This is a genomic window from Nitrosospira multiformis, from assembly GCF_900110185.1.
Classification (GTDB): Bacteria; Pseudomonadota; Gammaproteobacteria; order Burkholderiales; family Nitrosomonadaceae; genus Nitrosospira; species Nitrosospira multiformis_A.
In genome coordinates this window covers 1-115343 of record NZ_FOCT01000002.1, presented here as the reverse complement: position 1 = coordinate 115343, position 115343 = coordinate 1, and the positions used below count along the sequence as shown (strand labels likewise).

Sequence of the window (115343 nt, the reverse complement as noted above, 5' to 3'; positions counted from 1 at the left end):
CGGTACCGTATCGCCCGGCGAGACCCAGCCGAGATCACCCCCGGTGGGGGCGCTGGCGTCTTCCGAATGAAGCTTCGCCAGTTCCTCGAACTTGCCGCCATGATCCAGACGTTCTTTCAATTCGGTTACACGTCTGTGGGCATCAGCTTCCGAGGTGAGTTCGCTGATTTTTACCAGAATATGGCGCGCATGCGTCTGGTCTATCATAGTAGTTACCGTGTCCTGGTTGCGGCGGTCGACCAGCTTGAGGATATGAAATCCGTTCGGGCTTGGAATTATCCCGGTGATTTCCCCCGGTTTCATTGGAGTCAGTATTTCGGCAAACTTTTTTGTGAGTTGGGCAGCAGGGCGCCAGTTAAGCAGGCCACCTTCCATCGCATCCGGCGCATCCGAGAACTCCGCGGCTACCTGAGCAAACTCGGTCCCCGCCTTCAATTTTGCCAGGACGCTTTCAGCCCGCTGCCGTGCCGCATCACGTTTCAAAGGGTCGGCTCCTTCGGATACCTGCACCAGAATATGGGCAATGCGATATTCGTCGCTCTGGCTGGGCGAATCTTCCTGCGTTTCCAGAAAATGATCGACTTCCCCTTCGGTCACGCTCACGCGATTGCTTACCTCACGCTCTTTCAGCCTGACCAGGATGATTTCATCACGAATCTCGTCACGGAACTTGCTGAAGCTGACCCCGTCTTCCGCCAGCGCCCTGTCGAATTCCTGCAGGGACATCTTGTTTTCCTGCGCGATACGGCGCAAAGTCTGGTCGAGTTCCGCGTCGCTTACGGTCAGTCCGGTTTCGTTCGCAAGTTGCAGTTGCACGCGGTTCAGGATTATTCGCTCCAGAAGCTGCTTTTCCAGTACAGCAGGCGGGGGAGGCTGTACGCCTTGCTTTTGCAATTGTTTCAGCATGGCGCTGAGCATTTCGTCCAGTTCATGGCGGGTAACCACGTTCTCATTCACAACCGCAACGATATGATCGATGGTTTCCACCCCCGAATACGCCGGTTGCTGGACAATGGCCATTCCGGTAAGCAGCGTTAAAAGGGGAAGGGAAAAGGGGGAACGCGACAATTTCGTGCCCATGTGAATAAGCTTCTGGAATAGGGGAGAGATAGCGTGATCGTGACGTGCGAACAGTGATAGATGCGAGGTGCTATGGCCCTTCTATCAAGCCGCTTCCCTGGCTACCCGTCCTGATATACCCGGGAATGCTGCGTTGCAATACGGTCAACGGGTTCGATCCGATTTGCATCAGGCCGTTCAACTCAAGTTGCAAAAAAGCCGCTGTGGTCGATTTCTGCGTAGCAAGGGTCAAATGCTGAAGCACAAACCGCAACGACCAGCAGCAGGCATTATACTCAACTCCTGCCAGCCCTTCCAGAATTCTCTTATCCTGTAACGAGTAATTCAGGCGGGCCACCGTTTGCCATCTTTCCGACCATCGCCATTGGCTGGAAGCATCCACCTGATGCAGCACATCGCGGGTAAAACGGTAACCGAAATTCAACACGCGACCCGGCTCCGGACGATAGCTCACACCCGAGCGGACCACATCCGCCAGGAGGCGCGTCTGGTCAAACTGGAAGCTGGTGTCGGTACTGATGGTGGGTGTAAGAAAACCCGACACTGCGGCAATAAAATCAGGTCGGCGATCGATGGTTTGTGGGGTCTCCAATGTGATCCGGCGATCGATAAAGCTTAATTGATGCCCGACAGCCAAGCGCAAACGCTCCCTCCCGGTACTGGATTCCAGCAGGCGGGTCGTCAGCGCAAAAGTCACCTGGTTGGCATCATTGATACGGTCGCTCCCGCTGAAACGGTTTTCCGCCAGCATCTGGGCAAAGCTGAAGTCAGTCTTGGCGGAATCGAAATTCGGCAACTGATCTTGCGCGCGGAATGGGACGTAAACATAGAAAACGCGCGGCTCAAGCGTCTGCGTAAAGCTTTCTCCGCCCAAGGACATTTTGCGATCGAAGGCAAGGCCGCTGTCGAGGCTGAATATCGGCAAGGTGCGGCTGGGGTTTTCATCGGACAAGCCGGCAGCCTCCCCGAGGCTGTAACGGGTGTAGTGCATGCCCACCTTGGGCGTGATGAAACCGAACGAATTGCGAAGAGGGTAGCTCATGCTTGGGAAGAGCACGATCCTGCGGCCGTTGACCAGAGTGGGATGGGAGAAGTTGGTCCAACTCCCAGAAAGATTGACATCGACTCCCGTTCCGAAGACGTCCGGTTTATTCGCGTTCAACCCCACCTGCGGCAGGCGCTTGTAAGGCACGACAATTGTGGCCAGGGGGTCCTGAATCGTCTGGAAGCTCTGGACAAGCGAGGTTACGTTAAATGTGCCGTCATCTCCCAGCCCGCGATTGTAAGACAGCAGTCCCTGCTGCAGCAGGTTGGTGCGGGATGTGAGATTCAGGTTGTTGCCAAAGTCGCGAAAATAGGTTGCATCCGACACCCTGTTGTAATCCAGGCGAGCGGAAAAGCCAGCGCCCAGATAATGATTGTGCCAGAACGACGTGCGCCACCGCGTCGTTTGCGTATCCAGGTCATGAGGCACGATGTCGGCGAGCAGGTTGCTGCTCGAGTTTTGGCCCAGAAAGCGAAATTCGTTGTTGATCGCTAGGCCGCGCTTCGACATCATGCGTGCGGAGAACGTGGCGTCATAGTTGGGCGCGATGTTCCAGTAGAAGGGCAGAGCCAGTTCAAGACCGGTCCTGCTGCCGGTGCCGTAGGTCGGCGCCAGCAATCCTGATTTGCGCTCGCCGCTGTATGAGAAATTCATCCAAGGGGTATACAGTATCGGCACCTCCTTGAAGGTGAGCTTCACATTTTTGGCGGTGCCCACTTTCTTGTCATTGTCGAGCTTCAGGTCGGTCACCTGGAGAACCCAACTGTCGTCTCCCACAGGGCAGGTGGTGTAATTGGCCTTCTGCAGGCGGTACTGGTTCTCGCCTTCAAACAGGAGCATGCCCGCATAACCGCGGCTGCTCGCATCCTTCAAACGATAGCTGGGCTCGCTTAACTGGCCGGTTTTGCTCAGCAGATTGAATTTGAGATCGGATCCTTCCAGTATGTCACCTTCCTTTTCCACACGAACGTTGCCTTGGGCCTCGGCATCGTTGGTGCCCTGGTTGTATTTCATCCGCTCGGCGGAAATAAACTGAGCGCCGGCAGACAGTTCCGCCTTGCCTATCGCTTCGATTTCCTCCTCCACGTGGCCTTGCAAGCGATCCGCAACGACGAACACGGGGGGCTGTTTGTCCGTTTCCGCTTCAACTTCTGCCAGTTTTTGCTCGATTGCCTCGGGTTCAGCCTCGCCGGCAAGACGCAGCTTTGCGTCGCCTGCTTCTTCCCTGTGCCCTCCAATGCGCTCGCCTTCTGCAAACCCCGGTCTGTCCTGGTCTGCTTCTGCCGCTGCAGGTGTCCTCGCGGACTTCTCCCCGCGCTTTTGCGCGGATAAACTGCCCGGCGCGGACTGAGTCCTGGTGCGCAGCCTGGGCTCTCCTTCTTCCACGACAGGTCCGGGAAGGCGTTCCACGCCACCTGGTAAAACCATATTTTCCGCCTTCTCCGATTCCTGGGCTGAGGTGCCTGCCCGGGAGCCGGTTTTTATTGCGGGGGATGGTGTATAGTTCTGCTGAGGCCCGGGCGGCGTATCTTTAGCGGTGCGGCCCGCTTTTTGATTGGGTTTTTTTATCTGATCAGTTGAAATGGTCGAGCGACTGCGTAATTCACTCTCGTTTCTGGTGTCTGACTCGTATTCATGATGGCCCCCGATGCTTTCCGTATCGATAACCACCGGCTTATCGTCACCCTCCCCAGAAGGGGCTGGGCGTCCCTGCTCTGGCTTTGAAGAAAGAGACGGCAGATCGGCATGCGCATTGCAGGCAAGGCAAAACAGCAAAAACAACCAGCCAGCGGAACGGATAAAACGCAATTTCATGTAAAGTTCTTCAACCTGAAAACGATATCATCCGGAAATGGATGAATGCCTATTTTCAAGCTCATAAGTCTCGCGTCACCGTATGGAAGCTGCTGTATGGAAGCATGGGGCGCGGAATAGGGGGGCGCCACCCGTGCAAATGGAAGCTGCTCCTGCGTGCAGTCCGACGCTCAACCGGCATCAGTAGTGGACTGCAAACAAACAAAAGCTGTAAGTGTAACAAAAAAGAGTGACAAGCCAGCAGGGAAGAGGTCGAACGAACAATCGAAGCACGCTGACAGGATGGAACGGGCCAATTCCGGGCGGGCATATCGGGCGGGGATATTTTAGCCGCAAGCAGGCGGACGCGTAATTCATTTTATATACATCAGGAGCAAGCTTTGCATATTCATATCCTTGGCATCTGCGGCACATTCATGGGAGGCATTGCGGCAATCGCACAGGAAGCGGGTCACAAGGTTACCGGTTGCGATGCGGGAGTCTATCCCCCAATGAGTACGCAATTGAAATCGCGGGGTATCGAGTTGATCGAAGGATTTTCCCCGGAACAAACCAGGCTGAATCCTGACCTGTTCGTAATAGGGAATGTGGTGAGCCGCGGCAATCCCCTCATGGAAGAGATTCTGGACCGCAACCTGCCCTATATTTCCGGTCCTCAATGGCTTTCGGAAAATGTCCTGCGGGACAAATGGGTGCTTGCGGTCGCGGGGACGCATGGCAAAACCACAACCAGTTCCATGCTGGCGTGGATTCTCGAATATGCCGGAATGGAACCCGGATTCCTCATTGGCGGCATACCACAGAACTTCGGAATCTCGGCCAGATTGGGGGTTTCCGGTTTTTTCGTCATTGAAGCCGATGAATACGACACGGCTTTTTTTGACAAGCGTTCCAAGTTTGTCCATTTTCATCCAAGAACAGCCATTCTCAATAACCTGGAATACGATCATGCAGATATTTTCAGGAATCTGGAGGAGATCGAGCAGCAGTTTCACCATCTCGTGCGTGTCGTTCCCGGCAAGGGTCTTATCATCAGCAATGGCCAGGAAGAGAATCTGGAGCGGGTCTTGCGGAAGGGATGCTGGACACCCGTCGAAAGGATAGGCGTCGCTAACGGGTGGGAGGCAAACGTCCTCACGGATGGTGCAGTTGCCGTATCCTTTTTGGGTGAATCTCAGGGAACGCTGCTATGGGAATTGCTGGGAAAGCACAACCGGATGAATGCACTCGCCGCACTGGCTGCTGCTCGTCACGCCGGTGTACCGGTAAAGACAGGCATTGCCGCACTGGCGGAATTCAGGAATGTCAAGCGCCGCATGGAAGTAAGGGGCGTAACGAGGGACATCACGGTCTATGACGATTTTGCCCATCACCCGACAGCGATTCGGACAACGATCGATGGATTGCGCAGCAGGGTGAAGGAAGCGCGCATCATTGCCGTGCTTGAGCCACGCTCGAATACCATGAAAATGGGCGTGTGGAAAGAAAGTCTGGCAGACAGCCTGACAGGGGCGGACGTGGTGTTCTGCTACGCCGCCAACCTGGGCTGGGATTTGCCACAAGCGCTGCTTCCGCTGGGCGAAAAAGCGGTTGCCTTTGAAGAGCTGGAACAATTGATAGCCGCGATTACGGCATACGCCCAACCAGGCGACCATGTACTCGTCATGAGCAATGCCGGTTTCGGGGGTATTCACGAAAAACTCCTCAAAAGGATGGCTGCAGTTGCAGCAGACGAAGTTGCCAGTGGGTAAGGGTTAAGCTGCCGCCAGTCAGGCAGACAGATATGGCAGGACAGGAACCGGATTGACAATCACTGCGGTGATTTTACCTTGCCGCAATTCGCGCTGAGCCAGCGTCCCGTAGTATCCGCGTGCTCATTGACGGGAGTGTTTTGCATTGTGCCGGTAAACACGGTCCATCCCGAGAAACTTTCCGGTGTCGTAAACGAACCCTCGGCTCGCCCCTTGCCCTGCAATTGAGGATTGGTGCAGACGAGATCCATCTTGTAGTCATTCTCGGTGCGGATGGCATTCTTGATGCTGCATCCCGCTTCGTGAACGTGCAAATAGGAAGGAATCTCCTGATCCGCCATTTCCTGAGTGATGCAGATTCTGGAGGTGGCCGCTCCATTCTCGATTTGCGGTAAATCCAGTCCATATTGCTTCGCCAGATTCGTCAGCTGCTGCATTTGTTCAGGCGGAATCCGTGGCACCAGGGCCAATAGCATCGACGTCGTCGTTATTTCCCATAAGCCGGGCCTTATGGGGGGTTCTGCCGCATAGCCCACCGAAACCATGAATAACAGTAGTGATGGAAGGATTTTTCGCATCGAATCTTTCAGCTCGGTTCTTCAGATATCAACCTATTGATTATACCAGTCTGCAACTTAGGAGCTCATATACGGAAAGTGTAAGGTTTATGTACTAGACTGAGGTCGTGGGGACCCACTTTCACTGTGGTTTCCACTGTGAAACGAGCAAAAATGCGATGAGGTTGATATGTTTCCCTACTCAGATCCGGCGGGTCGCGATTTTATTAATAACGATGCCGCGTCAACCACTTTCCGGCAGCGGCTGCAGGGGTTATACGACGAATTTGCGCGTCAGCCCAATTCCGGTTTTACCTGGCTCGAAGCTTTCGATCAGTTAACCGGTAGCCAGTCGCCCCAGCAGGTGAGTGTGGACTGGGCTGCGTTTCCTATCACCGCGCGGGGAACCGATGCCGCTATTGACCGGGACCGCTTCCAGAACCAAGACGAGTACGTCGAGTGGCGGACGGAGACAGGCCAGGGCGGTCTGACACGAGTAACATTTACGACAGAATTCCCGGAATACTTTGAAGCATTTGCTGCACTCGGGCTTGACCAGCTGGTTGCCGTAATCCAGGATGTCTTGCCGCGCGCAAACCCGACAGCAGCTGAGTTGTTCGGCTCTGGGTTCAATCCTGCATCCAGCTCAGCGTTGGCCCGCGCCCGCACCTTCCGCGCCCGACTGCCGGAAAACCCATGGAATAACGGAGAAAAAGGCATACTTTGCCTGACACAGCAGTTCAACACGCTCAGGGCACTGTTTAATCTGCTCGGGGCATGCAGCGTCCCGACCACGCGTGGCACACCTGAAAATACCTGTTCGCTTGTAGAACCCGCCTGTGGCCCGGAACGGAGTTCCGATCCTGTTTTGTGCAGCACAGCCCAGCGGAGTGTGAGAGGAAATCTCGGATTGAGCCTGCGTGATCCGGCAGGCGTACGGATTGTGAAGCTGGATGGCGTGTGGAGAATCAATGATCGCGAAATAGACATCAATGATCCCGCTCAAAATCAGGAAAGCTGGGTCATAAGCCGGAATGGGCGTAGAGCGGTGTTATCAGTTGCGGCCGGTATGACTGTGGATGGGAATGCTTTGATAACCGGAGCGCAAGTCTCGCGCAAACTGAAGGTTGCCGCCGATCTTCTCGCAGCTCCCACCTCGGTGCTTCCGGAATGGGCTCGCACTGGTACCGAATCCAGCTCCCGCGGCCCGCATTGATCATGCCACTTTTCAACTGCATTCTTCCTGCTCTCGCTATATACGCGACCATTGCGTCCAGCTTTGGTCATGCCCAAGCCCCACCAAACGCGCTGCAACTCAAGCAACTCCGGAACGGGGACAAGCCCCAGGTAATGACCGCAGTGGAAATTGCGGGACTCGGTGATCCGGTCTTCAAGCTCCTGCTCAAGGACAAGGCCGACAGGGTCACGCTCGCGGATGTGCAGGATGCGATACAGCCCAACACTGCCAACCGTCACCTCTTCATTGTCAGCGAACGTATCGTGCAAGCCGCGAAAACTGGAACCCGCCGGGCGGTGGTCGCATTCGACGGCGCGAATGCCGGGGAGACGCTCAAAGGCAACGTCATGTTATCTGTCTCCTTTGGTCCGAATGGTTTCCCTAAGGAAGCCGAGATCGAGGCCTGGGGCTGGGACGATAAACGCGGACGATATAACTATTACAAACTGGATGCCGCAGGGTCATCGCGGGGCGGCATGGTCTGGAAATTTCGCGGTTCTTCGGAAAAAGCGGACTTGCTGACAACGCGGGAGCGGGCAGGAACTTGCCTGCGCTGCCATGTCAGTGGAGCACCGATCATGAAAGAACTGTTTTTTCCCTGGAACAACTGGCATGCGGGCGTAGGAGGAAGCTTCTTCGCAGACTATCTCGACCCCGCCTCCCCTCGTCCGGACAAATGGCCGGCAGCCAACACCTCTCCTTTCATGCGACTTTCTATGGCAGATAAGCTGGAAACCGATTTCCTCATTCCCTCCTTCAAGCGATTCAACCGGTCGCGCCTCAACGCAGTTTTGAGGCAGAATGCGAGCGGGAGCCCGTCGATTTCTCCCGCTGGCACAATGACAGTACTGGAAGGCACTCGCCTGCTGCGGCCTCTCTTTCAGACAACCGAAATCAACCTGATTTCATCCCGTAATACTTCGGGCTTGCCTCCTTTTGGACGCGCTACCGACTTCCTCCCCAGATCCAATATACAAATCCCGGCATCATTCTTTCTTAACGTCCAGTTGATCGCAGGCGGCGGCACCGGAGGTCTGGGCGGGCTCAAGCTGATCGATGCAAACCGCTTCTCTACCTTCAAACTTAGCCAGCAGGAGAATAAAGACTTGGTGGAGAAGTTTAATCTCCTGTTGGACGGAGTGCGCGGGGATACGCACTTTGCATGGTTTGTACCGGAACCCGGCTTCGTCGAAAACGATCTTGTCGATCAGGCGCTGCAACTCGGCGTTGTGACGCCCCATTTCGTCGCCGCTGTACTCGCGGTCGATCTGGAGAAGCCTGTTTTTTCCAGCGCGCGTGCGGAATTGCTCAAATTCGTCCCGGATGAGTTCGAGTTCATTCCGGTACCGAGGGGTACAGATCCATTAACTGTACAACGAGATCCTGAGAAGGATTTCCTCACCCAGGAAGTGATCTCCAGGATCGGCCAGGGTGGCCCTGATCCCGGTACAAATGTGGACGAGTTCCGCAAACTGCTTGCCTCGCCCGATGCAGTGGCGGAGTTGGAAAAGCGGGTAAAAGCCTATGTCGAGCGCATCCAGGCAGCGCTCGATCCGGCGGCCAACGGGAGCAACGGGAGGAAAGCCGAGCTTGAGCGGCTGTATGGATTACTGGTCGAGCGGCGGCGTCTGATGGAGGCGCATCCTGTTCTTCAAAATCTGGACGAAACCGAGGGCCGGCTTCTTTTTCCGCTCCCAACCAGAGACTGAGAAGCGGCGGAGCAGCAAGCCGCTTCCCGATTTTCCATCGTTAAGGTTTCTCCTCCCTAGCTTGAGAGAGGGGACAGGGGAGAGGGCACGATCAAGGGGAGGCTGAAGATATGAAACCGTTATCAAACTCGCACCTCTCCGCATCTTCGCTGATCACGTCGCATGCTTTTTCACTGATCATGTAGACGGATGAAGCGATGAAAAACCCGGGTATTTTGGGGAAAACGGAAGCATCCACAATACGCAGATTCCGGGTGCCATAAACGCGAAACCGACTGTCGACGACGGCCATGGGATCAGTGGCAGCGCCCATTTTACAAGTACAGGAGGCATGGTGTCCCCACGCCTGGTTTTCGATAAAACGCCGTATATCTTCGCGACTCTTGACTTCCGGCCCAGGCAAAACCTCCTCCTCGATTACATCTGAGGATAGTCTAATGATATTGCGCACTGTTTCCACTCCGGCGACAAGCGATTCCATGTCTTCTCCAGCGTTCGTGCCTTCCGAGAAATAATGAAAGTTTATGTCCGGTACATCGCGCGGATCGGCGGATCGGAGCGTGACCCGCCCGGCTGTATTAGCGGTGTGCCCCTTGAGGATGGCCCAGGTAAAGGCGTTTTCTGTCCTGGCAATGTTATTGGCATAACCCGGATAATATCCCCGGAAATCCCCGATCAGCCCGAAAATGAATAAATCGGGATCCGGGCGTTCGGGAAACGAGCGCTTCATGAGCGCGATCGTTGCACCGTTCGTTGTGTACGGTCCAACGCCCTGAAGCCACTGGCTGAACTGGGAATCAGGCGCCTCGCCCGGGGCGGGACAGCGGAGTTTCATTCCTTTGATCAGGGGGATGTTTTCCCTGAGCCGGGTAACCACGCCCAGTTCATAACGGTCTTGCAGATTTTCTCCCACCCCTGGCAAATCTACTTTTACCGCGATGCCATGGCACTCCAGTTCTTCCCGAGGACCGATGCCGGAGAGCTTGAGCAACTGGGGTGTATTGAATGCGCCCGCGGAAACAATCACCTCCCGTTCTGCAAGCACGGTTTCCACGATCCCTGGGGCTGCTGCTCCATGCTGTGGATCCGCACGGTATTGATGGGCGCCGGAAATATACTCCACTCCATAGGCCTTGTTCTGTTCATCGAGCAGGATACGCTTCGCGAGCGCATGAGTCCTGACTTCGAGAAAATTGGGGCACTGCTCGCGAACGCGCAATATGTACTCGCGGGCTCCAGCCCGCCGCCCCTGACCGGTGGTGATCGGTATCTTGCATAAGCCTTCTGGCTTTCTCCGGATAAAACGCCAATCGTTGGGATCACCATGGGTTTTTATCTTGAGCAAGGTCCGCTTGATGGGATTGACAATGCTGCTTAGCGATTCCTCGAGCGCGGCTTTTGAAAGCTTCCTCAGGACTTTGTCCCTCAGCAGCATTTCCCGCTCTGCCAGATTTGTTGGAAGCCAGCCTTCAAACCCGTGTTTGCTATTCGGTTCCTCAGCCCGGCTGGCATATTCGCAGCGCTCCATGCGCTTGAAATACTTGTGCATGTTCTCACTGCGCCAGGATTCATCCCCGGTCTTTTCGGCGATATAGTCCCAGTCGCTATTGTGAGGATAGATCAGCAGCATTGCATTGTGCGCGGTACATCCCCCGAGGGTGCCGGAGCGCGGGTATAGCACGCCGTTCTGTTCCGGAACGAACTTGTCATCCTGTCTCTGCTGCTCGTCATCCGCGTAGTGACGCACAAAGAAGTCCCAACGCAGAGCCTCGTGCTCCGAGGCACGCGCATGAAAGGCGGGAACGTAATATTCGCAGGGATCGTCTTCTCCCCCCGCCTCCAGCAGCAGTACGCGGAAACCTTTCAACGCGAGGTTGCAGGCGAGTGGACCTCCGCCCGCTCCGGAACCGATGATGACGTAATCGAATTTGTTCCCTGCAACGGACGGACAATTCAGGGGGGCAAAGGGTCGCGAGGTACCCTTCCAGAGAAGGGTAGAGCAACTGGCAAGAAAGGTGCTTGCACCGGATACCAGCAGGGCGCTGAGCTTGACAAAACTGCGTCGGGAGATCAAGGCGAAACCAATAGTATTTTTCTGCGAAGAGTCGCAAAAATCATTATAAAGGAAAAGTTTCCGCCGGTTTGGCTGCAACTTCCCTTCGGTTTGTCCTCCGTTTTGCAATAAGAATTAGAATTCGCACCGCTCCCCCGAGGGGAGCGGTGATTCTGGAGGTGATCCCTCGCGTGGTGCGTCACATCGTTTTCAGGAATTCGATCAATGCGCGTTTGTCGCTATCACCCAGTCCCCGCCGCCCTTCGTCTCCCGGCAGATAATCGGTTCCAAAGTAGTGACCTCGGTTGACCACGAAGTCCGGACATTTGCTTACGCCGAGCAGGGGATCGACCAGATCAGAATAGACCTTGCGTAATTCCGCATCTGTGATCCGGTCGGGCGTTACCTTGGCGGCGATCAAATCCCCCAGATGACCTTTGAGTGTCTTCAGCAGCGTCTTGACTTCGCCGCCTCTTTTTTCGAGGTCCAGATTGGACAGAAGGCTCACGGGTGTGCCCTCCGGTATGGGCCCCAGATTCAACACGCCGTCATGGATCGGCAATCTGACATACCAGGGCAGATAACCCTCCGGTATCAGCAGCCAGCTTCTCGCCCAGGTTCGGTCGATGATGCCGGGCACTTCCTTGCCCGAGCGAGTGACATAAGTGCGGCTTTCGCAACTTGTTCGTTCCTGATCCCCATAATTCTTTTCCGCATAGTAACCTCCCGCATACAGGTCTTCCTGGTCGCAGTAGCGTTTTTCCGGCCAGAGCAATTGCTCTATCCCGCTATAAAAGGATTTCATCCTGTCTTCAACAGCCCCTGAGGGATAGAATTTGCCTAGAGTGTTATTCAACAGGAAGGGCGCCGAGGACCAGAGGCTCGCAAGCGAAGGCGGTCGGATATACCCGCGGCCACCGTCAGGCATGGGATAGGAGCGCGGCTCCCGTGTCACGGGATGGTGAATCAGCGCGCTTCCCACGGAGGGCAATTCTTTGTACGAGGTGGAGGAGAAATTATCCCAGGTATCGCCCTTGAGTGCGTTGGTTGCAAGGGAAGCGCAAATATTCGTTTCAAGGAGAGTGACAGGAACACGCAACTCGGTAGAAAGATAATTGTCAGCAAGAAAATCCTCCTTCAGAACGATTTCTTTCATCTCCTGCCTGAATTCGTCGGTCTTTGTCCAGTTCCAGTACTGGTTCCAGCAACTCAGGTAATCAGACCCGACGCAACCGTTATTGGGGAAGAATTTCACCGCTTTCTCCGGCAGCTTGCTCGAGTGGCAGCCGGCGCAGTTCTCCGCAAATACTTCCTTGCCGCGTTTCAGAGTGGCCGCATCAGCGGTTAGATGACGCTGGCCTCCCGGCGCTTCCGCCAGATAATCCGGCCGGCTGGCTGCGAGGAAAAACAGCGATGTATCCAGAGTCTGGTTTTCCGTTGCCCGCCAATAGCTGGAATTCTTGTTGGCAGTGGCGATCGGGAACGGCGTGAACGGCTTGCCGCCGATCAGTGGATTGATATGCTGAAGCCACTCCTCGCTGAAAAGTCCGATATTTACGAAAACGCGGTTAAAGGCGCCGAGCGCGCCCACGGAATCTGCTCCATCCTTGAGCACCCGTGGGGTGAACACCGCGCCCGATTTTTCGAAGAACCTTCTCAGCGGACTTTCGGAAGATATCTCCCGATAATCATTAAACTGCTTATTGTTCAGCTCATCACCCGTCAGTTGCTCCCTGCCAGAGCGCAACGCATTCTTCATCCGTGCGCCCAGGTTATATACCCCATTCATGCTGCGCGGATTGTTCATGTAGTCTGTTGAAATGAGCGAAGTATCCAGGGCGCCGGGGCGATTGGTACTGAGGAACTGATAGGCGAAGCTGTTCTTGTCGGCCTCATAGGCGAATATCCGGTCGAACCAGAAATATTGTGCGCCGGGATTGGAATTAAGATTGGCCCATTGCGGGTTCTCCGGATCCTTCGGCGGATTGGAAGGGTTCGGGCCTACATGGCAGAATCCGCACGACATCCCGACCCGGTAGGGCTTCACCAGATTGGCATCGTTGTAGTAGGACGGATCGGTATAATATCTTTCCGGGTCCCAGCGCTTTTTTGCGGCTTCATCGAAATCGGGATTGGGAAACAATCGCAATCCTACAATCCCGCTCGCATATCCGTAGTAGGACCCGATCGGCACTGTCTTGCCGCGCGCCCCGATCTTTACGCCAGGGTATTTCTCTTCATTCTCGAACGGGTCGCGCGCGCAATTTGGATCGCGCACGTCGAGATACAGGCCAAAGCGGTCCGCACGTCCCAACGGATTGCCCTGTGCATCCACATTTTTCCTGAAGCACGGTTCATTGACAAGACCGAACCAGTACCATCGATTATCCCGGCTATATCCCGGATTTTTCATGAGGTGCGGATGATTTGAAAGAACCTTCAGGAGATCGAAGCTGCCCTGGCTGTTGATATTGAGATGGTCCCAGAACTTGTCATCGCCGCCTGTCCAGACTATCCAGTTATTCCGGCCCCTGACGATGGCTTTTACAGCTTCTTGCGGAACGCGGGAAATACCGGGAACAAACGGTTCCAGCGTGGCGACAACCTTCTGCGGGTCTTGGCTGATCCCATAGTCCATGTCCTTGAAGTAATCTTCGTCCGCGCCGGGGAAGCTCTCTGCTGATCGATTCGCGCATTGTGCCTCGTCCTTCACTGCGCCTGCCTTCGTAAACGGACCTTCGACACATTCGGTTGCAATCCAGGGCGGGCGCTTGTAGGCGCAGCCGATAAGCAATGTAGTCAACCCCATTGCAATGAGAGTGATGGCAACTCTTTTGGACTTCATGTGGCAGCCTCCAAGCAGAAATCGAATATTATTGGTTTTTGCGGATGCGGAAAAAAGCATCTCCCGGCAATGAAAACACAGCCTTGTTTTACAACGACGTCGAGTCGTAGACGTAACCCAGATCTTCCGTATCCACCAGGTCATCATATGATTCCCCCCACGGATCCATGATGCGGTCAGACCCGCTCAGGTTGGGCTCCGCCGATGAATTGGCCTGTTGCCAGATATGCCACAAGCGGTCCACTTCGGCATGATGAAGCCAGAAAACGGGATCCGTGGGTGATGACATCGTATTGTTCATGATGCCGCCCACCCACGCATGACCGTGATTATGAGCGGGAAGGCTCGTTCCATCCGGTCTCCGGCCCCAGCCCTCGATCCCGTAAGTGAATTTCGTATAGTCATTCTCATTGTCCAGACCGGTATTCTGGATGGAGAACTGGTTAACGATGATATCCACATCCGTCGCGTTGGCTTTTTGCGGTGGCGAAGCATTTTTGCGTGATGGTGGCGGTGTTCCCGTATCCGGATCATTTGCAGGCAGAAAACCGTTCAGCCAGGCGGGGAAGGGGTCTTCCCAGCGCCAATAGGGGACCGCCAGTTTTTCAGTTGCACTGGGACGGAGAATAGCGTCAACACGCTGCAATTCCCGCTCGAACTCGACGAGATAACGGCGATGCCAGCCCAGAAAACGGTAAAGGCCTGTCTCGCCCATCATGCCATGCATGTCATGCGACATGTCCATGTGAAACTGGACCAGTTCGAGATATTTGCCTTCCTCCACCAGACGAACAACCGCATTGCGGAATGCCTCCTGGTTTTCCGGCGAAAGGTCCGCCTGATTCTGGCGAGTGACCGGTGCGCCCGGCGGTTTGGGCGCGAAGGCGGCTGCTCCGCCCAGCAGGGGTTTTACCAGTTTCTTATGGATATCCTTAAGCAACTCCAGCTTGTCCAGGGGAAAGCCGAGAGCGAGAACTTCATCGAAGGTTTTGGGGTGAAGATGCTCGCCGGCCTCATGCGAATGGTCCATTTTTTTGCTCCTGACAAAGGGTTTAAGGAGAACAACCGGGCGCAGTATGACTCTCGCTCGATATCAATACGCCTTCACACAATAACTATAGTACATGGCGATTGATCCGCTCGATTTTACACAGTCCGACTATGACCTATCTGCGCTTGAGTTTGAGCTCAATCGAGAGCTCTGCAAGTCTTGCCCTGCATCAAAATGGCTTGCGCACGGCAGCGTCGCGGATCGGGCGAATGGTGGCCTGAACTTGGGAATGAGCGGAGTGGGATGTTGGGGAAGAATTCTACTTCTAAGCTGTCTCCTTGACAGGGAAGCCTGTGCTGACACCAGCTCTCCCACCATTCATAGAAGACGTGGAAGAATAACCTCTATCTCACTGCGGCAGAGAATGAGCAAATCTGAAGGGAGAAACGTTAAATGAAGGATGAGAATCTTTAGCGTGTAAGCAATGGATTACGAACTCAGACCCGCCACATTTGAGGATTACCCATACTGCTATCGTCTCACCAAAAGAAACATGTATGAGTTGTTCTGTCGTCACTGGGGAGGCTGGTTCCAGCCGAGGTCCGTAAGGGATTCGTGATCAAGGACATCTCCATGGTGATCATTGCCGGTAAACGGGCAGGTTATCTCAACGTAATAAAAGAGCCCCCTGCCTGTTTACGTTGCAAATTTTCAGCTATCTCCTGCCTGGCAAAACCGGGGAATTGGGACAAAGCTGTTGAATCGCCTGCTTGCCACTCATTCAAGAGACAGTATTCAACTTACGACTTTTAAAGATAATCCAGCGAAAAGACTATACGAGCGAATGGGATTTGTCGTTGTGGAGAAAAATGGCATGACAGTTAGAATGGAAAAACGACCGAGCAAAGCGAGCGGATGAGGCTGACTCAGTGGCGACTGCAGGTATGTAAGGAGGCTCAGAGTAAGAACGAACCCATCAAAGCCATGGTTGAAGATCGGTTTCGCCAAGGCCACTGAAGAATCAACAAAAGGACGCCCACCTGATAAAAATTCACATTGACTAATTGGGGATCGGATATATGATGAAATAGGTGGGTTAAGCGGAGGCGCCTGAGTCTGAGTGGGTGGACCCAATTTCTGATGGGGGATCGATCGTCGGTCCTGTCTTTTGAAGAGTGGGACGTGAGGCGAGCAACCGGAGAAAACCTTATTCGAGTTTGGAAGAGCTGTTACAACGAGTCCGGATGCGACAGGAGCAGCCGAATGGCGCGTACGGTGCCGGTCGGGGTTAATGAGGAATGCGCAACAGGAGATAGGGAGGTAATAATGGCTTACGATATTCAGCAGGTGATCAATATGTCGCAAGACGAGCTCGATAAATTGTTTTCTTCGGGGGAAGTCGGCGAGATACCGGATGGTGAAGCAAAGGGCACCGCTATTATCGCGCCCGGCACGCCTTACAACTATGCGATCGCGCAGGTCATCAATTTTTTTGCCTGGCAGGGAAAGATTTTTGACGCCAAGACAAGTACCTTGAAGAACGAAATTTCACCTTTTGGCTTTCGCGCGATCATCGCCAAGGTGTACAAGGACGATAGCTGGTTCGACCACAAGCCGTGCATTGTTCTCGATTATTCGGAAACATCGACAGTCGCCCAACGGATCCGTGACGAAATCCGCAAGGTGGCGGACAAGCAATATCTGGGAAAGGTTTACTGGGGCAACAAGCACCTTATAGACTTCTTCCTGCAGTTCTGAGTTATCTGAGGGATTCCGCCACACTCCGCTTTCAGGCATTCGGGTTGAATGTTTGAGACTTCAAAACAGGTTTGCGGTTATCGGAACTCCGTCGTTTCACGATGGCGTCTGTTTCACTGACGGGCTCAGCTTATACTTCGCAATCGGGTGGCAGGAAAGCCGGTTGAGCAGAAAAACAAGAAGTCGTATAAATATCGAGTGAGATAAAAAGCCATGACACCTCAATCCAGCTTCATGATTGTTGCGGCTGTACGTGACGGGCAGTTGAAAGACCTGCATGCCTTACTGGCTTCGATGAATAACCTGCCCGGTCATGCTGACCCCAATAATAAACTGATTCCATTTGGGAAGTTTGATCGCCTGCACTTTGCACGTTTCGTGATCATAGAAGCAAGAACCGCGCAGGAAATTAGAGCATTCGGTGTAACGCCAAGACCGTGGCAACCCACACTCGCCTTTCTTGGCGATATTGACGGAGATATGCAGACTTTTTTTCTGGAACTGATTGAGCGCGCAGAGCCAGGTCTAAAAAAAGTCTTTTCTCATTGCGAAGGTTTTTCCGGGGAAAACCAGGACCTACTGGGCTGGATGAAGGCAAACAATATAAACGCCAGCGCCACCTATGTTAACTGGATTGGTCGAACGGTCAGGCAAATCCATGAAGAAGCAGCGCTCCATCGAAGTTTGTCTACCTATCTGCAGAAAACTGCCGACGATGTGGGCCGGGAGAATGTCCGTGCCTTGCGGCAAAAGCTGTTGTCTTATGTCGAAATGGAAAAATACAAAGGCAGGCTTACGTTAACCCCGCCAGAACCCACACCCCCCGAATGGAAAATGCGCAATCTTCTGCATATGATCGGGATTCCATTGATTCTGCTTCTTCTATCCCCGCTATTACTGGTTATCGCACTTATCTTTGCGCTACGTTTGAGAATGCTCGAACGCTCTGACCCTGAGCTCTTTATCCGGCCAAGCCGTGAACATTTGGCAGAGCTTACGGTGCAGGAAGATCGGGATGTCAGTAATCAGTATAGTGTGTTCGGTGACGTGAAACCTGGTGTGGTCCGCTTGTTGACTTTCAAATTCGTACTTCTGGTGACCGACTATTTTGCCAGGCACATATACAACCACGGATTTCTTGCCCGAATAAAAACGATTCATTTTGCCCGCTGGGTGTTCATGGACAATAACCATAGGGTTTTTTTCGCCAGCAATTATGATGGCAGCCATGAAAGCTATATGGATGATTTTATCAATAAGGTTGGCTGGGGCCTCAATCTTACCTTCACCAATGGTGTCGGCTACCCCACCACCCGGTGGATCATCAAGGAAGGTGCAAACCGGGAACATGCCTTCAAATATACGCAAAGGCGGCATCAAATACCCACCGAGGTTTGGTATAAGGCCTACCCGGGATTAACAGCCGTTGATCTGGCGCGAAACAGTCGTATCCGGCAAGGCGTGGAAATTCGGCAATCCAATGATGCGGAAATCCGTGAATGGCTCAGCCTGATCTGAGGAGCATGGAAATGAAAGAATCAAGCGACTTTGAATTCGATGATCTTCAGGGGCTGCTGCGCTTTGGATATGGGAAGCTGACGGATACCTCTTTTCTGTTGCTGAATATCGTAAATGCCGATCTGGCCAAAAAATGGCTGGAGACAGCACCCATCAGCAGCGCCCTTACGCAGGATCCTCCACCAGAAACGGCGCTGCAAATTGCCTTTTCCGTGGAGGGTCTGCGTGCCCTCGGACTGGAGGAATCCGTTGTCGAGGGTTTTTCCGATGAGTTCATCGTGGGTATGGCAGGAGATGAAAGCCGTTCCCGCCGCCTGGGTGATGTCGGCAGCAATGCGCCCCAGCAGTGGAAATGGGGAGGACATGCGGCACAGGTGCCCCATGTCCTGTTACTGCTTTACGCCACGAAAGGAGGCCTCGACGCCTGGCAAAAAACCATAGAAGGCGAACATTTCTCCAATGCATTTGAGTTGCTGCAGGAATTACCTACGCTTTATATCGGTGACATCGAGCCTTTCGGATTTCCGGATAGTATCAGTCAGCCAACCGTGGACTGGATGCAACGGCAAAGCACGGATACTCACGAGCGCGATCGTTATTCCAACTTGCTGGCTCCTGGAGAAATCGTACTTGGCTATCGCAATGAATATGGACAGTACACTGCACGCCCGCTCATCGATCCCCGGAAAGACAAGTTTGCAACCGTGCTGCCTGGCGCCGAGGATGATCTCCCACTAAAGGATTTCGGCCGTAATGGGACATATCTGGTGCTTCGGCAACTGAGCCAGGATGTTCCGGGCTTTTGGCAGTTTCTTGACCAGGTGGCGGATCATATACCGGAAAAACGCGAGCAACTTGCCGCAGCGATGGTGGGCCGGGAACTCGATGGTACGCCTTTGGTTCCGGCACATATTCCCGGTATTTCGCGCAAAGAATATGAGAACGATTTTACCTATGACCAGGACCCAAAGGGGAACTATTGCCCGCTCGGCGCGCATGTGCGCCGGTCCAATCCACGTACAGGCGATTTGCCCACGAGTGCATGCGGCCCCGTAGACCGATTGATCAAAATACTGGGTTTTGGTCAAAGACCGGATGAAGATCTGATCGCCTCTTCCCGTTTTCATCGTTTGCTGCGGCGTGGTCGCACTTATGGGCCCGCACTTGCACCGAAAGACGCCATCGAACGCCATGCACCTGTCGCCGAACGGGGAATACAGTTTATCTGCCTGGTGGGCAACATATCGCGGCAATTCGAATTTGTTCAGAATGCATGGACCATGAACAGTAAATTCGATGGCGTGCAAGATGAAAAAGATCCAATGCTGGGAAATCGCGAACCCCTGATGAGCGGCGAGAGCACTGATCATTTCAATTCTCCCGATCCGGCCGGCCCGATGCGGACAACCTGTCATTTACCGCAGTTTGTTACCACCCTTGGCGGCGGATATTTTTTTATGCCCGGGCTGCGCGCACTCAAATACATTTCCGCCTTACCTGCTAACAGGACTGGTAGCCCATCATGACGAAGATAAAGAACCGGATACTGAAGGCTATTCACAATTTTCTGATTCTGCTGCTACGGATCGAACGCCGGCTGGAACCTTGGTTCCGCGCACAGTGGAACTATCTCTTTCGCGAACCCAGCGCGAAGTTTATCCAGTATTTGGTCAATCGCCGACGCAAGAACGAAGGTTTGCAGCTGGCCGAAGAAAAATTCTATCCGGATGAAGAAGAAAGCCTGAACAAGATTATCGATCTCATGATGGATCAGATGCGCGGGCGTTTCAAACCGGGAGGATATGAGCGGGGCGGCAATACAAAAACACACGGCATTGTGCGTGCCACGGTAACCATACGGGATGATTTGCCGGAACATTGCCGCAAGGGTATTTTTGCCCATCCACGCACCTATCCTGCCTATGTGCGTTATTCCGGCCCGGGACCGAATGTGCCTGCGGATATCAATGATGTCGGTTTCATGAGCATGGCGGTAAAACTCATGGGTGTTCCGGGCGAAAAACTCATGAGCGAGGAGAAATTCACGCAGGATTTCATAACTACCAGTGGTGGCGCGACCTTCGTCACACCCAATACTCGCGAAAACGCCAAGCTGCAATACTGGAGTTTGGTGGATATGACGCTTTATTATTTTCTCAATCCCAAGGATTCCCACCTGCTTGACTTCTTCATGCAGAGCCTGTGGAATGAAACTCAATATAACCCATTGGGGCGGCGTTACTGGAGCTGCACTCCCTATCTGCTGGGAGAGGGACAGGCCATGATGTATTCATTCGTGCCGAAAACGACAGATGTTGAAACCCATATTCCTGGTCTGCCATTTGGCACCCCCCCATTTAATTATTTGCGGGAGAACATGATCAAGACCTTGAATGAGAAGGATGTCGAGTTTGATCTTATGATTCAGCTCCAGACGGACCCTCATCTGATGCCTATTGAAGATAGTTCGGTACGCTGGCCGGAAGAGCTTTCCCCGTTTATTCCTGCTGCCACGGTTCATATCCCGAAACAGAAATTTGATTCCGACGCACAGTTTGAGTTTGCCAAGCGACTGAAAATGAATCCCTGGCATTGCCTGCCTGAACACCGGCCGTTAGGTAATCTGAATCGAGCACGCTTCAGAATGTATTATGAACTATCCAAATTCCGGCAGGAGATGAATGAAACCACACATCTTGAACCAACCGGGGATGAGATATTCGATTAGTATTTTTTACAGTATTACTCTTTATTTCAGGACGACGTAACAGGGCTAATAAAAATTAGCCTGAATGCCGTGGGGCTATCGCTGTAATTTCACTCTCCATTAAATGGTTACACCGTTTGGAATGAATTTTGGATTCATGCGATCATAGGCAAAAGAACGTCTGCTATTTCTTTGGTCGATTTCCTCTTCTATTTCCTCCAACCTGTCCCCAAACCGCTCTATCACCTCGTGTGCTTCAGAATCGAATTGCTTTAAGTTGTACTGACCGATCGAGTTGACACGAAAATTTGTCAGGAAATAGGTCCAGGTTTGCGAATAAGCAGCTCGAAACGCCGGCTGAAACTTCAATAATCCAGTTGCATCAATTTCAGCGTTTTTTCCAACCGGAGGCGGCGCATAAGCTGAATGCGGCATATTGGGGACGAATCCCGGGTATTTGTACTGGTTGAAGTGAATGCAGGAATGAAAAGCAGTACATAGAAAAATGATATGACCGAGAGTCTCGCTCAGCTCTTGCCTGGATTCGAATCTGGCAGGAAACCCGGGAATTCTGCCGCGATCTCGCGCGCTGATATCATGTGCCCATGCCTGAATTTCATAGTCATCAGTAACATCCGCTTCAGATTTGTAATATAAATCGACATATTCTTTGCTAAAGCCTTGAATCGCATTCCACAGCAAAATGCCATCATCGCGATAGGGATAAAAAAGATCAGGATTATCGACTTCCCGCTTCGCAATATCATCAGGGAAGGCAGATTCTTTAAAATTAAAGCTTGTCATGCCATTGGCCATGCACTGTGTCATCGAGTCATAGTCTCCGGCAAATAACTCACCGTACCGACCCGGTCGTCCTTTCCGGTCTTTCAAGAAAGTGTGCTGGTGATTGACATTGAGCGTGTGCTGAAGATGCGGATTTAATAGAACGTAAAGTGGGTGAGATTTATAAAGCTGTCTTCGTGAAGCCATGATAATGGCTTCCATCACGTAATGAATACGGGTTGCATGGGTATACAGGATGTGATGGTTGCCATCCGCGACCTGGGCAAACATTTTTGCTGTCAGCCAGAGATTGCCGTCTTTTGACGTATAGATTGGATTATCGGGCCTGTCATCCTGGTATAGCTGGATGGCAATCGGCCGCAGCATGCCGTCCGGTTGCAGAAACAACACGACGATCGGAGTCGTGACATATTGTTTTTGCCCGCCGTCGATATACCCCGGGTTTGACTGCAATACATCCAGGACTGCATAGTCCAGGACGTATATGCGCTTTTGCGCGGTGGCAGCCATATAGTCGATCTCATCAATCTGCTCTTCAAAAATTTGTCGTATCTCAGGTTCCGGCAGCCTTTTTGGTAGCGGATTCTGACGGGTTACAGCGCGCAATATCACAGGATTTACTCCAATGACGCGCTGCAGGCCAAATATCAGATCTTGCTGGAAGCTATCCACGAGATCGGGGTTTGGAGGACTCGCCGGAAAAAAAACATAATCCCGATAGCTTTCCATCGGCTTACCGAGCAAGTAGCGTAAAAAGGTAATCGATAGGCTGGGTAAACTTGGAATCAACCGTAAAAGATTCATTCCCCCACGGAGCCAATATCCAATATCGGGGATCTCCCGCCATGGCAGTTTACGCACGACTGCAATAGTATTGACATACTCATAGGCGTATTGATACTCAGCTTGCCTCTGAAGAAGATAATTCTTCCGATCTTCTTTACCTGTATTTTCTTCATTCTGCGGTAGCTTGTTCGACACGAGGCACTCCTTTATAAAAATAAGGTTCTCGCCTGGTTTCCATAGCTTTTTTTCTATATGCCCTATCTTTCACTGATCACTGGACAGATGTATTGAAGCTTGCAACAACCGTATCACTATCCCTAACATTACGTTTGACGATATCCGCAAGTGAGCTTGTTTCTTCAATAACGGATTGTCCAACCTTTGAAAATGTTTTTTCGTTGTGTACATAGATGGATACAAGTGGGTTTGTCAGTGCATGGGTAAACGCATCGTACCCCACCATCCGTACCATAAGGCGCCCAAGACTGAAGCCTTCATTATGATCTTCGGCAAATATGCCCACTTGCCACTCCAGATCGTCGATCCGGTCTTTATAAAGGTCCTTCAGTTCCCGCTGTAGTTCGCTGTCCTCCGTCAATTCCTCGAAACTCCGCAAACGGGGCATATTGAATGCTTCCCGATAGTCATTGAAGGGGCGCAACCTGGCCTGCCGTCCCATTGCGATGGAGCGCTCCATGACACTTCGATTATCGTCACTAATGGGCAGCGGATAGAAAAAGTAATCATGTGTATTGTGAAGACCAATACGGCCCGCTCTTTGCATTGATGCAGCCGTTATCACCCTTCCGATGCCATGTTGAATTACCAGCGGGGTATTGTTGCGAAACGCATCCAGCGGATAGGACTGGTTGCCGACTCTGTAGCTTTCCGGGACCATGGAATGCCACCGGTACAGGAGGTTAAATTCCAGAGAGATCCAGTTGGTGCGGTACCAGCGCTGCCTTTCCGCCAGATCAGGGGATGGGTCGAGGGTAAAACCGAACTGTGTAAAACGCGAAACGTAATCCGCCAGAACCACTTTGATCAGCAGCACAACCATGATGTTTCTTGCCGTCTGAAACAGGCGTTCATCATCCCATTTTGGGTAAGCTTCTTTTAGCAGGTCACAAATCCGGTTGTGTTCACGCAACATTACGGTATTCATTATGGTATAGCCAACCGATGAGTTGCCGTGCTCCAGTCCGGCGGCAAACATGCGTTTTAACCGTTCCTCGGGGATATTGCTAAAAACAAAATCCAGAACCTCGCGGGGATGCAGCTTTTCGAATTCTTTATCTGCGAACACCCAATCGCCTGTAGTCGTTTCCTCCGTGTTAAAAAGGTAGGGAGGAAAAATTTCTCCATCGATAATCTGGTACTTCAGCTTCCCATCTTTTTTCAGCCGTAAATAATGCGTAATTTCTTCCCGCAAACCATAGATCTGACAAAGATCGATTTCATGGTTCGATGTATTTTTCCGGCGATCGCGAAAATCCGTCCTGAGGAAACTATCGGTAAACCACTGGGCAAAGAAAGCAAACAGTATGCTTGTATCGACCGAAGGTATTTCCTTGTTCTCTTTTCTTCGCCATAAATCAACGACTCTTTCCATGTCCGGAAGATTCTGATCGCCTTCCGCCTCTGGCAGATGCCGTCCGGTAAATGACTTGTCAGTCAACGATTGCCAGGTCGTATAAGATGAAGCCAGCGAGAACGCCCGGGGTCGAGGGTTTGTGGAATAGGCTTGCCAATTGACAAAAGCGTCACTGATGAACCGCCGTAACCATGTTATTCGCGAAACAATTCTAACGAGCCAGGGAAATCTGTTCGCAATCCGAAACAGGATCGGGAAAAAGAATTCATACATAATCTCGTACCCCTTCTTCGCGTAAGCGGCAAATCATTGCTGAATCCCATATTCTTGTTTTTTAGAACGGTTGTATATGCACGGGTAGAGATCGACAAGCCAGCGATGAATTACTCATTTTTCGACTCTGTCAACCTGCATGCTCAAATCGCTGCTTTTCGCCGCCGGGCTGGAACCGGAAATCTCGCGACTCGCACAAAAACACGCTTTCTCGTAAATATTGTCAATTCACAATAGTTCATAAAAAAGAGGACGTCAAAACGGTGATCTGTTGTAAAAACTGAAAAATAGCCTAATATCAGAATGCGAATGCAACGTTATCCTGGCTCATGACAAGAGGTCGCAATGCCCCCTTCCCACCAGCCCCCGGAAACTCAGCCCACTGTAAAAGTTTTTGACCCGCTGGAGCTTGACCGCTCCGTGATTGCTATTCCTCTTCTGCGGCAGATGGAGGAGGAATTAAGAGGAATCGAAGCTTTTCGGGCTGCGCATCCGTTCCCTGAAGATGGAGAATTCAATACGCTGATCGAATACAGCAGAGAATTCGATGGAAAGCCGGAAGAGATGCGGGAACTGGTCGTCGAGATGGCCGAAGAGGCGGCAGCGAAGGCATTGGAAGCATCGAAAAAACGGGTCGAAGAGAGCAAGGAGATGGCCCCAGCCGTAACACGGGGCACGCCGGTGCGTGGTGGCTCGACAAGGAGCCGGGCTGATATTTACGGAAATCCTTTTTTGATGGAGCAACGGCGCCACAAGGATCTCGAAGAAGCGATCCGGGTTCAGAAAATCGGGCCTGTCTCGGAGGATGGTGTCTATAGCTTTGCCAGCTTGCACGCAACCATAATACGACGATTATTAGCTGCAAACGAACGGCTGTCACAGGTTGAGGAAGCTTCAAAGAAACCTATCCTTCGGATCCACCCTACACGTTACGAGGTCATCATCGATATCAATCTCGAATATCCGGGTGGGCGGGAAGAGGCCCGGCGCTGGATTTATCAGAATATCGAAGAGGCCAAGAAGAAAGCGAAAGTGTACGACGCGGGCCAGGATGTTCATCTCAAGAAGGAACAGCGCGAAAGCGGCTACATGTTCGCCTGCCTGGAAGCCCGTACCATCAAGGCGCTCATCGAGCTCGATGTTGCCCAGGCAAAGGTGAAGGCTCGCGAGGCTCAGGCAAAAGCGGGAGATACGAGCCATGAAGCGAAGGCTCGTGCAGCAAAAATCAACCCGGCCAAGTTTCGCGCCATCTTCCGCATTTGGCCGGATTTTGAGATTTCTGCCTCCATCACTCACTCCATCGCCACGATAAAAGCCGATGCGGCACAAAATTCTTTTTCCGCCCGAGGCGCCGGAATCACTTGGGCGGTGATGGATTCAGGAATAAAGCAGGATCATGAGCACTTTCGCAAACACAACAACATCGATAAAGACTCCAAATGGCATAAAGACTTTACGGCTGAGGGCAGCGACCCGTTCAACGATGAGAACGGCCACGGGACGCATGTGGCAGGCATCATTGCCGGCGAGTGGCGTCCAGCCGGTGCCCCAGGAGGGACAGAAGCGGCTGCGCCAGCGGAGGTTTCCCCTGCGGCGGGCGATTCCGCCACGCCATCCCGAATTCCTATAGCGGTTTCCCGTTATCTGAAAACGGGTTCCGAAGATGTCGAATACCAGCAGATAAAACTGGTGGACGGCATCAGCGGGATGGCACCGCGCTGCAAGCTGGTAAGCCTGCGGGTGCTGGACGAAAACGGGAAAGGGAGCGTGAGCAATCTCATCGCAGCCATCGCCCATGTGCAGGAGATCAACGGTTACGGCCGCAAGCTTCTGATCCACGGAGTCAACATGAGCCTGGGATATACCTTCGAGCCCGAATGGTTTGCCTGTGGTCAGAGCCCGCTCTGTGTGGAGGTTGACCGGCTGGTAAAAACTGGCGTCGTGGTCGTGGTCGCCGCAGGCAATACAGGTTACGGCACGTTGAAGGCCTCCACAGGTGCGCTCTCGGCCGGAATGGCGCTGACCATCAATGATCCCGGCAATGCGGAACTCGCCATTACAGTGGGTTCGACCCATCGCGACATGCCGCACGTTTACGGGGTTTCCTACTTTTCCTCGAAAGGGCCGACGGGCGACGGCCGCCTCAAGCCTGACCTCGTCGCGCCCGGCGAAAAAATCATCTCATGCGCCACGGGTCAGTTAAAAAGCGAGGGCGCGCAGGGCATCGAATGCGACTACGTCGAAACCAGCGGCACGAGTATGGCAGCTCCCCATGTCAGCGGCGCGATCGCCGCATTTCTGTCGGTACGAACCGAGTTCATTGGTAAAGCAGAACGTGTTAAAGAAATTTTCATTGATACGACTACTGACCTGCGGCGCGACCGCTACTTTCAGGGCAGTGGGCTCGTTGATCTGATGCGTGCTATTCAGTCGGTGTGATTTTGAAAGTATAAAAAAGAGAAGAAAGGAGCACGACCATGAATGAAATCGCAGGAATTCCTTATGTGGAAGCAAGCTTCGACAAGAATGGTCAGGGCCCTGAAGAGGAGGTCGTTCTGCCTGCCGGTGTGACCGACCTTATCATCATGTCGCACGGATGGAACAACAACAAGTCTAAGGCAGAAGATCTATATAACAGCTTTTTTGCAAGCTTTGCCGCTGCCGCTCAACCAAACGATTTAGCCGGGCGAAAGCTTGTCATTCTGGGAGTATTCTGGCCATCCAGGGAATACGATACGTCTGTTGCCGTTTCAGGTACTCCTGCCACTGGGGGAGGGGGCGCAGCCCTCGGGGGTGGAAACGGCGATTCGACCAAGCGGCTGGAAGAAAAACTGGATGACATGAAAGAAATTTTCACGGAGGCAGAGCAGAAGAAACTTCTTGATGAGGCGAAAGCATTGCTTCCGGATCTCGAGGAAAAAGCCTCGGTCCGAGAGCAATTTGTGAACAAAATGCGCTCCCTGCTCGATCCGAGCGCTGCGGGCAAAGAGGATGCGTCCAATATCTTCTTCAAGGATGACGGCAACGAACTGATGAAAAACCTGAAGGCCGAGGAAGAGGATCTGGGCGAGGATGTCGCGGGAGGCGGAGCAGCGTTGCCGCTCGGGGTGGGCGCTCCCGCACCGGCAGAAGGCGGAGCGGCGGGATTGGTAGAGATTCTTTCCGGATTCAAGGCAGCTGCTATAAATCTGCTCAACTATACCACCTACTACGAGATGAAGACGCGATCTGGAACTGTTGGCAAGAACGGGGTTGCCCCGCTGATCGATAAACTTGCCTCTCAGGTCGAACGTATCCATCTGATCGGGCACAGCTTCGGCTGCCGTGTCGTCACCTCGGCGGCACTCGGCTCGAAAACCGACAAGATAAAAAGCATGATACTCCTCCAGGCGGCCTTCTCCCAGAATGGATTTTCAAGGATTGAACAGGGATTTTACCGTGCGCTCGTGGATAATCATCGAGTCAAGGGCGCGGTCCTTATCACGCATACGCCCAATGATAGAGCAGTAGGTCTGGCCTATCCGCTCGCATCTCGCATCAGCGGCGATAAAACCATGGCGTTTGGCGATAAGGATGATCTGTTTGGGGCGATGGGCCGTAATGGAGCGCAGAAAATGGAGCAGGGCGAAGCCGTCGAAGGCAAGCTGCTTTCCGTAGGCGGCACCTATGCTTTCAAGGCCAATACTTATTTCAATCTCGAAGCCAGCGATTTCATCAAGAACCACAAAGACATAAAAGGAAAGGAAGTTGGCTACGTGGTGCGCAGGGCCGTCGCAACCGCATGAAAGGGCTAATCGCCCGGCAGAGGCCGTCCCTTGTATGATTCGACAAGCATGGCCTGAGCCTGCCGAAGGGCTCAGGGCGAACGGAAGCTCCCTGCGTGATCCTGTCGAAAAAAAACCGACAGGATAGAAAACTTTTGCTCCCGGCGCGCATCTAAGATTTGGGTTTTTCGGGACTTCCTGCGGGTCGTCTCGATGACGACAAAACCCTCGTCATCATTGATAGCCTCTTCTCTTTACCGTCAGCCGTTTTGCTCAGGTGGAACGCGCCTGTCCAACCTGCTGAAAATACGTTTCGGGCTATAATCTGATGACTGATATGCACTGAGATTTGGCCTTGCCAAGTCTCATGTCTTTCCTGCTTGCCTCAAGAATCATTTCATGAATGTTTTTTACGAAGAGGAAGGCACCTTCAAGGTAGGTGCGGTTCTTGCCGATAACACGACTTCGCTGCAAGTGGAGGCGCCTCACGGCAAGCGCGCAAAAATAAAGGCAGCCTCTGTGCTGCTGCGGTTTGACGCGCCCTCATTGACTGAATTCATGGATGTCGCGCAAAAAACGGCGGAAGATCTTGACCCGAATTTTCTCTGGGAATGTTGTGAGAGTGAGGTCGAATTCGCCAGCGATGCGCTTGCCGCAGATTATTTCGGCGATCGGGTGACACCGGAAGAAGCTGCCGCGGTATTGATCCGGCTGCACAGCGCGCCGATGTATTTTTACAAGAAAGGGCGCGGCCGCTACAAGGCTGCGCCGCCGAAAGCGCTGGAGGCGGCGCTTGCCAGCCAGGAGAAAAAGCGCCGCCAGGCGGAACAGCAGGCCCGTTACATGCAATCGCTGAGCGAGTTTATCCTTCCGGAAGAATTCAAGCCGACACTATTCAACCTGCTCTATCGTCCGGAAAAAAATTCGGTCGAGTGGAAAGCGCTGGATGCCGTCTGTGCCGCGACGAAACTGAGCGTTTCCCAGTTGCTGCAAAAATGCGGGGCGATTCCTTCCACGCATGACTATCATCTCAACCGTTTCCTGTTGGAGCATTTCCCCGAGGGTACTGGCTTCGATGAACTGGGCGCTGACCAATTGGCGGTTCTGCCCGATCTGCCGGTAGCGGATGTGGCGGCTTTCAGCATCGATGATGTCACCACCACTGAAATTGACGATGCCTTTTCCGTTACGCCGCTGACGCTGGGAAGTTTCCGCATCGGCATTCACATTGCCGTACCCACGCTGGGCATTGCCCCAGGTTCGCTCCTGGACAAAGTGGCGGAACAGCGTATCTCAACCGTATATATTCCGGGCAACAAGATCACCATGTTGCCGGAACCGGTGATACAGCAGTACACATTGAGCGAAAAACAATTGCGTCCCGCTGTTTCGATGTATCTGGACGTGGCCGATGATTTCACGGTGACCGCCACCAGCACGCGTGTCGAGCAAGTAAAGGTGGCAGCCAACCTCCGGCACGACACATTGGAGGAGCAATTCAATGAATCTACCCTGGCTGGAGGAAGCATCGATCATCCCTTCGGCAGGGAGCTGGCCGCATTATGGAATTTTGCCTGCAAGATGGAAGCACTCCGCGGCAAGACCAACGACAGCAATAACGAACGCATCGACTACAACTTCAATCTTCATGGCGACCATATCATGATTACCGAGCGTCGCCGGGGCTCGCCCATCGATAAGGTAGTGTCTGAGTTGATGATTTTCGTGAATGCCGAATGGGGCCGGTTGCTTGCGGATAGCGGAGTCGCCGGCATCTATCGCAGTCAGGGCAATGGCAAGGTCAGGATGAGCACCTCGCCGGCGCCGCATCAGGGTCTCGGTGTTTCCCAGTACGCCTGGATCAGTTCGCCCATGCGCCGCTACGTGGATTTCATCAATCAGCGGCAACTGGTTGCGTTGCTGCGAGGAGAAGAACCTCCTTATACGAGGGAGAGCGAGAGCCTGCACATGTTCATGCGGAATTTCGAGTCCACTTATGAGGTGTACGGCGATTTTCAACGCTCGATGGAACGCTACTGGTGCTTGCGCTGGTTATTGCAGGAAAATGTTCTGGCAACAGGCGCGCAGGTGTTGAAGGAAAACCTGGTGAAGCTCGATCGCCTGCCGCTTGTGGCGCGTGTCGCATCTTTGCCGGAGCTGCCGCCGGAAACGGCTGTCGAGGTTGAAATCTCGAATATCGATCTGCTGGAACTTACCTTCAGTATAAAATTCCTGAGAAAACTGCAAGCTTGAGATTTATCCTGTAACATAGCAGGCCGTTACGGTTTACGGCCTTTCAGCCTCACTATTCTTCGGCAGATTTGAGCGCCAATCCGACAATAACGACCCTAAACGAGTTTAATCCGGGCGCGAGTTACGGCTCCCCGTTGAATGGAGTATCGCGCCTGAAAACCGCGATACTGGTCTCGGTTATTCTCCATGTCGTGGTTTTGTCCAGCGTCACTTTCAAGTTCCCTCTTTCGCAAATCCGTGCAGTGGGCGCGCCACTGGAAGTGATGCTGGTGAATAGGGAGGCCACTCTCCATTCGGACAAGACAGACAGGAAAGAAGCGTTGCCGCGGATGGCGCAGGATAGTCCTGCTGTAAAAGCCAACGCCAACCGGCATTCAGCCCAACCCATTCCTCCCCTGCCGAAACAGGAGGACACAGCAAATATTCCCCGGGAGACTATCGCCGATTCCGTCCCCTTCGCTCCCGCTGCCCAGGAAGCAGGACCGCGCGAACTCCGGACACCGCCATTGATGGCAGCCACTGAGAATGACAGCCATCAAAGTGCTGATGAACCTGATCCCCTGATCGCCCAGGCTCAGCCTCAGATTCAAACCGGGCAGGACCAGAACGCTATCTTTGATACTACGGACCTGGTTCAGCGCGGGTTGGCAATCGCACGCGTGGCCGCGCGTGGCGACGCGAGTATTGAAACCTATCAAAAACCGCTTAAACGAAAGTTTATCGGCAGCCGCACCCGGGACTATCGTTTTGCCCGCTACGCCGAAGATTGGCGCCTCAAGGTGGAGCGGATCGGGAACCTGAATTACCCCGAAGCGGCAAAACGTGAACAGCTGTATGGCAGCTTGCAGCTTACCGTTGGCATCCGCTCCGATGGCAGCCTGGAATCGGTTGAAATAAACCGCTCTTCCGGAAAGAAAATTCTGGACCAGGCAGCCGTCCGTATCGTGAAGCTGGCGGGGCAAAATGGCTTCGCCCCTTTTCCTCCGGAGCTCAGCCGGGATACCGATATTCTGCATATTACCCGCTCCTGGGTATTCACCAGTGCCGATGAGCTGACAAGTGAGTAATCATGCGGGCGTACCGATTTGCCCGCAGGTATTGCTCACAATCGCATGTCTCCCTGTTTCCTCCTCCCGGTCGGCTCCCATCGGAGTCTGATTCCATGACCTACGCCATGAGTGACCATGAGTGATCTTTATGCCGTCATTGGTAATCCTGTTGCTCATAGCAAGTCGCCTCTGATTCATGCCGGGTTTGCACGTCAAAGCGGACAGGATATTCGTTATGAAGCGATACTTGCGCCATTGAATGGGTTCGTGGAAACGATAGCTGCCTTCAGGCAGCGAGGTGGCAAAGGGGCGAACGTAACCGTGCCATTCAAGCTGGAAGCCCATACGCTATCAAGCTGCCTCACGGAGCGGGCAAAGGCTGCCGGGGCAGTGAACACGCTTGTATTCGAGGCAGATGACATCCTGGGAGATAACACGGATGGCGCGGGGCTGGTGCGGGACATCGGCGTCAATCTCGGCTATGCGCTCGATGACCGGCGCGTCTTGCTCATGGGCGCGGGCGGAGCAGCCCGCGGGGTAATCACGCCCTTGCTCGAGCATGAGCCTGTCGCGCTGGTGATTGCCAATCGGACCCGCCAAAAAGCAGATGATCTGCAGCGGTTGTTTGCATCCCTGGGGAACGTTGTTTCCGCAGCGTACGAGGATCTTCGCGGGCAGGAATTCGACCTTGTCATCAATGCCACCTCCGCCAGCCTGCAGGGGGATCTGCCGCCTCTGCCAAGAGGTGTTTTCGCCGGCGCTTCGTTGGCCTACGATATGATGTACGGCAAGGGGCTTACCCCTTTTCTGCAATTCGCGCAGCAGCAGGGGGCAGCGCGGCTGGCCGATGGAACCGGCATGCTGGTGGAACAGGCGGCCGAATCCTTCTTTCTCTGGCGCGGAGTACGGCCGAAAACGGAACCGGTCATTGAAATGTTAAGGTCAAGCCTCGGCAGTCCGTAGATTGATAGGCGGAGCAGCGATAGCGTCATCCCCCGGTGAGGGTGGCGCAACTGCGCAACCTGGAAACAACAGTGGGAATAATAAGAATGTTTTTCAAGCGCTGGTTCTGGCGGATGTTCCTGTTTTTCATTGCCGCCCTATTTGCCTATCAATTCTGGATTTTCAGTCGGATTGTCTACTGGAACTATTTCAATCCTTCTTCCAGCGCTTTCATGCAAACCCGGCTGGAAACACTGCGGGAAAAAAATACGAAGGCTGCACTGCGTACCCGCTGGATTCCTTACGAACAGATTTCTCCGCATCTCAAGCGGGCAATCATTGCAGCCGAGGACGCGAAATTTCTGGAGCATGAAGGATTCGATTTCGACGCTATCCAGAAGGCGTACGAGAAAAACCTGAAAAAGGGCAGGCTGATCATGGGCGGCTCCACCATCAGCCAGCAACTGGCAAAAAACCTGTTTCTTTCCGGTGACAAGACCCCATGGCGTAAACTCCAGGAAGCGTTCATCACGCTGATGCTTGAGAAGGTGATGTCCAAACGCCGTATCCTGGAGATTTATCTGAATGTGATCGAATGGGGCAATGTGGTGTTCGGGGCCGAGGCCGCGGCCCGCCATTACTACGGTATTTCCGCTTCTTCTGTTTCAAGGGAACAAGCGGCTCGGCTCGCTGCCATGGTTCCCAGTCCCCGCTTCTACGACGAAAATCGCAATACGGCCTGGCTGACGAAGAAAACGCGCATGATTCTGCGCCGCATGGCGTCGGCTTCCATTCCCTGAGATAAAATAGCAGAGGCCGAGGTGGTCGAGGCGCTCTGTCCTGTCAGGCAGAGCCGCGGCTTGTGAGAGAAGTCCCATCCCGTCGGCTGTCGGCTGCCGATCGGTTTCCCTGTGCTTCTATGTCCGGTTTGCGTCTTCACTCACCTTGTCATAATATTCGACGTTTTTTTCCCTACAATCAGATCAGGCAAAACCTGTTCCAGGAACCTCCCTAATGGCAAATAACCTCAGGGAAACAGAAAACCTGCAAGAACATTTGCAGCGGGTGATCCAGTTACTGTACGAGCACAAGCTCGCGGAAGGGCTTCTGCCCCCGCAGCCCATGTCGGAGCAGGGACTCATGGATGGGCTCCTGCATGGGCAAAGCTTGGCTGAATTGCAGAAGCTCCTAGACGAGCTTCATCCCGCTGACGTCGCCCACATCCTCGAGGTGATGCCGCTCGAAGACCGCTTGTTGATCTGGGATCTGGTCAAGGCGGAGCGTGACGGGGAAATCCTGCTGGAGGTGTCGGACGCTGTCCGTGAAACTCTCATCGCCTCGATGGAACGCGGCGAGATGCGCGCTGCGGCAGAGCAGCTAGATGCCGATGAAATCGCGGACATCGCCCCTGATCTTCCCCGGGACGTTCTCGAAGATGTATTCCAGTCGCTTCCCATGGAAGAGCGCGAGAAGCTGCGGGCAGCCATGTCCTATCCGGAAGACGCGGTGGGGGCGCTCATGGATTTCGACGTGGTCACCATTCGTGAGGATGTAACGCTGGAAGTGGTCCTTCGCTACCTGCGCCGCCTGAACGAGTTGCCGGATCAGACCGACCTTTTGTTCGTGGTGGACCGGAACGAGTATTTCAAGGGCGTGCTACCCTTGAACCGCCTGCTGGTAAGCGATCCGGCCGCGCTGGTAAGTTCGGTCATGGGCAAGGAAACCATCGTGTTCTATCCTGACGAAAGGGCGCAACAGGCAGCGCAGGCATTCGAGCGCTACGATCTCGTTACCGCCGCGGTGGTCAATGCGGAAGGAAAACTGGTGGGCCGCGTCACGATCGATGCCGTGATGGATTTCATCCGGGAAGAATCAGCCAGCGAAGCCCTGAGCGTAGGCGGCTTGAGTCAGGAAGAAGACCTGTTCGCGCCTATCTGGAAGAGCCTCAAGAACCGCTGGACCTGGCTGGCCATCAACCTCGTTACCGCGTTCGTCGCCTCGCGGGTGATCGGCCTATTTGAAGATTCGATCGAAAAACTCGTCGCCCTGGCCGCGCTCATGCCGATCATTGCCGGAATAGGGGGAAACTCCGGCAATCAGACCATCACCATGATCGTGCGGGCGCTCGCTTTGGGACAATTGAATGGCGGGAACGCCCGCATGCTGATCAGCAAGGAAATCGGCGTGAGCGCCGTGAACGGCGTGGTGTGGGGCGCGGTGGTCGGGGGGTTTGCCTATATCATTTACCGCAATATTTCGCTCAGCCTGGTGATGATGCTGGCAATGATGCTCAACCTGTTGCTGGCCGCGCTCATGGGCGTGCTCATACCGCTGACCCTGCACAGCCTGGGGCGCGATCCTGCCGCAGGCTCCAGTGTGATGATAACCGCCGTGACCGACAGCGGTGGTTTTTTTATCTTCCTGGGGCTCGCAACCCTTTTTCTGCTATAGCCCCTGCCACAACCCCTTACGAGGCTATGGGAGGATTTTCTCGCCTGCCATCAATTGTTCGACCGATTCCCGCTCGCGGATGAGATGGATACGGTCGCCGTCGATCATCACCTCGGCGGCGCGTGGACGCGCATTGTAATTAGAACTCATGCTCATGCCATAAGCGCCCGCCGACATGACAGCGAGCAGATCACCCTGAGCCAGCGCCAGGTGGCGGTCATGCCCGAGAAAATCGCCGGTTTCGCACACCGGACCGACAATCTGATAGGTTTTTGCATCCATTTCGTTGCGCACAACCACCGGAAGGATTTCATGATAAGCCTTGTATAAGGCCGGACGCATCAGGTCGTTCATGGCCGCATCGACAATGGCGAAATCGCGATGCGGCGTAGGCTTGAGATACTCGACGGTTGTAAGCAGTACACCCGCATTGCCCACCAGCGACCTTCCCGGTTCGATCAGGATTTTCTGCCTGCGGCTGCCTACCACGCTGCGTAACGCCTCGACATATTCCCGTGCCGAGGGGGGATTTTCCCCGGCATAACGTATCCCCAGGCCGCCACCCAGATCGAGGTGCTCGATCTCCAACCCTTGCGCCTCCAGCCGGTCGAGCAGCCCCAGCATCTTCTTGCAGGTTTCGATGAAAGGCGCCAGTTCTGTCAATTGCGAGCCGATATGGCAATCGAGGCCGGCCACCCGTACGTTGCCGAGCTCTTGCGCAGAAGCATAAACCGCCTCCGCCTCATCGAAAGGAATGCCGAACTTGTTTTCCTTGAGTCCGGTGGAAATATACGGATGCGTTTTCGCATCCACATCCGGGTTCACCCGCAGGCTCACCGGCGCAACCTTGCCCATTTCTCCGGCCACGCGGTTCAGCACATGCAGCTCCGCTTCCGATTCCACGTTGAAGCACAGTATGCCTGCTTCGAGCGCTACTTTCATTTCCGCAGGCTGCTTGCCCACACCCGAAAAAACGATTTTCTGTGGATCGCCCCCCGCCTTCAATACCCGCTGAAGCTCTCCCCCGGAGACGATGTCGAAACCGCTGCCCAGGCGGGCGAGCAGGTTGAGAATGGCAAGGTTGGAATTCGCCTTGACGGCGTAACAGACCAGATGATCCCGTTCTGCAAAGGCATCGTCGAATTCCCGGTAGGCTGTTGTCAGCGCCGCATGCGAATAGACATAGCAGGGCGTGCCGAATTCAAGCGCGACGCGCTCCAGTTGCACCGACTCTGCCCACAAACGTCTGTTGTGGTAACTGAAGAAAGGAAAACCGCTCACTTCTTTTTCTCGCTATCCTGAGATGCGGGCGGTTTTTCAGGAGCAGGCTCCTGCGGAAGATAGAGCGGCCCCTTAAGGCCGCAGGCATTGAGCAGCAGGGCGGTCAGGGCGAGAGCGGCGAGGGTGCGCATGAAGTTGCTTGAATGAGAAATCGAGGATACTAACACAAAGGGCAGAACCTCTGACTGAGCCTCTAGGGTTACCTGAATCGCCCCCGAGGAGGATTTTTTAGAGGTTCTCTTGGTCAGCAACGCTGTGTTTTCGACTCGATCTGGTTGATAGTGGCTAATTCGGCGCTCAGAATATTTCTGAAGGGCGTTTGTTGACTGAATATCTTTAGCGCGTTCATTGCATTTATACGGCATTAAATTTCGCGAAAAGTAGTGCTACCGGTCGCGCCAGAAAGAACCATATTACGTTTTTGGAATCCTACATAGCTCAAGTTGGCGTTGTAGTTCCAGTGGCAAAGCGATGTCACCGCCTTCGAATATCCATTTGAAGTACCCAAGCACTTGGTGTATCAACTCCATCATACTGAGTTTGTAGTCACCAAAAACGATGTACACCCTTGGACCGGCAATGAAGTACGCATACCAATCGTTAATGGTTCGCTCGTAGACTTCCGTAATCACTTGGCGTTCCAAGCTCTTATCGTGCGTGAGTTCCCAATGCTTGTTGCCGTTGGCGAGGTCGACAATGGACTGCAGAACCATCTTTGCGGGCTCAGGAAGTAAGAGTTTCTTTGCTTTAACCTCTGGACTACCACACTTCTCTATCCAATCAATATAAAGATGGTGAGCTGTGACAACGAAGTTGAAAGTGTCGTAGACACTCCACCCATTTTCCAGCCTCTGAGCTTCCCACTTCAGCTTTTCGTGCATGTCTTGACATGTTTCTAGACCGAAGCGAGTCGGAGGTTTTCTGGACTTCGTCATGTTTTGATTAACTGCTATGTATAACTAGAGTCACGGTTTTTTTACTTCAGCCTCCAAACAACTGATACCGGCAATTTTGATAGAAGTATGTGGTAGATCATTCCTGAGGCAGTCGTTTTTGACACTTTCTAATAATTGTCTTCACTAAATGTCAGATCAAATCGAAACTACTAGGAGTTACCCTATCACATCTCGGCCCGTCGTCACCCAATCCCCCTCAACTTCTTCCTCGCCGCCGCATAACCGGGATACACGCTTCCTACCGTCTGCCAGAACGCTTTCGAATGGTTCATTTCGATGAGGTGGGAGAGTTCATGCGCGACCACGTAGTCCACCAGATCGAGCGGCTTCTGGATCAGGCGCCAGTTGAGGCGGATGATGCCGCGTGAGTTGCAACTGCCCCAGAGCGTGCGCGCACTGGAGAGGCGCAATTGCGGCAGAGCCACGCCAAGTTTATTTGCGTAAAGGGCGATGCGTTCGGTAAAGCAGGTCAGCGCGTGTTGGCGATACCACTTCATCACGGCGTTTTCGATCTGCTCGGCAGCAACCCCGGAGGACAGGGATAAGCCCGGCTGCTCATCCTTGCTTCTGGCGTTCTCGCTTGCTTGCATCATCTGTACCCCGTCGGCGGTAACCGTCACCTGCCAGGGTTCTCCGAGCAGGGGAAAGATGGCACCTTCTTCCCACGCGGGCCGGGTGGGCTTCCTGTTCTTCCATTCGTCGAGCTTGGTGACGATCCAGTCGGCTCTTTTTTGCAGTACGGATTCGACCCAGCTCAACGATTCCCGCATCGGAATGCGCACCGTCAAGCCTTCGCTGCTCACTCTCATGCCGATGGTCTTGCGCCTGCAACGCATGAGGGTGTAGGGGACTTCGCTGCCGTTCAGGTTTATATGGCGCAGTTCGTTTGCCGCGAGTTTGCTCGTTTTCGTCCTTTGGAATGCCATCTTCTTCACGCAGCGGGTTCCTCTTGCGTTTGGTCCGGATTGGGGTTTTCGTCCGGATGCAGGTTATCGATCCGTGCCACCTCTGCTTCTATCCAGGCTTCCACCTTTGCATTGAGTTCGCCCGGTTCCATGCCGCTGGGGTCGATGGGTGCGCCGATACTGACCGTGATCGTGCCGGGACGCTTGATGAAGGCGTTCTTGCCCCAGAAGCGGCCCGCATTGTGCGCCACCGGTATGACCGGTGCGCCAGTATGGATGCCGAGCCAGGCGCCGCCAATGCCGTATTTGCCCCTTTTGCCGGGGGCGATGCGGGTGCCTTCCGGAAAAATGACGATGCAGAATCCCTGCCTGAGCCGGTCTTTTCCCTGCTCGACGATCTGCTTCAGCGCCGCTTTTCTCGAGCTGCGATCGATCGCGATGGGGTTGGTCATCGCCAGTCCCCAGCCGAAAAACGGGACTAGCAGCAGTTCCTTTTTCAGCACCCACACTTGCGGAGGAAAGATCTGCTGGAAGGCGATCGTTTCCCATGCCGATTGGTGCTTCGACAGAATGATGCTCGGCGTAGGGAGAATATTTTCTTTTCCTATGACGCGATAACGGATGCCGCAGACCGTAGTCAGCAGAAACAGCATCAGGTGCGCCCAGCCGGAGGTGATGCGATAGCGGTTGAGGCGCGAAAGCGGGAACGCGGCAAAGACGATCAGGAAGTAGAAAGGGGTGATGATGAGCTGCAGCAGCGCGTAGAGCGTCGAGCGCAGCACGACCGGAATCCAGTTCATTGCGTCAGGGCATTGACCACCGCCGAGAGATCAGCGAATATTTTCGTGTTTTCGGGCAGGCCATCCTCGGCTTCGGTCTTTTTTCCTTTGCCGGTCAGCACCAGGACGGGAAGCGCGCCGACGGCAGCTGCGCACTGCAAATCACGCAGGGAGTCGCCGATCGCAGGCACACCTTTCAAGTCCAGCCCAAAACGTTCTGAAATTTCCTTGAACATCCCGGTGGCGGGCTTGCGGCAATCACAGCTGTCGGTGTTGGCATGGGGGCAGAAAAACATCGCATCGATGCGTCCCCCGGCCTGGATGGCGGCTTTGCACATCTTGTCGTTGATGGCATTGAATGACACCATATCCAGCAAACCTCTGCCAATGCCGGACTGGTTGGTGGCGACCACCACCCGATAGCCCGCCTGCGTAAGGTGCGCGATTGCTTCCAGACTGCCGGGAATGGGCTTCCATTCATCCGGCGTCTTGATAAAGGCGGCACTGTCGTAATTGATGACGCCGTCCCGGTCGAGAATGACGAGTTTCATGATCGGTTACCGGTATCAGATCGCCAGTCGGGAAATATCTGCAATCCGGTTCATTGTCTTCTGCATTTGCGCAAGCAGGGCAAGCCGGTTGTGGCGCAGCGCAGCATCCTCCGTATTCACCATTACCGTATCGAAAAACCGATCTACCGGAACTTTCAGTGCGGCCAGCGCCTGCAGCGAAGCGGTATAGTCGCCGGCAGCAAAGGCTGCATCGGCTTCCGGCATTATACGGTTTAATGCCTCGTGCAGCGCCTGTTCTGCGGGCGCCTGCAACAGGATGGTGTCGATTTGCCCACCTCCATCGACTTCCGCTTTTCTGAGAATGTTGCCCACCCGCTTGTTGGTCGCCGCAAGACTTTCGGCTTCCGGCAGGGCGGCGAAAGCACGCACCGCGATCAGGCGTTTTTTGACATCATTCAGCAACTGGGGCCGCAGGGCGAGTACCGCGTCGATCTGCTGCGGGGAGAAAGCCGGCCGGCCCTCGTTACCGGGTTCGCCAAAGTCCGTTGCCTGTCCCTCGATGGATTCGGTACTGAAATAGTGCTTCAGCCGTTCGTAAATGAAATCACTTAAAGTTTCAGTGGGGGTTTCGGCTGTGGTTTCAGTTGAGCCTTTGATTTTTTGTCCAAAAATGTCCGCAGTCTGCTCGAGCAGGGTGTTCAGCGCCAGCGGCGCTTCCTTTTCGGTCAATATGCGGATGACGCCCAGCGCATGGCGGCGCAAGGCGAAGGGGTCTTTGTCTCCAGTGGGTATCTGGCCAATGCCGAACAAGCCGACAAGCGTTTCGAGTTTGTCGGCGAGCGCGACACACACGCCCACCAGATTGCGCGGTAACTCATCGCCGGCAAAGCGCGGTTTGTAGTGGTCTTCGATCGCGTCGGCGACCTCCTCGGCCACGCCGTCATGCTTTGCATAATAGCGTCCCATGATGCCCTGCAACTCCGGGAACTCGCCGACCATGTCGGTGAGCAGGTCCGCTTTGGCAAGCATGGCTGCTTCGCCCGCCCGGGCTGCAAGTTCATTACCGCCGAGCTGTAAGCCGATGGTTTGTGCAATGGCCCAGATCCTTTCCACCCGTTCTGCCTGCGTGCCCAGCTTGTTGTGGTATACAACCCTCCGCAAGCCTTCCACCCGCGAGGCCAGCGTCTTCCTGCGATCCTGGTCGAAAAAGAATTTTGCGTCCGCCAGGCGCGAGCGCAGCACACGTTCGTTCCCGGCAATCACTGCGCGCGCATCCACCGGATGGATATTGGATACGATCAGGAACCTGTGCGAGAGTTGGCCGCCCGCATCGAGCAGAGGGAAATACTTCTGATTGGCCTGCATCGTCAGGATCAGGCACTCCTGTGGCACATCCAGGAATCCCGTTTCAAATTCACCCATCAGCACCCTGGGGCGTTCCACCAGCGCGGTAACTTCATCCAGCAGGCCGTCATACCGGGTTAGTCCGATCCCTTCCTTGCCGGCTGCGGCCAGCAACTGGCGCTCGATCTCGGCGCGACGATGGGAGAAGCTCGCAATCACCGCGCCTTCTTCTTGTAACTGATGCTCGTAACTGTCGGCATCTTTCACGGTCAGCGGATTTGTCACCGCTTCGAAACGGTGTCCTTGCGTTTGACGTCCCGCTGTCAGCCCCAGTATGGATACGTCCACAACTTCTTTCCCATGCAGGGCAACGAGCGCATGCGCCGGGCGGACGAAATTGACGGTATTCCAGCCATCGGCCAATTGATACGTCATCATTCTGGCAATGGGCAATTTCTGCAGCGTCTCGTCCAGCGCTGCCTGCAGGCCTTCCGCCAGCGTCGCTCCCTTCACTACGCTATCCAGAAACAGGGTTTCTGTTTTTCCATCGTGGGCGCGTTTGAGCTGAGAGAGGAAGGGGAAAGGACCAGCATCGCCGCAAAGACTGCGCAGCTTCTTGAGCAGGGCAGGGGTGGGCTGGCCATTTTCATCCAGACCCACTGCTACCGGCATCAGTTTTTTCAGGGAGGATGTGTCCGGCGCCTGTGCTGCTATGCATGTGAGATGTACGGCAAGGCGTCGGGGAGAGGCAAAAGGGGTGACGGCCGCATCTTCCCGCGCCAAGCCCTGCCTTTTCAGGCCCGCGGCTATTCCCTGCGCGAAACTGTCACCCAGTTTCTTCAGCGACTTGGGGGGCAGTTCCTCTACCAGCAGTTCAACCAGAAGATTTCGGGTTGCCAAACCTTGTGTTGCATCAGTCAAGCGGCTTTCTCCAGCAATTCCTGCGCCCATTCCACCGGCGCCAGGGGAAAGCCCAGACGCTTGCGGCTTTCGTAATAGGCGTGTGCCACGCTGCGTGCGAGTTCCCGGATGCGCCCGATATAGGCGGCGCGCTCCGTGACCGAGATCGCGCCGCGCGCATCGAGAAGATTGAAAGTGTGTGCAGCCTTCAGCACTTGCTCATAAGCCGGCAAAGGGAGTCCCTGTTCCACCAGATGACGGGCTTGTGCCTCATGGCTTGTAAAGGCTTTGAACAGGAAATCCAGGTCACTGTGCCCGAAATTGTAGGAGGATTGCTCGACCTCGTTCTGATGATAGACATCGCGATAGGAAAGCCCTTTTGTCCAGGTGAGGTCGAAAACGTTGTCCACGCCTTGCAGGTACATTGCCAGCCGCTCCAGGCCATAGGTGATTTCACCCGTGATGGGCTTGCAGTTCATGCCGCCCACCTGCTGGAAATAGGTGAACTGCGTCACCTCCATGCCGTTCAGCCACACTTCCCAGCCCAATCCCCAGGCTCCGAGAGTGGGGTTTTCCCAGTCATCCTCGACGAAACGTATATCGTTCTGGCGGAGATCGAAACCGAGTTCTTCGAGCGAGCCGAGGTACAGTTCAAGGATGTTGGCAGGGGCGGGTTTCAGGACCGCCTGAAACTGGTAGTAGTGTTGCAACCTGTTGGGATTCTCGCCATAACGCCCGTCTTTTGGACGACGGGTGGGTTGCACATACGCCGCTTTCCACAGCTCGGGGCCGAGCGCGCGCAGGAATGTGGCAGTGTGGGATGTGCCCGCGCCAACTTCCATATCGTACGGTTGAAGCAGCGCGCAGCCCTGCCTGGCCCAGTAGTGTTGCAGGGCGAGAATGATTTCCTGAAATGTGCGCATGTAAGATTCTGAGCCGGACCGTAATTGACAAAAAGGCGCAAAAGCAAGAGGCAGCAAGAGACGCCGTAAAACTGCGTGAGAACGCGATTTTACCGTTTTTTGCGGGTTTCGCGAAAAGCGGATAACACGGCAAGTCCCAGCAATATTCCGCAAAGCCCGAGAATCAGGCTGTTGCCGAACCGCACGTAGGGCGTGGCGCCGGCAAATCCCTGTGCTGTGCCATGCAAGGCGGTGGTGGTGAATATTTCCGCCTCCTGCAACACTCTCCCGCGCTCGTCGATGATTGCCGTGACCCCTGTATTGGTTGCCCGCACCATATAGCGTCCTGTTTCAAGGGCCCGCATCTGGGATATCTGCAAGTGTTGTCGAGGCCCGATGGAGCGGCCAAACCAGGCGTCGTTGCTGACGTTGGCGAGCAGGGTGGCTTGCGGCAGCTGCTGGATGATCTCTTCGCCAAACACGTCTTCATAGCAGATATTCACTGCGACCCGCTGCCCCGCGATATTCATGGGCTGCTGCCCGAGTGCGCCCCGTGAAAAATCGGATAACGGAATTTTCAGGACGTTGATGATCCACCCGAACACCGGTTTCAATGGAATGAATTCGCCAAACGGCACAAGGTGATACTTGCGGTAGCTCTGTTCAGGGGAAGTGCCGAAGCTGAACATGGAATTATAGTATTCGCTCCGGCCACCCGGTGCTTCCACCAGACCAACCAGAATGTCGCCATTATTCCGCCTTGCATGGGCGGCCAGGTGGGCAAGATAGATAGGCGATACTTCGTTGCGGTAGAGCGGGATCGAAATTTCGGGTGTGATGATTAGGCGGCTGTCGCTTTGCAGTACAAGCCGAGCGTAGTTTTCCATGGAACTGATGAGCTGATCCTCACGCCACTTCATATCCTGCGGAATGTTCCCCTGCAGCAGGCTTACAGTCACCGGTTCACCTTCCGGTTCAGTCCAGTGAATCTGCTGGAGGCCCCAACCGGCAAGCCAGAGCGTCAGCAGGGGTAAAAAATAGAGGGGCTTGCGAAATTCCTTTTGAACGAGCAAACACAGCAGCGCAGCACTCAGCACCACCAGCAGCGAAATGCCGTATACACCGATAATGGGTGCGAAACCGGCCAGGGGACTGAGCGGCGCTTGGGAGTAACCCAGGGTCAGCCATGGAAAGCCTGTAAACAATACGCTGCGCAGCCAGTCAGACAAGGCCCACAGCGCCCCGGCAGTCAGCCCCCATACGATAGGGGCGGCGATATCCAGTTTTCTCAGGGTCCAGCCTGTCATTGCCGGAAACAGCGCGAGGTAGCCGCACAGAAAAATGAGCGCAAGCACGGCAACCGGCATCGGCATTGCGCCGAAATCATGCAGGGAAATATATAGCCAGGTGACACCCGCACTGAACATTCCCATACCGAACGAGAAGCCGAGCAACCCGGCTGCGCGAGGTCGCGCACTGTTGCGCCAGAAATGGCACAACAGCGCGAGGGTTACAAGCGGGATCGGAAAAAGATAAAACGGCGCAAAACCGGGAACGGTAAGTGCGCCGAGCAGAAAACAGACCAGTAATTCCGAACGGATTATTTTATTCAATGTGCTTCAATGATTCGCGCTTGCGCGATAGTGCGCCCCTCTGCGCTATCTCTTCTCTCTTCTTTGGAACCGAACGACAGAAAACCATTTTTAAATCAACTCCCCGGATCCCGATCTTCATAACCCGTTTGCTTGAGAAGATACCATACAGGCTTTATACGAAGAGGAGTGCCGATAATCAGCAACGGAGCGGGCCGACCTCCCATATGCCGGTGAGCGAGTGTTTATCCCGCAAAAAGACGCCAAAATCACGTGCCTTGATCAGAAACCTCGTCTTCCAGTATCTGGCAGGGCAGCAATAATCGGAAGGTCGAGCCGATCCCTACCACGGACTCCACTTCCAGTTTGCCGCCCAAAAGCCGGGTCGCTTCTGAAGCGATGGACAAGCCCAACCCGATGCCCGGTTTGCCGTAGGTATCGGCGCGCTGGAAAGCATCGAACAGGTGGGTCAGGTTTTCCGGAGCAATGCCCGGGCCCTGATCGCTCACGCTGAGGATCCAGGCACTATCTTCCCTACTGGCGTTATGACGGGCTGTGACTTCTATCCGGCCACCCGAACTGTATTTTACCGCGTTCCCCAGCAGATTCTGCAATATAGGCACCAGCAGCGTTTCTTCACTGATCACTTTCGCGCCTTCCGGCACATCGATGCGTAACTCTATTCCCTTCAATTGCGCTTCCGGTGTGATCTGCCTGACTGCTTCAGATAACAATGAATTCAAATCCACCGCTTCCATCGCCAGGTGAAAGTACCCTTTTCGCAGTTGCTCGGATTGCAGCAAGCGATCCATTCCAGCAGTGGTCTTGAGTATGATGCTCCTGACCGACTCCAGGTCCGCGACGTTGTCGGCAAGCTCGGGAATTTTTGCGAGCTTCACTGCAAGTATCTGGATATATAGCGTGATTTGGCTGAGATGATTGCGAAGATCATGAGAAAGAAAAGAGAGATACTTGGACTGGATTTCCGTCGCGGACTTGAGCTGCCGCTGCAGATTCTCGACGAATATGACCGTTCCGCTTTGCAGCGTCGCATCTACTGCCATGTTCAGGGCAACATTGCTTGTCTCGTCCAGTTCGCCATTCAATTCTTCGGAAATCTGTTCGATCATTACGCGCCGTAGAAGCTGGTACTCGACTACCAGTTCGCGTATGTTGTAATTTTCCTGAAAGCGCGACTCGCCATGCAGTCTGCTGCCTTCCACCAGCGCCTGGGTAGTGACGGGATGGCTGGAGGAAAACGCTTCGATCACCTCTTCCAGGATCAGAGGCACGGAGTCGCGTAGGTTTCTTAGCGTGAGCGCATCAGCCGCGGGCAAGGTGCAGGCGACAGATTTCTCCCACTCTCGCAGAATCGCGTCCTTGCGTACGCGCAAGGCAGAGGCAAGGTGAGGAAACGCATGATATGCCAGCAGGTCCAGGGTGGGGTCGGCTGTAGACATAAGTTCTGAAAAACCGATAGTTTGAGAGCGCGCTATTTTACTGCCAAATCGGGAGATGAAGTCGGGGAGTGATATCCCAGGTTGACCTGGGGCAGGACCTTTGCCTTTTAAGGGGGGCTTACATGGGCTTTGATATGGGCTGCTGATTTTGTGCTAGACTCATATTCTGAAAGCCATGACGTCAAGAGGGAACCTATGCGAGCATATAGGAATAGGGGTTCCGCGCACAGTCTGCTGACGCTCACGAAGGATGTATTGTGCTGGCCGTTTCGCCATAGGCAACGGAGGGTGGAGAGAGCGGCCCATAGCCGGACGCTGGCACCCATAAAAAAGAGATTCGCCCGGCCGATTTCCCGTACAAGGGAGATGCCTAGCAACAAGCAGACATGGGCGCGCCAAAAAAACAGATTACATTGGCTCCTTTATGAGGGACTTGAGATAGTGAGCAACAGCCAGGCTTTTACACTTACAAGAAAAACACTGCGCGGCCTGATACTGTTATCGAGCATTCCGTTGTTTGGAATGGTGGCAGCCTTCGGTATTGCCCCCGATACTGCGGTGGAAGACGTACCGGTCGAGCAGGTCGTCCTCGGTCTGGAGATTCCGGAGATTCGCTCTGGCTCGGCGGAGGGCATGACTTTTTGGCGTCATGAACGTATCCAGCAGGGCGATACCATCGGGAGCCTGCTTTCCCGGCTTGAAGTGAATAATCAGGATGTGGCGCGCCTCATTCGGGATACTTCGGATTTGAAGGCCTTGCATCCATTGGCCGCGGGCAGAATGGTGCATGCCGAAACCAGCGCTGCGGGCGAATTGCTGCTGCTGCGCTACTTTCCCGGCGGCAGCGATCAGGTGGTGCTGGAAAAACGCGACGGCAGCTATGTGGTGAGCGATAGGCCTGCATTGCTGGAAACACACATCCAGATGAAATCAGGCGTGATCGAAAGCTCGCTTTTTGCCGCGATCGACCGCGCGGGCATTCCGGACACCGTGGCTTCCCAGATTGTCGATATCCTGGCTTCCCAAATAGATTTTCACCGCGATCTGCGCAAGGGTGACCGTTTTACGGTGGTGTACGATTCCCTCTACGGCAATGGGGAACCGACGAGAGCCGGCCGGGTGCTGGCGGTGGAGTTCGTCAACCAGGGAGTGCCTTACCGGGGAGTGTATTTCCCGGGGAGCGACGGTGGAGAAGGCGGTTATTACACGCCGGACGGCAAGAACCTGCGCAGGGTATTTCTGCGCTCGCCGCTGGAATTCTCCCGCATCAGTTCCGGCTTTTCCACCGGCCGCTTTCATCCCATCCTGAAAAAATGGCGGGCTCATAAGGGCATCGACTACGTGGCGCCCACCGGTACAGGGGTAAAGGCGGTGGCCGATGGCGTCGTGGCGGTGGCGGGATGGGAAGGGGGATATGGAAATTTCATCATCCTCGAGCATGAAGGGTCGTATGCCACCGTCTACGGCCACTTGTCGGCTTTCGCCAAAGGGTTGCGCAAGGGTCACCGTGTCCGCCAGGGACATATCATTGGCCGGGTTGGAGCCACCGGCCTGGCGAGCGGGCCCCATCTGCACTTTGAGTTCCGTGTCAACGGCATTCAACGCGATCCTCTGAAGGAGCCGATGCCGGAAGGAAAACCGATCGCTCCCGCACAGCTCGCGGCATTTTACGAATCAACGAAATCGTCGATGGCGAGGCTCGATATGCTGCACGGCACCAATCTCGCTTTGCTGGATTAACGGCGGGTGGTCCGAACGGATCGACTAGATAAAAGTCCCGTCAACGGGAGAGATTTGAAAGCGGCGTACTATATCGGCATCATGTCGGGCACCAGTCTGGATGGGATCGACGCAGTGCTTGCCGACTTTGAAGCCCCCCGGCCGGTGTTGCTGGACAACTTCTATCTGCCATACCCGGGGAAGCTCCGCGAACAGCTCAAGGAACTCCATTTTCCGGGTCATGATGAGCTGCACCGTGCCGCGACGATTGGTAATCAACTTGCCCGTCATTACGCCGAAGCAGTGGCAGGCTTGCTCCGCAAAAGCGGCGTTGCGCCGCACGAAGTCGCTGCCATCGGATGCCACGGGCAAACCATACGTCATTGCCCCCACTCAGAAGCGGGTTACACTATCCAGTTATGCAACTCTCCGTTGCTGGTAGAGCTCACCGGAATCAGGGTGGTTTCCGATTTCAGGAGTCGCGATATCGCTGCGGGAGGGCAGGGGGCGCCCCTGGTGCCGGCATTTCATCAGGCCTTGTTCGCCGATCCTCATGTTCATCGCGTGATCGTCAATATCGGGGGAATCAGCAATCTCACTGATCTGCCGCGGAATGGAAACGTGACAGGATTCGATTGCGGCCCAGGCAATGCCATGATGGACGAGTGGTGCGCGCGCCATACCGGGCAAGCGTATGATGAGGACGGAAGGTGGGCTGCAACCGGAAAAACGCTCTCCGTGCTGCTGGAAAAGCTGCTGGCACTGCCATTTTTTTCCCTTCCCCCGCCCAAAAGTGTCAGCAGGGAATTATTCAGTACAACCTGGCTGGAAGGCTACCTGAAGGGGGATGAGAGCCCGGCCGATGTCCAGGCCACCCTGCTGGAGCTGACCGTCACCGGGATTGCCCGTTGTATACTCGATTACTGCGGGGATGCGACCGAAATTTATGTGTGCGGCGGGGGCGCGCGGAACAGTCACCTCATCGCCTCCCTTCAGGTGGCATTGTCCGGCAGGAAAGTTGGATTGACGGACAGCCTGGGCGTGGACGCCGACTGGCTGGAAGCTTTCGCCTTTGCCTGGCTTGCGCGACAACTCATCCAGGGCATGCCCGGTAATATTCCCTCGGTTACTGGCGCGAAGGGCTCCCGGCTTCTCGGGGCCATCTATTCTGCCTAGGACCTGTTATATCCTCTTCAGGACTTTCTTTTATCCTGAATGAAGGGACGGAAGTGGGAGCTGGAAGGGGATGTGAGCTTCCGGTCCAGCCTATGCAGAGAATGCAGAGTTTGAGCCGCAGAGTTACCCGCAGGGTTTATTAAACGGAGAATGAAGAGCCGCAACCGCAGGTGCTTGCAGCGCCCGGATTCTTGATAATGAACTGGGCACCCTCGGCGTTTTCCTGATAATCGATTTCCGCTCCTGCCAGATACTGGAAACTCATGGCATCCACCAGGAGTTTGACACCATTTTTTTCCATTACCGTGTCATCTTCACTTATCAGTTCATCAAAGGTGAATCCGTACTTGAAGCCGGAGCATCCGCCTCCTGCCACGAATACCCGCAGCTTGAGATCGTTGTTTCCTTCCTCTTCGATCAGCTCTCTGACCTTGTTTGCCGCGTTGTCCGTAAAGATCAATGGCGTTGGGATATTCGTCATCGAATCAGTCTGACCCGAACCATCGTTGAAAGGAGCGTTCATAAGCGTTTCCGAATAGCCTGGTGAGAGATTGCAGTATTACACGTGCTTCAAATCGTTGATCTGGGCCGCAGGCAATAATGTAACGATATTGCTTTCACGTTCCAGGATTTCCGTATGGAGCAGCATGCCCTGAACAGATGCACCGAGATGTATTTCCATGCCCTTATAGTGTACATCGCCACAGACCTTCGCCTTTGGCTGGAGTTCCACATACTCGGTAACCTTTATCGTGCCGACTACCGTGCCATTGATCACAGCATGGGAAACGTGGATGACACCCTCTACGATCGCCTGATCGCTTAAAACCAGGGTGCTCGGCATGTCGCTCAACCCGGTAATGTTTCCCGTAACACGACCGTCTATTCGTACCCCCCCGGTGAAGATGATATTTCCTTCAATGTGAGTATCGACGCCGATAAGCGAATCGATCTGGTTGTGCGGTCTGCCTATTTTCTCAAACATTTTCTCTCCTTACAAAGACAGGTTCACCGTTTGCATGAGCCTGGCCTGCGTTTCGCCCTTCTCGAATACTTTCACCTGCAAGCTGTCGACAATGGCCTCCGGAGCCAGCCAGAAAGTATTTTCCACTCGCCGATAAAACCGGAAACTGACATCAAACTTTTTCGATGGGTCGTCGCTGGTCTCACGGGAGGTGAGGGGCTGGACCATTTTTTCCCCATTCTGCTGAAAGTTGACGGCAAATTCCAGGTTGCCGTGAAAATCCTTGCCCCGCACTCCTGACTGAACCAGAAGCAGGCTGTATCGGTATTCACCGGGCAGTTTACCTTTTTCAAGCTTCAGGCCCCCGATGGAAACACGCTGCCCAGTCTTGCCAGGAGCAGAACCAAGATTCTGGAAAAAGGCCAGTTCTTCCTTGAGGCGCGTATTCTCGCCCTGAAGGGTCTTGACTTGGCTCGCGATATCCTGACGGGCGGCCTGATCCATTTGCAACTGCTGATCGAGTCCCGCCATCTTTATGCGCAGTTCGTCATTCTCGTGCTGCAGTCGCGCATTCAACTGCGATAACCGCTCCATCTCCGGTCCTGCCTCGGTTTTTTCTTCACGCGGGGGTTCGATTCTGTCGGGAATACCGGCCTTGCGCCCGGCATCGTACATGCCCCACGAAAGAATCAGCGCAGCCACGAGCAGGATGGCAAGAGTCGCCCAGCGGACATGAGCGGGAGTCTGTAATCGGACCGCGGCTGGCGCCGCAGCTATTTTGTGCCTTCTATTACGCGACTTTATCATAAGCGCAGGTCATGCCCTTTGAAGCGGCAGCCAAGCGTATCCGAAACATCGCAAAAGAGCATCAGATCGAAATAATGGAAAGTTTCTCTTGCAGCGGGATCCTTGATCACTACCAGGAGAAGTGTCGAGAGAAACCCGCAGCCAACTATGGATATTCTAACGATGAACCTCGATCTTGACAAAGACTAACTTTTATCGAGGAACAGCCGCCATAATGCATTTTCTAGAAATTAACTTACATTGCATGGCTGGATCTTCGTGAGGGGCACCTGGACTCGATTTCGACAGCACTGCAGCTCCGCCCGCTTATTTACGATTTCTTACGGAAACAGGGGGACATGGGTGATGGCAAGGGTTTCCGGCAAGCCGAACATGAGGTTCATATTTTGCACTGCCTGCCCGGCCGCACCCTTGACAAGGTTGTCCGTAACCGAGAGTATGACGGCCGTATCCCCACCCTGGGGGCGGTGGACGGCGATGCGGCAGAGATTCGAACCCCGTACAGAGCGGGTTTCCGGATGGGAGCCTGCCGGAAGCACGTCGACAAACGGTTCATCCACGTAGCGGTTTTCGTATAACGCCTGCAAATCGACTTCTTTAAGAAGTTTTACATAAAGCGTGGCATGGATGCCGCGAATCATCGGGGTGAGGTGCGGTACGAATGTCAGACCGACCGGGTGTTTTGCCGCTTGCGACAAGCCCTGCCTGATCTCGGGAAGATGGCGATGCCCGGATACTCCATAGGCCTTGAAGTTGTCCCCTGCTTCAGCAAAAAGGGTATGAATTTCCGCGTTGCGTCCCGCGCCTGACACGCCCGATTTCGCGTCTGCAATGAGATGATCCAGATCCACGGCATCCGATTCCACCAAGGGAAGGAAACCCAGTTGCACGGCCGTGGGATAGCAGCCGGGGTTGGCTATGAGCCGGGCTGTCTTTATCCTGTCGCGATTGATTTCCGGCAGACCGTAGACCGCCTCCGCAACCAGTTCGGGGCAGGCATGAGTCATTCCATACCATTTTTCCCAGACGGCGATATCCTTGATACGAAAATCGGCGGCAAGATCAATTATCCGCACGCCTGCATCGAGCAGGGATGGAACCTGTTTCATGGCAATGCCATTCGGGGTGGCAAAGAATACCACGTCGCATTTTTCGAGGTTTGCCTCTGCGGGATCGGAAAATTTTAACTCTATCCGCCCACGCAGACTTGGAAACAACTGGGCGACATCCATGCCAGCTTCCTTGCGCGATGTAATTGCCTCGATACTCACCTCCGGGTGTTGAGACAAGATGCGCAGCAGCTCTACTCCGGTATATCCGGTTCCCCCTACGATGCCGATCTTAAGCATGGTTCTTCGAAATTTTCGTGTGGTTAAAATTCGTTGTCACGCCGTATCGTCTACCTGACATCCGCCATGATGTCTGTGGAAGGTTTTACGATTACCAGCGCTAAAAAAAGAAAAAAGCCGCATGTCCGCCAGAAACAGCGGGCAGGCGGCTTTTTATGACAGATAAAAGCTTATCGTTTGGAGAACTGTTTCCGGCGTCGTGCCTTGCGCAGACCAACCTTTTTGCGCTCCACTTCACGCGCGTCACGCGTAACCAGCCCGGCATTGCTCAATACGGGTTTCAGGGTTGCATCGAAGTCAATTAGGGCACGGGTAATTCCATGTCTCACCGCGCCTGCCTGTCCGGATTCGCCCCCGCCGTGAATATTCACCAGGATGTCGAAGCGATCGAGATTTCCGGTCAATTCCAGCGGCTGGCGAACCACCATGCGTCCCGTTTCCCGGGAAAAAAACTCATCCACGGGTTTGTTGTTGACTGTTATCACGCCGCTACCCGGCTTGATGAACACGCGCGCTACCGCGCTTTTGCGCCGTCCCGTACCGTAACTGTAGGTTCCATTCATGATCAAGCCCTGACTTCAAGTTGCCGCGGCTGTTGTGCGGCGTGTGGATGTGCTGCACCGGCATATATCTTGAGTTTCTTTAACATTGCATAGCCGAGAGGACCTTTCGGCAGCATGCCTTTTACTGCTTTTTCCAGCGGCCTGCCGGGAAAGCGCGTATGCATTTTCGCGAAACTCGTTTCGTATATACCACCGGGGTAACCGCTGTGGCGATAGTACATCTTGCTTTCAGCCTTGTTGCCGGTAACGCGCATCTTGTCCACGTTGATCACGACAATGAAATCACCAGTATCCACATGCGGCGTATAGATAGGCTTATGCTTGCCGCGAAGACGATGGGCAATCTCGGCAGCGAGGCGTCCAAGTACCTTGCCGGCCGCATCAATCACGAACCATTCCCGATTCACTTCATGTGGTTTGGCTGAAAAGGTTTTCACAAACCTACCCCTGCTTATTTACTAAAAGCCGCGCATTTTATGTCAGAGATGCATAAATGTCAAACTGGAGTCCGTGGACAGAAGTCGTATTCGTCTGCCACAAACACCACTCTCTTCGCTGATTTTCGTTTTGCAAGGGGGCGTATACCGGCGACTTTTGTTCCCACCAAAATCATTGAGAAAACGGTTATCATAACCCACCTTAAAATTGCAGGCGGAAGATTACAGCGAATATTGAGGCAAAAATTGCAGGAAGCCCTCTGAACAAGTGCTCCCTGCTCGCCTGGCAACATGTTCGAAGATTCCATAACATCATCTTATTATCTATTTGTCCGAGGAGAAGTTGTATGTCGCAAAAACACCCTGTCATCGCCGTTACCGGATCTTCCGGCGCCGGTACGTCGACGGTCAAGAATAGTTTCGAGCATATTTTCCGGCGCGAGAAACTGACTGCTGCGGTGGTGGAGGGGGATAGCTTCCATCGTTATGATCGCGATGCCATGAAAAAAGCCGTAGCCGAATCCGAAAAGGACGGAGGACGTCCCATCAGTCATTTCGGTCCGGAGGCCAACGAGTTCGAGAAGCTGGAAGCGTTGTTCAAGGAATACGGCGAAACCGGCGGCGGGGAGACGCGCCTGTACCTGCACAATGACGAGGAGGCCGCGCCCTATCAGCAGAAGGCAGGTACCTTCACGCCCTGGGCGCCGATAAAGCCCGGCTCGGACCTGCTGTTTTACGAGGGGCTGCATGGAGGAGTGCAGAGTGACACGGTGGACGCGGCCCGATATGTCGATCTGCTGGTCGGTGTCGTGCCCATCGTGAATCTGGAGTGGATTCAGAAAATCCACCGCGACATGAATGCGCGTGGTTATTCGGCCGAAGCGGTGACGCACACGATACTCCGACGCATGCACGATTATGTGCATTACATTACTCCGCAATTTTCCAAAACGCATGTCAATTTCCAGCGTGTGCCGACAGTGGATACCTCGAATCCTTTCATCGCGCGGGACATCCCGACGCTGGACGAAAGTTTCGTCGTGATCCGGTTTCGTGATCCGAGGAATGTCGATTTTCCGTATCTGCTTGCCATGATTCACAATTCATTCATGTCCCGCCCGAACACCATCGTCGTTCCCGGCGGGAAAATGGGTCTGGCCATAGAGCTCATATTGACGCCGCTTATTCTTGATCTCGTGGTGGCAAGCCGCAAAAAGTAGCCGCAGGTAATAGCGCCCAGCGTTATAGTAAAACTAAAACATCCTGCAAACCCGGCACCCTTCGTGCGCATCGCGCGACTCCCTATACCGGAAGGAGAACCAAGGGGCCGGGTATGCAGGAGCATCATACTGTTCTACATTGCTTTTAATCCGATTTTGCACGGCCTGAATGATCCCGGCCGTGCCCGGACCGGAAAAATCTTTGCTGTATGTCTTCTCTACTCACCGCACTAAACCCGGAACAACTCGAAGCAGTTACGTTGCCCCACCAGTCGGCGTTGGTGCTTGCCGGCGCGGGCAGCGGCAAGACCAAGGTCCTTACGACCCGCATCGCGTATCTGATTCAGTCCGGCGAAGTCAGTCCTCACGGAATATTGGCCGTCACTTTTACCAATAAGGCGGCCAAGGAAATGCTCACTCGCATTGCCGCCATGCTGCCCATCAATACGCGCGGTATGTGGATAGGTACCTTCCACGGCTTATGCAACCGCCTGCTTCGCGCTCACCACCAGGATGCCGGTTTGCCGCAAACCTTTCAGATCCTGGACTCCGCCGATCAGTTGGCGGTCATCAAGCGCATCCTGAAAAATCTGGGTGCGGATGATGAGAAATTTCCTCCGCGCCAGGTTCAATGGTTCATCAATAATGCCAAGGAAGAGGGGCTGCGCGCATCGCAGGTGGAAGCGTACGATGACTACACGCGCAAGATGGTCGAGTTTTATGCATCTTACGAGCAGCAATGCAACAAGGAAGGGGCGGTTGATTTTGCCGAGTTGTTGCTGCGCAGCTATGAATTGCTGATGCGCAACGAAATCGTACGCGAGCATTATCGCGGTCGTTTCCTGCACATCCTGGTGGACGAATTCCAGGATACCAGCCGGCTGCAATACAAATGGCTGCGCCTGCTCGCGGGTCCGAAAACCGCTGTCTTTGCCGTGGGCGATGACGATCAGAGCATTTATGCCTTTCGCGGCGCCAATACCGGCAACATGAGAGAGTTCGAACAGGACTTTCGCATCCCCAGAATTATCAAGCTGGAGCAGAATTACCGTTCACATGGCAATATTCTGGATGCCGCCAACACGCTGATACGCAACAACAATGGACGGCTCGGCAAGAATCTCTGGACTTCGGAAGGACGCGGGGAGCCGATACGGGTATACAACGCCCCGACGGATTTCGATGAAGCGGCGTTTATCGTGGATGAAGTCAAATCCCTGCGTGCGGAGGGGGTCCAATTGTCCCAGATCGCGTTGCTTTATCGTTCCAACGCGCAATCACGTGTGCTGGAGCACGCCTTGTTCAATGCCTCGCTGCCTTATCGGGTATATGGGGGCATGCGCTTCTTCGAGCGGCAGGAAATCAAGCACGCATTGGCTTACCTGCGAATGATAGCCAATCCGGAGGATGACAACGCGCTACTGAGAATCGTCAACTTCCCGGCGCGTGGCATCGGCCTGCGGAGCCTGGAGCAATTGCAGGATGAAGCCAGGCAACAGGGGGGGAGCCTCTGGGAAGCGATGCTGAAAAAATGCAGGGGCAGAGAGCCTTCCACGTCAGGCTTGCCGAATAAGTCCTCTGTGGGAATGGGGGAGAATAAAGAGCCGGATAGGCCTAGAAAAGGCATCGAGAGCTTCGTTGCGCTGATCGAATCGATGCGGCAGGTTTGTGAAACCCTGCCGCTCCCGGAAATCGTCGAACATATGCTGGAGCACAGCGGATTGATTAAGCATTACCAGGCCGAGCGCGAGGGTGCCGACCGGCTGGAGAATTTGAACGAGTTGATCACTGCGGCGACTGCCTTCGTGCATGAAGCCGAAGATGACGGCTTGGCCGTTTTTCTCAATCATGCTTCCCTGGAAGCAGGCGAGCACCAAGCCGGCGGAGGGGAGGACGCCTTGCAGCTGATGACCGTGCACTCAGCCAAAGGACTGGAATTTCACAGTGTATTTCTAAGTGGTCTCGAAGAAGGTTTGTTTCCCCACGATAACAGCCGTAACGAGGCGGGGGGGCTGGAAGAGGAGCGCCGCCTGATGTATGTAGCCGTGACGCGCGCGAGGCGCCGCTTGTATTTGAGCTTTGCTCAAAGCCGCATGTTGCATGGCCAGACTCGCTACAATATTCCCACTCGATTCATAGAGGAAATACCGCAGAGCTTGCTCAAGTGGCTGCAGCCCGTGCAGAAGACAGCGCCTTGGCGACCGGGACCGGTTTCTCCTACTCAGGAGGTTGCGCAGCGTCCCCAAATCCGGGAAATGGGGGTGAGGGAGACGACGACATCGCCCTGGCGCGTGGGCCAGAACGTGGTTCACGCAAAGTTCGGGGCAGGAGTGATCGTCAACTGCGAAGGCCGCGGTGCCGATGCGCGGGTTGAGGTTAAATTCGGCCGCAATGGCAGCAAGTGGTTGTTACTGGAATATGCAAAACTGACAGCGTTGTAAATCCTGTGAGCCCGGTGCCGGTGTGAGCTGGAAATGCTTTACTTTTCGCCTCGCCGCCTCGTTTCCCGCCGGGTACTCCCCGTCATGAATCCCCGAGGGGATTCATGCGCTTTCCGTGACATCCCCGGAATTTTCGGTTTCCTGAAAAATATCCATGTAGCTGGTGTAGATCGAGGCGAAAACGGTCGGGACCAGCACAAAAAATCCCAGGCCGTAAGGAATCATGGCGATTATCGTGAACGCCACGAGTACAATCAGGTAAATCTGGAATGCTACGATGTTTTTTACGCACGCAAAGAAGCTCGTTCGCATTGCTTCCACTGGAGACATTTCATCGAATACTGTCAGCAGAGGCGCGAACCAGGTCGCCATCAGGAGAGGAATGGACAGGGTCAGCGCTACCAGGGAAGCGGATAACATATCGCCTGATACGTTTTTCAATTCGTTTTCATCGACCCGTTTTCCTTCCAGCAACAGGCTCATCAGCACGTCACCCCCGACCAGCATGAATATGCCGACGATGAGCACCTGGCCCACCAGATAAATTCCCCCTATCGTAATCAGCGGTCCGGGGTTGCGAAAGCCCGCAAAGAGGTGCCCTATTTCCAGTTGCCCTCCGCGTTCCAGCGTTCTGCAGCCGATCATCAGTCCCGCCAGGAATACCGGCGAGAGCAACGTGAAAATGAATTGGCCCGCCGTTGGGATAAGTCCCAGGGTAGCCGCGATAAGCAGAAGGGTGGTGCAAAGAAGAATCCACACCATGGGGACTCTGCGGAATAACTGAAAGCCTTCCGCTATCCATTCCCATCCCCTTCTCCCGTCTACCTGCCTGATATCCATCTTGTTTTTTCTCCGATAAACGTCTTCCATCCCGCCCGCTGTTCAACTGACGCTCAGATCCACACCTCGGCGAGCTTCGAGCGTGCTGCTGCATGGTTTTTCAGTATACGCATGAAGTGAGCAGGGTCCTTCACGTGCGTAAGTTCTCCGGCCCGCGGCAGGTGATAATCCTGCAGGCGTGAGAGCCAGAAGCGCAATGCGCCGGCGCGCAGCATCACCGGCCAGGCATCACGCTCGGCCTCTAGCAGCGGCCGGGTGCGATGATAGGCTTCGAGCAGCGATAAAGTCCGCTCCGGGTCCAAGTCCGCATTTTCGTTGAGACACCAGTCGTTCGCGGTAATCGCCAGGTCGTATAGCAGCACATCGTTGCAGGCAAAGTAGAAATCGATCACTCCGCCCATTGCACCATTGTTGAAAAGCACGTTGTCACGAAACAGGTCGGCGTGGATCACACCACGCGGAAGGCTTTCCGTTCGATGCGATGATTGAAAGCGTAATTCCTCCCCGAGAATCGCAGCCTCGTCCTCCGAAAGAAACGGCATGACTTCCTGTGCCGCAGCTTTCCACCACTTGGGTCCTCGCAAATTCTCCATTTTTTCCGGATAGGATAAGCCGGATAAATGCATGTTCGCCAGGAGTTCGCCAACCTCGGCGCAGTGGGCGGCCGTGGGAGATTCCTGCGACTTTCCGGGAAGGCAGGTGACAATGCTCGCCGGCTTGCCGTTGAGCTCTCCCAGGAATTTATTGGCGAGATCCGCCACGGGACTGGGGCAGGGAAGGCCGTGGCGCGCCAGGTAGGCCATCAGATTCAAATAGTAGGGCAGTTCCGCCGAAGTCAGTTTCTCAAATAGAGTCAGAACATATTTACCGTGGCTGGTGGTGACAAAATAATTCGTATTTTCAATTCCGGAAGAAATACCCTGCAGATTGATCAGTTTGCCGACGGAATAATTTCTCAGCCACGCGGAAAGCTGCTCATGGGTAACTATGGTGAAGACAGACATGGAGCGGGAAAGTAAGGCAGAAGCAGTTTAATCAGGCGCAATGGCTGTCCTGGAAAATCAGAACTCGCGTATCACCCACATGGGAGGGCGAATACGCTGATCCAGACCGCCTGTATCGTGGGTGGAAAAAGTGCCATCGCCGCGATTGTCGATCAGGTAATACGGAAGCCCTATGCGCGGTACGACCTTGATCATGTAGAGGCGTCCATTGAGGCGATATTCCTCGATTTGGTCCTCTCCGCGCTTGGTGATGGTAACCTGGGGCTCAAGCGATTCTTCCTCGTCTTCGATACCGGCCGAAGGCAACGATAATTCCGGGGGTTCCGGCACTTCCGGTATGGGCCGCAAATCCTTGGGCTGATTGGATTGCGCCGCCGCTGGTAGTACAGAACTCAATAACAGTGCAACAACGATACGACGCATGGCGCCTCCCGGCGGGTCAGGTCAATATACCATTCTATCCGAAATGCCCTGAGTGTTATAGATTGAGTTGAATTTCCCGTTCCGCGACGGAAGGCTCGAAGCCGCGCGTCTCGTAATACTTGAATATCGCATCCACCACCTCCGCCGGCTCGTCGATTAGCTGGATCAGATCCATATCTTCAGGGGCGATCATGCCCTCCGCGACGAGTACATTCTGCAGCCACTCGAGCATGCCGCGCCAGAAATCCGAACGAACCAGGATAATGGGCATTCTGCGTGTCTTCCCGGTCTGGACCAGTGTCAGCGCTTCCATCAGTTCGTCCAGGGTGCCGAATCCGCCGGGCAGCACCACATAGGCTGTCGCGAGTTTGACGAACATGTATTTACGCGCAAAAAAATGGCGAAACGTCTGGCTGACGTCCTGATAAACATTCCGGTGCTGCTCGTGCGGCAACTGGATATTTAGTCCGATACTGGGGGATTCGCCATAATAGGCCCCCTTGTTCGCGGCTTCCATGATGCCTGGCCCTCCACCGGAGATGACGGAAAAGCCTGCATCGGAGAGTTGCCGCGCAATCTGCTCGGTTAACTCATAGTAGGGATGATCAGGGAGAGTGCGGGCACTGCCGAAAATGCTGACCGCCGGCATGACGGAATGGAGACGCTCCGTTGCCTCGACAAATTCTGCCATAATCCCGAACACGCGCCAGGATTCACGTCCTGACCATGCCTTCTCCTGGAAATCGTTTGTCATGGTACGGGCTGCTTTGTTTTTCAGGCTCATCGGAAAACCTTTGGAAGTTAAATGAAAACACTACTGCTGGTCGATGGTTCATCTTATCTGTATCGCGCTTTTCACGCGCTGCCCGATTTCCGCAACCGCAATAACGAGCCGACCGGTGCAGTCTATGGCGTGCTGAATATGCTGCGCCGCTTGCACAAGGATTATCAGGCCGATTATAGCGCTTGCGTATTTGATGCAAAAGGCAAGACTTTCCGCGATGAGCTCTACGCCGAGTACAAGGCGAACCGGCCCCCCATGCCCGACGAGCTTGCCGCCCAGATTGCACCGCTCCTGGAATGCATAAATGCGATGGGATGGCCGATGCTTTCTGTGGAAGGAGTAGAGGCGGACGATGTGATCGGTACGCTGGTGAAACAGGCGGAAGGCGAGAACATGCGCTGCATCATTTCGACTGGCGACAAAGACATTGCGCAACTGGTGAATTCGCAGGTAACCCTAGTCAATACCATGACGAACGAAATGCTTGATGAAGCCGGTGTGCTCGGACGTTTCGGCGTACCTCCAGAACGCATGCTCGACTATCTGGCGCTGGTGGGTGACGCGGTCGACAACATCCCCGGCGTGGCGAAGGTGGGACCAAAAACCGCGGTGAAGTGGCTCAATCAATATGGGACACTCGACAACCTGCTTGTCCACGCCGGTGAAATAGGCGGCGTAGTAGGGGAGAATCTGCGCAATGCGCTGGGCTGGTTGAGCAGATCGCGGCAACTGCTCTCCATTAAGTGTGACGTTTCGTTGCCGGTCAACCTGCATGATCTCGGACCCCAGCCTCCGAACACGATAAAGCTCGCGGAGTTGTACGAGCGGCTGGATTTCAAGAGCTGGTTGCGCGAGTTGCAACAGGAATCCCAAGCGGAAGGAGGCGCTGATGCGCTTTCTGCGGGTTCTGCCCCGGCAGGCTCGAATCTGGTACAGGCCGATTATCAGGCCCTTCTTACCCCGGAGCAACTCGATGAGTGGATGATGCGAATCGCCGCGGCACCGCTCGTTTCACTCGACACCGAAACGACGGGGCTTGATCCGATGCGCGCCGAGCTGGTGGGTATCTCGTTTTCCGTGGAACCACATCACGGGGCTTATATACCGCTGGGACATCGTTATACCGGTGCCCCCAGCCAGTTGCCGCTCGACTTTGTGCTCGAAAAGCTCAAATCTTGGCTGACGGACCCCTCCGCCCCCAAGCTGGGGCAGAACCTGAAGTTTGACAGGCACGTATTCGCCAATCACGGCATCAGGGTGAAAGGAATCGTTCACGACACGCTGCTGCAATCCTATGTCTTCGAATCCCATCACCCGCACGATATGGACAACCTTGCGCTGCGGCATCTGGGGATCAAAACCATCACCTATGATGAAGTCACCGGCAAGGGAGCCGCCCGAATAGGTTTCGAGCAGGTGGATATCGAACGCGCTGCGCAATATGCGGCCGAGGATGCGGATATCACGCTGCAGTTGCACCAGCACCTGTATGCTGAAGTTGGCAAGGATGCAAAGCTCGATCATATCTATCGCAGGCTGGAAATGCCCGTGATGGATGTCTTGTTCGAGATGGAGCGTAACGGCGTGCTGCTGGATCTCAAATTGCTGGAAACGCAAAGCCGTGAACTCGGCGAGAAAATGCTGGCACTGGAGGAGCGCGCCTGCACCATTGCCGGGCTGCCATTCAACCTGAATTCACCCAAACAGATTCAGGAAATCCTGTTTGACAGACTCAAGCTGCCTGTCATGAAAAAAACACCGAGCGGCGTTCCTTCCACCGACGAAGATGTGCTGCAAAAACTCGCACTCGACTATCCGCTCGCCAGGGCTCTGCTGGATTACCGCGGTCTTGCCAAACTCAAGTCGACTTACACTGACAAGCTGCCGCGCATGGTGCACCCCGTTACTGGAAGAGTGCATACTAATTATGCCCAGGCCGTCGCGGTGACGGGCAGGCTCGCCAGTAACGAACCGAACCTGCAGAACATACCCATCCGCACGGCCGAAGGACGGCGTATCCGGGAAGCATTCATCGCCCCGACGGGACACAGGATCGTTTCCGCGGATTATTCACAGATCGAATTACGCATCATGGCGCACATTTCACAGGATGCCGGACTGCTCAAGGCCTTCGCACAAGGGGAAGACATTCATCGCGCCACGGGCTCCGAGATATTCGGCGTTCCCCTGGAAACAGTGAGCAGCGAACAGCGCAGATATGCGAAAATCATTAATTTCGGCCTGATCTACGGCATGTCGGAATTTGGTCTCTCGACGCAGCTCGGCATCGAGCGGGCCGCGGCCAGAGCCTATATGGACCGCTACTTTGCTCGCTATCCAGGAGTGGCGGACTACATGCAGCGGACGCGAAAAACCGCAAGAGAAAACCGCTATGTGGAGACCGTCTTCGGACGGCGGCTGTGGCTGTCGGAGATCAACAGTTCCAACGGCATGCGCCGCCAGGCGGCGGAACGCGCGGCCATCAATGCGCCCATGCAGGGTACTGCCGCGGATATCATCAAGCTCGCGATGATAGAAGTGCATGACTGGCTGCGGCGGCATGACCTGAGCAGCAAACTCATTATGCAGGTCCATGACGAACTGGTATTGGAAGTACCGGAAAACGAAATCGAGACGATAAAGCGCGAGTTGCCGCTGCTTATGGGCAATGTGGCGCAACTTCAGGTGCCGTTATTGGTGGAAGTAGGCGTCGGGCCAAACTGGGAACAGGCGCATTGAACACAGGGGTGAAAAGAGCGGGAAGGGGAGAAGTATTACTTGCTAAATCCCTGAAAATTGTCGTAAAATCACCCCCTTTTCGATTTTGGACCTCCACAGGCAATTTACATGGTCATTATTCGACTGGCGCGAGGCGGCGCAAAAAAACGCCCGTTTTTCAATATGGTCGTAGCAGATTCACGCAATGCGCGTGACGGCAAGTTTATAGAGCGCGTCGGTTTTTATAACCCGCGGGCAGCCGAAGGTGAGGAATCGCTGCGTGTCAAGCTGGATCGCGTCACCTATTGGCAATCAAAAGGTGCGCAGCCGTCAGATACCGTGAAAAAGCTGATCAAGCAGTTTGGTTCCACGCAAGAAGTCGCAGGAAGCTGAACCTGGCCAATCCGCCGAACCAATGGTGATAATGGGCCGCGTTGCCGGTCCATATGCGGTAGCCGGCTGGATCAAGGTTTTTCCCTATACTGAATATGTGGATGGCTTGCTGGATTACCCGGACTGGTGGTTGGGCAGCGAGGGCGGCAAATGGCACAAATTCAAAGTGATCGAGGGCGAGGTTCACGGGAACGTATTGCTGGCTTCACTTGAACGATGTGCGGACCGTGACGCGGCAGCACGGCTGAAGGGACTGAAGATCGCCATTCCCCGCAGACTATTGCCGGCATTGCCGGAGAGCGGCGAGGAAGGTTATTACTGGTCAGATCTCATCGGGCTTGCAGTCATCAATTTGCAAGGTGAAGCGCTGGGTAAGGTGGCAGGGCTGCTGGAAACTGGAGCGAACGATGTGCTTCAGGTGCAAAACCCGGGAGAAACCGAAAGGTTGATACCTTTCATTGACCAGGTGATCATCAAAGTGGATCTGGCGGCGGGTCGGATTACGGTGGATTGGGGTCGGGACTACTGATTATGACGTTCGATTTCGACGTTATCACCCTCTTTCCCGAAATGTTCGATGCTGTAACCAGGTACGGGGTAACCGGGCGGGCGAATGAAAATGCCATTTATCGCCTGTATACCTGGAATCCGCGGGAATTTACCGAGGATAATTATCGCAGGGTGGACGACCGACCCTACGGAGGCGGACCCGGCATGGTAATGCTGGCGGAACCCCTGGAAAAAGCGATAACTGCTGCCAGGGAAAGGCAAAGAGCCTGTGGTATCAGCAGCACGAAAGTGATTTATCTGTCACCTCAGGGAAGGCCCCTGAACCAGAACGTGGTGACGGAATTAAGCGAATTGTCTGCATTGGTGCTGCTGGCAGGCCGTTATGAAGGAGTGGATGAGCGGCTGATCGAACGTCAGGTGGACTATGAGATTTCCATTGGGGATTATGTCGTATCCGGCGGTGAACTGGCGTCGATGGTGCTCATGGATTGTCTGGTGCGGCAGTTGCCCGGCGTATTGGGAGATCCGGAATCCGCGAATCAGGATTCCTTTACAGCAGGTTTGCTGGATTTTCCCCACTACACCCGACCGGAGGTCTATCGGGGAAGCGTAGTGCCCGAGGTCTTGTTGTCCGGAAATCACGCCAGGATTGAACGCTGGCGGCTACAGCAGTCCTTGGGAAGAACATGGTTGCGGCGGCCTGATCTGCTGGCATTGAAAATGGAGAAAGGCCTCACTGCGGAAGAGCGGAAATTGCTGGAAGAATTCCAGCACGCATACGAAGCGAATTGAGTGCCAAATTGAAAGTTACTGAAACGCAAGGAATATAAGGCAAGGAGTCACGAAAATGAATCTGATCGAGCAACTTGAAAGCGAAGAAATCAGCCGCCTGGGCAAGACAATTCCCGATTTTGCCCCTGGAGATACGGTTGTCGTCAACGTTAAGGTGGTGGAAGGAGACCGTAAACGCATTCAGGCGTACGAGGGTACCGTCATTGCCAAGCGTAACCGTGGTCTCAATTCTGCCTTTACCGTGCGCAAGGTATCCAGCGGTGAGGGAGTGGAAAGGACTTTTCAGACTTATTCTCCCCTGATTGCGAGCATAGAGATCAAACGCCGCGGGGCAGTGCGTCGTGCCAAGCTTTATTATCTCCGCGATCGCTCCGGCAAATCTGCTCGCATTCGCGAAAAACTGCCGGCTCGTGCTTCAGCCAGGAAGGCTGAAAACGGAACGCAAAAGACCGAGCAGGCCTAAACCATTAAGCCGGCATTAAGCCGGCTTTAAGCTTTAAGGAACCGCTGAGCAGATCTCCAATGGTTCCTTTCCCCACAGTTGCTGGCGGAGCGACTTGTGCGCAGTTACTCTCGTTCATGCTCTTGAGTACGCTACGCACGTTCGTCACTCGGCGCCTCGTCATTCAGGATTGATCCAGAGTCCGGCAAAGGTGGTGAAGGTAAGAGACAGAAGAGACTGCCAAGGCAGGATACGCTCGAGCGCTGCGATAGCGAATTTCGGCCATCAAATTCAGATCATGTATCATGGGGGTTAAGGCTTTCAGCCCTAACCCCTAGTCCCATTTTCGCCTGCCAGCCCTTAATTCTGCTTTGGCTGTGGCTTGTTTTCGATTTCCTTGTGCCAGATATCATAAACCTCATCGGGCCAGAGTGACTTGATCCAGACGATCACGTCCCCGATCTGCTGGTTTGTCAGTTTTCCCTTCCAGGCAGGCATGGCGCCATCCACGCTGCCATCCTGAATCATTTTTTCCAACGTTTCTGTTGAGTGATGCCAGGCGTGAGCGCTGCCATCCAATGGCGGCGGAGGATACCGGCCATCCGGTCCTGGAGTACGCCAACCTGGCGTAGCTTCACCGTTCGGTCCGTGACAACTTGCACAATTCTTTCGATAAATCTCTTCGCCGCGCTTGATTCTTTCCGGCGCGAGCTTGCGTGCAGCGAGGTTTTTAGGCGGCTCCACTTGAGCAGCGGCAGGTGGGGTTGTTGGTTCAGCCGGAACCGTACTGGACCCGGCAGGAGGCGGTGCGGAAGGTGCTGGCGGGGTCTCGGATGGAGCAGTCTCCGTGGCGGAAGGCGGCGTGGTTGTGGATGGCGAGGCGAGCTGCTTCGGCTCGCCGCATCCCGCGATCAGTCCAATCGTCATGCTTGCCAGGAGCAATACCCGCATATTTATGATTGTCCGGCTCATATGCCTGTCACTTTTGAGAGTATCGCCACGGCTACTGCCGGGAATACCGGGACCCGCGAGCTTCTTATCGCATACCTCGCTATCGCTCGATGATCTGAGGCTCCTCATTTGAGTCTCATCACAGATGTTTTCGGATCAGAGGGATGATGACGACTGTAAATCGATGTCTCCCCCTGTTTGTTAATCAGAAGCACATCGTACGGATCGTTACGCTCGCCTTCCATTCCAGGGGAACCATGCGGCATGCCGGGAGCAGTCAGGCCGATGGCGCGAGGACGCTCCCTCAGAAGTCGTTTGACATCTTGTGCAGGCACGTGTCCTTCAATTGCATAACCGTCGACCAGCGCGGTGTGACATGAACCGAGTGCAGGGGCGATGCCCGCCTGTTCACGGGCTTCCTTGTTGCCTACATCATGCGTGTTCACGGTAAATCCGTTGGCACGCATATGATCGACCCACTTCGCGCAGCACTTGCAGGTGGAACTTTTGTAAACGTCAACCGTTGCGGAAGCATAAGCGCCGCCCGCAAAGGCGGCAAACATGATTCCAGCCAATACTGCATGTCTCGATATTTTCATTTCGCTCCTACTGTGATTGTGCCTTTCATACCTGGGAAATTCATACCTTTGAAGTGGCCAGGCAGCGGGCAGGCAAAATTTACTGTGCCTGCTTCCGTGAAATGCCATACCAGCTCCCCGGTCTTACCCGGCTCGACCGAGACCATATCCGGCTGGTCCGGATGCGCATGGTCAGGGTGTTTTTTCAGCATTTTACCATGCTTGTCAATTTCTTCCGCAGTGCCGATCATCATCTCGTGCTTTTTCTTGCCTAGGTTCGTGATCAGAAATTTTATGGTTTCACCTTGTTTCACATTGATTGCGTCAGGTTTGAAGCGGTTATCCACCGCAGTTATTTCAACGATCCGGGAAACCTGACTGGGGTCCCCCGGCTTTCCTAGGGCTTCCGTGTCCTCCTGAGCAAGGGCGTTGATTGAAACCAGGCCGAGGCTTAAAGCAGATGCGATCAGAAACTTCTTCATGAGATTTTCTCCTTTCTATGCGAGGTCCCGCTTGGCCCTCTTCAAGCAGTCGTCTTTTTATTCTTCTTGCAAGCCCAATATAGCAAAGAAATGTCCACTTGCCGCGATAGACTGAAAACGCGGGTTTGGAGTTCCGCGAAGCATCCTGTTGTCTCCGCTTTGCATAGGGTCGCAATCTCACCGCAACCATCCCTTGCGTTTTATGTATATAAGTGGCAGCAGCGCAGCCGATACCGTCAGCCCCATTGAATAGATGAATCCGTATTCCCACGCGAGTTCCGGCATTACGGCGAAGTTCATGCCGTAAAAGGTGCCCACCAGCGTGGGCGGCAGGAAGACTGCGGTGATGATGGTGAAGACCTTGACGATCTGGTTCTGCTTGATGTTGAGAATATTCGTGACTGCATTCTGCAGATACCGCACTTTCTCGTGCTCGAAGTAGGCATGTTCCTTTACGCCGGCCACGTCTTCGGCCAGCTCCGTGGTCAATACCTGCAGCTCTGCCTCGGCCACGTTATCGATCTCGCCACTCAAGTAACGCACGGTGCGCGCCAGCGACAACTGGGCTTCCAGGCAGCGCGAAATAATATCTTCCTTTTCATTCAGGTCTTGCATGGTTTCTATCAGATCAGGCACACCCAGTTCCCTGCCCTGCGCATTGTATCCATCCGATATTTCGGAAATCTCTTCTGCGCTTCGCTCCAGTTCATCCGCAAGACGATCTATTACCGTATCCGCACTGTCATTGGCTACCTGCAACAATAGGCGAAGTACCCATTTCGGATTCTGGGCATGATTCGGCCTGCGATTCATGCGCTGCAATGCTGTATCGAACGGGTGAAAATCGGGGTGCTGGCAGAGAATCGCGACCAGTTGCTCACCCAGCATGAAAGTTACATCGCCAAAGCTCGGCGTCCCGTTGCTGCCCAAACGGAGGAGTTTGGCGCGCATGTACATGAAGGTTCCATCATCGAAGACGCTGCCTGCCTGCGGTGTGGTGTCGATACCGAAGCGCTGCTTCAGACACACAATGTCCTGGGGCGTCGGCGCATTGATCTCCAGCCAGACAATATGCTCATCGCCCTCCCGCCGCGGCAGGCCGTGAATGATGCAGAGTGAGTGATTATCCCTCACAACACTGCGAATCATGACGAACCTCCTTGTTATGGTGTGGTACCGCTCGAGGTTTCAGTTTATTTTTTTGCTTCGGCTTTTTCCCGATGGGAGGGCGACATGGAAGATGTGGCTACTGTCTGCTCCGACGGCTGTATGTAGTGCACGACGGTCATAACGAGTGCGAGCAACAGGTACAGCGCGATCACGGCCAGGATGACCTCGTTCTCGAGACTCCTGTTGTCACGCTGTGGGAGATTCTTTCTGAACATGGAGTACTCCTCGTCCATCTCATGGTAAATATTTAATGCAAAATGCCTTTCTTCCGCAAACCTGGTTCATGCACGATATAAATCCAGATTAGCAGAATCACGGTGAGTTTCCGGTAGAGTCGTTACCTGCACATGAGCATCGGCTTGACATGGACAAGGTTTTATTCGGCAAGTAGAATATTCCCGTCATCGGGGAGTAGCCTCCTTCCGTCGAATCGAAGGGCTTGCATCAACATACTTGACCCGTCCGGTCGTGGTGCAAGCAGTTCCGTGCCTGGGCAAGACCTTTGACCACATTGTCTCCGGAAGCCCCGGGAGAAACGTGGTCTCGATTCTTGTCCGGCCTGGAGCGTAAGAACGTGGAAGCTTTCCTTGTTTCGGCTGGCGTTGTCGCACTCGCAGAGATTGGCGACAAAACGCAGCTTCTCGCCTTTATCCTCGCGGCAAAATTTCGCCAGCCGGTTCCCATCGTGCTCGGTATACTCGTCGCTACCCTGTTGAACCATGCCTTCGCTGCCGCAATCGGTTCGTGGATCATCACGCAACTTGGCCCCGACACCCTGAACTGGATACTGGGCCTGCTATTTGTCGGCATGGCGATCTGGACACTCATTCCCGATCAGTTCGATGAAGCGCAGTCTGAAACCGGGGGCGATGGCGCCGGTGTTTTCAGTGCGACGCTCCTGGCTTTTTTCCTTGCAGAAATGGGCGACAAGACGCAGATTGCAACTGCGGCCCTGGCAGCGCAGTATCAGATGTTTTCCGCGGTGGTTGCAGGCACCACACTCGGGATGATGGTCGCGAACGTTCCGGCAGTCTATCTGGGCGAACGCCTGGCGAACCGGATTCCGGCGCGCCTCGTGCGTGGAATTGCAGCAGCTGTGTTTGTCCTTATCGGTAGCGCAGTCCTGCTTGAGGCGAGCAAAAATTTGGCGCTTTGAAAGATTCCGGAAATAATCCGGCAAAAAAAGAGAACAAGACGAATGACCTTTTTCCCTACCGGACACGCAAGCATCTTGCCACAGCCCCCATGCCTGCTCCTGCTTCTGCTCCTGGTGGGCGGCTGCGCATCCCCCATTGCCCTCAATCGGGCGGTCGACGCCTATGACGACGCGACTACCGGTGCCGCCTCCAGACAACTGCTGGTGAACATAGCGCGTGCTTATCATAATCAGCCCGTACACTTCACCGGCGTATCGAACGTTGCAGCAACGTTCGATTTCCGTGTCAATGCCGGCGCCACTCCAGCATTGACGGGAAATGCTGGTGGCATACTTATGCCTGTGTTTGGGGGAAGTGTGGCGGAAAATCCCACGATCACCATTGTTCCGGTAGAGGGAGAGGAATTTACCCGGCGTCTGCTCACCCCATTTCAGGAAAACAAACTCACGCTTTTGCTCCGTCAGCGTTTCGATATCGATCTCCTGATGCGGATGATGGCCCAGGAAGTGCGTGTCAATGATAACGAAGGGCGGCAGATTTCCTATCGCAATCGGCCCTTTGATTCGCCCGGCTACGGCATGTTCAGGCGCGTGGTGCTGCACTTGTCCGCCATACAGGATCATAACCACCTTCATGCGGAGCCATTGATTCTGGAGCAGACCTGGGCTATTCCCGCCGGCTCGGTGACGGCAGAAGGTTTTCAGGCTCTGCAGAGAGAGTTTTCCGTACGCTATGACGCGCAGGAAAACACTTATATCCTGGTCAAGCAGGCAGCGGGACCTATTCTCATCACCAATTATGACCCCAACATCCTCTCACCTGAGGAGCGTAAGCGCTTGAGCAATGAGGCGCGTGAATGGAGTCCCAATGATGTCGCTTTCGATATTCGCCCCAATCATTTTGGCGGAGAGTGGCCCATGAAAGGAATTTTCCGTCTCCGCAGCTTCCATGCCATTCTCAATTTCCTCGGACGCACCCTGGGCGACGAGCCGGAATATCATGTGGAGAAAGACGTCCGTACACCGCCCCTCGAGGATGATGAAAATCCTGTTGATACCATGAAACTGTCGGTGACGGACTCGGCTCCCCGAGAAGCCGATCTGTGGGTGCGCGTCTATGATCAGTATTACTCGGTACACACCCGGGGACCCCTGGCGCGCTGGAACCGGAGCGCCTTCCAGCTGCTGTATCTTCTGTTCCAGATGACGGTTACGGATCTGCCGCGCTCGGGGGTGCCAAGCATCACGATCGCAAAATAACGACCGCTTTTCGAAAGTGCTTGCCCATGAAATGCTCGAATCGGGAGCTTGCAACAATTGCGGATAGCCGAAGTATCAACTGGTGGTTTGCTTCAATAGCGTATCGGCTCCACAGGCCGTCCCATCGATTTCAACGATTTTGCGTCGCGATCTGGCTCCTTGCCTGAGTATTACCTGACGCTGAGGCACTCCAAAAACCCCAGCGAGAAACGCGAGCAAAGCAGCATTCGCTGCACCTTCTACCGGCGGGGCGGCAAGTTTGATTTTCAGGGCATCGCCGTGCCGGCCGACGACTTCAGTACGCCTTGCACCGGGCTGTATGTGCAGAGTGAGAATCAGGCGTTTTCCGGTATCATCGCTGCGATACCATTCGTCGCTTGAAGCCATTTCCACGGTCAGAACAAGCGACTGACTTCCCGCTCCATTCCCGCCGTTACAAAAAGAAGCAACTGAATGACGATCAATACGAACAGCGGCGAGAGATCGATATTTCCGATGGGAGGAATGTGCTCGCGGATAACGCCCAGAAACGGCCGGGTAAAGCTGTCGAGCAGCGGGGCCAGCGAATTGTAGGGATTAATCCAAGAAAGCACAGCCTGGATGATGATCGCCACCATGATGATGTAAAGCGTCGTCTTGATGATTTCCACCAACCCTAGGAGCGCCAGTCCGCCCACGGCAGTGCCCATCGTGGAGCTGAAGTCGTAACCCTTCAGCATTAACACGCTCCCCAGCAACATGACTTGAGCAATCCATGCCAGCAAAAGCGTTGAAAGATCCATGCCGCGATAACCGGGAATGACGCGCCGTGCGGGCTTGACCAGAAAATCGGTTATTGCAATCAGAAATGACGAGAGCGGGTTTCCATACGGCGCGCGCACCAGTTGCATATAAAAGCGCAGCAGCAGCGCCAGGGAAAACAATCCCAGCAGGGTATCGAGCAGAAATATGAGCATCTGACTGATCATGAAAGTATTATCCGTTTACTGCGCCACTTTGCGCATGGGTTATTCTCTATTCTGTCATGTCCGGCCGAGTTCGTCGCCCATCTCGCGTGACCGCTGATATGCGACACGGATTGCCCGGATGATTCCGTTTTTGACATCGTCATTTTCCAGCGACCTTATCGCGCGTTCCGTCGTACCGCCGGGCGATGTGACCCGCGCGCGCAGAACACTTGCCTCATCCGTGCTCTCGCTCGCGAGCCTGGCGGCTCCAAGAAAGGTTTCAATGCTCAGTTTGCGCGCCTGGTCCAGATCCAGCCCCAGTTCCTGTCCTGCCTTTTGCATGGCCTCGATGAAGTAAAATACATAAGCAGGACCACTGCCTGAGGTGGCAGTCACTGCATCCAGCAGTTCCTCGCTTTCAACCCATAGCACAGTGCCGACCGCGCCGAGTATGGCCTCCGCCTCACGTTTCTCCTCATCGTTCACGCCCGCCATTGCATAGAGCCCGGTAACGCCGGAGCCAACGAGCGCAGGCGTATTGGGCATGGCGCGCACGATGCGAATATAGCCGCCGAGCCAATGTGAAAGAGCATTTGCCCGAATACCGGCGGCGATCGAGATGACAAGATTCTGTTCGAGCAGCGGCGCGAGCCCGCGCGCCACGATGGAGAGCTGCTGCGGCTTTACGGCGAGCACGATTATCTCCCTGTCGTCGATCATGCCCCGCGCAAGTTCCGCCACCGCCTCCACGCCAAACTCACGCCGAACTCTGTCGCGTGTTTCAGCGTTGATCTCCGCTACCCGTATCTGTGCCGGTGAATAATCCTGTTGCAGCAGCCCGCCAATCAGAGCGCAAGCCATGTTGCCACCACCAATGAATGTAATATTCATGTATCCCAGTGAATTTATTTCTGGCAACGCGGGCAATAAAAACTCGAACGCTGCCCCTGCCTGATCTGTTCGATATTTGTACCACATTTCCGGCAAGGCTGCCCGGTCCGCCCATAAACCCAATACTGCTGCTGGAAATATCCGGGATTGCCATCGCTGCCAACGAAATCGCGCAGGCTGCTGCCGCCTGCTTCTATCGCGCGCCCAAGAGTTTCTTTGATTGCCTGTGCCAATCCCGCGCATCTCCTCGCTCCAATCCGGCCGGCAGCGAGGGCGGGATGAATACCGGCAAGAAAGAGCGCTTCGTTTGCGTAAATGTTTCCGACGCCGACGACAATGCGGCTGTTCATCAATACCTCTTTAATGCTGGCGCTACGGTTTCGGGTTTTTCTGTACAGCAGCTTTCCGTCGAATGTTTCGGTAAGAGGCTCGGGTCCCAGGTGAGACAGTAGGGGGTGGTCGGCCGCATTTCCCGCAGTCCACAGCACAGCCCCAAAGCGGCGAGGATCCCGAAAACGGAGAACCATGCCGTTATCCAGGAGCAGATCGACATGGTCGTGCTTCTGTGGGGCGATATTAGCTGTAAGGGGAAGCAATCTCAAGCTGCCGGACATGCCGAGATGCAAGATCAGCGTGCCAGCACCGCAGTCGAGCAAGAGGTATTTTCCGCGACGCGTTACCGTTCTGATTTTCAGGCCGCAAAGCGTTCGCTCAAGGTCCGGCACCGGCCAGCGTAGATTCGGGTTTCGTACCGTCAAGCCGGCGATCTTGCGTCCCTCGAGTCCAGAGGCGATGCCGCGACGGACAACTTCGACTTCAGGCAGTTCAGGCAATTCGAATGTCGGGATGGAATGTTGGGATAAAGAGGTCGCCGGGTATGGTCAAGGTAGGGGCAACGCTGTCCAGGATTGCGGATTCACCGGGGCTGATCGGTTGCTCCGTATCCTGAGCGAAAAGCAGGGAGAAGCATTCTTTATCTTCTTTTACGCCGCCACCATATCATCATCCCGCTCCCAAGGAAAATCAGCGGCATCACGATGAGGAATCCCCAGGCTATTATCGTCAGTGTTGGTTCCTTCAAGGTCAAGCTGTTGTCGATGGTCGTTCGTGGCTGGATAGCGATGAGGTCTTCATCGCCGGCAAGCCAGTTGACGAGGTTGACGCCAAAATCAAGATTTCTGCCATAGCCGAGGTAACCATTGGCGAGAAAATAACCGCTTCCGATAACGGCGACCCGCTGCTCCTGATCATTCACCGTGCGGCTCAACACAGCCGCGATACTGACTGGACCGGATACGTCATACATCGCATCGAATGCGATGCCGGCCTTCAGATCGCCTGTTTCCACCCATCCGTTTTCTCCGGCCTCCACCAGCGAGAGGCTGTGCCATGTATCGTTTTCGTTGATTGTGATCTGGCGCGCAAAAGGAAATACCGTGAGGTAATCAAAGTTGCGAGTGATGGGATGTTCGCCGTAGGTTGCGCCTACAGAAAAAGTAACGGGTGCTTTCAACTGTCCCGCCTGGGGGTCGATCACCACGCCGGGCGTCAGCGTCAGTTCAAGTTTTTCCGCCAGTGGCTGTAATCCGTGCAAAGGTTGCTGGTCCAGCAGCCATAAAAGATTACCGCCGCGCTCGATATACGCGAGTATTCGATCGACTTCGCCCTCGGACAGATCGGCCTGAGGCGAAGCAATGATGAGCAAGCTCGCATTTGCGGGCACTTCAGGAGTGGTGACCAGATTGAGCGGTTGAATTCTGAAGCCTTTTGCCGTCAATTGCTGCCCAAATTCCCCGAGGTCGCGATTGCCAATACCATCCAGCCTGCGTTCGCCATGGCCGCTCAGCGTGACCACGGGCCTGCTGCCGGTGCGCATCAAGCGCATCAGCAAGTTGATCAGCGCATGCTCATTGAATGTAGTCAGCTGTTCCACCCTGCCGTTATATTCGACGATCATTTCGCCGTTGCCCTCGACACCTGCCTCCCGTGCCAGATCGGGGTGCTCGGAGGGGTCGATGAAGGTGACAGCGAAATCAGGCTTGGCATGCTGATAAGGTGTCAGAAAGTCCCGGATGATTTTGGACACATTGCCAAGTTGAGCATCCTGAGGGGATATGTAGACGCTTCCCAGCAGGGGGCCTTCCATTTGCTTTAGCACCTCCAGGCTGGTCGGGCTCAGGCTATTGCGTTCATTCTGGGTGACATCCCACTGAACCCGATTCTCCCAGGCCAGATAACCGGGCAACGCTACCAGCAGTATGAGCGTTATCAGAAATGTTGCGCTTTGTGTCCCGCGCAATCGCAGTTTTTTCCTCTTGAGATGCATACCTACCTGTACAGTTTCAGCCAGCGAACGGATAAGGCCAGAAAAAAGAAAATGAAAAGAGCAAAATAAGCGAGGTCGAATGTATCGATCATTCCCCGGTTGAAATTTTCAAAATGAGCGAACGGGGACAAGCTGCGGGTTATGCCGTTTTCTCCGCTTTCAGCGTTATCCATTATCCATAGCGCGAAAAGTATGCAGAGGGCCGCTGCTCCCGCGATGGCAGGTTGGGTGCTGAGGCAGGAGATATATAATCCGAGCGCAACGAAACAAGCTGAGAGAAGCCACAGCCCCGCAACGTTGCTCAGCAACAAGCCGAAATCCAGTCTGCCTCCCGCAAGCAGGGAAATCGCCAATGCGACAATCAGGGCGATGATGGCCGACAGAAAAATCATCAGGCCGAGAAACTTTCCCAGGACAATTTCCGTCATTGAAACAGGTGCGGAAATCAGGAAAGGTAAAGTGTGATTGCGGCGCTCCTCAGCAATGAGACGGGAGGTCAAAAGCGGCGTTATCATCAGCAGCACGACTGCGCCTATGGAGAATAACGGAGCCGCAATTGCTTCGGTTGCTCCTGGCGGGTGGGCAATTCTTATCAGCTGCGGTTGAACCTGCAGGAAGCTTTCAAGATTCGCCAGGTAGAACCAGGCGAATACCAGTTGCGCCAGCGCAAGTATTACCCATGCCAAAGGGGACCCGAACAATACTCCCAACTCCTTCCGGGCAATGATCGTAATCAAGTTTCAATTTTCTCCAGGGTGGATTGCGTGAATATCTCTTCGAGCCGGGTTCCTTCCAGCTTCATCATATCCACCGAACCCTCGAACACCTGTCGTCCGTGGTTGATGATCTGCACACGGTCGCACACGCTCTCAACCTCCGATAAGGCGTGTGTTGAAAAAATCACGCTTCTCACTGCGCCAAGTTCACGGATGAGTGACCGGACATCGCGCATCTGGTTGGGATCCAGCCCCGAGGTCGGTTCGTCGAGAATGATGACTGCGGGATCGTGAATGATGGCCTGGGCGATACCTGCGCGCTGCTGGTAGCCTTTTGACAGAGAACCGATCAGCCGTCGGCGCACATTCTCCAGTCCGCAACGTTCCACGGCCTTCCTGATTGCATCATCTGTTTTCGAGCGGGCGAGACGGCGCAATCTCACGGCAAGCCGTAAATACTCATCTATCGTTAGCTCCCGGTAGAGAGGGGGTACCTCAGGCAGATAGCCGATACATGCTTTCGCTCCGAGTGTTTGCTTCTGCAGATCCATGCCGCAGATTTCGACCTTGCCGGTGCTGGGAGCAAGATTCCCGGTGAGGAGACGCATAATCGTCGTCTTGCCCGCGCCATTGGGTCCAAGGAGACCAAGCACTTCCCCTTGCCGCAGTTCCAGGCTGACCTGGTCAACGGCAGTGCGAGCGCCAAAATAACGGCTCAGACCATGCGCTGAAATGGTTTTCTGTTCTGTTTTTGCAGACATGACAAGATCAATGATTCAGGTTGGTGGATGAATCGAAGTTCTTTTTTCATTTCAGGGGAACGCAGTGCGTAATCATGGAGCGGCGACCTCCGGTAAATCCTTGCAAGCAGATGTTACGGCTCAGGTGTCTACTTGTGATAAGCGTAAAATATACCTAATATGTGGGCTGTACTGAAGGAAAGCCCATCCATTTGCAGCCTCTTTTTCGAATCTTCCGGATTTCCGCATGAGTCTTAAAGTTCCCGGCGCATTACCGCTGCTCTTTCTTGCCGCCTGTTCACATCTTCCTGCCAAGACTCCTCTCACGGCGGAAAAACCGGCAGAGAAGAAGGAGTCAGAGCAGTCAAGAGTACCCCATCAGGATTTGACCCCCTCCATGCTGTTCGATTTTCTGCTGGCGGAGACAGCGCTGCAGCGGGGTGACACGGAAATCGGTCTTCGTACCTATCTCAAGCTTGCAAAAAACACTCAGGATCCGCGGGTGGCCCAGCGCGCTACGGAAGCCGCGCTTCAGGCGCGCCAGCCGGCATTCGCCCTCGAAGCGGCAAAAATCTGGACAGAACTCGATCCGGAATCGATTCCAGCCCGTCAGATGATGGCTGCATTGCTGGTGCATTTTGACAGATTGGATGAGGCCCGTCCCCATTTGGAAAAATTGCTGGCGGTTGCGGGAGACAAGATCGATGATGCTTTCATGCAACTGAACAGCCTGCTGGTGCGCAGTCCCAATAAGAATGCAATCTTCGAATTGGTAAAGCAGCTCGCGCAACCTTATCCCGATCTGCCGGAAGCGCATTTTGCCGAGTCCCAGGCAGCGTGGTTTGCCGAGCGTTTCGACACCGCTCTGGAAGAGATGAAAAAAGCGCTGGCGCTGCGCCCGGAGTGGGAGATGGCGGCAATTTACGAAGGACGTATTCTGGCGCGCGAATCCAACGCCCGCGCAATCGAATTTTTCGACGATTATCTCAAGCGCTATCCCAAAGCCAACGATACACGCATCACCTATGCACGCCTGCTGCTGGCTGAAAGAGATTATAGCAAAGCCCGCGAGCAGTTCCAGAAATTGCTGACAGAAAATCCGGATAACCCGGATGTTGCCATTGCCGTCGGCCTGTTATCCCTGGAGCTGCAGAACTACGATGTAGCCGAGTCGAATTTCAAAAGAGCGCTGGAACTGGGTTATCGGGACCCGGGAATGGTGCGCTTTTATCTCGGCGGCATCAGTGAAAAAAAACAGCAGATCCCCCAGGCATTGAATTGGTATCGTTCGGTTACGGATGGAACCCAGTTTATCCCGGCACAGATCAAATATGCCATTCTGTTGAGCAGAACGGGCAAAATGAAGGAGGGCCTCCAGCACTTGCAGCAACTGCCGGTGGCCAATGATCAGCAGCGGGCGCAGGTGATCATCGCCGAGGCGCAATTGTTGCGCGAGTCGGGCGCTTATAAGAAAGCCTTTCAGCTCCTGAGCAGCAGTCTTGAAAAACTTCCCGATTCCCCCGAGCTGCTTTATGACCGTGCCCTGGCTGCGGAGAAAATAGGCAAGGCGGATATCATGGAGCAGGATCTGCGCAAACTGATCCAACTGAGGCCCGACCATGCCCACGCTTACAACGCCCTGGGTTACGGAATTGCCGAGCACTCCAGCCGGCGCCTGCCGGAGGCGCTGGAACTGATCGAGAAAGCGATCAAGCTTTCTCCTATCGACCCGTACATCATCGACAGCCTGGGATGGGTGCATTATCGCATGGGGGACATCAACCAGGGATTAAGCTACCTGCGACAGGCGTTTGCAATGAATCCCGATCCGGAAATCGCTGCTCACCTGGGGGAAGTATTGTGGGTGCAGGGAATGAAGGACGAAGCGAAAGAGATCTGGCAGACGGCGCTCAAGAATCACCCCGGCAACGAAGCGTTGATTGGTGTGATGAAGAAGTTCATGAAGTAGCGCGAGGGCGGAATAGAGGATGCCCTGCGCTGATTCGCAGCCTGTTCGCCCTGTGACCCCGGTTTGTCCGAAGTTGAAAAATTTCGGAAGATTTCCCCTGTCCTCCTTTCGCTCCTTGCGCTCATGGCATGTTGTTTTTCTGGCGCCTGCCTTTTTTTTAGGTTGTGCGACCCTTGCTCCAGAAGAAAAGAATGTGGCCAGCACCGTTATCATGGAACCCGGCGCGCTGGAAGCGAAAAGCGCGGGCTTCCGGCTGATTGGCAGGGTATCGGTGAAAGAAGGCAGAGACGGTTTTTCCGGTGGAGTTCAGTGGCGCCACATGCAGGACGGCGATCAAATTCTCCTTCTCTCCCCCATAGGTCAGGCTGTCGGACAGATTGAGCGCTCAACCGATGGTGTGTCTCTCATAACTGCCGAGCAGGAACATTATTACGCCGATAATGTGGAAGAACTCACAGAACGGGTATTGGGCTGGCGCTTGCCGCTCTCCGGTTTGCAGTACTGGGTGCAAGGCACGAATTCGCCCGACACGCCATCCGAAATCGACCTTGATATCATGGGCCGCGTGGCAGCCATTCGTCAGGACGGATGGGAGATCGCCTATTCAGGCTACTCGCCGGTGGTAGCTGCTGAAACTCCACAGTCAGAGGCTGAGCGTGCCAGACTGCTGACACTTAACCGTAACGGTTTGCGGATAAGGCTGGTAATAGATGAATGGAATACTGTCAACGACTGAAGCGGATTCGCAGGTGGAACTGACCTGTCCCGCCCCTGCCAAACTCAATCTGTTCCTGCATGTAGTGGGACGCAGGGAGGATGGGTACCATCTTCTGCAAACCGTTTTCCGTTTGGTGGATTTCGCCGACCAGCTCCATTTCGGGCTGCGCGCGGACGGTGTGATCAAGCTGCATACCCCCACTCTAGGCGTGCCGGAAGAGCAGGATTTGTGCGTGCGCGCGGCAAAGCTGCTGCAACGTGAAAGCGGTGCTCCCTGGGGAGTGGACATTTTTCTGGAAAAACGCATTCCGATGGGCGGCGGCCTGGGAGGCGGCAGTTCGGATGCAGCCACGACATTGCTGGCGCTGAACCGCTTGTGGAAGTTGGGCTGGCGCCGGAATCAGCTTTTGAAACTGGCCCCGGAGCTGGGGGCGGACGTTCCCGTATTTGTTTTCGGTGAAAATGCCTTTGCCGAAGGCATCGGCGAAAAACTCCTGCCGATCGCGCTACCCCCGGCATGGTACCTGATACTCACGCCGCCAGTGCATGTCTCAACGGCACAGGTTTTTTCGAGTAAGGAATTGACACGAAACACGATTCCGATCAAAATACCGCCCTTTTCCACCGAGCAAGGGCATAATGATCTCGAGCCGGTGGTATGTGCTTCATACCCCGAGGTAGCACGCCATCTCAAGTGGCTGCGGCAGCTCGAAGGCGCAAGGATGGCCGCCATGACGGGTTCAGGCGCGTGCGTTTTTGCTGAGTTTGTGACCGAATCCGGGGCCAGAACGGCACTAGGGAAGGTTCCATACGGTATGAAGGGTTTTGTGGCGCAGGGACTTGATCGCCATCCCTTGCATGATTTTGCAGAACAATAATTGGGGAGTCGCCAAGTGGTAAGGCACCGGATTTTGATTCCGGCATTCGTAGGTTCGATCCCTACCTCCCCAGCCAGTTTTCAACTCCATGATTCGTCCAGGCTGGCCTGCCGCCAGTTCCTGTTCGCTTCCATGAATTCCCCATCTGCCGGTTCCGCGTTTTCGGACTTTTAGGTTTCCTCATGGCCTACGATAGCTTGATGGTTTTCACGGGCAACGCCAATCCCAAGCTGGCGCAGGATGTCGTGCGGCATCTCAATCTTCGCATCGGCCGTGCCACGGTTGGCCGCTTCAGCGATGGTGAAGTAATGGTAGAAATCCTCGAGAATGTCCGCGGCAAGGATGTATTCGTCCTGCAATCCACCTGCATGCCCACCAACGATACGCTGATGGAATTGCTGGTGCTGGTGGATGCGCTCAAGCGCGCCTCGGCGACGCGCATCACTGCCGCTATGCCTTATTTCGGGTATGCGCGCCAGGACCGGCGCCCGCGCTCGGTGCGGGTACCCATCACGGCCAAGGTAGTGGCAAACATGCTGACCAGTGTCGGCATAGACCGGTTGCTGACGATGGATCTGCATTCGGATCAGATCCAGGGGTTTTTTGACATCCCGGTGGATAACATCTACAGCATGCCGATCCTGCTGGGCGATCTCTGGAAAAATGATTTCAAGAATCTGGTGGTGGTTTCTCCTGATGTGGGTGGAGTAGTGCGCGCACGCCAGATGGCCAAACGGCTCGAGTGCGATCTTGCGATCATAGACAAACGGCGTCCCAAAGCGAATGTAGCAAAGGTGATGAACATCATCGGCGAGGTAGACGGGCGCACCTGTGTGATCATGGACGACATGGTGGATACTGCCAATACACTGTGCGAAGCAGCGCGTGCGCTCAAGGAGCAGGGAGCAGAACGTGTGCTGGCTTATTGCACGCATCCGGTGCTGTCGGGCAGTGCCGTGGAGCGGATCGAGAGTTCCGCCCTGGACAAGCTCGTTGTCACCGACACCATTCCGCTGCGGGAGGATGCCAGGGCATGTGCCCGCATAGAGCAGTTGAGCGTGGCAAGCCTGCTCGCGGAAACGATGCTCAGGATCAGTAACGAAGACTCCGTAAGTTCGCTTTTCATGGAGTAACGCGAATTCCACGCTTTGCAATATGGTATGAAGAAGCAAAACCGGGAAGCACGGCTGATTGAGAATAGCCTGATGATTTGAATAGATAGCGCAATATACAAGTTTATTAATCGGATTCATCTGGTCGCGGATGATCCACATTCTGGAGAAAGTAGATGCAAATTGAAATCAGCGCCGATAAGCGCGAATTGCAGGGCAAAGGTGCGAGCCGCCGCCTGCGGGGTTCCGGCAAGGTGCCGGGAATCATCTATGGTGGAGAAAACCCGGCGCAGCCGATCGAACTCGATCACAACAATCTTTATCACCAGCTCAAACTGGAAGCCTTTCATGCTTCCATCCTGACGATGAGTGTGGAGGGGCAGAAAGAAAAGGTGCTGCTGCGGGATATACAGATGCACCCCTTCAAGCCCCAGGTGCTGCATATCGACTTTCAGCGCGTCGCTTCGAACAAGAAAATCCATATGAAAGTGCCCTTGCACTTCATCAACGAAGATATTGCCCCAGGGGTGAAACTGGCTGGCGGGCTGGTAAGCCGCGTGCTTACCGAGCTGGATGTTTCCTGCCTGCCAAAGGATCTGCCTGAATTCATTTCCGTCGATGTGGGTGAACTTGCAGCCGGCAATACCATACATCTGAGCAACCTGCAGTTGCCTGAAGGGGTTGAAATTCCGGCGCTGATGAAAGGTGAAGACCTGCCCGTGGCGACCATCGCCATTCCGCGTGGGGTAGCGGCTGAGGAAGGGGCCGGGGGTGTGGCAGCGGGAGACATACCCACCTCCGTACAGAAGAAAGAAGGCGTCGCCAAGGAAGGCGAGAAAAAAGACGCCGGAAAGAAAAAGTAAGACCGCGGGGGGCGGAGCAGTGCCTTCCGCAGGAAGGGGCGACCCCGGAGCGGGCCTTGAGCATCTCCTTAGTTCGCTGGCATCCGCAAGTCGTATCGCATTGGTTTTTCAGCCCGTTGGGGTCATTGTGGCTTCGCGGGCTTTTCGTTTTAATGATTCGGGTCTTATCCAGTGAAACTCATCGTCGGCCTTGGCAATCCGGGTAGGGAATATGCGGCAACCCGCCATAATGCTGGCGCCTGGTGGGTAGTGCGCCTGGCGGATCAATTGGGTGTCACGCTGAAGGCGGATGCCAAGTTTCACGGCTTATGCGCTCGTATCGGGCGGGGCGATTCTGAATCGTGGCTGCTCAATCCCCAGACTTATATGAATGCCAGCGGAAGGGCAGTGGCTGCATTGTGCCGTTTCTACCGGATTCAACCTGAACAGATGCTCGTAGTGCACGACGAACTGGATTTGCCACCGGGCGTCTCCCGGCTGAAGCTCGACGGGGGGCTGGGCGGTCACAATGGTTTGAAAGACATTGTCACGCATCTCGGCACCAGGGAGTTCTGGCGCTTGCGGATCGGCATCGGCCATCCGGGAGAAAAGCATGCCGTCGTGAATTACGTATTGCAGCCTCCGCGCAAGGAAGAAGCGGCGCTGATCGACTTGGCCATAAACGACAGCCTGGAAGTCTGGCCCCTCATCGCAGAAGGCAATTATCAGGCCGCAATGATGAAGCTGCATACCCAGAAGCAAAGCTGATATTTCAAGGTTGCCATGGGGTCAGGGACAGTTTCGTTCCTCTTGATTCTATCTTCTCCCCCATTCACCCTGAGCTTGTGGAAGGGTCGCATGGCGTTCGGAAAGGCCCGTCAGGGAGGATGATCAAAAAACGGGGATTTGGCCTGCTGACCGGGAATGACGGAACAAACTCTCATACCCCTTTAACCATTACAGCCCGTCTTAAAACGAGTAATCAAATCAAACCATGAGCCTGAAATGCGGTATTGTTGGCTTGCCCAACGTCGGAAAATCCACCCTCTTCAATGCCCTCACCAAGGCTGGCATAGCTGCCGAGAATTACCCCTTCTGCACCATCGAACCAAATGTCGGCATCGTCGAAGTTCCCGACTCTCGTCTGACTGAACTTGCTGCGATCGTCAAGCCGCAAAAGGTGCAGTCCGCAGTGGTTGAATTCGTCGATATTGCCGGTCTTGTCGCAGGTGCCTCGAAGGGAGAGGGGTTGGGCAACAAGTTTCTTGCCACCATCCGTGAAACCGACGGTATTATCAACATGGTGCGCTGCTTCAAGAATGACAACGTGGTGCACGTCTCCGGCAAGGTCGATCCCATCTCGGATATCGAAACCATCCAGACCGAACTGGCACTCGCCGATCTGGCAACCGTCGAAAAGGTGGTGCAACGGGAAACCAAGCTTGCTAGGTCCGGGGACAAGGAAGCGGTCAAGTTCGTGGCGTTGCTGGAAAGGGTAAGAAAACACCTAGACCAGGGTAAGCCGGTCAGAAGCCTTGGACTGGATAGAGAACAACAGGAACTGCTCAAACCGCTATGCCTGCTCACCGCCAAACCCGCCATTTATGTAGCGAACGTGGACGAAAAAGGGTTCACCGGTAATCCGCTGCTGGCACGGGTGGAAGAATATGCGGCAGGCGAGGGCGCACCTGTCGTTGCGATCTGTGCCGCTCTCGAATCCGAAATTGCCGAGATGCCGGATGAGGACAAGCAGGTTTTTCTCGCCGATATGAACCTGGAAGAACCGGGACTCAATCGCCTGGTGCGTGCTGCCTATCAATTGCTCGGGTTGCAGACCTACTTTACCGCCGGGGTGAAAGAGGTGCGCGCCTGGACTATATCAAAAGGGGATACTGCGCCCCAGGCGGCTGCTGTCATCCATACCGATTTCGAAAAGGGCTTTATCCGCGCCGAGGTCATCAGCTATGACGACTTCGTTATCTGCAAAGGCGAGCAGGGCGCCAAGGAAGCAGGCAAGATGCGGCTGGAAGGCAAGGAGTATGTTGTCAAGGATGGGGACGTGATGCATTTTAGGTTTAATGTCTAGCCTGAGTCCTTGTCTTATAGCGTCCAACGCCATACAGGAGAAATAAAAGGCCCAGTAAAAACTGGGCTTTGTTGTTTTATGTAGCCCAATAGGGCATTTAAGGCCGACGGGCAGGTGTGCCAAAGTCCAATGGAACCCGTTCAGCAATAAAAACTAGAATGAAATGTAGGAAAATTGTTTTAAGTTGTTGCTCATCAAACTTTCACCTCCGAGTACTGTGTGATAACGATTGAAACAGGACGCCTTGCGCCAGAACCCAATGACAAGCTTTCGATTGAATTAAAACGTTTTGCGTTCGAGCATTATGGCAATTGCACCAAATGTGGATACCAGTTCAAGGAGTTGGAAGTCTCACATTGGGGATTTGACAGCATTGGCCACCCGATGTACGTATGTGAAGACTGCGCTCCATATCTAGCGGAACCCGTATGGCGTGAATGTTTCATGGCTCACTCTTATATCTTATAAAGTGCCAGAGGAAGAAAGCGTGCTATGGAGATATATAGACTTCACAAAGTTCGTTAGCCTTCTCGCCACAAAGGCCTTATATTTTCCAAGCGCCGTTTGTTTTGATGATATTTGGGAGGGAGCAAAAGGGTTACGAAAGAATAAATGGTTATGGGACGAGTTTTTTCTGAAGGATTTTCGTCGCTCACTTCGCACTATTCCTACCAATATTCGCCCACCCCTATCAGATGAGGAGGTCGAGTCTGAGGCCGTAAGATTGCTGCGCCAGCTTGAAGAAGGTGGGGAACTTGATCGAAAAAAAACGTTTATAAGTTGCTGGCACGAGAACGAGTTTGAATCGGAAGCGATGTGGAAGCTCTATTCATCTTCGATGAATAATGGGATTGCTATAAGAACGACATACAAACGCCTCTACCATGCCCTGGGTAGGGATCCGGAAATCAAGATTGGCAGAGTCCAGTATGTCGATTTGCACCGTGATTTCGTGGACGTGAACGATGCGTTTTGGCGAAAACAGAAATCATTCGAATATGAACGAGAGGTACGTGCATTGTTGATGAAGCCAGAACATGGTGGCTTAGGTTTGGCAATTCCATGCAACGTAGAGAAACTTATAGAGCGAGTAATTGTTTCACCTCGTGCTCCAGCATGGTTTCTGGAGTTGGTTGATAACGTAAGTACGACTTATGGGTTAAGACTGCCGATAGAACAGTCATCATTGATTCAAGAGGCGTTCTTCTAGAAGAATGATGGACTTGTATTGGAGGATTCTCATACGTGCGAATTTTTTTCTACGCTCGATAGCATGGGGGAGAGGACGCCTTGCTGCGGAAGCCCCTACTTAATGGGTTGATGAAGCTCCAGTTCGGTAAAAGCGGGTATAAAGTGGGATCGCTGAATACGTGATCTATAGTCGGTGGGTTTCAGAGCGCAATTACTGTTTAATGCCTAGCTCTATTGACATACTGCCTTTAGCAAGGCAGAAGTATGGTGAGTAAGAAGAATTCGGTTTCGTTGAGCACAGCAATCGTTCTCAAAGCAGTACTGTTTGCTGCCGAGAAGCACAAGAACCAGCGACGCAAGAGCTGAAGCCTCGCCGTAGTCAACCATCCTATTGCGTTCGCCAACGTACTCGCCGATGAGGGCGGGACTGATGAAGCCGATGTGCTTTGTGCGGCCTTGTTGCACAATACTGTCGAAGATACGGAAACATCCGCAGAGGAATTGAAAGTATTGTTCGGTCAGGATGTGGTGCCCATTGTCCTCGGGGTCACTGACGATAAGTCTTTGCCCAAAGAGGTTCCCAAGCAAGCCCAGATTGATAACGCCCCTCCCCTATCGCGCGAAGCTAAGATCGTGCAGCTGGCCGACAAGATTTGCCATCTCCGAGATATTCTGGCAGCACTGCCCGCTGACTGGTCGGCAGAACGAAAGCGCGATTACTTTTCCTGGGTGGGAAAGGTTGTTGCCGGGATCCAGGGCGTCCATCCACAGCTTGAAGCTGTCTTCGATGCACTGGTCGAACGCCAGCGTGAAATCTGCTGAACCCTGTGAATATAATGACCTCGCGAGCAAGCAGACTTGGTGATGGAGATGGATATCCGTTTATTCAATCCTCCAGAGCAGGGTCTTTCTTTATTTCTGTGGGGGGAGTAGATTTTTCCTTGCCTTTGCGCACGCGTTCGAGCACGTCTGCCGCGAGGAAGTAATCTTCCATGTCGTCAAGCCCGCGTTCGATGATTTCCCGAAGATAGAAAGCCTTGGAACGTCCCGTTTGTGCGGCGAGGAAGTTCAACCGCTCCTCGATCTCGGGGGTAAGGCGAATTGAAGTGGGCATGGGTATTATCCCTGGATTAAATGCGGGTATTCATTGTATCTGAATTTCTGGTCTGACACTTTCTTGTCCATGAGCAGCAATAACAGGCTATATACCCTAGAATTAAAAATGCCCGAACAATGTCAAAGCCAAAAAGGGGGATGAAATGATATATAAAGTTCTCATCACGCCTGTTGAGCCGTCTATTGATGACCGTCCCAATTTCAGCGGCCTTCTTGCCGATTATGAAATTGAAGCCAATTCGAAGACCGAGGCTGAAGAAGTGGCCTTTATCCGGTTTTGCCAGGAGAGTCCCTTTCGCTCCCATAATCGGGACGATTATACGATCAGCGTGAACTGAAGCAGCGGGCTTGGCTTGCGGCAAGGGGAAGAAGGTGGCATCGATCGCAGGTCAGGTTCCGGCTGACAATAATGCAGAAGGTAATTTACCGGGCGTAGCCCGAACTACTACTCCCTGTTGTTCTGCCCGTTCATACTACGCGCATCACGCGCTCTTGAAATTATCCTCTTGTAATTATCGCAAGCACCCATATTTTCCTGACAGGAGGCATGGAATCCCAGAAAGGGTATCCCTCAGGTTGCCAAGGTATTGGCCGTAGTCATACGAGAGTTGGTTGCCTCGGCCCAGGCAGGATGGGTAAGAAGTGTTGTCAGCGTAAAGGGTGCTGGTCCGGATAACCGGGGTGACAGCGCTTTCTCCTGGCCACAAACCATCGGCATAGCCGGATCTGCCTCCTTTGTTTGAATCGCTCGAGTTGAGGTGAGCAAAGAGGCTGCCGTGCGGGACAGGGCAGTAACTTGTTCGGGGGCTCCTTAAGGTATAATCCCGTTTTTTTCGTTCAGCTTTCTTTGTTGGAGGATTGTCATGCCGATCTATGAATACCGGTGTGGGTCTTGTGGTTTCGAAAAGGAATATCTGCAAAAGGTGAGTGATGCGCCGGTGGCAGCTTGTCCCGCCTGTGGCAGCGATGCGTTTAACAAACTTATTTCGGCTGCGGGTTTTCAGTTGAAGGGCAACGGCTGGTACGTCACCGATTTCAAGAACAAGAACGGCGGGCAGTCCAAGCCCAAGGCCGATGCGGATACGTGCATGGCGAAGAGCGAGAGCGCTCCGGTCGGGGATAGTGCATGTCCCGCCTGCACGACTGACTGACGAGTGACGGATCGGGCTGATTAATGACATGAAACGCTATTTCATCACCGGGCTGCTCATATGGGTACCTCTGGGTATTACTGCCTGGGCGTTGAAATTCCTGATCAGCACCATGGATCAGTCGCTGTTGCTCCTGCCGTCGAGCATGCGTCCCGAAAACCTCGTAGGCATATACATTCCCGGGGTGGGCACGGTGCTGACGCTGCTGGTTGTTTTCCTTACCGGCATCTTCACCACCAACATCATCGGGCAGCGGCTGGTGATTTTCTGGGAAGGCGTGTTATGGCGCATCCCGGTCGTGAAATCGATTTATTACGGCGTGAAGCAGGTCAGCGACACGCTGTTTTCAAGCCAGGGGGAAGCCTTTCGCAAGGCGTTGCTGGTGCAGTACCCGCGCGAGGGTTCCTGGACCATCGCCTTCATGACGGGCTATCCAGGTGGGGATGTAGTTAATCACCTCACGGGAGAGTATGTGAGCGTCTACGTGCCGACCACGCCCAATCCAACCTCCGGCTTCTTTCTGATGATGCCACGCACCGATGTAATCGAGCTCGACATGAGCGTGGATGCGGCATTGAAATATATAATCTCGATGGGCGTCGTTACTCCCACCAACGGCAAGAAGCCGGCGGAGCCGCAGGCAGTGCTGCTGCATCCCCAAGGTTCCGCCAGTTCCGCATCGAGCGACAAACCCTGATTCCTTTTTTCTGATTACCGATCTTCCATGCGCACCAATTACTGCGGCCTTATCGACGTCCAATATCTGGATCAGACTGTGATCCTGTACGGCTGGGTGCACCGGCGCCGCGACCATGGAGGTGTCATTTTCGTGGACCTGCGGGATCGCGAGGGCCTGGTGCAGGTGGTGTGCGATCCCGATAACCCCACTGCTTTCCAGGTCGCGGAAAAAATCCGCAACGAGTTTGTGGTCAAGATTACCGGGCGGGTGCGACATCGTCCGCCGGGGACCGTCAACCCCAATCTCATCAGCGGGGAAATAGAGGTGTTGGTGAGCTCGATCGACATCCTCAATGCTTCCCTGACGCCCCCGTTCCTGATGGACGACGAAAACCTGAGCGAAGCCACACGGCTGGAGCACCGCTATCTGGATCTGCGGCGTCCGCAGATGCAGGAAAACCTGCGGCTGCGCTACAAGGTAGCGATGGCAGTCCGGCTGTTTCTCGACCAGCATGGATTCATCGACGTGGAAACGCCGATGCTCACCAAATCGACCCCCGAGGGCGCGCGCGATTACCTCGTGCCGTCACGCGTCAACACTGGGCATTTTTTTGCACTGCCGCAGTCGCCGCAACTGTTCAAGCAGTTGCTGATGGTTTCCGGGTTCGACCGCTATTATCAGATTACCAAATGCTTTCGTGACGAGGATCTGCGGGCTGACCGCCAGCCCGAATTCACCCAGATCGATATCGAGACATCCTTTCTGGATGAATCACAAATCATGCAGATGATGGAAGGGATGATCTGCAAAGTCTTCAAAAGCGTGAGGAATATCGATCTACCCAGCCCCTTTCCACGCCTGACGCATGCCGAAGCGATGTCGAAATATGGCTCGGACAAGCCTGACATGCGCGTGCCGCTGGTTCTGACGGAACTCACCGATGTAATGCAGGAGGTGGAGTTCAAGGTGTTCCGGGAAGCCGCGCTCAGAACGGGTGGGCGTGTAGCGGCATTGCGCGTGCCTGAAGGTGGGGCCTTGTCGCGTAAAGAGATTGATGATTACACCAGTTTTGTCGCGATATACGGGGCGAAGGGGCTCGCATACATCAAGGTCAATGCGCTGGAAAAAGGCGTGGACGGCCTCCAGTCGCCCATACTGAAATTCCTCCCTGAGAATGTGATTCAGATCATTCTCGAGCGCACGGGTGCGAAGGATGGCGATCTCATCTTCTTTGGCGCGGACAAGGCCCAGGTGGTGAATGAGGCACTGGGTGCATTGCGTGCCCGGGTCGGCCATGATCGCGGCTTGGCGGAATCGGGGTGGAAGCCTTTATGGGTGATGGATTTTCCCATGTTCGAGCGCGACGAAGAGGAAAACCGCTGGAAGGCCTTGCATCATCCCTTTACTTCTCCTGCCGAGGGTCACGAGGACCTGCTTGAGACCGATCCCGAAAAGGCCTTATCCAAGGCTTACGATATGGTGCTGAATGGTTCCGAGATTGGCGGCGGTTCCGTACGTATTCATCGCCAGGAAGTACAGTCGAAGGTATTTCGCGCCTTGAATATTGGAGCGGACGAGGCAAACGAAAAATTCGGCTTTTTGCTCGAAGCATTGCAATATGGGGCGCCCCCGCATGGCGGGATTGCGTTCGGCCTCGACCGGATCGTTGCCATGATGGCAGGCGCCGAATCCATCCGTGAGGTCATTGCTTTTCCGAAAACACAGCGCGCGCAATGTCTGCTGACGCATGCGCCCAGTACTGTGGGTGAGAAACAGTTGCGGGAACTTCACATCAAGCTTCGCCACGCGTAATCCTGGAGGATATAAAGCAAGGGTGCAGGGTGGAAGCGGAGAAGCGTGGAGATTGGGAAAACCATTTTTCCAAAAGCGAAGATTTTCTGATTCCGTTTCTACTCCTGGTGCACGGTAGTGAGAATCTATAAGATTCCGGTTTCCATTCTGGTAATTATCCATACGCCCGACATGCAGATCCTGCTGCTCGAACGGGCGGACCATCCCGGCTACTGGCAATCTGTTACCGGGAGCCAGGACGAAGGCGAGACACTCGTGCAAACGGCGATACGGGAAGTGGCGGAGGAGACCGGGCTGGATGCCAGCCGCTACGAGTTGACCGACTGGAACATTGTGAACGAATATGAAATCTATGAGGAATGGCGCTGGCGTTACGCCCCCGAGGTAACCCATAACACCGAGCATGTCTTTGGCCTGCTTGTGCCGCAACCTGTCCCAGTCTCCGTTGCGGCAAGAGAACATTTGCGTCATGCCTGGCTCCCCTGGCAGGAGGCGGCGGAAAAAGTATTTTCTCCAAGCAATGCCGAAGCGATCAGGAGATTGGCAACAGCTGGCGGTAAAGGTAATAACGGTAATAAAGGGCAGTAAAGAGCAGAAAAAGGCAGTAGGGGTAGTCAGCGGAAGCATCCCCGCGAAAATGAGGAACGAGGAAGCCCGATCGAACCGATGACGGGTGTGCTGGTCCAATGATACTTTTGGAACCTCTACAGTTTCTTATATTACCTGCGGTTTTTAAAGGAAAAACGGAGTAGGCCATGCAAGCAGAAGCCATTGCCTTTGAACGTTTCGACAATCTGAATGACGATGACTGCGAGCAACGCATCGTCCAGGCGAAAGCGGCGCTGGGAAAGCGCGCGGTAATACTCGCCCATCATTATCAGCGCCCGGATGTATACAAACACGCCGATCTTACCGGGGATTCCCTGCAGCTCTCGCGTCTTGCGTCGGGGACCGATGCGGATTATCTGGTGTTCTGCGGGGTGCATTTCATGGCTGAAGTGGCCGATATTCTCTCCAAGCCCGAGCAAGTCACCATTCTGCCTGATCTTTCCGCTGGCTGTTCCATGGCGGATATGGCGAGTCTTCTCAAGGTGCAGCGCGCTTGGCATGAACTCTCGGAAGTGCTCGATCCCGATGAAGTGGTCACGCCGGTAACTTACATCAACTCTGCCGCTGATCTCAAGGCTTTCTGCGGTGAGCACGGTGGCATTGTCTGCACATCCAGCAATGCCATGAAAATTTTGCAGTGGTCCTTTTCCCGCAGGGAAAAAGTACTGTTTTTTCCGGATCAGCACCTGGGGCGCTGGAGCGGCCACAAGCTGGGCATTTCACTCGAACAGATGGCGGTATGGGATTTCGATGAGCCCATGGGCGGGCTTTCGCCCGAGCAGATCAGGAATGCGAAAATCCTCTTGTGGAAGGGACATTGCTCCGTGCACCAGATGTTCCAGCCACAGCACATCCTTCGTTTTCGCAACCAGCACCCCGAGGGGAAAGTGATTTCGCATCCCGAGTGCAGTTTCGAGGTATGTAAAAACTCGGATTACGTTGGCTCCACCGACTATATCATCAAGACCATCCGGGAAGCGGAGCCAGGAACACGCTGGCTGGTGGGGACGGAGCTGAACCTGGTCAATCGTATTGCCGAGGAGTTCAAGGTCCAGGGAAAAATCGTCCAGTTCATGGCATCGACGATCTGCATGTGTTCCACCATGGCGCGCATCGATCCGCAGCACTTGGCCTGGGCGCTGGAAAACCTGGTTGCGGGGAAGGTGGTGAATCAGATCAAAGTGCCGGCAGCCGATGCAGTTCTGGCGAAACGTGCCCTGGAGCGCATGCTTGAGGTTTCGCGATAATGAAAAAATACAATTGCGCTCCGTCCCGTTCGTCATATGCTCAATAAGCTGCATATTGCTACCTACAACATTCACAAAGGGTTTTCTCATTTCAATCGGCGGGTCATGGTGCATCAGCTGCGCGACAGCTTGCGCGCGCTCAACGCCGATATCATTTTTTTGCAGGAAGTGGTTGGCGAGCACAAGGGTCACGGAGCTCGTTTCGAGAATTGGCCGGAGAGTCCCCAGTACGAGTTCCTGGCTGATTCGATCTGGACGGATTTTGCCTACGGAAAAAATGCGGTCTACGATGAGGGTCACCACGGCAACGCAATCCTGAGCCGCTATCCCATTCTGCGGTGGGACAACGTGGATGTTTCGGCGCATCGTTTCGAAAGGCGCGGCTTGCTTCACTGTGAAATAGGCATTCCGCAATGGCGGAAAAATCTTCACTGCATCTGCGTACACCTCGGGCTATTCAAAAGAGGCCGTTCCCGTCAGTTACAGTTACTGGAAAAGCATATCGAGGAACTGGTACCCCAAGACGCGCCGCTGGTTATCGCCGGGGATTTCAACGATTGGCGCGAAGTAGCCAGTCGTATCCTGGTCCAGCGGCTTGCCCTAGCGGAAGTCTTCGAGTTGACCGAAGGAAGGCCGGCGCGTACCTATCCCTCCACGTTGCCGTTGTTCCGGCTTGACCGCATTTATGTGCGGGGTTTTCATATCGAAAAGGCACAAGTGCACCAGGGGCACCCCTGGTCCAAGATCTCCGATCACGCAGTCCTCTCGGCGCAGATGATCCTCAGATAATGCCTCCTGCATCGCACAGCGAGATCGACGCGGTTGCCGCCCTCCTGAAAAAAGGAGGCGTTGTCGCTTTCCCGACAGAAACCGTGTATGGCCTTGGGGCTGAGGTTTCCAATCCTTCTGCAGTCGCGCGCATATTTGAAATCAAGAGGCGTCCTCTGGATCATCCCCTCATTGTCCATTTCGCCGATGCGTCCCGGTTATCGCATTGGGCGCGGGAGGTGCCACAGCAGGCGTGGCGGCTGGCTGAGTGCTTCTGGCCAGGCCCTTTGACCCTGATACTGCCACGTAGTCGCCATGTGCCGGAAAATGTGACAGGCGGTCAGGATACAGTGGGATTGCGCGTTCCTGATCATCCCGTAGCGCTTGCCTTGCTGAGGGAGCTGGGGCCCGACAGAGCACTTGCCGCTCCGTCAGCGAATCGTTTCGGCCATGTCAGTCCGACAACGGCAGCGCATGTGCGTGAGGAGTTTGGCGACGAGCTGGACATGGTTCTGGATGGCGGGCCGTGCCAGGTGGGCCTGGAAAGTACTATTGTGGGTTTTGAAGGCCAAACCGCGGTTATATTGCGGCCAGGCGGCATCCAGTTGGCAGCGCTGGCGGAAGTATTGGATGGAAATGTGGTGCTTTCCCAAGAGGCAGAACGTTCTGTACGCGTACCGGGCGCTCTCCCTTCGCATTACGCCCCCGTGACGCCGCTCGAGCTCCTGCCAGCGGATCACTTATGGCAGCGTGCTTTGGAGCTGGAAGCAAAAGGTAGGCAGGTAGCAGTCATGGGTTGGCGGCGGCGAGAGCATTCTCTACCCAGGCATCGTCCGGAAAATGAACTGGTCGTATTTTCCGCGATGCCTGAGGAACCGGAGGAATATGCGCGTCAGTTGTATGCCACCTTGCGCCGGTTCGATCGGGAACACTTCGATCGGTTGTTGGTGGAGAAGCCGCCCGAGACGGCGGCCTGGGTGGCAATCGCGGACCGGCTGCAGCGCGCGAGCAGCAGGACATACTCCGGTGCGAATGCAGTACTAACGGGTGAGCAAAGCAGTTCATCCCGAACGCGGGAGGATGAGAATGAAACCATTTATGGGCAAACTGGATAAATATTGATTTTATGGATAGCAAAGTTCGCGCAGTATTGTTTGATGTGGATGGTACGCTGGCTGATACGGAGCGTGATGGTCATCGCCCCGCTTTTAATGCCGCATTTCAGGAACTCGGCCTCGATTGGGAGTGGGATGTCGATCTTTACGGCAAGTTGCTGGAAATTACAGGTGGTAAAGAGCGCATCCTTCATTTCATGGAACATCATGTTCCCGAGGAATTGAACAGAAGTGAATTGGGTGAATGGATCGCGCGCCTGCATAAGATAAAAACCAGGCATTATGTCGGCATGCTGGAAAGTGGCGGTATTCCGCTAAGACCGGGCGTAGCACGCCTCATCCGGCATCTGCGTGACAGAAACATAAAAATCGCGATTGCAACCACCACCACCCCGGAGAACGTGACCGCGCTTTTGAAATCCACCCTGGGGGAAGATTCTCCCGGCTGGTTCGACGTTATCGGGGCAGGAGACATCGTTCCTGGAAAAAAACCGGCACCCGACATCTATCACTGGGTGCTGGATCAACTGAAATTGCCGGCAGAACAGTGCATTGCCGTCGAAGACTCGGAAAACGGGCTGAGAGCATCGCTTGCCGCGGGGCTGGACACAGTGGTTACGGTAAATGGATATACCCGGTTTCAGGATTTCAGGGGGGCGAAGCTTGTCTTATCTGACCTGGGTGAGCCGACGAAGCCTTTCAGCGTGCTGGAAGGAGAGGCAGGAGTGGCAGGAGTGGCAAACGGCATAAACGGCAGCGGCTGGGTGGATGTGGACCTGATGCTGAAGCTTAAGGGGTGAACGCCGTGAGGAAGCGGTCTAAAAGAATTATGTCCAATTCTGCGGACGCTCAATTTGCATTATCCCAAATTGGAATTGTCACCTGGAACAGGTAGTATAGTAAGTTACCAGTGACTTACCCAGGCCCCCAGCCATCCTGACAAGAAGAACAAATGCTGCAAGCCCGCACCATCAACTATTCACGGCGCCTGCTTCAATTTTTTGAAGGGGTGGGTCTCGTCGTGATTGCACTCGCCACCATATTTGCGGGGTATCAGGAAACCATGCTGATGATTCACAACGGCAGAGTGACGCTGGCGGACCTGCTGCTCATGTTTCTCTACCTCGAAATCCTGACGATGGTCGGGCTTTATTTTGAATCGGGCAAGTTGCCGGTAAGGTTTCCCCTCTATATCGCCCTGGTGGCATTGGCGCGTTATATAACCGTGGATGTCAAGGAGATGGACAACATCCGCCTGTTGGGTGTTTCTGCCGCTATCGTGCTGATTGCGCTTGGGGTGCTCGTCATCCGTTACGGACACGTGCGCTATCCCTATGTGGAAGACCTGGAGGAACTGGCAGAGGCGGCTTCCAAGGAAAGAGAACAAAAAATTCGCGATTGATATGGAAGGCCAAATCAACAAGCCCCTGGTAGGTGTCATCATGGGCAGCAGCAGCGATTGGGAGGTCATGAAGCACGCTGCGGAAATATTGAAGAAATTCCATGTGTCTTACGAAGCGGAAGTGGTTTCCGCTCATCGAACCCCTGATCGCATGTTCGAATATGCGGAAACTGCCAGCGAGCGGGGGCTGAAATGCATTATTGCCGGTGCAGGCGGGGCAGCGCATCTTCCGGGAATGGTCGCCGCGAAAACGCTCCTGCCCGTGCTGGGCGTGCCGGTTACTTCCCGGCAGCTTCAAGGGCTGGATTCGCTTTTGTCCATAGTACAAATGCCGAAGGGAGTACCGGTTGCCACCTTCGCCATAGGCGAGGCGGGCGCGGCTAACGCGGGATTGTTTGCCGTTGCGCTGCTGGCAGTGGAAGATGTGGGTTTGGCCAGGCAGCTTGCCGAGTTTCGGGAAACCCAGACCGCAACGGTCGCTTCAATGACCTTGCCACCTTCATGAGTACCCGGCCCGGGGCGATGCTGGGGTTGCTGGGCGGCGGCCAGCTCGGCAGGATGTTCACCATGGCGGCCCAAAGCCTGGGTTACAGCGTGACCGTTCTTGATCCCGAGGAGCGGAGCCCTGCGGGTAGCATCGCTGAGCGCCACCTGCGCGCCGATTACCTCGATCGTGAGGCATTGAATGAGCTCGCATCCACCTGCGCAGGCGTCACCACCGAATTCGAAAACGTACCTGCCGAGGCACTCAAGGTACTGGCTGAACGCTGCATTGTCAGTCCGGCTGCCGAGAGTGTCGCCATCGCACAAGATCGCATTCTGGAGAAGAATTTTCTCGCTGCCAACGGCTTTGGAGTCGCGCCCTATGCGATGATACAGAACGCGCGCACTTCGCAGCATTCGGCCAATTCGGATGGAGTATTACCCCAAAAGCAACCGCAACTTTCTCCTGACCTCTTCCCCGGAATTCTCAAGGTAAGCCGGTTTGGATATGACGGCAAAGGCCAGGTGCGGGTAAGTAATGCATCGGAGCTTGACAGCGCATTTGCAGGTTTGAACGGGGAATCCTGCGTCCTGGAAAAACTGCTGCCCCTGGAGCGCGAGGTATCCGTCATCGTATCCAGGGGATTTGATGGCGAAGTGGTTACTTTTCCCGTATCCGAGAATCAGCACTGCAACGGTATCCTCGACATCAGCATCGTTCCTGCCAGAGTATCGCCTGAAATTGCCCGAAACGCCTGCGATATTGCGATTCGCATTGCCGAGAAGCTGGATTATCGCGGCGTATTATGCGTCGAGTTTTTTGTGCTCGCGGACGGGCGCCTGCTGGTGAATGAGATCGCTCCTCGTCCTCATAATAGCGGACATTACTCGATCAATGCCTGCGTTACCTCTCAATTCGAGCAGCAGGTGCGCATACTTTGCGGAATGCCCCTCGGCAGTACTTCCATGCATGGAGCAGCGGTAATGGTGAATCTGCTGGGGGATCTTTGGCAGAAGGGAGAGCCGGAGTGGGAACAGGTGCTGCGGCATCCTGACGTCAAATTGCATTTATACGGCAAGCGTGACGCCAGACCTGGACGGAAAATGGGACACTATACGATATTGGCAGAAACGACCGATGCCGCGTTGCGGCTTGCGCTGGAAATCAAGCAATCACTGCAACCCTCTCATGGCACTCTTGAAACACATGAGCCTCCCCGGAATGAAAGTCGGAACTGACCAGCCCGCGCTGTTTGAAACGAGCATACGAAGCCTGCCGCTTCTGCATCGTGGAAAGGTACGGGACATCTACGGCGTGGATGAAGACAAGCTTTTGATCGTCCAGACAGACCGGCTTTCCGCATTCGACGTGATCCTGCCTACTCCCGTACCCGGCAAGGGGAGGCTGCTGACCGCCTTGTCCAGTTTCTGGTTTGAAAAACTGGAGCATATCGTTCCCAACCATCTTACCTACATCGCACCCGAATCCGTGGTAACGGAAGACGAGCGCGGGCAGGTGACCGGGCGGGCGTTTGTAGTAAAGCGGCTCAGACCCCTTCCGATCGAGGCAATCGTGCGGGGTTACGTCGTTGGCTCCGGCTGGAAGGATTACAAAAAAACCGGCATGATTTGCGGTATTCCACTCCCTGCCGGATTGGAGGAAGCCGGCAGGATACCGGGCGGAGCCCTCTTTACCCCCTCGACCAAAGCTGCCCAGGGTGCCCATGATGAAAATATCCCGTTTGCGGAGGCGCAAAAGCTGTTGGGGGAACCGCTGGCTGCGCAGGTGCGGGATATAGCATTGGCTTTGTATACCCAGGCCGCGGATTATGCGATCACAAAAGGCATTATTATCGCCGACACCAAGTTCGAATTCGGTCAGGATCAGACCGGCAGACTCTATCTCATCGATGAGGCGCTTACGCCCGATTCATCGCGCTTCTGGCCTGCCGAGCGGTACGCGCCGGGGAGAAACCCGCCGAGCTATGACAAACAATTCGTGCGTGACTGGCTTGAGACGCAGAACTGGAACAAGAAAGCACCCGCTCCAGCCTTGCCCCCCGAGGTGCTCGCCAAAACAGCGGAAAAGTACCGGGAAGCCCTGCATCGCCTGGTGGGCTAGAAAAGTCGTAGCAACATCCTCGTCCCCAGCAGATAAAGCAGCACTACAAAAATTTTCCTGAGCGTGGCCGTTTGCATGACGTGCGTCGTTTTTGCACCAATGGGTGCGGTCAGCGTGCTGCCCAGGACGATCCAGCCCAATGCCGGCAGGTAAACGTATCCCAGGCTGTATTCCGGCAGCGGTTGGGGCTGCGCCATGCCATTGATCATATAGCCGATACCTCCAGCCACAGCGATGGGGAAACCTACCGCGGCAGCGGTACCGATGGCATGTTGCAGCTTCACGTTGCACAGGGAGAGAAACGGGATCGTCAGCAGGCCTCCTCCGATTGCAACAAAGCTGGAAATCGCGCCAATGACGCTTCCCGCAACAAGCATGCCGAGCCTTCCCGGAAGCATGTGGCTGGGTTTGGGGCGGATATTGAGCAACATCTGCGTCGCCGCGTAATAAATGAAGACGACAAAAACGATGCTGAGAAAGCGGCTGGATAGCATGCTCACTACCGTTGCGCCTCCAAGCGTCCCTAGGATGATTCCCGGCGTAATGAATTTCACGACTTGCCAGTTCACTGCACCGTGAACATGATGGGTGCGCAGACTGGCGGCCGAGGAGAAAATGATGGCCGCCATCGTGGTGCCGAGAGCGAGGTGAAGGATGCGGTCCGGAGGGAAGTCCTGGGCAGCAAAAATAAAGGTAAGCACGGGGACGATGACCAGACCGCCCCCTATCCCCAGCAGGCCGGCAAAGAAGCCGACCACGGTGCCCAACATCAGATATGCCGGCCACCACTCCACGTCAAGCTATACCGCTGCAGATACCGGGATTCGAAATTGTACAACAGTTGTTCAACCTGGAAATCTTCCGGGAGTCTGTCATTACAGAATTCCCATGATGAAATCCCACTCTGCCGGATCGATCGGTGTAATAGACAGGCGGTTGCCTTTTTGCAGGATACGCATGTTCGCAAGCTCGGGATAGCTGCGTAACTCCTTGATGCCGACCAGGCGGGTTTTTCTGACCAGGCGCACATTCACATTGAACCAGCGCGGATTTTCCGGAGTGGCTTTCGGATCGAAATATTTATTCTCCCGCTCGAACTGGGTAGCGTCCGGGTAGGCCAGCTTGCTCACCTCCGCAAGCCCGGCGATTCCCGGCTCCTCACAGGTCGAGTGGTAGAAAAAAACTCCGTCACCGACGCGCATCTGGTCACGCATGAAATTTCGCGCCTGATAATTGCGCACCCCATACCACGCCACCGTCTGATCGGGCATCGAGGCGAGGTCGTCAATACTTACGTCGGAAGGTTCCGATTTCATCAGCCAGTAACGCATTTCCATCATTAACTATACTTAGGTCAGAATTCAGCACTTGAAGTTGAAGGAGCCATGAGCTTTATGAGCTTTGTGTCAGCAAGATTCCCCCAGGCGAAATTTCCCTGGGTTGGAGGCTCTCAAATAAACAATCAATACTACAGCAAGACGGAGGAGCAATGATAAACAATAAGTTAATCAATCGTCTTCTGAAACTCCTGTGGCGGATAGGCGAAAGCTGGCCGTGGTTGGGCAGGAAATTAAACGAATTTGCAATCAATCGGGTAGTAAATGTTTGCCGCCACCGGCCGCATCCCTGGAGCACCGTTCACCCCTATACCTCTTGGACTTCACTTACAGATCAGCACTGGAGCGCGCGCCATTTGCCGGCGAAAAAGCAGCCGGCACAACTTCCGTCTTCCAGCGAACTGCTCGGGCTTTTCAGGCAACAGGACGGAAAGCAGCGATTATCCGATAAATCAACCCTGCTCTTTCCCGCGGTTGCCCAATATCTGACCGACGGTTTTATCCGCACGCGCATGCCTCAGGCAGGAGAACCCGAGACAGTTCGACTGCAAAATACATCCAATCACCAGATCGACATGTGTCCGCTTTACGGAAGGCTGACGGAGCAGACTGCCGCCCTTCGTCTCAAAAGCGAAACGAAGGGGGAACGGGGGCGATTGAAGTCGCAGTTTATCGGCGGGGAGGAATTCTCGCCTTTCCTTTTCGATAATGGGAAACTGAAGCAGGAATTCGCCGTGCTCGACGAGCCCCTTGGATTGGAGAGGGCGTTGGATAGAGTGCCCGAGCGCCGGGAAGAGTTGCAGGTACATATTTTTGCCTTTGGAGGGGATCGAACAAATGCCGTTCCCCAGGTGGCGATGTTGAATACCTTGTTTCTGCGGGAGCACAACCGGCTTGCAGGCGAAATAGAACGGATGCATCCCCAGTGGGATGATGAGCGCGTTTTCCAGACCGCCCGGAATAACGTCATCGTGATATTCATCAAGATTATCGTGGAGGAGTACATCAGCCATATCTCTCCATTGGTGCCCTATCGGGCTGACCCTTCAGTGGCCTGGAATGCACCGTGGAACAAACCGAACTGGATCACGACCGAATTCAGTTTGCTGTATCGCTGGCATTCACTCGTTCCAGATGCCATCACCTGGAACGGACACTTGTATCTCCTGGGAGAAACCTCCATGAATAACAAGCTGCTGCTGGAGGGAGGGTTGCGACGCGCCTTTGCCGACATGAGCAGTCAGCGTGCCGGTCGTCTCGGCCCCTTCAACACGGCGGAGTTCTTATGGGAAATCGAAACGCGGGCAATAGAGCAGGGCCGTCTGGCAGAACTGGCACCCTACACTGATTACCGCCATTATGTTTCCCTGGAGCGTCCGCAGGATTTCGCAGATATCTCCACGGATCCGCGGGTGGTCGATTTTCTGAGAAAGACGTACCGGCGCGTAGAGGACATCGATTTTTACGTCGGTCTGTTTGCAGAGGATCTGGTGGAAGATTCCCCCCTGCCGTCACTCATGCTCAGGATGGTGGCAGTGGATGCTTTTTCCCAGGCTTTGACCAATCCCTTGCTGTCACAGTATGTTTATAACGAAGAAACCTTTTCCGCTCCGGGCTGGGCGGCAATTCAGAGCACGGGAACATTTCGGGATGTTCTGGGCAGGAACACGCCCTCCGATCAGCGTGGTGATTTATACGTCGGCTTGACCTTGCCTGACTGGATGCCTTCTTCCTGATTCGAAACATGAAAATGAGGTTGCCCAATGGGTTACTCATCGGTCGCTCATTACCCGCCGTAGGTCAAGGGCAGATCCATGAATATCGCTTGCTGGTTGTGTTGTAATGGTGTTCTCTATTATCTTCGGGAAGTCCCCTTGTGGACGTCCAGCGATATGTTCAGGAATAACATAAGCACCAAAACAGGTTCCCCCCTCTCAAACGAAACGCGAGCTTACGTACCATCCTTTATTCAAGGGCTGGTGGTCGAGATGAGAATAAGTTGCTTGATAAATTCGATAATGCGGCCGTCATCGATGTGGGTATGATTCGTAATCAGGTTTTTATCGACTCTCATAACGAGGTAGGGATTGCGTGGGGCGGATATATTGCTCCTTTCCAGTGTAAGGCCCGCAATAGGAATCTTGCTGCCAGGTTTGTCGTCTTCCCACGCGGATTTTGCTGCCAAGGCGGAACTGACACTCTCACTACTGCTCGATTGACCTGCAACTCCCTTTGGCAGATTATGGGACGGATAGAGCCTGTGAGTCTCATACGGCTGGAAAAGGCCAACAGCGGTTACATTTGCCTCGCCCTCGTCGATGATTTCTTCCTGCTGGGTTACAGCATTCGTTCGCCTGATGTCGCGATCTTTCTCAAAAAAGGTAGACAGATGGCGGCCAATGGGAAACGAGTTGCCAAGGGCCTTATCGGCCTCGGATGTCAGTATGGCCATAACAGGCAATTGGGACTTGAAGTAAGTACCACGCTCCGTGGACATATCACTGAGCGATGCGAATTGTAAGGCTTCGAAGGCGGGATTTATCAGCACAACCAGATTCCCAAACCCCTCCACGTCGCTCTGCACGCCCACCGGCCCCATTGTGCGAACGAACCGATTTTCGAGGATTTGAACCAATGAGGCATGTACGATAGCGCCGCCGAAGCTGTGCCCCACAATCACCAGGCGAGTATTGCTGTTACCCTGCGAGATATTTTCCTTAACGCGCTTGAGTAGTTCGAGGCGGCTCAATACCTCCGTAACGCCGCCCCGGCTGACTTTCTGGGCGGTATTTTTCCGGTCCCAGAAGGTCAGGTCCTCAACCACGGGCATGGTAATGGACTCACCGCGCCAGCCTAGATAAATACCGGCTACCTGTCGTGCCGGGCGCCCGGTTTTTTTGCTGATAAGAAGTTCGTTCTCACTCAACCCGGCAAGAACGTTACGAAAAGTCTGGATATTTTTGTCGGTATGCTCCGCATTATGTTTCCAGCCATGAACGAATACCGTTATTAACAAATCTTTGCTGGCGGCTTCAGCCGAAAGCTTATCGATAACGGACCACATTTGCTTACGATCCCAAAGCTGGCCTTGGTCATCGAATTCAATAAAATTTAAGAGATACCGGGCTCCATCTGCGGCGGGAAATTCCAGGAGCGCGTGGTTTTCGCACTCCCGAGACAATTCCGGGGTCGGGTTAACGCATAAATCATACTCCGTCCGATACTGTACAAACGGCGCACACCCGCCAAGTACCATTAGGAGAATGAGAACAGTGACATGCAATTCGACGGAGTGGAATTTCATCGTATTTACCTAATCCGAAGAGGTGTTCTTGCAACCTATAACAGGGAATGACCGCATGTTCCTGAAACGCTTTTCGTATCGGGTGGAAATCTGCATATTCCACTCCAAGCCGGGAGGCGCATTCATAATGAAGGTTAGTAGTGTTAGCAGTATATGTCTATGTTGATTTGGCAAAGTGTATTTTCGGATTTATTACGTTAGATCGGGCGTGCGTGTGAACACGTCCACTTCTCAGCGCGTATCAGGGATACCGAGTAAACTGGAGTAAGTGACCGAGCTCATGACATCAGTTTGTTGAACTTCTGATGGCAATGAGGGCGGAAAATGGCATTAGCAAACGTATTCCGAACACCACCGTGCTAGAGCTTATAGTCCAAATGGGGTGTTGTCATGAAGCCTGCTGAAAACGCCGGACATCGGCTGGAACGACGTCAATTTATCGTCTCTACACTTTCGGCGGGACTCGCCATGGCGATAGCTCCGCTTTACGCCCAAGCCCTGCGGAATGGTCTCCAGATTTCTGTAAAGAACGATGATCAGACCGCTCCTGGTCTTCGATCGCTAGGCGGCCATACTTCAATCAAATTATTTCTCTGTGGCGATGTCATGACGGGCAGAGGTATAGACCAGATCTTGCCTCACCCGGGCAACCCCATCCTTTTTGAGGGGTACATGAAGAGTGCAACAGGCTATGTTGGGCTTGCCGAAGAGGCAAACGGGCCGATTCCGCACCCAGTCCCCTTTTCCTATATCTGGGGAGATGCGCTTGCCGAACTGGAGCTTAGAAAACCCGATGTTCGCGTCATTAACCTCGAAACCGCAGTTACCCGCAGTGACGACGCGCAGGACAAGGCAGTCAACTATCGCATGAACCCGGACAATATCTCCTGTATCACTGCCGCGAAGATCGATTGCTGCGTGCTGGCGAACAACCATGTCCTGGACTGGGGGTATGAAGGTCTCGCCGAGACCCTGAAAACGCTCAAACGAGCCGATATAAAAATAGCTGGCGCCGGCCTAAACGTTCAAGAGGCGCAGCAACCCGCGGAGATGACAGTTCCCGGAAAGGGACGTGTACTGGTTTTCTCGCTTGGATCGGAAACAAGCGGCATACCCTGGAGCTGGGCAGCTCGGGCAGACCGTCCAGGCGTGACTCTGTTGCCTGATTTTTCAGTAAAGACAGTTCGGGAAATTCGCGACAGAATAAAACAGATCCGCCGGCCAGGTGACATTGTGGTTGCTTCCATTCATTGGGGGAATAACTGGGGTTATGCAATTCCGGTCGAGCAACAGGATTTTGCGCATGCCCTGATCGATGAAGGAGGTGTTGATGTCATCCACGGCCATTCATCGCATCACGTGAAGGGCATCGAGGTTTACAAGGGAAAGCTCATTCTTTATGGATGCGGCGACTTCCTGAATGATTATGAAGGCATCTCAGGGCACGAGGCTTATCGGGGGGACCTGACGTTGATGTATTTCGTGAGGGCGGAACCGCAAACCGGCAAAATGGTGAGCCTGTCGATGGTGCCCATGCAGGTCAGGCATTTCAGATTGAACCGGACATCTGATGACGACGCTTCCTGGCTGAAGAATATCCTGAACAGGGAGGGGAAGAAGCTGGGGACATCGGTGGAACTGGCAGCGGATAATACCTTGATGCTTCGATGGACGTTCCAAGGATAGTGCGTGTCAAAGATGATCTATAAAAGCAGCTCGCTGCTGCGGGGCTAAACACCTGGAAAAAGTGGGCGGGAAACTTTGGAGAGGCCGTGCAGGTATTGAGCCAGGAATCGGAACGCTATTCAAGCCGAGCCCACCTGCAAACAGGGAGAAGAAATTGGCCAAATTGGCTGACGTAGAGCACTGCGGATGGCGGCTTCGAGTGCCATTTTAGTGTAATCGCAGCAAGCAGGGCGGCAAAATTCCCTGCCTAATGCAATACACGATACTAAAATTTCCAATAAGAGATATCAATCTATCCGGCAGCTCAGCAAACCATTGTGGAGGTGCACATGAACACACATCCTGATTCAACGGCGCAGACAGACCCTCGCCGGTCTTATTTGACCTTCCAGGATATTCTGGAAACGGTGAGCCATGAACCGGGGCAAGGCCACCTGCTTGAGCAAATCGAAAAAATTGTGAGGGTTCAGCAGCGGGAACGCTTATATGTCATTCTGTCGCAAATCTCGGAAGACCAACTCCTGCCTGTACAGGTCTTGCTCGAGCGCGACTTCCCGCAGAGGGGAAAATGCAATTCGGCCTATAACCGCTTTCGTATTCCATCCTGGAAAAGATACGACGACATCTATTGGCAATCGCTAATCGACTATACGATTCTCGCGCTTCGCACATTCAAGGAAATCGACTTCTGCGCGAGTCGCGGGAAGCTCGTGCTGCAATATTTTGATATTCCCGGTGGGACGCTCCGAGTTCAGGATGTCATCCGAAGACTGGTCTGGTTGATCGATAACGGCCATTTGTCCGTCGACTTTACGCGATCCCGTTGGATGGAAAGCTGGCGTCACACTGTGGCAAGCATGAGCCGCGAGGAAATATTCACGGCTGCCAGCATCGTCGAGGTCGTCCCTAAATTGTTGCTAAGTGGAGAATAGTATTGAATAAGCCAGAAAATGAGGTGACAGCAATGCCCCTTCCTCGGGATGCGCCACCTGCCCGTTATCTGGACGATATGAAAGTAGGGCTGCGCTTCGCTGGAGATCCGCGTGTCGTGCAGGAACAAGAAATTATTGCTTTTGCCAGACAATTCGATCCCCAACCCTTCCATATTGATGCCGCCTTGGCAAGTCAAACTTTGTTTGGCGGACTGATCGCCAGCGGCTGGCACACGGCGGCCATGACGATGCGATTGCTGCTTGAAGCCTTCCCTATAGGGGATGGCACGATCGGACTTGGCGGCGAAGCGGCGTGGCCCAATCCGGTGCGCGCCAATGATGCCATTCACATCGAAGGTGAAGTCAGCGCCGTCAAACCTTCCCGGTCGCATGATGATCGCGGCATTGTCACGGTTCGCACTGAAACCAAAAACCAGAATGGTGACGTCGTACAAACCTTGACAGCCAATCTTCTTGTTTTTCGCCGCAAAAGTAAATCCGCATAAAGTTAGCCGTGACCCGTTCAGTTATGTCCGGCTCAATTGCCATACTTGATTTGATTACATTCAGAGATTAAGTATGAATTTAACGACTTCGGTAGACAGTTTTGATAAGTTGAACTGTTTTCCAGGAGTCGTTAAACGGCATGCACCGCATCAATAAGGCCTTTTATTGCTTGTTGAAGCCCCCAACATGTTCTCACTCGTCATGCGCGGTGACGGCTGTCTCCCATGAGCTAGTTCCCATGCCCTTAAAAATATCGTAATAAACCTGCAGTATGATGTGCGAACCAAATCCGCACAGGAGTGAACAGGTGTTTAAATACGCTGTGTATATAAGGACTAAAGAGGGTTATATCGAGCGCATGAATAACATTATTTCTAATCTAGCCTGCGATCCGAAAGAAACTTATGGTTCTTTAGCCCCCTATGTGTACGAAGAAGAGCTCGTGGGTTTTCCCGAATCGGTAGTGCACTGGGAAAAAAGTACGGGGCCCAGCGTAGGCCTAGCCCTCATTAACCCTTCTTCTCCCTCTGCTGATCGCAATTCCCCGCCTGATCGGGGGGTTAGAGCCTAAGGTGCCCCCAACTGGTTTCCCCCAGGCGAGGTCGTCAAGCCTGATTACATGGATGTTCGGTACGATACCGACCTGCGCCGATTCCCGGATAATTTCAAGTAGCAGCTAAGCAGGAATCAGTAATTCCCTGAAAGTGCAGGCCTCCAGAGAAGAGGGATCCGCACTATATCAGACTAGATTCAATCGGGATCAACAAAACCGCCTTGACCTAACCGACCGCCTTCAGGCGGCTGACCACCTTTATAATTCTCGGTCTTCATCAGCTCTTGCTTTGATTTCTTCTTTTCCTTTTTTTTTGCTTCGTTTGTTGCATCACTCTTATTCGAAAGCTTTTCTTCGGTTACTACCGGTTTTCGCGTATTTTCACCGTTAATATTTTGCGACTGAGCATATACCATACTTATGGAGCCTAGAAGCAGGGTGTTGATAAAAACAATTGCTTGAAGCTTTTTACTTCCAGAGGAAAAAAGATGGTTCATGGCGGCTCCTTTATTTAATTCACTTCTCATTCGGATGCATTTCTACTATGGATTACGAATTTGCGATGAAGCGACCGACTTGAGTTTGCCGGGTGAGCCCACTTCGCCCCCTTCATGATTAATGCATTAAGGACTAATCCAGTGTGATTTATTCAAAGGATCTCCTGGCCGATCAAGGTTGACCGGCTCCCGGTAGATTGAGGAACTCGCGCCGCGTCTTGGGTCCGTAGGTGAGGAAATGCGGCTGCGGGTGTTCGAGGTAAGCAAGCCGTTCGTGCGCAATGCGGTCGCGCCCGGTATATTTTTTTACTTCCTCCGGGCTGATCGAATAAACCCTGGCAGCATTGAGACCAAAAACCTTCGCCCGTAGCTGTGGAGTAATTTCCGGGTAGTCGTACCTTGCGCGTAATTCAGAGGCGATCTGAAAGGCGCGAAACGCCTGGATCTGGTCTTGCGGCGAGCCATACCAGATAGAATCCGTTCCCCACAGGACGTTGTCCTCCCCGCAGTACTTCAGTAGCTTCCCCAACACATGCGCTGCGGCTTCAGGGTCGCGCATCAGGTATCGCCAAGTACTGCCGAGTTCGGCGTAAACATTACTGTTGGGAGGAACATCATTGTCGATAAGTGAGCGGATCAAGGTATCGACGCCGTCGTCTGCGCCCCGGCCCTGGAAGGGGCCTTCGGGGACACTTGTTACGAAGCCCGAGTGGTAGACCAGAAATGCAACGTCAGGGAATCTTTTGGCTGCCACGCCGATGTCGGTGCATTTACTGTGCTCGTAGGATTGCTTGCCGAAGGGCAGACCCTTGTGCACGCAGATTACTTTCACGCCGAGACTGCGCGCCTTTTCGATAAAGCGCATTCCGGTTTCATCCGACAGAAAGTAGCCTTTTCCTTCGGGCCCGAACTGCGTGTAAGTCTTCCAGGCGGATACGCCCCAGCGGTCCCTCAACTCATCCATCCGCTCCAGGTCACCTTGCTGATTGGGATTGACGCGCCCGTGCAGCAGCAGGCGGTGTGTTCCTTCCATCCTGTCGACGATCCTGCGCACTGCATCCGCCTCCTGAATGGTAAGCGGCTCCGCATCGGGCCGCGATGGTACGAAAGAGAGCACCATCATGTCCGTATCCGAATCAAGGAACACGTCCTTGATGAACTCATCCGGTCCGAGGCACTGTAAATAGCTATGTGAACCTGGCTCCAACCCAAGGGCGCATCCGGTCTTGGGCATTTGGCTCAAAGGTTTTGCACCTGGAACAAGCTTTTGCAGCCACGCACCTTTCGGGTTCACAAAGTGGCCTTGCACGTCAAAAATAAATTCGCCTTTATCACCAATCTCCGCTTGGGCCAGTGCGGGTTCGAGCGCAGCTTCCTTTGCCAGATCGAAAAATCCGCCTGTCCTGCCTCCGGCCGCATTTGCGGCATTGAATGCAAGAAGGGTGGAAGCGGCACCGCAAGCGGAAATGAGAAAATGCCGCCGCGAAACTCCTGTGCGTTTTGCGTTTGTATCAGCCGCTTCGTGGGCGAGACGATTCGCGGCAAGATTTGCAGGCGATAACGGGACCGGCGCGAATTCTCCGTTGGATGTCGTGTCGAGCTTGATCGGCAGGCGATTACCGTCGGGATCGATGACCTGAACTGGGTTCATGGGGGATGGATTCATGTGGACAGTTTCCCAAAAAGGAAAGTAAACACGAAGGTACCAGGAATTCTTAAGTTGAGTCAGTCTGGCTCAACTTCAGGGTAGTACGCCAGATCGGATTTGGCAAAGATATCTCGCCTCCCTTTCCGTGGCTGTGATCTGTAGTGTCTTGATCGGGAGATATTGTTCCTTCTTCGGGCCTTGATTTTCCCTTTGTTTCAGGTATGGCGCTATCGAGCTGATCGGGTCAATCCAGCCAGTTGATCCCTCAATGTATCTTTCCGGCAATTTTCAATTGGATTCGGCAAGAACCCGCCTATGGGGTGGGTAAAACAAGTCTGCACCGTAGGTATACGGAATTGACTCGGATGACGAGCCACGGCGTGGAGATGCTCAAGCGTCCTCGCAGCGATGAAGTTATTTCCGGGTAGATTGAGCAGATGAAGTGAAGCGTAATCCGGGAGTCAGTGGAGCTGGGTCAACTCTGGGAGAGAAGCCGACGGAGAGAAGCCGACAAAAAAAGCGGCAATGCCGCTTTTTTTGCCTTTCCTGAATAAAGTCCCCGCAAATGCCGTCAGGCCGTTTATCTTGAACCTTAAGGTTCAAGGTGGTCACTCGCCGGATGCATCAGGCACTTCCGCATGGGACGCGCACAACAGCATCACTTTGGTTCGCAACCGTTTCTCAAAAAGTTGGTTCAAAGAATATAGACCTTGACAAACACCGCAGGGAACAACTCTTATCACTTCCGCGGATATTCAGCGTAACCCGCAAATGCGACATCTGTTCGGTTGCTTCAAAGGTTGATTTCCGGTTTAAAACAGTTTGTCCTGCTCCGGCATGGCAGCATCCAGCATTGCCTGCATGTGGTCGATTCTACGCCTAAATTCTTCCGTGTCAAAGCCTTCCTTGCTTCTCGCCTTGAGCAACTCATGGGTGATATTCAGGGCTGCCATGACAGTGATACGTTCAGAGCCGAGTACTTTGCCGCTGTCCCTGATTTCGCGCATCTTCTTGTTGAGATAGGCTACCGCTTGCAGCAACCCCTCGCGATCTTCATCCGAGCAGCTCACCCTGAACTCGCGCCCCATGATAGTGACATCCAGGGGCTTGCCTGTGCCTGTACTCATTCTTTGCCCTCAGGAATGCGCGACAAAAGAACTTCGAGCTGTGAGGCAGCCGCACCTATTTTTTCCACCAATAGCCGGTTGTGGCTCGTAGTAACTGCCAGTTGCTGACGCAACTGAATATTCTCTGTGCGCAGTTGCTGACACAAGCGTACGAATTGGGTGATTTTTTCTTCTAGAGTATCCAGTTCGGGTTCCATCAAAGCACTATAGTTTGGAAATCCTCAGTCAGTCAACTGCTAACATGGTCTTTCGAATGTGGCTCCAGGAAAGGTGTGGAATATATGAGACAGCTCATCTTCCGGCAAGAGTTTTCAATCATTTCGCATGATTTATTCCACGGTTCTGGTAGAATGCCGCCTCGTTTGAGGTGCCTGACCGCTTCCGCGCTCAGGTTAAACGGGAACCAGGTCAGAGATCGATGAAGATCTCCGGATGCCTGGGCTGCCCCCGCAACGGTAAGCAGGCGTGGACGTATCAGGGAAACTTCCCAAGGTTTCCTAATGCCACTGTGAATTCTTCAGTTCATGGGAAGGCGATACGTCAAATCCTGCGAGCCCGGATACCGGCCTCGGATGCATACGGACATATCGCGTGGGGCGGTATCCCGATCGATATTTCTTTCGTTCGAAGCTCCCACGATATTTTCCTGTTTCCTTGTTCTCACGGCGGGGATGCATATTCCCCGGGCAATTATCATGGGCTTGTTTCGCAGGTATATCTTGCCATGGATGTTTATTTCCGTTCCTTCAGGGGCGCTTGCCGTATCCAGCGATCCGGCGGAGCGATTGCTCCCTGACGTCGTTGTCACAGCAACCCGCTTCAGCGAACCCATCGACAAACTACCCGCCGGAGTCTCCATCGTCAATGCGGAACAGATCAGAAACAGCGCCGCTACGACTTTGCCGGAGTTGCTGCAACAACTGTCTGGCATACACACGAGAAATGTCGATGGCAGTCCCGATCCACAGATCGATATGCGCGGATTTGGTATCACCGGCAACCAGAACACTCTGGTTTTGCTGGATGGTCAACGCATGAACGAAAATGAACTGACCGGTATCCGCTGGTCGACGATTCCTCTCGATACTATCGAGCGCATCGAAGTATTGCACGGCAGCGGTAGCGTAGTTTATGGAGCAGGCGCTACCGGGGGTGTCATCAATATCGTTACACGCGCTGCCAAGCCCGGTCGCATATCGGGTACGGGGGGAGTTTCCTTCGGCAGCTACAGTGGCACGGAATTCAACGGAACGTTCAACGCGGCAGGAAACAACGTTGGGCTGGCGCTCACGGCCAATGCGTTGCGAACGGATAACTACCGCGTGAATAACGCGCTGCGTCAATCGAATCTGCAGGGCGATTTGCGTTACAGGTTCAACAGCGGCAGGGTGTTACTGAAGTTCGGACTGGATGATCAGAAACTGGAATTGCCTGCCAATCGCACTGAAGCACAGTTGCAAACCGACCGGAAAGGCACCTCGACTCCGCGCGATTTCAGCACTCGCCAAGGTGCATACGTCACGCTGAGAGGAGAGAAAGAGACGGGATTCGGTGATCTTGCCGCGGACCTTTCATTTCGGGACAACCACCGCACCGCATTATTCGACGATTACAATCTGGACGGCTTCAACGCCAAAACATTCGTCAATTCCCGCTCAGACCAGTGGCTGTTCAACCCGAGGATGAAGCTGCCCTTCACGGCTTTCGGCATGGAGCACGAACTGGTACTGGGTGCGAATTTCGAATGGTGGGATTATCGATCGAGACGGTTTACCGGACCGGAAACAGTACCAGGTTCGGCATCCGCCGATATCCCGCGAACGGATGTAGCGGCGACCCAGCTAAACCGTGCGATTTATTTTCAACAAGCCTCCACTTTACCTAAAGGTACCGTTGTCAGCCTTGGGGGGCGACTGCAATGGGTAGACAACCGGGCGAACGACCATTTCAATCCCGCTGCTTACGCTAGCGGCCGGCAGAGCCGTACGGTTTATGCCTATGATGCAGGTCTTCGCCAGCCTCTGGGGGAAGCTTTTTCGGTCTATGGCAGATTTGGGCGCAGTTTCCGGATAGCTACAGTAGACGAAAACTACAACCAGTTTGGCGGTCCAATGTTCGATTCCATAGTGAAGATTCTCGAACCGCAAACTGCCCATACCGGAGAGCTGGGACTGGATTACAAGCAGAAGTCCCTGCGTGCGCGCGCTTCGCTCTACCGAACCAACCTCAACAATGAAATCAGCTTCATAAACGTAGACCCATTCCTGTTCTTTGCCAACGTCAATCTGCCGCCCACGCGGCGGCAAGGTTTTGAGCTGGAAGGCTCATGGACGGTAACGGGCGCAATCGATATATTCGGCAGCTATACGTTTATCGATGCACGCTTTCGGAAGGGAGACTTTGGCGGTGTGGATGTATCCGGGAATCTCGTTCCGCTGGTGCCGCGTCACAAGGCTTCGGCTGGGGGTACGTACCGGTTGGGCTCCAACACCCGTGCGGCAGTAGTCATGAATTATGTAGGTGAACAGGTTTTCGATAATGATCAAGCCAACACCGCCACGCGTCGTATGCCCGATTATGTCACTGTAGATCTCAAGGTAACTCATCAGATGAGGAAACTGCTGTTGAGCATGGCCGTGAACAACCTGTTTGATGAAAAGTATTTTTCCTATGCCATTCGCAATTCGGCGGGCACGAGCTTCAGCGCGCTGCCTGCCCGGGAACGCAACGTCTGGCTGACGGTAAAGTATCAATTCGACTGAGGCCCCTTGAGTATCTGAGCAGGCCCGCTCCGGTTGCCCCAGATCCGCGGCCCACGCTCCCTCGCCATTTGGCTGCCTTTCCTGCGCCTTCTGGCATCGTTCCCATGTAAATTGTCGGCCTATACCTTCCTCGCGCGCGTTATGATCATTCCGATTTCGCCGAGCAATGGGCCATGCGAGGGTTTTACAAAGGTTGCCTGAACTCTCGTTGCTTTCCACACTTTATCCGCCGCCAAGGCGAGTGCCATAATACGGCTTTTGCCGAACCTGCCGCATCTGCTCCCGCGATTCGGCCTGTACGTCTCATGCAAAATATACAAAATACCGGCCCTCGCCAATTATGCCTGCGCCTGATGAGATACGTTGCGCCGTACTGGGACGCGCTCATCCTTTCAACAGCTTGCATGATTGCGACAGCGGCAACCGTTCCCATGCTGGCGGCGTTGATGCAGCCGACCATGGAGGAGGTTATCGCGAACAGGAACCCCGAGTTGCTGCAACTCGTGCTTTTGGGAATCATCAGCTTGTTTGCGGTGCGCGCGATAGCCGGGCACCTCGCGACTTACGTACTCCATTGGGCGGGCAGCAAACTGGTGGTAGATTTACTCTGCGAGATATTCGACAAGCTGCTTGTATTGCCGCATTCGTATTACGAATCCTGTCCCGGCAGCAATCACATTTCGGTCGATCATGTCTCCAGGATAACATCCGATGCTCCGGAAGTGGCGCGTGCTTTTGTCAACGTGGTGACGGTGATGATCAAGGACACATTCACTGTCATTGGCCTGCTTGCATGGATGTTTTATCTCAATTGGACGCTTGCCCTGCTGATTTTATTGATGTCATCCGTGATTCTGCTGGTCACGCAACTGCTCGGAGAACGGCTCCGGGAGATGGGACGGGAAAGCGGGCGAGCGATAGAGGGTCTCACCCGGATTCTGAAGGGCTCGGCACTGAACTTCATGGTGGTCAAGCTCTATGGCGGTGAGCAGTATGAGAACCGGCGCATGAGAGAGCAGGCGGAGGAGACACGCCGATTTTTCATGAAACGGGTTGCTGTTGCCTCTCTTTATGTTCCTTTGATACAAACCATTGGCGCCGCCGCCATAGTGCTCACCCTTTATTTCGCCGCAAATGAAGCAGTCGCCGGTGAAATTACGGCAGGAAGCTTTGCTTCTCTTATCACGGCCATTCTGCTGCTGATTGCTCCCGCGAGGCGAATAGCTGAAGTGGGGGAAACGCTCCAGCGCGGACTGCTCGCGGCTGGAAGCTTGTTCTCATTACTTGACGGAGAGGTGGAATCGGAGACAGGAACCGTCGTTATTCAGCGAGTGCGTGGGGAGCTGCAATTCGAGGAGGTCGGTTACGGCGAGCGTGGAGAGCGGAATCCAGACACCTCGTTAAAGATTCATTCCCTGGCTTCCCTGGCGAATTCCGATCCGGCAGCAGCACGGAGACGTGGACTCAATATCGGATTGCATGACGTTACCTTGATCGTTCAGCCGGGCGAGACAGTGGCGGTGGTCGGCTGCGCGGAAACCATGGATGTACTTACATGTATGGTGCCGCGTTTCCTCAATCCCACATCCGGGAGAATCCTGCTGGATGGGCATGATCTCAGGAGCATCACGCTGGCGAGCTTGCGGGCCAACATTGCATTGGTTTCTCCGCACACGGCGCTGTTCAATGACTCTGTCGCGGCGAATATTGCATATGGTGCAATGGGACGCGCCACTGAAGCACGGATTACGTGGGCAGCCCGCGCCGCTCACGCATCCGAGTTCATCCGGAAGCTGCCGGATGGATTGCAGACCGTGGTCGGGGAGGGCGGCGTAGAACTCCCCATCAGCCAGCGGCTGCGCATCGCCGTTGCGCGGGCGCTTCTGAAAAATGCACCCCTATTGATCCTGAACGAGAAACTTGGAATGATCGAGCCGGAGTCAGTGTCTCTTGTGCAGGCAGCGTTGGATACCGCGATGCAAGGCCGTACCACGTTCGTTATTGCAGATCGTTTATCCACTCTGGAGAAAGCAGATCAGGTTGTCATGGTGGACAAGGAGCGCATTGTGGAAAGGGGCTCGCATCGGGAGCTGATGGCAAGAGATGGGGCTTATACCCGGTTGATCCGCAGATTATTCGGTTCAAAAGCCGCGGTAGCAGCCCGGTAACTGCAGCAGATCATGGACGCTCTATCTGCATGTGGCTTGGGCCTGCAAGTCAATACCACCCGAAACATTACTGTCGGTATTGGTCAGCTCACAGATGCCCTGATGGGAAAGCGCGAGTTCATGTCATTTCCGTTCAATCAGGCCGCGAGCACGGATACATCGAAGACGAGTTTCTGTCGGGCGGTACGGCAGATTGCATGAGGAAACTTTCATTGAGCTTGCGGGGGGTTGCCAGTTGAAGTGAGCTTTATTCTGACTGAGGAAGAAGGCCAATGTTTCCTGCCAGTCTTGAAGGAAGAAAAGCTGGAACTGTTTAATTTCGAGTTTCCAGTGGAGCACAGGTTTATCCAGATAACCGCGGCGCTTTTGCAAGGAATCGATTTGCGAGTCACTCTGGCTCTTCGGTGGCGCTTGTTATTGCTCTGGCTGTTCATGCTGGTGGTAAGCGGTGCGCTTGCCTACATCATTCGCGAGGTCTATCAGATCGGCAGCGAGGTGCAAGCCCAGAAATCGGTAGAACAGACCGCTCAAGCGTGTGCTGCTCTTCAAACCGAATATAGTCGCTCGGTCAAGCCGGGCGAGGATATTGTCGACAGGGAGCTGATGAACGCAGTTTTGAATGTGACTCTGGACGATCTACCGGGTGTGGAGGGCGGGTTTTGGCATGCCTCGAGCAGATTTGTCGCGTATGCCTTTCCCAGTCATGTCGGTACCGAGAAAAAAAAGATGTTCCGTTCACTGAGCGCAAACGGGTCGAAGCGCTTGCCGGCAGGAGCGTTGCTCGAGGTGTGTCCGTGGTCGATGTGCTGAGTGGAAGCCGTGAAATAGTGGTGCTGGCGGCTTGCCCCGTAAAATCGGAAAGGCATCTGGCGGCTTGGACAATGGCGCGTTCGCCGGTTGCCGCGGGCAAGGGCTACGACGAAGTAAACCGCGGGCTGGGCCTCTTGCTAAGTTCCTTATGGAGGGCTTTTGTTTTCGTGTTTATCAAGGATAGCGGATAGCGAAACAGCTAGTTCTACGCTTACTCCAGCCGGGTGTAGATACTCCTTTGCTCGTTTTGCAACTGGTTTTCCGATCGAAAGCTCCAACTAAGGATACGACATGAGCAGCGCTACTGGACTGCTATGAATACATGGAACAGGGATAGCCGCGTTTATTCCCGCACCTGATATCCGCGTGCTCATTAAATGTGTTTATATCGAAAATCACAGATTGATTCGTCCCGATCAGGAAGAGGAAGGGACAGATAGAGCATGAGAGCATGGATAAGAGAAACGAAAAGGCATGAAAAAAGAATCTGAATTGAATAACTCACTCTCCGTGCTGAAAGCAGCGATAGAGGCAACGGTTGACGGCCTTCTGGTGACGGATAAGCGGGGGAAGGTGCTTTGCTACAACCAGCTTTACGTGAATATGTGGCCCATTCCAAGTGAACTCCTGGCTCATGCAAGCCATCAGGCAATTCTCGGCTATTGTGCCGGGCAATTAAGAGATCCCGAGCAATTCCTGCGCTCAATCGAGGAAATTTATACGACGTTGGCACCAGAAAGCTTTGATGTCTTTGAATTTCGCAATGGGCGGGTATTTGAGCGATGTGCAAAAGTCAAAACTCTGGAAGGATCTGACACCGTGCTCGTTTGGAGTTTCAGGGATATTACTGAACGAAGGCAGGGGGAGAGCTACAAAGCGCAGTTAGCGGCAATCGTCGAGTCCTCGAACGATGCGATCATTGTCAAGGATCTCAACGGTATTATTACCGGTTGGAATGTCGCGGCAGAAGAGCTTTTTGGATATCGTTCCGGCGAAATAATAGGCTCTTCCATATTGACGCTGATTCCGCCCGACCGCCTGGAGGAAGAGGACAGAATCATGAGCCTCGTCAAGGGTGGGAAACGCACGGAGCATTTTGAAACCGTGCGATGGGGGAAGGGCAAGAAACCGATTGATGTCTCCGTCACGATATCGCCGGTGAAGGATAGCGCCGGCAACATCATTGGGGCATCAAAGATTGCTCGGGATATCACTCAGCGCAAGGAATCCCAAGAACGTATCGAGTATCTCGCCCATTACGATTTGCTGACCGGGCTGCCCAACCGCGCGCTGTTCACCGA

The 115343-nt window shown here is 54.1% G+C and carries 106 protein-coding genes, 1 tRNA gene, 1 other RNA gene, 1 pseudogene and 2 riboswitches (1 of these 111 running past the window's edge); of the genes and pseudogenes, 59 read left to right on the top strand and 50 right to left on the bottom strand.

Translation table 11 applies throughout. The annotated features are described in order from the left end of the window. Both BMY01_RS02815 and BMY01_RS02810 read right to left on the bottom strand, forming a co-directional pair. Positions 1–1080 carry the 5' portion of a peptidylprolyl isomerase gene (locus BMY01_RS02815; RefSeq protein ID WP_074744126.1) on the bottom strand. It extends 240 nt beyond the left edge of the window, so 1080 of the gene's 1320 nt are visible here — the first part of the coding sequence; the start codon lies at positions 1078–1080; its stop codon lies beyond the left edge, outside the window. Positions 1081–1150: 70 nt separating this feature from the next. Beyond that, positions 1151–3940, bottom strand: coding sequence for an LPS-assembly protein LptD (locus BMY01_RS02810; RefSeq protein WP_074744124.1), 2790 nt, complete (start codon positions 3938–3940; stop codon positions 1151–1153). A gap of 380 nt (positions 3941–4320) precedes the next feature. Between BMY01_RS02810 and mpl the strand changes: the two genes are divergently transcribed. Beyond that, entirely contained in the window at positions 4321–5691 is a 1371-nt protein-coding gene (gene mpl / locus BMY01_RS02805) for a UDP-N-acetylmuramate:L-alanyl-gamma-D-glutamyl-meso-diaminopimelate ligase (protein ID WP_074744122.1), read from the top strand. A 59-nt stretch (positions 5692–5750) separates the two neighbouring features. Here the strand turns inward: mpl and BMY01_RS02800 are convergent, their stop codons facing one another. Continuing rightward, a complete protein-coding gene (locus tag BMY01_RS02800; protein ID WP_074744121.1) occupies positions 5751–6269 on the bottom strand; it encodes a DUF3617 domain-containing protein in 519 nt (172 codons plus the stop codon). 169 nt (positions 6270–6438) lie between these two features. On the opposite strand from BMY01_RS02800, the gene BMY01_RS02795 reads away from it, so the two are divergent. Together BMY01_RS02795 and BMY01_RS02790 are read left to right on the top strand one after the other, a co-directional pair. After that, entirely contained in the window at positions 6439–7464 is a 1026-nt protein-coding gene (locus BMY01_RS02795) for a hypothetical protein (RefSeq protein ID WP_074744119.1), read from the top strand. Positions 7465–7466: 2 nt separating this feature from the next. After that, complete coding sequence (locus BMY01_RS02790) at positions 7467–9194, top strand: hypothetical protein (protein WP_074744117.1); 1728 nt, start codon at positions 7467–7469, stop codon at positions 9192–9194. A gap of 91 nt (positions 9195–9285) precedes the next feature. Here the strand turns inward: BMY01_RS02790 and BMY01_RS02785 are convergent, their stop codons facing one another. From BMY01_RS02785 to BMY01_RS02775, 3 genes are all read right to left on the bottom strand, one after another. Continuing rightward, positions 9286–11268 (bottom strand): GMC family oxidoreductase, encoded by a 1983-nt coding sequence (locus BMY01_RS02785; protein WP_254772578.1) that lies wholly within the window; start codon positions 11266–11268, stop codon positions 9286–9288. 178 nt (positions 11269–11446) lie between these two features. Continuing rightward, complete coding sequence (locus BMY01_RS02780) at positions 11447–14092, bottom strand: c-type cytochrome (protein WP_074744538.1); 2646 nt, start codon at positions 14090–14092, stop codon at positions 11447–11449. A gap of 88 nt (positions 14093–14180) precedes the next feature. Next, the gene (locus tag BMY01_RS02775) at positions 14181–15122 is read right to left on the bottom strand and encodes a tyrosinase family protein (RefSeq protein ID WP_074744115.1); all 942 of its coding nucleotides are present in this window, start codon (positions 15120–15122) and stop codon (positions 14181–14183) included. Between the two features lie 649 nt (positions 15123–15771). Between BMY01_RS02775 and BMY01_RS18695 the strand changes: the two genes are divergently transcribed. The 5 genes from BMY01_RS18695 to BMY01_RS02750 all read left to right on the top strand — a co-directional run bounded on the left by BMY01_RS18695 (position 15772) and on the right by BMY01_RS02750 (position 21087). Further along, the gene (locus BMY01_RS18695; RefSeq protein ID WP_217638609.1) at positions 15772–16002 is read left to right on the top strand and encodes a GNAT family N-acetyltransferase; all 231 of its coding nucleotides are present in this window, start codon (positions 15772–15774) and stop codon (positions 16000–16002) included. A 344-nt stretch (positions 16003–16346) separates the two neighbouring features. Next, positions 16347–16841, top strand: coding sequence for a hypothetical protein (locus tag BMY01_RS02765; RefSeq protein WP_254772577.1), 495 nt, complete (start codon positions 16347–16349; stop codon positions 16839–16841). A gap of 213 nt (positions 16842–17054) precedes the next feature. Next, positions 17055–18359 (top strand): hypothetical protein, encoded by a 1305-nt coding sequence (locus tag BMY01_RS02760; RefSeq protein ID WP_074744113.1) that lies wholly within the window; start codon positions 17055–17057, stop codon positions 18357–18359. Then, the gene (locus tag BMY01_RS02755; protein WP_254772576.1) at positions 18341–19885 is read left to right on the top strand and encodes a Dyp-type peroxidase; all 1545 of its coding nucleotides are present in this window, start codon (positions 18341–18343) and stop codon (positions 19883–19885) included. The genes BMY01_RS02760 and BMY01_RS02755 overlap by 19 nt, the downstream gene beginning before the upstream one ends. Further along, the gene (locus BMY01_RS02750) at positions 19882–21087 is read left to right on the top strand and encodes a catalase family protein (RefSeq protein ID WP_074744111.1); all 1206 of its coding nucleotides are present in this window, start codon (positions 19882–19884) and stop codon (positions 21085–21087) included. Before BMY01_RS02755 ends, BMY01_RS02750 begins: the two co-directional genes overlap by 4 nt. Before the next feature lie 99 nt (positions 21088–21186). On the opposite strand, the gene BMY01_RS02745 is transcribed toward BMY01_RS02750, so the two are convergent. Next, positions 21187–22851, bottom strand: coding sequence for a lipoxygenase family protein (locus BMY01_RS02745; RefSeq protein ID WP_074744109.1), 1665 nt, complete (start codon positions 22849–22851; stop codon positions 21187–21189). A gap of 76 nt (positions 22852–22927) precedes the next feature. Then, entirely contained in the window at positions 22928–24334 is a 1407-nt protein-coding gene (locus tag BMY01_RS02740; RefSeq protein ID WP_254772575.1) for a peroxidase family protein, read from the bottom strand. Positions 24335–24868: 534 nt separating this feature from the next. Here BMY01_RS02740 and BMY01_RS02730 point away from each other — a divergent pair. The 7 genes from BMY01_RS02730 (at position 24869) to mgtE (ending at position 34982) form a co-directional block, all read left to right on the top strand. Beyond that, a complete protein-coding gene (locus BMY01_RS02730; RefSeq protein ID WP_074744103.1) occupies positions 24869–26962 on the top strand; it encodes a S8 family peptidase in 2094 nt (697 codons plus the stop codon). Positions 26963–27000: 38 nt separating this feature from the next. Beyond that, positions 27001–28308 (top strand): alpha/beta fold hydrolase, encoded by a 1308-nt coding sequence (locus BMY01_RS02725; RefSeq protein ID WP_074744100.1) that lies wholly within the window; start codon positions 27001–27003, stop codon positions 28306–28308. Between the two features lie 378 nt (positions 28309–28686). Next, complete coding sequence (locus BMY01_RS02720) at positions 28687–30540, top strand: ribonuclease catalytic domain-containing protein (protein WP_074744098.1); 1854 nt, start codon at positions 28687–28689, stop codon at positions 30538–30540. A 68-nt stretch (positions 30541–30608) separates the two neighbouring features. Next, positions 30609–31607 (top strand): energy transducer TonB, encoded by a 999-nt coding sequence (locus BMY01_RS02715; protein WP_074744096.1) that lies wholly within the window; start codon positions 30609–30611, stop codon positions 31605–31607. A gap of 117 nt (positions 31608–31724) precedes the next feature. After that, a complete protein-coding gene (gene aroE / locus BMY01_RS02710; RefSeq protein ID WP_074744094.1) occupies positions 31725–32552 on the top strand; it encodes a shikimate dehydrogenase in 828 nt (275 codons plus the stop codon). 86 nt (positions 32553–32638) lie between these two features. After that, positions 32639–33331 (top strand): monofunctional biosynthetic peptidoglycan transglycosylase, encoded by a 693-nt coding sequence (gene mtgA, locus BMY01_RS02705; RefSeq protein ID WP_074744092.1) that lies wholly within the window; start codon positions 32639–32641, stop codon positions 33329–33331. A gap of 214 nt (positions 33332–33545) precedes the next feature. Further along, positions 33546–34982: a magnesium transporter gene (gene mgtE / locus BMY01_RS02700; protein WP_074744090.1), complete on the top strand. Its 1437-nt coding sequence runs from the start codon at positions 33546–33548 to the stop codon at positions 34980–34982. 24 nt (positions 34983–35006) lie between these two features. On the opposite strand, the gene lysA is transcribed toward mgtE, so the two are convergent. The 10 genes from lysA to BMY01_RS02650 form a co-directional block, all read right to left on the bottom strand. Beyond that, positions 35007–36263 (bottom strand): diaminopimelate decarboxylase, encoded by a 1257-nt coding sequence (gene lysA / locus BMY01_RS02695; protein ID WP_074744088.1) that lies wholly within the window; start codon positions 36261–36263, stop codon positions 35007–35009. Continuing rightward, on the bottom strand, positions 36260–36628 hold the full coding sequence (gene lptM / locus BMY01_RS18230; RefSeq protein WP_081353651.1) for an LPS translocon maturation chaperone LptM: 369 nt from the start codon (positions 36626–36628) through the stop codon (positions 36260–36262). The genes lysA and lptM overlap by 4 nt, the downstream gene beginning before the upstream one ends. Positions 36629–36676: 48 nt before the next feature. Further along, positions 36677–36976, bottom strand: coding sequence for a hypothetical protein (locus BMY01_RS17270; protein ID WP_139176672.1), 300 nt, complete (start codon positions 36974–36976; stop codon positions 36677–36679). Positions 36977–37401: 425 nt separating this feature from the next. Next, positions 37402–38145 (bottom strand): M48 family metallopeptidase, encoded by a 744-nt coding sequence (locus BMY01_RS02680; RefSeq protein WP_254772594.1) that lies wholly within the window; start codon positions 38143–38145, stop codon positions 37402–37404. Between the two features lie 5 nt (positions 38146–38150). Continuing rightward, on the bottom strand, positions 38151–38924 hold the full coding sequence (locus BMY01_RS02675; protein ID WP_074744084.1) for a lysophospholipid acyltransferase family protein: 774 nt from the start codon (positions 38922–38924) through the stop codon (positions 38151–38153). Further along, entirely contained in the window at positions 38921–39454 is a 534-nt protein-coding gene (gene gmhB, locus BMY01_RS02670; protein WP_074744082.1) for a D-glycero-beta-D-manno-heptose 1,7-bisphosphate 7-phosphatase, read from the bottom strand. The genes BMY01_RS02675 and gmhB overlap by 4 nt, the downstream gene beginning before the upstream one ends. 15 nt (positions 39455–39469) lie before the next feature. Then, positions 39470–41659 (bottom strand): glycine--tRNA ligase subunit beta, encoded by a 2190-nt coding sequence (glyS, locus tag BMY01_RS02665; protein WP_254772593.1) that lies wholly within the window; start codon positions 41657–41659, stop codon positions 39470–39472. 17 nt (positions 41660–41676) lie between these two features. Next, positions 41677–42582, bottom strand: coding sequence for a glycine--tRNA ligase subunit alpha (gene glyQ, locus BMY01_RS02660; protein WP_074744079.1), 906 nt, complete (start codon positions 42580–42582; stop codon positions 41677–41679). A gap of 89 nt (positions 42583–42671) precedes the next feature. Then, positions 42672–44165: an apolipoprotein N-acyltransferase gene (lnt, locus tag BMY01_RS02655; protein ID WP_074744530.1), complete on the bottom strand. Its 1494-nt coding sequence runs from the start codon at positions 44163–44165 to the stop codon at positions 42672–42674. A gap of 257 nt (positions 44166–44422) precedes the next feature. Next, a complete protein-coding gene (locus BMY01_RS02650; protein WP_074744077.1) occupies positions 44423–45613 on the bottom strand; it encodes a sensor histidine kinase in 1191 nt (396 codons plus the stop codon). 441 nt (positions 45614–46054) lie between these two features. Here BMY01_RS02650 and BMY01_RS02645 point away from each other — a divergent pair, with 441 nt between their 5' ends. Both BMY01_RS02645 and BMY01_RS02640 read left to right on the top strand, forming a co-directional pair. Then, entirely contained in the window at positions 46055–47353 is a 1299-nt protein-coding gene (locus BMY01_RS02645) for an OapA family protein (protein WP_368086224.1), read from the top strand. A gap of 54 nt (positions 47354–47407) precedes the next feature. Continuing rightward, positions 47408–48508, top strand: coding sequence for an anhydro-N-acetylmuramic acid kinase (locus tag BMY01_RS02640; protein ID WP_074744073.1), 1101 nt, complete (start codon positions 47408–47410; stop codon positions 48506–48508). Between the two features lie 139 nt (positions 48509–48647). On the opposite strand, the gene erpA is transcribed toward BMY01_RS02640, so the two are convergent. The 6 genes from erpA to rplM all read right to left on the bottom strand — a co-directional run bounded on the left by erpA (position 48648) and on the right by rplM (position 52628). Next, the gene (gene erpA, locus BMY01_RS02635; protein ID WP_217638608.1) at positions 48648–48989 is read right to left on the bottom strand and encodes an iron-sulfur cluster insertion protein ErpA; all 342 of its coding nucleotides are present in this window, start codon (positions 48987–48989) and stop codon (positions 48648–48650) included. A 78-nt stretch (positions 48990–49067) separates the two neighbouring features. After that, positions 49068–49493, bottom strand: coding sequence for a bactofilin family protein (locus tag BMY01_RS02630; RefSeq protein ID WP_074744072.1), 426 nt, complete (start codon positions 49491–49493; stop codon positions 49068–49070). A 9-nt stretch (positions 49494–49502) separates the two neighbouring features. Continuing rightward, positions 49503–50279: a DUF6776 family protein gene (locus tag BMY01_RS02625; RefSeq protein ID WP_074744070.1), complete on the bottom strand. Its 777-nt coding sequence runs from the start codon at positions 50277–50279 to the stop codon at positions 49503–49505. Between the two features lie 320 nt (positions 50280–50599). Then, positions 50600–51628, bottom strand: a complete 1029-nt coding sequence (argC, locus tag BMY01_RS02620) for an N-acetyl-gamma-glutamyl-phosphate reductase (protein ID WP_074744068.1) — start codon at positions 51626–51628, stop codon at positions 50600–50602. A gap of 170 nt (positions 51629–51798) precedes the next feature. Further along, positions 51799–52191, bottom strand: a complete 393-nt coding sequence (rpsI, locus tag BMY01_RS02615; RefSeq protein ID WP_011379922.1) for a 30S ribosomal protein S9 — start codon at positions 52189–52191, stop codon at positions 51799–51801. A gap of 2 nt (positions 52192–52193) precedes the next feature. Continuing rightward, entirely contained in the window at positions 52194–52628 is a 435-nt protein-coding gene (gene rplM, locus BMY01_RS02610; RefSeq protein ID WP_074744066.1) for a 50S ribosomal protein L13, read from the bottom strand. Positions 52629–52975: 347 nt separating this feature from the next. On the opposite strand from rplM, the gene BMY01_RS02605 reads away from it, so the two are divergent. Then, entirely contained in the window at positions 52976–53848 is an 873-nt protein-coding gene (locus tag BMY01_RS02605; RefSeq protein ID WP_074744064.1) for a phosphoribulokinase, read from the top strand. 209 nt (positions 53849–54057) lie between these two features. Next, complete coding sequence (locus BMY01_RS02600; protein ID WP_074744062.1) at positions 54058–56289, top strand: UvrD-helicase domain-containing protein; 2232 nt, start codon at positions 54058–54060, stop codon at positions 56287–56289. Between the two features lie 102 nt (positions 56290–56391). On the opposite strand, the gene BMY01_RS02595 is transcribed toward BMY01_RS02600, so the two are convergent. Genes BMY01_RS02595 through BMY01_RS02580 form a run of 4 tightly spaced genes read right to left on the bottom strand, consistent with a single transcriptional unit; the run spans position 56392 to position 59340 of the window. Then, complete coding sequence (locus tag BMY01_RS02595; RefSeq protein WP_074744060.1) at positions 56392–57129, bottom strand: BPSS1780 family membrane protein; 738 nt, start codon at positions 57127–57129, stop codon at positions 56392–56394. 53 nt (positions 57130–57182) lie between these two features. After that, entirely contained in the window at positions 57183–58133 is a 951-nt protein-coding gene (locus BMY01_RS02590; protein WP_074744058.1) for a homoserine kinase, read from the bottom strand. Between the two features lie 57 nt (positions 58134–58190). Next, positions 58191–58556: a DUF2782 domain-containing protein gene (locus tag BMY01_RS02585; RefSeq protein WP_074744056.1), complete on the bottom strand. Its 366-nt coding sequence runs from the start codon at positions 58554–58556 to the stop codon at positions 58191–58193. A 55-nt stretch (positions 58557–58611) separates the two neighbouring features. Further along, entirely contained in the window at positions 58612–59340 is a 729-nt protein-coding gene (locus BMY01_RS02580; protein WP_074744054.1) for an LOG family protein, read from the bottom strand. Positions 59341–59361: 21 nt separating this feature from the next. On the opposite strand from BMY01_RS02580, the gene polA reads away from it, so the two are divergent. The 5 genes from polA to rplS all read left to right on the top strand — a co-directional run bounded on the left by polA (position 59362) and on the right by rplS (position 64216). Next, the gene (gene polA / locus BMY01_RS02575) at positions 59362–62079 is read left to right on the top strand and encodes a DNA polymerase I (protein ID WP_074744052.1); all 2718 of its coding nucleotides are present in this window, start codon (positions 59362–59364) and stop codon (positions 62077–62079) included. A 108-nt stretch (positions 62080–62187) separates the two neighbouring features. Continuing rightward, positions 62188–62451: a 30S ribosomal protein S16 gene (gene rpsP / locus BMY01_RS02570; protein ID WP_074705489.1), complete on the top strand. Its 264-nt coding sequence runs from the start codon at positions 62188–62190 to the stop codon at positions 62449–62451. A 22-nt stretch (positions 62452–62473) separates the two neighbouring features. Further along, positions 62474–62980, top strand: a complete 507-nt coding sequence (rimM, locus tag BMY01_RS02565) for a ribosome maturation factor RimM (RefSeq protein WP_074744050.1) — start codon at positions 62474–62476, stop codon at positions 62978–62980. Positions 62981–62982: 2 nt separating this feature from the next. After that, on the top strand, positions 62983–63753 hold the full coding sequence (gene trmD, locus BMY01_RS02560; RefSeq protein ID WP_074744048.1) for a tRNA (guanosine(37)-N1)-methyltransferase TrmD: 771 nt from the start codon (positions 62983–62985) through the stop codon (positions 63751–63753). A 55-nt stretch (positions 63754–63808) separates the two neighbouring features. Further along, positions 63809–64216, top strand: coding sequence for a 50S ribosomal protein L19 (gene rplS / locus BMY01_RS02555; RefSeq protein WP_011379934.1), 408 nt, complete (start codon positions 63809–63811; stop codon positions 64214–64216). A 339-nt stretch (positions 64217–64555) separates the two neighbouring features. Here the strand turns inward: rplS and BMY01_RS02550 are convergent, their stop codons facing one another. The 5 genes from BMY01_RS02550 to BMY01_RS02530 all read right to left on the bottom strand — a co-directional run bounded on the left by BMY01_RS02550 (position 64556) and on the right by BMY01_RS02530 (position 67591). Continuing rightward, positions 64556–65275, bottom strand: a complete 720-nt coding sequence (locus BMY01_RS02550; RefSeq protein ID WP_254772573.1) for a c-type cytochrome — start codon at positions 65273–65275, stop codon at positions 64556–64558. Beyond that, positions 65272–65745 carry a DUF411 domain-containing protein gene (locus BMY01_RS02545; protein ID WP_074744046.1) on the bottom strand — a complete coding sequence of 158 codons (474 nt, stop codon included), beginning with the start codon at positions 65743–65745 and terminating at the stop codon, positions 65272–65274. Before BMY01_RS02545 ends, BMY01_RS02550 begins: the two co-directional genes overlap by 4 nt. Next, the gene (locus BMY01_RS02540) at positions 65742–66206 is read right to left on the bottom strand and encodes a cupredoxin domain-containing protein (protein ID WP_074744044.1); all 465 of its coding nucleotides are present in this window, start codon (positions 66204–66206) and stop codon (positions 65742–65744) included. The genes BMY01_RS02545 and BMY01_RS02540 overlap by 4 nt, the downstream gene beginning before the upstream one ends. Before the next feature lie 177 nt (positions 66207–66383). Further along, positions 66384–67355: a CorA family divalent cation transporter gene (locus BMY01_RS02535; protein ID WP_074744042.1), complete on the bottom strand. Its 972-nt coding sequence runs from the start codon at positions 67353–67355 to the stop codon at positions 66384–66386. A gap of 44 nt (positions 67356–67399) precedes the next feature. Beyond that, positions 67400–67591, bottom strand: a complete 192-nt coding sequence (locus BMY01_RS02530) for a hypothetical protein (protein WP_139176668.1) — start codon at positions 67589–67591, stop codon at positions 67400–67402. A gap of 179 nt (positions 67592–67770) precedes the next feature. Then, positions 67771–67942, top strand: a riboswitch (yybP-ykoY riboswitch). Between the two features lie 8 nt (positions 67943–67950). Here BMY01_RS02530 and BMY01_RS02525 point away from each other — a divergent pair. Together BMY01_RS02525 and BMY01_RS02520 are read left to right on the top strand one after the other, a co-directional pair. After that, the gene (locus BMY01_RS02525; protein ID WP_074744526.1) at positions 67951–68532 is read left to right on the top strand and encodes a TMEM165/GDT1 family protein; all 582 of its coding nucleotides are present in this window, start codon (positions 67951–67953) and stop codon (positions 68530–68532) included. A 42-nt stretch (positions 68533–68574) separates the two neighbouring features. After that, entirely contained in the window at positions 68575–69792 is a 1218-nt protein-coding gene (locus tag BMY01_RS02520) for a hypothetical protein (RefSeq protein WP_074744038.1), read from the top strand. Between the two features lie 75 nt (positions 69793–69867). Here BMY01_RS02520 and BMY01_RS02515 read toward each other — a convergent pair whose 3' ends face one another. The 7 genes from BMY01_RS02515 to BMY01_RS02485 all read right to left on the bottom strand — a co-directional run bounded on the left by BMY01_RS02515 (position 69868) and on the right by BMY01_RS02485 (position 75433). Next, the gene (locus tag BMY01_RS02515; protein WP_074744524.1) at positions 69868–70179 is read right to left on the bottom strand and encodes a DUF167 domain-containing protein; all 312 of its coding nucleotides are present in this window, start codon (positions 70177–70179) and stop codon (positions 69868–69870) included. A gap of 8 nt (positions 70180–70187) precedes the next feature. Continuing rightward, positions 70188–70760: a YggT family protein gene (locus BMY01_RS02510; protein WP_074744036.1), complete on the bottom strand. Its 573-nt coding sequence runs from the start codon at positions 70758–70760 to the stop codon at positions 70188–70190. A 54-nt stretch (positions 70761–70814) separates the two neighbouring features. After that, on the bottom strand, positions 70815–71630 hold the full coding sequence (gene proC / locus BMY01_RS02505; RefSeq protein WP_074744034.1) for a pyrroline-5-carboxylate reductase: 816 nt from the start codon (positions 71628–71630) through the stop codon (positions 70815–70817). A gap of 14 nt (positions 71631–71644) precedes the next feature. Then, positions 71645–72463, bottom strand: a complete 819-nt coding sequence (gene mutM / locus BMY01_RS02500) for a bifunctional DNA-formamidopyrimidine glycosylase/DNA-(apurinic or apyrimidinic site) lyase (protein ID WP_074744032.1) — start codon at positions 72461–72463, stop codon at positions 71645–71647. A gap of 140 nt (positions 72464–72603) precedes the next feature. Then, positions 72604–73956 (bottom strand): GldG family protein, encoded by a 1353-nt coding sequence (locus tag BMY01_RS02495; RefSeq protein ID WP_074744030.1) that lies wholly within the window; start codon positions 73954–73956, stop codon positions 72604–72606. A gap of 2 nt (positions 73957–73958) precedes the next feature. Then, positions 73959–74693, bottom strand: coding sequence for an ABC transporter permease (locus tag BMY01_RS02490; protein WP_074744028.1), 735 nt, complete (start codon positions 74691–74693; stop codon positions 73959–73961). Next, positions 74690–75433, bottom strand: a complete 744-nt coding sequence (locus BMY01_RS02485; protein WP_074744026.1) for an ABC transporter ATP-binding protein — start codon at positions 75431–75433, stop codon at positions 74690–74692. Before BMY01_RS02485 ends, BMY01_RS02490 begins: the two co-directional genes overlap by 4 nt. A gap of 226 nt (positions 75434–75659) precedes the next feature. On the opposite strand from BMY01_RS02485, the gene BMY01_RS02480 reads away from it, so the two are divergent. The 10 genes and pseudogenes from BMY01_RS02480 to BMY01_RS02435 all read left to right on the top strand — a co-directional run. Next, positions 75660–77381: a tetratricopeptide repeat protein gene (locus BMY01_RS02480; protein WP_074744024.1), complete on the top strand. Its 1722-nt coding sequence runs from the start codon at positions 75660–75662 to the stop codon at positions 77379–77381. Positions 77382–77574: 193 nt separating this feature from the next. Beyond that, a complete protein-coding gene (gene lolB / locus BMY01_RS02475) occupies positions 77575–78117 on the top strand; it encodes a lipoprotein insertase outer membrane protein LolB (RefSeq protein WP_175463194.1) in 543 nt (180 codons plus the stop codon). Then, positions 78092–78976 (top strand): 4-(cytidine 5'-diphospho)-2-C-methyl-D-erythritol kinase, encoded by an 885-nt coding sequence (gene ispE, locus BMY01_RS02470; protein WP_074744022.1) that lies wholly within the window; start codon positions 78092–78094, stop codon positions 78974–78976. Before lolB ends, ispE begins: the two co-directional genes overlap by 26 nt. A 1-nt stretch (position 78977) precedes the next feature. After that, positions 78978–79052: transfer RNA gene (locus BMY01_RS02465), tRNA-Gln, on the top strand. Positions 79053–79158: 106 nt separating this feature from the next. Beyond that, on the top strand, positions 79159–80109 hold the full coding sequence (locus tag BMY01_RS02460) for a ribose-phosphate pyrophosphokinase (RefSeq protein ID WP_074744020.1): 951 nt from the start codon (positions 79159–79161) through the stop codon (positions 80107–80109). Between the two features lie 155 nt (positions 80110–80264). Then, entirely contained in the window at positions 80265–80951 is a 687-nt protein-coding gene (locus BMY01_RS02455; protein WP_074744018.1) for a 50S ribosomal protein L25/general stress protein Ctc, read from the top strand. Between the two features lie 171 nt (positions 80952–81122). Beyond that, positions 81123–81698, top strand: a complete 576-nt coding sequence (gene pth / locus BMY01_RS02450) for an aminoacyl-tRNA hydrolase (RefSeq protein WP_074744016.1) — start codon at positions 81123–81125, stop codon at positions 81696–81698. Between the two features lie 226 nt (positions 81699–81924). Next, positions 81925–83016, top strand: coding sequence for a redox-regulated ATPase YchF (gene ychF, locus BMY01_RS02445; protein ID WP_074744014.1), 1092 nt, complete (start codon positions 81925–81927; stop codon positions 83014–83016). Positions 83017–83449: 433 nt separating this feature from the next. Then, positions 83450–84226 (top strand): hypothetical protein, encoded by a 777-nt coding sequence (locus BMY01_RS02440; RefSeq protein WP_217638604.1) that lies wholly within the window; start codon positions 83450–83452, stop codon positions 84224–84226. A 368-nt stretch (positions 84227–84594) separates the two neighbouring features. Continuing rightward, positions 84595–85029 (top strand): annotated as a pseudogene (locus BMY01_RS02435) (HD domain-containing protein); the annotation flags it as partial. A gap of 64 nt (positions 85030–85093) precedes the next feature. On the opposite strand, the gene relB reads toward BMY01_RS02435, so the two are convergent. Next, positions 85094–85321: a type II toxin-antitoxin system RelB family antitoxin gene (gene relB / locus BMY01_RS02430; RefSeq protein ID WP_074744012.1), complete on the bottom strand. Its 228-nt coding sequence runs from the start codon at positions 85319–85321 to the stop codon at positions 85094–85096. A 145-nt stretch (positions 85322–85466) separates the two neighbouring features. Here relB and BMY01_RS02425 point away from each other — a divergent pair, with 145 nt between their 5' ends. Continuing rightward, positions 85467–85661 (top strand): hypothetical protein, encoded by a 195-nt coding sequence (locus BMY01_RS02425; RefSeq protein WP_074744010.1) that lies wholly within the window; start codon positions 85467–85469, stop codon positions 85659–85661. A gap of 233 nt (positions 85662–85894) precedes the next feature. On the opposite strand, the gene BMY01_RS17700 is transcribed toward BMY01_RS02425, so the two are convergent. Next, the gene (locus BMY01_RS17700; RefSeq protein WP_175463193.1) at positions 85895–86041 is read right to left on the bottom strand and encodes a hypothetical protein; all 147 of its coding nucleotides are present in this window, start codon (positions 86039–86041) and stop codon (positions 85895–85897) included. Between the two features lie 145 nt (positions 86042–86186). Here BMY01_RS17700 and BMY01_RS02420 point away from each other — a divergent pair, with 145 nt between their 5' ends. From BMY01_RS02420 to BMY01_RS02365, 12 genes are all read left to right on the top strand, one after another. Next, positions 86187–86474 carry an FmdB family zinc ribbon protein gene (locus tag BMY01_RS02420; protein WP_074744008.1) on the top strand — a complete coding sequence of 96 codons (288 nt, stop codon included), beginning with the start codon at positions 86187–86189 and terminating at the stop codon, positions 86472–86474. A 28-nt stretch (positions 86475–86502) separates the two neighbouring features. Then, positions 86503–87171: a DUF502 domain-containing protein gene (locus BMY01_RS02415; protein ID WP_074744006.1), complete on the top strand. Its 669-nt coding sequence runs from the start codon at positions 86503–86505 to the stop codon at positions 87169–87171. Positions 87172–87198: 27 nt separating this feature from the next. Beyond that, the gene (gene aspS / locus BMY01_RS02410; RefSeq protein ID WP_074744004.1) at positions 87199–88965 is read left to right on the top strand and encodes an aspartate--tRNA ligase; all 1767 of its coding nucleotides are present in this window, start codon (positions 87199–87201) and stop codon (positions 88963–88965) included. Positions 88966–89082: 117 nt separating this feature from the next. Then, a complete protein-coding gene (gene nudB, locus BMY01_RS02405; protein WP_175463192.1) occupies positions 89083–89553 on the top strand; it encodes a dihydroneopterin triphosphate diphosphatase in 471 nt (156 codons plus the stop codon). Positions 89554–89720: 167 nt separating this feature from the next. After that, positions 89721–90821, top strand: coding sequence for a quinolinate synthase NadA (gene nadA / locus BMY01_RS02400; RefSeq protein WP_074744002.1), 1101 nt, complete (start codon positions 89721–89723; stop codon positions 90819–90821). Positions 90822–90857: 36 nt separating this feature from the next. Beyond that, a complete protein-coding gene (locus BMY01_RS02395; protein WP_074744000.1) occupies positions 90858–91610 on the top strand; it encodes an endonuclease/exonuclease/phosphatase family protein in 753 nt (250 codons plus the stop codon). Continuing rightward, complete coding sequence (locus BMY01_RS02390) at positions 91610–92704, top strand: L-threonylcarbamoyladenylate synthase (RefSeq protein ID WP_074743998.1); 1095 nt, start codon at positions 91610–91612, stop codon at positions 92702–92704. The genes BMY01_RS02395 and BMY01_RS02390 overlap by 1 nt, the downstream gene beginning before the upstream one ends. An 11-nt stretch (positions 92705–92715) precedes the next feature. After that, positions 92716–93504 carry an HAD family hydrolase gene (locus BMY01_RS02385; protein ID WP_074743996.1) on the top strand — a complete coding sequence of 263 codons (789 nt, stop codon included), beginning with the start codon at positions 92716–92718 and terminating at the stop codon, positions 93502–93504. A 152-nt stretch (positions 93505–93656) separates the two neighbouring features. Next, positions 93657–94106, top strand: a complete 450-nt coding sequence (locus BMY01_RS02380) for a phosphate-starvation-inducible protein PsiE (protein WP_074705561.1) — start codon at positions 93657–93659, stop codon at positions 94104–94106. A gap of 1 nt (position 94107) precedes the next feature. Continuing rightward, complete coding sequence (gene purE, locus BMY01_RS02375) at positions 94108–94611, top strand: 5-(carboxyamino)imidazole ribonucleotide mutase (RefSeq protein WP_074743994.1); 504 nt, start codon at positions 94108–94110, stop codon at positions 94609–94611. Then, positions 94608–95828, top strand: coding sequence for a 5-(carboxyamino)imidazole ribonucleotide synthase (locus tag BMY01_RS02370; RefSeq protein ID WP_074743993.1), 1221 nt, complete (start codon positions 94608–94610; stop codon positions 95826–95828). Before purE ends, BMY01_RS02370 begins: the two co-directional genes overlap by 4 nt. Beyond that, a complete protein-coding gene (locus BMY01_RS02365) occupies positions 95812–96711 on the top strand; it encodes a phosphoribosylaminoimidazolesuccinocarboxamide synthase (RefSeq protein WP_074743992.1) in 900 nt (299 codons plus the stop codon). The genes BMY01_RS02370 and BMY01_RS02365 overlap by 17 nt, the downstream gene beginning before the upstream one ends. Here BMY01_RS02365 and BMY01_RS02360 read toward each other — a convergent pair. After that, positions 96708–97505: a sulfite exporter TauE/SafE family protein gene (locus BMY01_RS02360; protein ID WP_074743991.1), complete on the bottom strand. Its 798-nt coding sequence runs from the start codon at positions 97503–97505 to the stop codon at positions 96708–96710. The two genes, BMY01_RS02365 and BMY01_RS02360, sit on opposite strands and share 4 nt — an antisense overlap. 81 nt (positions 97506–97586) lie before the next feature. Then, the gene (locus tag BMY01_RS02355; RefSeq protein ID WP_074744516.1) at positions 97587–98042 is read right to left on the bottom strand and encodes an EVE domain-containing protein; all 456 of its coding nucleotides are present in this window, start codon (positions 98040–98042) and stop codon (positions 97587–97589) included. Between the two features lie 158 nt (positions 98043–98200). Between BMY01_RS02355 and BMY01_RS02350 the strand changes: the two genes are divergently transcribed. After that, positions 98201–99784, top strand: coding sequence for a peroxidase family protein (locus BMY01_RS02350; RefSeq protein ID WP_074743990.1), 1584 nt, complete (start codon positions 98201–98203; stop codon positions 99782–99784). A 233-nt stretch (positions 99785–100017) separates the two neighbouring features. Here BMY01_RS02350 and BMY01_RS02345 read toward each other — a convergent pair whose 3' ends face one another. Next, positions 100018–101352, bottom strand: coding sequence for an alpha/beta hydrolase (locus BMY01_RS02345; protein WP_074743989.1), 1335 nt, complete (start codon positions 101350–101352; stop codon positions 100018–100020). A gap of 390 nt (positions 101353–101742) precedes the next feature. On the opposite strand from BMY01_RS02345, the gene BMY01_RS02340 reads away from it, so the two are divergent. The 3 genes from BMY01_RS02340 to BMY01_RS02330 all read left to right on the top strand — a co-directional run bounded on the left by BMY01_RS02340 (position 101743) and on the right by BMY01_RS02330 (position 104476). After that, a complete protein-coding gene (locus BMY01_RS02340) occupies positions 101743–103038 on the top strand; it encodes a CapA family protein (protein ID WP_254772572.1) in 1296 nt (431 codons plus the stop codon). A gap of 329 nt (positions 103039–103367) precedes the next feature. Continuing rightward, positions 103368–103970, top strand: coding sequence for a hypothetical protein (locus tag BMY01_RS02335; RefSeq protein WP_074743988.1), 603 nt, complete (start codon positions 103368–103370; stop codon positions 103968–103970). A 2-nt stretch (positions 103971–103972) separates the two neighbouring features. After that, positions 103973–104476 carry a MaoC family dehydratase gene (locus BMY01_RS02330; protein WP_217638603.1) on the top strand — a complete coding sequence of 168 codons (504 nt, stop codon included), beginning with the start codon at positions 103973–103975 and terminating at the stop codon, positions 104474–104476. Between the two features lie 751 nt (positions 104477–105227). Here the strand turns inward: BMY01_RS02330 and BMY01_RS02325 are convergent. The 5 genes from BMY01_RS02325 to BMY01_RS02305 all read right to left on the bottom strand — a co-directional run bounded on the left by BMY01_RS02325 (position 105228) and on the right by BMY01_RS02305 (position 108499). Then, entirely contained in the window at positions 105228–105527 is a 300-nt protein-coding gene (locus tag BMY01_RS02325; protein ID WP_074743987.1) for a hypothetical protein, read from the bottom strand. Between the two features lie 172 nt (positions 105528–105699). Continuing rightward, entirely contained in the window at positions 105700–107193 is a 1494-nt protein-coding gene (locus BMY01_RS02320; protein ID WP_254772571.1) for an amidohydrolase family protein, read from the bottom strand. A 534-nt stretch (positions 107194–107727) separates the two neighbouring features. Next, positions 107728–107907, bottom strand: a non-coding RNA gene (gene ssrS / locus BMY01_RS02315) — 6S RNA. A gap of 80 nt (positions 107908–107987) precedes the next feature. Next, positions 107988–108302, bottom strand: a complete 315-nt coding sequence (locus BMY01_RS02310) for a cell division protein ZapA (protein WP_074743986.1) — start codon at positions 108300–108302, stop codon at positions 107988–107990. Beyond that, on the bottom strand, positions 108299–108499 hold the full coding sequence (locus BMY01_RS02305; protein WP_074743985.1) for a hypothetical protein: 201 nt from the start codon (positions 108497–108499) through the stop codon (positions 108299–108301). Before BMY01_RS02305 ends, BMY01_RS02310 begins: the two co-directional genes overlap by 4 nt. A 151-nt stretch (positions 108500–108650) precedes the next feature. After that, positions 108651–108887, top strand: a riboswitch (cobalamin riboswitch). A 143-nt stretch (positions 108888–109030) separates the two neighbouring features. Between BMY01_RS02305 and BMY01_RS02300 the strand changes: the two genes are divergently transcribed. The 6 genes from BMY01_RS02300 to BMY01_RS02275 form a co-directional block, all read left to right on the top strand. Further along, a complete protein-coding gene (locus tag BMY01_RS02300; RefSeq protein WP_074744510.1) occupies positions 109031–111064 on the top strand; it encodes a TonB-dependent receptor in 2034 nt (677 codons plus the stop codon). A 305-nt stretch (positions 111065–111369) separates the two neighbouring features. After that, the gene (locus BMY01_RS02295; protein ID WP_254772570.1) at positions 111370–113232 is read left to right on the top strand and encodes an ABC transporter transmembrane domain-containing protein; all 1863 of its coding nucleotides are present in this window, start codon (positions 111370–111372) and stop codon (positions 113230–113232) included. Positions 113233–113244: 12 nt separating this feature from the next. Further along, positions 113245–113433 (top strand): hypothetical protein, encoded by a 189-nt coding sequence (locus BMY01_RS02290; RefSeq protein ID WP_074743984.1) that lies wholly within the window; start codon positions 113245–113247, stop codon positions 113431–113433. A 39-nt stretch (positions 113434–113472) separates the two neighbouring features. Then, positions 113473–114042 (top strand): hypothetical protein, encoded by a 570-nt coding sequence (locus BMY01_RS02285; RefSeq protein ID WP_074743983.1) that lies wholly within the window; start codon positions 113473–113475, stop codon positions 114040–114042. Further along, the gene (locus BMY01_RS02280; protein ID WP_139176666.1) at positions 114021–114233 is read left to right on the top strand and encodes a hypothetical protein; all 213 of its coding nucleotides are present in this window, start codon (positions 114021–114023) and stop codon (positions 114231–114233) included. The genes BMY01_RS02285 and BMY01_RS02280 overlap by 22 nt, the downstream gene beginning before the upstream one ends. 283 nt (positions 114234–114516) lie before the next feature. Further along, positions 114517–115343: PAS domain S-box protein (locus tag BMY01_RS02275; protein WP_139176664.1), on the top strand; the 827-nt coding region annotated here is incomplete at its 3' end.

Bases quoted from the DNA above. Each gene is read 5' to 3' on its own strand.
- mgtE (WP_074744090.1), top strand. From the start codon at position 33,546: ATGGCAAATAACCTCAGGGAAACAGAAAACCTGCAAGAACATTTGCAG.
- rpsP (WP_074705489.1), top strand. From the start codon at position 62,188: ATGGTCATTATTCGACTGGCGCGAGGCGGCGCAAAAAAACGCCCGTTT.
- BMY01_RS02325 (WP_074743987.1), bottom strand. From the start codon at position 105,527: ATGAACCATCTTTTTTCCTCTGGAAGTAAAAAGCTTCAAGCAATTGTT.
- BMY01_RS02790 (WP_074744117.1), top strand. From the start codon at position 7,467: ATGCCACTTTTCAACTGCATTCTTCCTGCTCTCGCTATATACGCGACC.
- argC (WP_074744068.1), bottom strand. From the start codon at position 51,628: ATGCTTAAGATCGGCATCGTAGGGGGAACCGGATATACCGGAGTAGAG.
- BMY01_RS17270 (WP_139176672.1), bottom strand. From the start codon at position 36,976: ATGGTTCTGCAGTCCATTGTCGACCTCGCCAACGGCAACAAGCATTGG.
- BMY01_RS02335 (WP_074743988.1), top strand. From the start codon at position 103,368: ATGAACACACATCCTGATTCAACGGCGCAGACAGACCCTCGCCGGTCT.
- BMY01_RS02800 (WP_074744121.1), bottom strand. From the start codon at position 6,269: ATGCGAAAAATCCTTCCATCACTACTGTTATTCATGGTTTCGGTGGGC.
- BMY01_RS02725 (WP_074744100.1), top strand. From the start codon at position 27,001: ATGAATGAAATCGCAGGAATTCCTTATGTGGAAGCAAGCTTCGACAAG.
- BMY01_RS02720 (WP_074744098.1), top strand. From the start codon at position 28,687: ATGAATGTTTTTTACGAAGAGGAAGGCACCTTCAAGGTAGGTGCGGTT.
- BMY01_RS02765 (WP_254772577.1), top strand. From the start codon at position 16,347: ATGGCGCGTACGGTGCCGGTCGGGGTTAATGAGGAATGCGCAACAGGA.
- ychF (WP_074744014.1), top strand. From the start codon at position 81,925: ATGAGCCTGAAATGCGGTATTGTTGGCTTGCCCAACGTCGGAAAATCC.
- rimM (WP_074744050.1), top strand. From the start codon at position 62,474: ATGGTGATAATGGGCCGCGTTGCCGGTCCATATGCGGTAGCCGGCTGG.
- lptM (WP_081353651.1), bottom strand. From the start codon at position 36,628: ATGCCGTATAAATGCAATGAACGCGCTAAAGATATTCAGTCAACAAAC.
- ispE (WP_074744022.1), top strand. From the start codon at position 78,092: ATGAATGGAATACTGTCAACGACTGAAGCGGATTCGCAGGTGGAACTG.
- BMY01_RS02510 (WP_074744036.1), bottom strand. From the start codon at position 70,760: ATGATCAGTCAGATGCTCATATTTCTGCTCGATACCCTGCTGGGATTG.
- trmD (WP_074744048.1), top strand. From the start codon at position 62,983: ATGACGTTCGATTTCGACGTTATCACCCTCTTTCCCGAAATGTTCGAT.
- BMY01_RS02780 (WP_074744538.1), bottom strand. From the start codon at position 14,092: ATGAAGTCCAAAAGAGTTGCCATCACTCTCATTGCAATGGGGTTGACT.
- BMY01_RS02580 (WP_074744054.1), bottom strand. From the start codon at position 59,340: ATGAGCCTGAAAAACAAAGCAGCCCGTACCATGACAAACGATTTCCAG.
- BMY01_RS02370 (WP_074743993.1), top strand. From the start codon at position 94,608: ATGAGTACCCGGCCCGGGGCGATGCTGGGGTTGCTGGGCGGCGGCCAG.
- glyQ (WP_074744079.1), bottom strand. From the start codon at position 42,582: ATGCGCACATTTCAGGAAATCATTCTCGCCCTGCAACACTACTGGGCC.
- BMY01_RS02485 (WP_074744026.1), bottom strand. From the start codon at position 75,433: ATGTCTGCAAAAACAGAACAGAAAACCATTTCAGCGCATGGTCTGAGC.
- BMY01_RS02495 (WP_074744030.1), bottom strand. From the start codon at position 73,956: ATGCATCTCAAGAGGAAAAAACTGCGATTGCGCGGGACACAAAGCGCA.
- BMY01_RS02340 (WP_254772572.1), top strand. From the start codon at position 101,743: ATGAAGCCTGCTGAAAACGCCGGACATCGGCTGGAACGACGTCAATTT.
- BMY01_RS02680 (WP_254772594.1), bottom strand. From the start codon at position 38,145: ATGGCATTCCAAAGGACGAAAACGAGCAAACTCGCGGCAAACGAACTG.
- BMY01_RS02650 (WP_074744077.1), bottom strand. From the start codon at position 45,613: ATGTCTACAGCCGACCCCACCCTGGACCTGCTGGCATATCATGCGTTT.
- purE (WP_074743994.1), top strand. From the start codon at position 94,108: ATGGAAGGCCAAATCAACAAGCCCCTGGTAGGTGTCATCATGGGCAGC.
- BMY01_RS02585 (WP_074744056.1), bottom strand. From the start codon at position 58,556: ATGCGTCGTATCGTTGTTGCACTGTTATTGAGTTCTGTACTACCAGCG.
- BMY01_RS02365 (WP_074743992.1), top strand. From the start codon at position 95,812: ATGAAAGTCGGAACTGACCAGCCCGCGCTGTTTGAAACGAGCATACGA.
- polA (WP_074744052.1), top strand. From the start codon at position 59,362: ATGAAAACACTACTGCTGGTCGATGGTTCATCTTATCTGTATCGCGCT.
- BMY01_RS02305 (WP_074743985.1), bottom strand. From the start codon at position 108,499: ATGGAACCCGAACTGGATACTCTAGAAGAAAAAATCACCCAATTCGTA.
- BMY01_RS02810 (WP_074744124.1), bottom strand. From the start codon at position 3,940: ATGAAATTGCGTTTTATCCGTTCCGCTGGCTGGTTGTTTTTGCTGTTT.
- nadA (WP_074744002.1), top strand. From the start codon at position 89,721: ATGCAAGCAGAAGCCATTGCCTTTGAACGTTTCGACAATCTGAATGAC.
- BMY01_RS02755 (WP_254772576.1), top strand. From the start codon at position 18,341: ATGGCTCAGCCTGATCTGAGGAGCATGGAAATGAAAGAATCAAGCGAC.
- BMY01_RS02520 (WP_074744038.1), top strand. From the start codon at position 68,575: ATGACCTTTTTCCCTACCGGACACGCAAGCATCTTGCCACAGCCCCCA.
- BMY01_RS02420 (WP_074744008.1), top strand. From the start codon at position 86,187: ATGCCGATCTATGAATACCGGTGTGGGTCTTGTGGTTTCGAAAAGGAA.
- BMY01_RS02730 (WP_074744103.1), top strand. From the start codon at position 24,869: ATGCCCCCTTCCCACCAGCCCCCGGAAACTCAGCCCACTGTAAAAGTT.
- aroE (WP_074744094.1), top strand. From the start codon at position 31,725: ATGAGTGATCTTTATGCCGTCATTGGTAATCCTGTTGCTCATAGCAAG.
- erpA (WP_217638608.1), bottom strand. From the start codon at position 48,989: ATGACGAATATCCCAACGCCATTGATCTTTACGGACAACGCGGCAAAC.
- rpsI (WP_011379922.1), bottom strand. From the start codon at position 52,191: ATGAATGGAACCTACAGTTACGGTACGGGACGGCGCAAAAGCGCGGTA.
- BMY01_RS02750 (WP_074744111.1), top strand. From the start codon at position 19,882: ATGACGAAGATAAAGAACCGGATACTGAAGGCTATTCACAATTTTCTG.
- BMY01_RS02385 (WP_074743996.1), top strand. From the start codon at position 92,716: ATGGATAGCAAAGTTCGCGCAGTATTGTTTGATGTGGATGGTACGCTG.
- BMY01_RS02530 (WP_139176668.1), bottom strand. From the start codon at position 67,591: ATGTTCAGAAAGAATCTCCCACAGCGTGACAACAGGAGTCTCGAGAAC.
- BMY01_RS02395 (WP_074744000.1), top strand. From the start codon at position 90,858: ATGCTCAATAAGCTGCATATTGCTACCTACAACATTCACAAAGGGTTT.
- BMY01_RS02390 (WP_074743998.1), top strand. From the start codon at position 91,610: ATGCCTCCTGCATCGCACAGCGAGATCGACGCGGTTGCCGCCCTCCTG.
- BMY01_RS02795 (WP_074744119.1), top strand. From the start codon at position 6,439: ATGTTTCCCTACTCAGATCCGGCGGGTCGCGATTTTATTAATAACGAT.
- BMY01_RS02630 (WP_074744072.1), bottom strand. From the start codon at position 49,493: ATGTTTGAGAAAATAGGCAGACCGCACAACCAGATCGATTCGCTTATC.
- BMY01_RS02345 (WP_074743989.1), bottom strand. From the start codon at position 101,352: ATGAAATTCCACTCCGTCGAATTGCATGTCACTGTTCTCATTCTCCTA.
- BMY01_RS02425 (WP_074744010.1), top strand. From the start codon at position 85,467: ATGATATATAAAGTTCTCATCACGCCTGTTGAGCCGTCTATTGATGAC.
- BMY01_RS02535 (WP_074744042.1), bottom strand. From the start codon at position 67,355: ATGATTCGCAGTGTTGTGAGGGATAATCACTCACTCTGCATCATTCAC.
- BMY01_RS17700 (WP_175463193.1), bottom strand. From the start codon at position 86,041: ATGCCGATGGTTTGTGGCCAGGAGAAAGCGCTGTCACCCCGGTTATCC.
- BMY01_RS02760 (WP_074744113.1), top strand. From the start codon at position 17,055: ATGACACCTCAATCCAGCTTCATGATTGTTGCGGCTGTACGTGACGGG.
- BMY01_RS02515 (WP_074744524.1), bottom strand. From the start codon at position 70,179: ATGGCTTCAAGCGACGAATGGTATCGCAGCGATGATACCGGAAAACGC.
- BMY01_RS02625 (WP_074744070.1), bottom strand. From the start codon at position 50,279: ATGATAAAGTCGCGTAATAGAAGGCACAAAATAGCTGCGGCGCCAGCC.
- relB (WP_074744012.1), bottom strand. From the start codon at position 85,321: ATGCCCACTTCAATTCGCCTTACCCCCGAGATCGAGGAGCGGTTGAAC.
- BMY01_RS02590 (WP_074744058.1), bottom strand. From the start codon at position 58,133: ATGTCTGTCTTCACCATAGTTACCCATGAGCAGCTTTCCGCGTGGCTG.
- BMY01_RS02775 (WP_074744115.1), bottom strand. From the start codon at position 15,122: ATGGACCATTCGCATGAGGCCGGCGAGCATCTTCACCCCAAAACCTTC.
- BMY01_RS02455 (WP_074744018.1), top strand. From the start codon at position 80,265: ATGCAAATTGAAATCAGCGCCGATAAGCGCGAATTGCAGGGCAAAGGT.
- BMY01_RS02415 (WP_074744006.1), top strand. From the start codon at position 86,503: ATGAAACGCTATTTCATCACCGGGCTGCTCATATGGGTACCTCTGGGT.
- BMY01_RS02605 (WP_074744064.1), top strand. From the start codon at position 52,976: ATGTCGCAAAAACACCCTGTCATCGCCGTTACCGGATCTTCCGGCGCC.
- BMY01_RS02310 (WP_074743986.1), bottom strand. From the start codon at position 108,302: ATGAGTACAGGCACAGGCAAGCCCCTGGATGTCACTATCATGGGGCGC.
- BMY01_RS02320 (WP_254772571.1), bottom strand. From the start codon at position 107,193: ATGAATCCATCCCCCATGAACCCAGTTCAGGTCATCGATCCCGACGGT.
- aspS (WP_074744004.1), top strand. From the start codon at position 87,199: ATGCGCACCAATTACTGCGGCCTTATCGACGTCCAATATCTGGATCAG.
- BMY01_RS02290 (WP_074743984.1), top strand. From the start codon at position 113,245: ATGGACGCTCTATCTGCATGTGGCTTGGGCCTGCAAGTCAATACCACC.
- BMY01_RS02460 (WP_074744020.1), top strand. From the start codon at position 79,159: ATGGCCTACGATAGCTTGATGGTTTTCACGGGCAACGCCAATCCCAAG.
- BMY01_RS02300 (WP_074744510.1), top strand. From the start codon at position 109,031: ATGTTTATTTCCGTTCCTTCAGGGGCGCTTGCCGTATCCAGCGATCCG.
- BMY01_RS02600 (WP_074744062.1), top strand. From the start codon at position 54,058: ATGTCTTCTCTACTCACCGCACTAAACCCGGAACAACTCGAAGCAGTT.
- BMY01_RS02355 (WP_074744516.1), bottom strand. From the start codon at position 98,042: ATGCGTTACTGGCTGATGAAATCGGAACCTTCCGACGTAAGTATTGAC.
- BMY01_RS02480 (WP_074744024.1), top strand. From the start codon at position 75,660: ATGAGTCTTAAAGTTCCCGGCGCATTACCGCTGCTCTTTCTTGCCGCC.
- BMY01_RS02595 (WP_074744060.1), bottom strand. From the start codon at position 57,129: ATGGATATCAGGCAGGTAGACGGGAGAAGGGGATGGGAATGGATAGCG.
- mtgA (WP_074744092.1), top strand. From the start codon at position 32,639: ATGTTTTTCAAGCGCTGGTTCTGGCGGATGTTCCTGTTTTTCATTGCC.
- BMY01_RS02675 (WP_074744084.1), bottom strand. From the start codon at position 38,924: ATGAACTGGATTCCGGTCGTGCTGCGCTCGACGCTCTACGCGCTGCTG.
- BMY01_RS02295 (WP_254772570.1), top strand. From the start codon at position 111,370: ATGCAAAATATACAAAATACCGGCCCTCGCCAATTATGCCTGCGCCTG.
- rplS (WP_011379934.1), top strand. From the start codon at position 63,809: ATGAATCTGATCGAGCAACTTGAAAGCGAAGAAATCAGCCGCCTGGGC.
- proC (WP_074744034.1), bottom strand. From the start codon at position 71,630: ATGAATATTACATTCATTGGTGGTGGCAACATGGCTTGCGCTCTGATT.
- BMY01_RS02545 (WP_074744046.1), bottom strand. From the start codon at position 65,745: ATGAAAATATCGAGACATGCAGTATTGGCTGGAATCATGTTTGCCGCC.
- BMY01_RS02380 (WP_074705561.1), top strand. From the start codon at position 93,657: ATGCTGCAAGCCCGCACCATCAACTATTCACGGCGCCTGCTTCAATTT.
- BMY01_RS02350 (WP_074743990.1), top strand. From the start codon at position 98,201: ATGATAAACAATAAGTTAATCAATCGTCTTCTGAAACTCCTGTGGCGG.
- BMY01_RS02540 (WP_074744044.1), bottom strand. From the start codon at position 66,206: ATGAAGAAGTTTCTGATCGCATCTGCTTTAAGCCTCGGCCTGGTTTCA.
- BMY01_RS02550 (WP_254772573.1), bottom strand. From the start codon at position 65,275: ATGAGGAGCCTCAGATCATCGAGCGATAGCGAGGTATGCGATAAGAAG.
- gmhB (WP_074744082.1), bottom strand. From the start codon at position 39,454: ATGAAACTCGTCATTCTCGACCGGGACGGCGTCATCAATTACGACAGT.